This is a genomic window from Methylobacterium sp. 10 (assembly GCF_000519085.1).
Taxonomy (GTDB): domain Bacteria; phylum Pseudomonadota; class Alphaproteobacteria; order Rhizobiales; family Beijerinckiaceae; genus Methylobacterium.
Genome location: NZ_KI912577.1, coordinates 3432140 through 3547482, shown reverse-complemented (window position 1 = coordinate 3547482; position 115343 = coordinate 3432140). Strand labels below are relative to the sequence as shown.

The following is a 115343-nucleotide window of genomic DNA, read 5'->3' as shown; positions in this document are numbered from 1 at the left end:
AACCTGCCGGTGGGCGGGCGCAGCCTGCTCGAAGCCTCGGTGGAGGCCCGCGTGAAGATCACCGACACGATCGGGATCGTGCCGTTCTTCGACGCAGGCACCGCCTTCGAGGGCAGCCTGCCGGATTTCGAGGAGCGCATCCGCTACGCGGCGGGACTGGGCCTTCGTTACTATACCGGCATCGGCCCGATCCGCGTCGACGTGGCGTTCCCCCTCGATCGCATCAAGGGGAACCGCGAGCGTCCCGTGGCCCTGTACATCAGCCTGGGGCAGTCGTTCTGATGGAGTTTTTTGAACGGGTTTCCGGTCGGCGCGCATCGACCCTCCCCCTCGCGGCGGTCTTCGGTCTTGCCGTACTTGTCGCCGTGCCGGCACCGCCGCGCGCCGACGACGGCGAAAAGACCGTCCTCGGCGGCCTCCTGTCGAAGGCGCTCTCCACTCCCGGCTCGCAGGTCTCCATCGGCGCCGTCGATGGGGCGCTCTCGTCCAATGCCACGATCCGCGACGTGGTGATCAGCGATCGCAACGGTGCCTGGCTGAAGCTCGACAAGGCGCGTCTCGTCTGGAGCCGCCTTGCCCTCCTCTCCGGCCGGTTGCAGGTGGACAGCCTGGAGATCGGCCGTCTCGAAGTTCTGCGCCGTCCCCTCCCCGCCCCGGTCTCGGCGACGCCGGAGCCCGATGGTTCGCTGCTGCCCGAGTTGCCCGTGAAGGTGGAGATCACCGCCTTCAAGCTCGCCGAACTCGTCCTCGGCGAGACCGTCGCCGGTCAGCCGGCACGCCTCTCCGCCGAGGGCAAGGCTAAGCTCGGCGCCCCGTCCGAAGGGCTCGACCTCGACCTGTCCGTGCGCCGCCTCGATGCCACCGGGCAATTCGTCGCCCGCCTGCTCTTCGTGCCCAAGGGCGAGAAGCTCGAGGTGAAGACCACTCTGGTGGAGGCCGCCGGCGGCCTGCTGTCCAAGTTCGCCAACCTCCCCGGCGAGCCGCCGATCAACCTCGATCTCGACGGACGCGGCACCCTCGACGCCTGGAACGCCCGGCTCGATTTCGATGCCGGTCCCGATCTCGGCGCGAAGGGCACGGCCCGCATCGCCCGCGCCGGCGCCGACCGCTCCCTCACCCTCGACCTGTCCTCGCGGATCGAAGGGCTGCTGCCCGGCCCGGCGGCGGCGATCTTCTCCGGCACCACCAAGCTCGACGGCGCCCTGCGCTTTGCCGATAACGGCGCCTTCGGCATCGACCGCCTCGCCCTCGCCTCCCGCACCGCCCGCCTCGATGCCTCGGGCAGCCTCACGCCGGAACGGGTCGCCGATTTCACGATCTCCGCCCGCGCCGTCCCCACCGATGGCAGCGTCACCAAGGCGGCCAATGCCGAGCTCGACACCCTCGTCTTCGACGGGACGGTGCAGGGGCCGATCGCCCGGCCACGGGTGAACGGCGACCTCAAGGCGGCGGGCCTGCGCGCGGACGGCAACGTCCTCGAGCGGATCGCCGCCAGCCTCGCCATGGAACCCACGGGCGGCGATCCCAACGCCACCCGCTTCGCGCTCCGTGCCGATGCCAATGTGGAGGGTCTGAAGCTCGCCGACCCGGCCCTGCGCCGTGCGGTCGGATCGCGCGGTGCCTTCACCTTCCGCGGTACGCTCCAGCCCGACGGCGTGGTCGATGTGGCGGCGTTCGATCTCGACGCGCCCACCGCCACGCTGTCCTATGCCGGCCGCGTCGGCCAGAACACGCTCACCGGAACGCTGAAGGCGGGGCTCGCCGATCTCTCCGCCTTCTCCGATGTGGCCGACCGGACCCTTGCCGGCAGCGTTGCATTGAAAGCCGCCTTGAGCGGCGATCCCGCCCGCAAGGCGGTGACCGCCGATGTGGATGCGACGACGCGGGGGCTCGTCCTCGGCCTGCCGGCCCTCGACCGGCTTCTCGGCCGTGAACCGCGTTTTTCGGGCAGGCTCTCGCAGGTCTTCGACGGCTACAGCTTCGACGGCGTCAAGCTCGACGGCGCCGAAATGGTGGCCCGGCTGGAGGGCAAGGCCACGGCACGTCTCGCCGACGCCAAGCTTCTGGTCGACGTGAAGAGCCTCTCGGCCGTCGATCCACGCCTTGCCGGCCGCGCCCTCCTCGACGGGCGGCTCTCCGGAACCCTGGAGAAGCCGGACCTCACCGCCACCCTCACCGCCGCCGACGGACGGGCACTCGGCCGCCCGATCCGGGACGTGCGCGTGGCCGCCGCGCTGAAGGACCTCACCGGGGCGCTCGACGGGACGCTGGCGCTGGGCGGCGAGATCGGCGGCAAAACCCTGCGCGGGGACGTGCATCTCGCTCGCACGGGCGCGGATTGGTCCCTCGACCGGCTCGCCGTGAATCTCGGCTCCGCCACCCTCGCCGGCAAGGCGGTCGTCGATGCGGCGACCCTCCTGACGCAGGGCAGCGTCACGCTCTCGGCCGCCAATCTCGACGACCTGTCGCCGCTTGCCCTCACGCCGCTGGCCGGGAGCCTCGACGCGACCGTCGCCCTCTCGCGCGGAGGAGGACGCCAGGACGCTTCGGTCAAGGCCAAGGGCGTCTCCCTGCGCTCGGGCGAGATCGGCCTCGCGCAGCTCGACGCCGACCTCACCGGCCGCGATCTCCTCGCCCATCCCGTCGTGGACGGGCGGGTCAATGCCGACCGGGTCATCGCCGCCGGCGAGTCCATCGACACCGTGCGGCTCCTCGCCGTGGGGTCGCCCAATGCCAGCGACATCACCCTCACCGCCAAGGCGCGCGGCTTCGATCTCGACGGGGCCGCGCGGCTGGTTCCGGCCGAGGCCACGCGGATCGAGCTGTCGCGATTCTCCGCGTCACGCGGCAAGGACCGTCTGGCGCTGGCCGGTCCGGCGACCGTCACCCTCGACAAGGGGTCGGCCGTCATCGACGGCCTCGTCATCGCCGCCGGTACCGGGCGGGTCAGTCTCGCCGGCAGGGCCGGGTCGAATCTCGACCTGAAGCTCGGCATCCGGGCGCTGCCCCTGGCGCTTGCCCGCATCGCCTCGCCGAGTCTCGCCCTCACCGGCACCCTCGACGGAGACGCCGATATCCGCGGTACGTCCTCGCGGCCGGAAGGGCGCTATGCCCTCTCGGTGGCGAAGGTCGTGACGCCGGAGACGCGTAAGGCCGGCCTCCCGCCCATCGACGCCAAGGCCAGCGGCACCCTGAGCGACGGCCGCGCCGGGATCGAGGGCCGTGTCTCCGCCGGTCGCGGAGCAGAGCTGACCCTCGCCGGCTTCCTGCCCGTCTCGGCGGGCGGGCCCATCGCCCTGAAACTGCGCGGCACCCTCGACGCGGCCATGGCCAACAGCCTGCTCAGCGTCGGCGGCCAGCGGGTCGCCGGCCGCATCGCCCTCGACGGGGGCGTGTCGGGCACCCTCGATGCGCCCCGTGCCGAGGGGGGCGCCACCCTCTCCGGCGGCAGCTTCATCGATCCGCTCCAGGGCATCGCCCTCAAGCAGATCGAGGGCCGCGTCACCGGGCGCGGCGATACCCTGGTGGTGGAGCGCCTCACCGCGCAGACCCGGAACGGCGGCGGCCTGCAGGCCAGCGGCCGCGTGGCCCTGGACCCGAATGGCGGGTTCCCCGGCACGTTCAAGATCACCGCCGAGCGGGCCGAACTCGTCTCCAGCCCCATCGTCACCGCCACCGCGAGCCTCAACCTCGCCTTGAGCGGTCCGTTGGCGCGGACGCCCAAGATCTCCGGCCGGGTCGACCTCGCATCCGTCGACGTGACCGTCCCCGATCGCCTGCCTGCCACGGTACAGCCCCTGCCCGGCGTGCGCCGGGTCAATACGCCCGCGGACGTGCGGGCGCGCGTCGATGCGAAGGCCGACCGCACGGCGAAGGTCGCGGCTCTGGGCAAGCGCAGGAAGACGCCTCCGCCCTTCGACGCGACGCTGGACGTGGCCGTCCATGCGCCGAACCGCATCTTCGTACGCGGGCGGGGCATCGACGCGGAACTCGGCGGCGACCTGCGCCTCACCGGCACCTCCCGCGACCCGGTGGCGGTGGGCGACTTCGCCATGCGTCGCGGCCGCCTGAGCATCATCGGCCAGCGCCTCGACTTCACCCGTGGCCGCCTCGCCTTCAACGGCGAGCTCGCGATCCCCGATCTCGACTTCCAGGCCGAGACCAAGGCTGCCGAGGTCACCGCCCGCGTCGCCGTGACCGGCCCGGCCAACCAGCCCGACTTCGTCCTCACCTCCGACCCGTCCCTGCCGCAGGACGAGGTGCTATCCCGGCTGCTGTTCAAGAAGGCGGCCGGCGGGCTCTCGCCGTTTCAGGCGCTGCAACTCGCCCAGGCTGTGTCGCAGCTCTCAGGCGGGGCCGGCGGCCCCGACGTGTTCGAACAGGCCCGCAAGGGGCTCGGGCTCGACAGCCTCGATGTCTCCACCGGCGCCAGTGGCGGCCCGGCGCTAGGGGCCTCGCGCTACCTCAGCGACCGTCTCAGCGTCGGTGTGAAGGCCGGCGCCAAGCCCCAGGATACTGCCGCCACGGTGGATTACGACGTGACCCGCCGCATCAAGATCCAGGGCGAGGCCGGCAGTGACGGCCGCACCGCCGTGGGGGTGGGCGCCGAATGGGAATATTGACGGTTCCGGGACGATCACCGGGCACGAGACCGGACACGAAAACGTTACAGTCCGGCAGCGTCCACACGGTCATGGCGGAGCGACGGCTGAGGTAGCCTCCGGCCCGATACGGGGAATGCCTGCCACGATGGGAAGGGGCGCGCCGAATGATGGGCTGGTTTCGGGCCTTGATGCCGCGGGAGGATCGCTTCTTCGACCTGTTCGAGCGCCATTCCCAGACCCTCGTGGCCGGGGCGGAGGCGCTCCAGGGCGTCTTGAGGGGCGGCGACGGCGTGCCCGGCTACTGCCAAGTGATCGTCGACCGCGAGCATGAGGCTGACGCGATCACGGCCGAGGTTCTGCTGGCGGTCCGGCGCAGCTTCATCACCCCGTTCGACCGCGGCGACATCAAGGACCTGATCCAGTCGATGGACGATGCCATCGACCAGATGAACAAGACCGTGAAGACCATCGCCCTCTACGAGATTCGCTCCTTCGAGCCTCTCATGCGAGAGATGGGCGACACCGTGATCGAGGCGGCGCGGCTCACGGCCGAGACGATCCCCCTTCTCAACGCGGTCGGCACCCATGCGGCGCGGATCAACTCCCTCACCGAGCGGATCACCCGCGTCGAGGGGCGCTCGGACGAGTTGCAGGAGCGCGGCCTCAAGGCTCTCTATCGGGCCCATCGCAAGGATGGCGGCGACGGCGACACCATGGCCTACATCATCGGCGCCGAGATCTACGGGCACCTGGAGGATGTGGTCGACCGGTTCGAGGACGTCGCCAACGAGATCAGCGGCATCGTGATCGAGAACGTGTGACGGGCATGGACGCCGCCTCCCTCGCGCTACCGGCGCTGGCCGGCCTCATCGCCGTCGCCCTGTTCTTCGACTTCCTCAACGGCCTGCACGACGCGGCCAATTCCATCGCCACCATCGTCTCGACCCGGGTGCTGCGCCCGCAATACGCGGTGCTGTGGGCGGCGTTCTTCAACTTCATCGCGTTCCTGTTCTTCGGCCTTCACGTGGCACAGACCCTGGGGACCGGGATCGTCGATGCCGGGATCGTCGATCCGCGCGTGATCCTGAGTGCCCTGGTCGGCGCCATCGCCTGGAACATCGCCACCTGGGTGCTCGGTATCCCGTCGAGCAGTTCGCACGCCCTGGTCGGCGGCCTCGTCGGGGCTGGCATCACCAAGGCCGGGCTCGACGTCGTGGTCTGGTCCGGCCTGTCGAAGACGATCGCTGCCATCGTGCTCTCGCCGCTCGTAGGGTTCCTGCTCGCCCTCCTCCTCGTCCTGATCGTGTCCTGGACCTGCCGGCGTGCCACGCCCTTCGGGGTCGACCGAAGCTTTCGGCTCCTGCAATTCGTCTCGGCCTCGCTCTATTCCCTCGGCCATGGCGGCAACGACGCCCAGAAGACCATGGGGATCATCGCGGTGCTGCTCTACTCGCAGGGGCATCTGGGGAGCAGCTTCCACGTCCCGCTCTGGGTGGTCCTGGCCTGCCAGTCGGCGATGGCGCTCGGCACCCTCTTCGGCGGCTGGCGCATCGTCCATACGATGGGCTCGAAGATTACCCGCCTCAACCCGACGCAGGGCTTCTGCGCCGAGACCGGGGGCGCCATCACCCTGTTCCTGGCGACCTGGCTCGGGGTGCCGGTCTCGACCACGCACACCATCACCGGCGCCATCGTCGGCGTCGGCGCGGCCCGCCGGACATCGGCCGTGCGCTGGGGCATCGCCGGCAACATCGTCGTCGCCTGGGTGCTGACCCTGCCCGCCGCCGCCCTCATCGCCGCGTGCTGCTATGTCCTGACGGGCTGGCTCGCCTGAACGCTTCCGCCCGGCCCACCGGGAGCCATGACGCCGCGAACCTCCGCGCCTGACCCAGGCGATGCGGTGCCTCTCCAGCGGTGACGAGACGAGTGTCGTGCCGTCCATGGGCTGCCGAGACGAGACCGCCGAGACGGCCCGCTTTCATGCCCCCGTCCGGGCTCACCTCCCCCCGGAGGACGAAGCTCTCACCGGCCGTCGGTCACCCTCTGTCCCGTCTCGCCGTAGCCGAGCCTGGCTCCCTGGCGGTTGACGCAGCCGAAGCGCAGGACGGCCTGTTCCAGGTAGTCGATCGCGTCGATGAGCGCATCCCGCGCGGCCCCGACCGCCTCCTCGCCGTCCTCGGGCGGCGTCTCGGCGAAATTGACGGCGGCGATGAGGACACGGTCACGCTCCTCCTCGATGCGGCGGTCGCGCTCCACGTGCCCGCGCACGTCGGCATCGAAGGCCTCGACCATCGCCCAGGGCAGCGCGTCCTTCGACGACGATGCATTGAACGCGCGGGCCCGGCGCCGGGCCTGCGCCGCCGCCGCCCTGACGATGTCCGCGAGTTTGGCATCCATGGTGGGGCTCCTGGGGTGATCGGGTTCGAGGCGCTTTCGTTGGCGTGCATCCCCTCGCTCCGCCTGCGGGGAGCGGGCTCTGCCGACCTTGTCGTCGGCGGAGCGAGGCGGCAGCCGAGGGTGAGGGGGCGCGATCGGACGGAGCCTCATCCTGCGAGACCCCCTCACCCTCGCCCTTCGGGCTCACGCCGGACACGACGAGGTGTCCGGCGTCCTCTCCCCGCTCGCGGGAAGAGGGGAAAAACCAGCCGCTCAGCTCCTCAACCCCGGCGCTTCCTGGCCGGTGCGCGCGACGTATTCGGTGTAGCCGCCGCCATATTGATGGATGCCGTCGGCGGTGAGTTCGAGGACGCGGTTCGACAGGGCGGCGAGGAAATGCCGGTCGTGGCTCACGAACAGCATCGTGCCCTCGTAATTGGCGAGGGCGGTGATAAGCATCTCCTTGGTGCCCATGTCGAGGTGGTTGGTGGGCTCGTCGAGGACGAGGAAGTTCGGCGGGTCGAACAGCATCTTCGCCATCACGAGACGGGCCTTCTCGCCACCAGAAAGCACCCGGCAGCGCTTCTCCACGTCGTCGCCCGAGAAGCCGAAGCAGCCGGCCAGCGCCCGCAAGCTGCCCTGGCCTGCCTGCGGGAACGAGCGCTCCAGATCCTGGAACACCGTCAGGTCGCCGTCGAGGAGATCCATGGCGTGCTGGGCGAAGTAGCCGAGCTTGACGCTTCCCCCCACCGCGATGCTGCCGTCGTCGGGCGGGGTCGAGCCGGTCACGAGCTTGAGCAGGGTCGACTTGCCGGCGCCGTTGATGCCCATCACGCACCAGCGCTCCCGGCGGCGGATGGAGAAGTCGAGCCCCTCGTAGATGGTGCGGCTGCCGTAGCGCTTGTGCACGTTCTTGATGATGACGACGTCGTCGCCGGAGCGCGGTGCCGGCTGGAACTCGAACGCCACCGATTGCCGGCGCTTGGGAGGCTCCACCCGCTCGATCTTGTCGAGCTTCTTAACCCGGCTCTGGACCTGGGCGGCATGGGACGCGCGCGCCTTGAACCGCTCGATGAACTTGATCTCCTTGGCGAGCATCGCCTGCTGGCGCTCGAACTGCGCCTGCTGGTGCGTCTCGTTGAGAGCCCGCTGCTGTTCGTAGAAGCCGTAGTCGCCCGAATAGGTGGTGAGAGTGCCGCCGTCGATCTCGATGACCTTGGAGACGATGCGGTTCATGAACTCGCGGTCGTGCGAGGTCATCAGCAGGGCGCCCTCGTAGTTCTTGAGGAAGGCCTCGAGCCAGATCAGGCTTTCGAGATCGAGATGGTTGGAGGGCTCGTCGAGGAGCATCACGTCCGGGTTCATCAGGAGGATGCGGGCGAGCGCCACGCGCATCTTCCAGCCGCCCGAGAGCTTGCCGACGTCGCCGTCCATCATCTCCTGGGAAAAGCTCAGCCCCGCCAGCACCTCGTAGGCCCGGCCTTCGAGGGCGTAACCGTCGAGCTCCTCGAACCGGGCCTGGACCTCGCCGTAGCGCTCCACGAGCGCGTCCATCTCGTCCATCCGGTCGGGATCGGCGAGGCCGGCTTCGATCTGCTTCAGCTCGGTGGCGACCACGCTCACCGGGCCGGCCCCGTCCATCACGGCGGAGACGACGGAGCAGCCGGCCATCTCGCCGACATCCTGGCTGAAATAGCCGATGGTGATGCCCCGGTCTGTGGCGACCTGGCCCTCGTCGGGCTCCTCCTCGCCGGTGATCATCCGGAAAAGGGTGGTCTTGCCGGCGCCGTTCGGCCCCACGAGGCCGACCTTCTCGCCCTTCTGGAGTGCGGCGGACGCCTCGATGAAGACGATCTGCCGTCCGTTCTGCTTGCCGATTTTCTCGAGGCGGATCATGCGCGCGTCGGTGTCCTGAGATGTGTCCCGCGGGCCTTACGTCATGGAGCGCGGAAGCGGAAGGCGGGCACTCCCGCCACCCTGCGTCGCGTTTGGACACCGCCCGAACGATCGCGTATCCACGCCCCAGCCCATTCCGTGAGGTGCCCTGCCCCGTGCCGGTCCAGTCGCTGATCCTTTATCCCGATCCAAGGCTGCGCTTGCGGGCCGAGCCGGTCACCGTGTTCGACGACGCCTTGCGGCGGGATGCTGCGGAACTGGTGGAGGCTCTCTCCCGCGTCTCCGCCATCGGTCTCGCCGGGCCGCATGTGGGTTGGCTCGCCCGCGTGGTGGCCCTGCGCCTGGAGCCGGGCACGCCGGCTTCGATCTACGTCAATCCGGAGATCACCTTCGCGTCGGAGGAGACCGCCCCCCAGACCGAGGGCAGCGTCTCCATGCCGGGCGTCTCGGACGTCGTGGAGCGGGCGGTGACGGTGCGGCTGCGCTACGCGGACCTCGACGGGACCGGTCACGAGGTCGAGGCGGAGGGGTTCGAGGCGGCCTGCCTCCAGCACGAGATCGACCAGCTCGACGGCATCTTCTGGATCGAGCGCCTGTCGCGTCTTCGGCGGGAGCGGGCCGTGAAGCGCTATGCCAAGGCGAGGCGGGCGGCATGAAGAACAGGGCTTGCCACCGCCTTCCGGCAACCGTGTTCCTCGCGGTCGCGATCGGATGCCCGCCCGTGAAAGCGCAGCCGGTCAAGACTCCCGCGCCCCCGGTTTCCGCATCCGCCTCGGCGCCTGCGATCGGCTGTCCGTCGCTCGCCAATCTGCGCCTTCTCCTGCGGCAATCGGGCGGCGACGCGAAGATGGCGGCGGCGACCCTGGCCGATCCCAAGGCCGATCACCTGAGCTGCAACCTCCTCGGCCGCGACACGGTCAATGCCATCACCGACCACGCGGCGCTCAACGGCAACGAGTACGATTGCGTCGGCGTCACCGGGACCAGCATCTGTTCCTGGACCATCGCGGGAACGGTGGTTCCGGCAGATCCTGCGCGCGCGGCCAAGAAAGCGCCTCCCGCCAAAGCCAAGCGCTGAGAGCCGATCCCGCTGGCTACACAGGCAGCAGATGGCTCATCGGTCGCGGCCGCCGGAGCCCGGTGCGCCCTATATTCGCGTCGGTAAAGCAACGCTGGAAGAGGTCACGCCATGATGCCGCAGAAGTGCTGGGGACTCGTCATCCTGCTCGTCATGGCGTCGATAAAGGCGGCCTCAGCCGGCGATGCCCCGCCGCGCGACGTCGTCGCCTGCGATACGTTGGTTCATCTGCGCGTTCTGATGGGACGGACGCCGTCCGATTCTGCCGCGGCAACGGCCGATCTCTCCGGTCATCCGGGATGCCGCCGAATCGCCCGTGATCGCGTCGGCGCTCCCGAGCATCGCGCCATGATCGGCGGAACCCCGTTCGAATGCCTTGCGGTGACGGAGGAGGCTTCCTGCCTTTGGATCATGCCCTAGGCAGGGATTCCGGCCGGAACGGCGATTCGGTGGATAATACCGATACGCTTTTCTGCCGATCCGCCCTACCTGAGCCGTAACGACGGGGGGGCGGAAATCATGGGTGGAACGGCCGGATCGTGCGGTAGGAATGCGGCGGCGCGCCGACGGGGCTGGATCGCCGGCATGGCCACTGTGGGATTCTTGGGAATCGCGATGCCGGCCGATGCCGAGGCCCCGATCAAGAGCCCTCAGGATGCGGCCTGTCGCAACGAGGCTCGCGCGAAGGTGTTCGTCACGCCCGACCCGGGTGGTATTGGGCTCTACGCCATCGGCCGCCAGATCTACTCGGCCTGCATGGCGCGCTCGCAGCCCCGCACCGCTCGTCGGCGGCGCTAAATGTGCCTCACGAAACTCCCGATCACGGTCGGTTCTCGCTCCGAGCATGACGGCGGAGCGGGAGTTTTGTGACAGACGCTAAGCTGGGGATCAGACGCTGCGCGGAGCGCCGATGCGCGCCCGCAGGCGCAGGCGCAAGTTTTCGTTGGCCGTGGCGTCCGCATCCACCGCGAACATCAGCCGGAGCAGCCGGCTGATCGGGGTCGTGCCATCCTCGACTGCGGCCTCGACCTGGTCCTGAAGCGCCATCCGCTCGTAAGGACGCTGAGAATCGAAGCTCGACTGGGCCTGCTGCGCCATGGTCTGCGTTCCGTCGCTCGGGATCATTTTCCCCGGGCGGTTGGCTACGCGAAGACGTTCGCCTCCGCCAGTCCCTTTCGTCGACTATTCATAGCCGACGACCGGTTCTGACGCATTTGTGTCATGTGTGGCTTGCAGAGCGGTTCCAGACAGGGCCCTCAGCGAGGAAAGATCTGGAGCCCGTCATCGGGGAGCAGGTTGCGCGCCGGCCCACCGGTCTGCTGTCCGCGCCCCTGCTGGTAATAGGGCAGTTCCGGCCGGCGGTCGTTGTCGCTGCCCGAATCGTATTCCCAGGCCTGGTTCCACGGCGCGCGACCACCCACGCCGATGCCGCCAGTGGAATCGACCTCCCGCACCACCGGCCGCTCCCGATAGGGGCCTGCCCCGGCCTCGGCAGCCGAGGGGGCGGCGACCAGGGGCGCGGCCATCATCGACACAGCGAACAGGGCGGAGAGGGCTGTCTTCATGGCGGGCCTCGGAAGGGTGGGCCGGGAGTCGGCGCGCGTCGATGCTACCACCGTATAACGGCAAAGGTTGTCGCGCCGTTCCCCGCGGGCTGCCTCTCCCTGAGCGGGTTCGCGTTGGCAAGCCAGCGCTTCGGCTCGCTCAGGCTTGGAAGTGTCGCAGGAGAGGGCGCGGCGCCGGAACGTCATTGCGCAAAAAGAAGCCCGACGCCCTGCGAGGGGCGACGGGCTTGAACGGTGCCGCTCGGCGTCAGTGGACGGTCGCGGCGGATTCCATCGGGGCGGCAGCGCGCGGCTTGGCGACCCTGAGCGGCTTGGCGGCCGTGGTGGTGCTCGACGCTGTCTTGGCCGCCTTGGAAGCGGCGGGCGCCTTGGTGGAGGCAGGCTTTGCGGAAGCAGGCTTGGCCGATGCGGATTTGGCGCTGGCCGTCCTGGTCCGGCGCGACGCGGTCTCGGACGGCTGGGCGGCGGCCTTCTCGGCAACGGCCTTGGCGGCGGTGCCGGCACTGCGCGAGGCGCGGGGCTTCAGGGTCTTGGCCGGGCTCGGTGCCAGGCTGAGGTCGGCGGTCACGGGCTGAACGTAGACCGGTGCGGAGAGGCTCACCGCACGTAGCTCGGCCTCGGCCATCAGCCAATGCTCATCGGCGCGACCGAACACCCGGCCCTCGCCTTCCCAGATGTAATAGGCGCGCTCGCGCACCTGCTGTTCGAAAGGGATCATCCGCGCTCTCCTCGTGGGTGGTCACCCCGATGGAAGCGGAGGTTGGTTAATCCTCGGTTAATGCCGCGCCGCAACGAGCCCGTGTCAGCCCTGCGAGAGCCGCCTTGCATTGGCGCGGACCTTCCGGCGGTATCCGGCCACCATGCTCTGGGTCGAGCCCCCGGTCGCCATCAGCATGGCCGCCTCGCCGGCAGCCATGATCTTCTCGCTCACCATGCGTTGAGCCTCGACCTGCGCGGCCGGTCCGCCGAGGGACAGCTTGGCGAGGCGAAGACCGATCACCTGCTGCGACTCCATCGCGAGCAGGGTCGCATCCATGCCGAGCTTCCACCACGCACCGAACATGTCAGTCCTCTCTGCGCCGCTGGACGCACCGGCCGCGCTTATGCCACGCAGCCCGTCTTCGCCGTAAGGGCAACCTTGGCCGAAAGGTCGTCACCGCCTCACGATCTCGCGAACGAGTGCTCGGTCGCGGGTGCTCAGTCGAAGGAGCGCGACTTCGCCGACGATCCGCCGAGGCTGATCTTCTTCGGCGCAGAACCGCCGCCGAGGCTGATCTTGCGGGGCGGCGGGGCGGCCGCGGGATTCGGGGAAGCGGGCCGCGCGGACTTCATCTGCGCCTGTCCGTGGACCACCGAGCCGATCTCGCCGGCGACCCGGACGAGATCGTCCCGATCGCAGGCCCGGGCCACCGACAGGCCGAGCTGATGCATGTGGCTCTTGCCGTAGAGGTAGACGGCGAGCTTGGCGCGGGTGGTGGGAGGGATCTCAGCGAGGATCTCGGGCAGGTCCTCGAGCTCGGCGCGATAGACCGCCCCGAGGAGATCGAGGGAGACCGGGCAGGCCGGATCCGGCTCGGCGCCGCTGGTGGGGTGCGACTGGGTCATGGAGTACCTGTCTGGCTGGTTGAGGTCTGGGCGAGGGTGTCTGCCGGAGCCGTGTCACGGGCGGCGGGCGGCTCGGGCGGTGTCGTCTGCGCCCGGACGATGGCGTCCTCCGGGCGCGGTTGAGAAGGGAGCCGTGCGGCCGGATGCTCCGGCTGCAGACAGCCGCTGCAGACGGAGGCGATCGCGATGCGGGCGCGGCGGTCTGCCCGCTCCCATACCGCTTCGCGAGCGGCCCGGGCCCGTGCCACCTCCTCCGCCGACGGCATTCCGCCGCCCACGCCGATCTCGGCCGGAGCGGCGCCTGGCGGCCTGACTCTCAGGAAGAGCGGTTCCTGGGCCAGAACCGGCGATCCCGCAAGAGCGCAGGCGAGAGATGAAGCGGCGAGCCGGCAAGCGAGGATCGTGCGGCCCATCGGCTCCTCAATCGGGTCGGCAGACACCAAGTCCCTCGGCGGAACGATCGTCGGCGCAGAGTTAACATGACCTTAACGCAAAGACGACCTTGCCCCCGGGGCGCTTCCGATCCAACCCGCCACCGCTGTGGGTCGCCATCGATGGGTGCGCGGCTTGCCCACTACACAGAACGGTCTGGAACGGGCTTCGGACGCCTCGCATCCGCAAGGCCGGGGTGAGGAAAGTCAGCGACAATCTGCGAGGTTCGAACGCGCGACCGCTGGACGAGGCCCCCCCTTTCCCTCTACGGGAATAGGCGCTGGGCCTGTAGCTCAATGGTTAGAGCCGACCGCTCATAACGGTCTGGTTGCAGGTTCGAGTCCTGCCGGGCCCACCACTCACTCCCCGCGAATGACGGGAATTCGCATTTCGCGGGAGACGTGGGCAATCTCAAGAACTTAGCGAAGAGTTGCTGTTTGGCGGTCCCTTCTCCGGGGCGGTGCTGAGGGCCTGATTCTGGGCGATTTCGACCGGTTTCTCGCCGGTCGTCGATGCATCTTCCGCAGCATTTCGGCTCGCCGTGCTGGAGACCAGTTCGCAGGCCAGCGGAGCATAAGTTCGCTGGCGGCCGTGCACTGGTATGTGAGCGATCCCCGTCATTTCGGACTGGACTTGCGCTGCGAATGGAGCGGAACTGTCCGCGTTCGTAAGGCCGCCGACGCGGTGCGCCCTCGACCCCCTGCCGATCCTTCGCGATCCGCGGGGTTGCGCTGGTGGCAGCAGACCCGCTGCCTCACCATCGCAAGGCCCACCTTCATGATCGACGAGATGCACCAGGCGCTGCTGAAGACAGCCGCCGAATCCCCTGACCAACTGATCGCCCGTCCGGTCGGGCTGAACACCAGAGCCGCCAAGGCGCTGTTCGCCAAGCTCCGCAAGACCGCGTTGGCGGTCGAGGTCGTTGTCATCGAGGACGAGCCACACTGGCACAGCGATGAGCGCGGTCCGATCGGGCTGCGCCTCACGACCGCTGGTCGGGAAAGTCTTGGCTTCGGGCCCGACGTAGGCGGCTCCGTCGCCTCGATGCCGGTTGCGGATGCCGGACCGGACAGCGCCGGGACAAAACCGCGATCCGGGACGAAGCAGGCGCTGATCATCGCGATGCTGCGGCGTGACGAGGGCGCCACGGTCGGCGACCTGATGGCTGCCATCGGCTGGCTCGCCCACTCGACGCGCGCCGCCCTGACCGGCTTGCGCAAGCGAGGGATGATCCTCACGAAGGGATGCGATGCCGAGGGTCGGACCGTCTATCGCCTGACCGACGATACCACGACGGAGGCCCGGTGATGGCCGCCGTGATCAGCCCAGAGCTCAAGCGTAAGATCGAAGGACTCGCCTCCCTCGATCTGGGCGACCTGCGCATCCGCTGGCGGCAGCATTTGCGAACGGCCCCTCCCCCGCATCTGTCCCGCACCCTAATGGTGCGGCTCCTGGCCTACCGCATCCAGGCCAAGGCACTGGGCGATCTCGATCGCGACAGTGCCCGACTGCTCGATCGGATCGCGAAGGAGAGGCTGCGCCGCCGCGCCGCCGCCGAACGCGCGGCCAAGCCGAAGGCGCCGCCCATCGTCCCGCCGATCCCAAGCCCAGGGCTTCGGCCCGGCACGCTGCTGGTGCGGGAGTTCGGCGGCGAGGTTCACACCGTCACCGTGGTGGCGGGTGGCTTCGCCTGGAAGGAGACGACCTATGCCAGCCTGTCGGAGGTTGCCCGCGCGATCACCGGCACTCGCTGGAACGGTCCCCGCTTCTTCGGGCTGCGGGACAAGGTAGCCTCCAGAGCACCAAGCGGCGCTGGCGAGGCATCGATAGCTCTGACATTGGGAGGGATCGCGTGATCGCATCCATTTCCAAGCCGCCGCATCCCAAGACCTCGCCTTCGAAGGCCCAACCTTCCAAGACCCACGCCCCCAAGTCCCTGCGCTGTGCGATCTACACCCGCAAATCCACCGAGCACGGGCTCGATCAGGCCTTCACCTCCCTCGACAACTAGCGCGAGGCCGCTGAAGCCTACATCAAGAGCCAGGGGCATGAGGGCTGGCGCCTGCTGCCCGAGGCCTACGACGATGGCGGCGTCTCGGGCGGCAGCCTCGAGCGTCCGGCCCTGCAGCGGCTGCTAGCCGAGGTCGAGGCGGGACGCGTCGATGTGGTGGTGGTCTATAAGGTCGATCGGCTCACCCGCTCTCTCTCGGACTTTGCCAAGCTCGTCGAACTGTTCGACGCGCACGGCGTCTCTTTCGTCTCGGTGACTCAGGCCTTCAACACCACCAACAGCATGGGACGGCTGACGCTCAACGTCCTGCTGTCGTTTGCCCAGTTCGAGCGCGAGGTCACGGCCGAGCGCATCCGCGACAAGATCGCGGCCTCGAAGCGCAAAGGCATGCGCATGGGCGGACCCGTGCCACTGGGCTACCGCGTCCATGACAAGAAGCTGGTCCCCTGCCCCGATGAGGCGGCCCAGATCAGGGCAATCTTTGAACGCTACCTCGCGCTTGGCTGCTTGAACGGGCTCGCGGTTGATCTGCAGGGCGAGGGCATCCTGACAAAGCGATCACCCCGCCGAGATGGCACGATCCGCGGCGGCATTGCCTTCACCAAAGGACCGCTGGCCTATCTCCTGCGCAACCGGGTCTATATCGGCGAGGTGATCCATAAGGACCGTCATTATCCCGGTGAGCACGAGGGCATCGTCCCACACGAACTGTTCGATGCGGTCCAGGCGGCGCTGAGCGACAAGGCGCAGGCGCAAGGTTCCGCCCGGGGCAACACCGGCTCGTGGCTGACGGGGCTGCTCTACGATGACCGCGGCAACCGGATGACGCCGAACTCGGCCAGGAAGGGGGCTCTCCACTACCGCTACTACGTCTCACGCGCGCTCGAGACGGGACAGCGCTGCGATGCCGGGTCGGTCCCGCGGGTGTCGGCACCCGAGATCGAGCAGGCGGTGCGGGAGGCGCTTACACCGCCCTCCCCTGACAAACCTTCACCATCCGAAGAGATGCCCCTGATCGCTCACGTCAGCCGGATCGTCGTTCACCCGAGCCATCTTGCGATCAGCTTCGTCAAGCCGGACGAGGCGGAGCACGATGAAAGAGCTAGCGGAGCAGGAAGCCTAGAGCCCTCCCTGCTGAACGTGCCCTGGTCAGCCCGACCGGGCCGTCGTCGGCGCCAGATCATCCGCGCTGGAAGTGATGAAGGGACGGCATCGCTGCGGCCGATGCGGGTCGAGACCCGAGCGCGCCTCGTCGACGGGATCGCCAAGGCGCGCTTCTGGCTCGACGAACTTATCGCCGGCCGCGTGGCGGACACGCATGCCATCGCCGTAGTGGAAGGCTGCAGCGAGCGATCGGTACGAATAACCCTCAGCCTCGCCTTCCTCGCCCCGTCCCTCATCCGGGCGGCAATCGCCGGCACATTGCCCGAGGGTTCTGGCATCTCCACGCTCATGAACGCGCCAATGGTCTGGGGCGAACACGCTGATGCCCGCAGCAGTAACGGAGCGTGAAAGCGCGCTTGCTTTGCTTTCCCGACTATCCATGCCGTCCTATCAGACGGACGCACGTCGCCATGTTGCTTCATCAGCAATGCGCCATAAGCGGAAGTTGGCCTCCGGCCCGGAAGCAGACATTCAGTTGCAGGTATGCGACCGTCCGGTGTCGACCCTGGCTGTGTCAAAACTCCCATGATGGTATCTTTCTTCGGGTCGACCGGAGGCTGGCATGGGACGGTTTATTGTCGGTGCCGAGCGTGATCAGACGACGCTGTTTCCGCCGTGTCTTGAAGACTGGATCGCCGAGGACAACCCGGTCCGCGTGGTCGAAGCCTTCGTGGATGCGCTGGATCTTGGCGCGCTCGGCTTCGCGGGCGTCGATGCGGCACGGACGGGACGACCGGGCTACCATCCGGCCGCTCTCCTGAAGCTCTACGTCTACGGATACCTCAACCGGGTCCCGTCGAGCCGACGTCTGGAGCGCGAAGCGGGCCGCAACGTCGAGGTCATGTGGCTGACGGGCCAGCTGTCGCCCGATCACAAGACCATTGCCGAGTTCCGCCGTCAGAACGGACCGGCCATCGGGCGCGTCTGTGCCCGCTTCGTCGCCTTGTGCCGCGAGATGGGCCTTCTGACGGGGACACGCGTCGCGATCGACGGCTCGAAGTTCAAGGCGGTCAACAACCGTGACCGCAACTTCACACAAGGGAAGCTCGACCGGCGCCGCCAGCAGATCGAGGAGAGCGTGTCGCGCTACCTCTCGCAGCTCGACACGGCCGATCGTCAAGATCCCATACCCGAACTGGCTGCCAAGGTGGTGCGGCTGAAGGAGAAGATCGCCCGCCTCGGGCAGGAGATGGAGCGGTTGGCCGGTCTGGAGGAGCAGATGAAGGCGGCGCCCGACCAGCAGATCTCACTGACCGATCCCGACGCACGATCGATGGCAACCAGCGGGCGCGGGTCGGGCATGGTGGGCTACAACGTCCAAGTGGCGGTCGAGACCGAGCATCATCTGATCGTGGCGCACGAGGTGACCAATGCCGGTTCGGACCGGGCACAGCTCAGTGGCATGGCAGTACGGGCCAAGCAGGCTCTGGAGACGGATACGCTCGATGCGGTGGCCGACCGGGGCTATTATTCCGGTGAACAGATTCTGGCCTGCGAACGCGCCGGCATCTCGGTCACGCTGCCCCGGCCGATGACCTCGGGCGCCAAGGCCGCCGGCCGTTTCGGCAAGGAGGATTTTCTCTATCGCCCAAAGGAGAACGTCTACCTGTGCCCGGCGGGCGAGACGCTGCCCCACCGTTGCACCACGGTGGAGAAGGGTCTGACGTTGCATCGTTACTGGACGAATGCTTGCTCGGCCTGCCCGATGAAAGCGGCCTGCACGACGGGCAAGGAGCGCCGGGTGACCCGCTGGGAGCACGAGGACGTGCTGGCGACGGTGCAGCGCCGATTGGACGGCGATCCGCTGGCCATGCGGGTCCGGCGCGAGACGGTCGAGCATCCCTTCGGCACGCTGAAGGCGCGGATGGGGGCCACGCACTTCCTGACCAAGACCCTGCCGCGCGTCTCGACCGAGATGGCGCTCCAGGTCCTCGCCTACAATCTGACGCGGGTTCTCAACATCCTGGGAAGCCGGATGCTTCTGGCGGCGATTCCCACCTGAGCGGGAGCATGGATCGCTCGCCGAAGAGGCCGGGAAACCGTCCAGGAGGCGCCCTCAACGAAAACTGGCCGTCTCCCGACCGCAAGAGCACGTTCGACGCGATGAACCGCGCATTCTCGCGAGACCCGAACGTCACCCGACCGCAAAAGCCGCAATCCCAGGGTTTTGACACGGCCTGGACCCTTAGCAGGCCTTGGGAAGTTCCGCTTTCAGGCCACCCAGCGGGACTGCGAGTATGACCGGGTTGGGTGAGTTTGCGACGGTCCGGTTTTGAGCGACGAGATCGAAGAAACGGACGTTCGAACGAGGGCCGCGAATCGACAGCTTTGCGCACATTGCCGCTGTCCAGCCGACGCTGGCAGCACCTCGATAGCGGACACTGCAGGAGTGAGGGCTTTGGATCCGGATCGTGCCGTGAACGGAAGTAGGTCGGCTACGCACAAACGGACGTTCGGTGTCACTTTTAAGAATGATGATAGCCAGGGCAAGCTGTTTCAAAAAGCAGTGCTGACGGCAGAAAGCGCTCACCCTTCCGCAAACTAATCGCACAGTCTTGCCCGCCGCCGAATCGCGCCAAAGCACCTCAAATGGAATAAAAATCGTCGGTAACAAGTTCCTATTAAATATATTTCTATGCAATAGATCTGTTGATTATTGTCGATTTAGAATGCCGTTAAAATTATTTTCCAGTTTCGAATTAACATACACTCTGCATTCGCTATAATATAATCATCGTTTTCGAATGATAACAAAATTCAAAAATAGAAGACCAATACAATCGATAACTGTTGATGCCATAATGAGCACAAAGAATCGATTTTTGATTTCTCACCTTCGTCCATCCTTCTCCCTTTTCCGGCGCAGACGAGGCGTGGCATCTCCAGTCTGAAAGGGCTGCGGCAACGGCATCCAATGCGTTGGCTGAGGATCCAGCCGTGGATCAAGGTTGTCTGGCATAGTGGAGTCGTTCCATCCATCGTCTGCCAGCCACGCCAAGGTAACCAATCCATTTGGGCAGGAAACAAGGAAATCCTCACCTGTCTTAGGTCTGGCTGTGTCGATCGGTTGCCAGTAGCCTATTGTCCTGTCCATCTTTGGTTACCCTCGATCTGTCAGCCGTCGGCGATGTCTGGAAACCACCTCTTTCGGCACCTCTACGATGATGCTTGCGTGCGGGCTCAGCCGTTAGATCAATTCGGTATTAGTGGCCGACCGCACTACATGCATAGCCGCGCGAGTGGCCGGCTCGCGCATGGGAAGCGCCAGCGATACTCTCGAGGGAGCAGGCCAATGCCGCCCCTTCAATATGCTCGGCATTAAGCACAATGCTCTGTCTCCCATCTATTTAGGGCTATATACCAAAATATGAGCTAGCTTATTTTTGTAAAAAGACGAATTAATACTGACATAGACATCTGTCGCAGCATAATTAGTGCATTTATATTTTTTAACTTCGTTTACAATCCTAATGTATAGGAATGTATTTGCGCGCTTTTCATTATTTATCTCCGTATGTTTAATCGCTCACGATAGCATGTGGGCCAGGATATTTTACAATTTTAGGCGGAGGAAAAATCGTAGATCGAAGATTTATTGCATCAAAACCGGATGTTTTCGACTCGGGGAGGGAGCAATGACTACGAGTTTCATTGTCAATCAAGATGATCTCAGCTTCATACTCAAGCAGATTAAGATCGCCGAGGCGCATGCTGGCGGCATGACTATGACGACCGCGATTCAATCGGTGTATGTCGGCCTGTCGAATGCGGACGCCGCCCTGACGCCGTACGGCCTGCGTACGGTCGACGGGCGAGACAACAATCTCCTCCAGCGCGAATATGGTGCCGCCGACAATCCGTTCCCACTTCTGCTCGACCCGGTCTTCGTGAACGACGACGACGGGGACACGATGCCCTTCGGTCCGGGCGCGCCCGTCATCACCAACACCGATTACGGGGAAACGGGTGATGTCGCCGACGCGGATCCGCGCATAATCTCCAACCTCATCGTCAACATGACAGTCGACAACCCGGCGGCCGTCGATGCTTGGTTCAACAATCCCCTGTCGCTCGCGGCCTTCGAAGCGGATCATCCTGGAAAGGTTCCGGTCCGCCCGGGAGTGTCACCGACGGGGAACGAGTTGGTCGTCACCAACGCGGACCTCGCGACGATCCCGAACCAGTCGCCCGATATCGGCCTGTCCCCCGGCTTCAACTCCTGGATGACCTTCTTCGGCCAGTTCTTCGATCATGGGCTGGACCTCGTCACCAAGGGCAATAACGGCACGGTCTACATCCCGCTGCAGCCCGACGACCCGCTCTACGTGCCCGGCAGCCCGACGAACTTCATGGCCCTGACACGCGCGACCGTGACGCGCGATGCGAACGGCGTCCCGCAGCATGAGAACACGACGACATCGTTCGTCGATCAGAACCAGACCTATACGTCACATGCTTCCCATCAGGTCTTCTTGCGCGAATACGAGAAGAACGCTCTCGGCCATGCGGTCTCGACCGGACGCCTCCTCGACGGGAAGGCGGCTGACGGATCGCTCGACGGTGCGATCGGCAACTGGGCCGAGGTCAAGGCCCAGGCGCTCGAGATGCTGGGCATCCGGCTCAGCGACTTCGATGTCCACAACGTCCCGTTGCTCAAGACCGACCAATACGGCCGCTTCATTCCGGGCGAAAACGGCTATGCGCAGATGGTCATGGCGCCCGACGCTCTGCACGACACCAACTGGTTTAAGGAAGGAATCGCCTCAGGCATCACCACGGCGGGGGCCATCGGCACTAACCACGCCTTCCTCAACGACATCGCGCATCACGCCGAGCCGGTCTTCGTCGATCACGACCACAATCCGACAACGGCAAAGCTCCGGCAGGTCGCCGACGACGACCGCCTCGATTTCAATGGCGACGGCGTCAGCAACGCGGCCGACCTCGCTGCCGGGGCGAGCGTCATCAGGGATGCGAACCAGAGCGGCGGCATCGATCTGGGCGACCTCGCGGATCTCAATCTCGACGGCGGGATCGATGCGGCCGATCTCGTGGCCGACGACCGGAATCCGCTGACCTACGACAACGAGATGCTCGACGCGCATTTCGTCACCGGCGACGGTCGCGGCAACGAGAACGTCGCCCTCACGGCGGTGCACTCCATCTTCCATTCTGAGCACAATCGGCTGGTGGAGGAAAACAAGGCCACGATCCTCGCCACCGGCGACATCAACTTCATTAACGAATGGCTGACGACGGACATCACGCAGATCCCGGCATCCACGGCGGGACTCGAATGGGACGGCGAGCGCCTCTTCCAGTCCGCGCGCTTCGTCACCGAGATGCAGTACCAGCATCTCGTCTTCGAGGAATTCGCTCGCCGTGTTCAGCCCAACGTCGATCCGTTCGTCTTCACCAACAGTGCCGACATCGACCCGTCGATCGTGGCCGAGTTCGCGCACGTGGTCTATCGCTTCGGCCATTCGATGCTCACCGGCACGGTGGACCGGCTCGAGAACGACCTGTCCACCGTCAACGGAGACGACGCCCAGGCGACCTTGATCGAGGCATTCCTTAACCCCCAGATGTATGTGGGCACGGGCCACGACCTCGCCGCCACGAACGGCGCCATCATCCGAGGCCTGACCCGTGACATCGGCAACGAGATGGACGAGTTCATCGTCCAGGACGTGCGCAGCAAGCTGCTCGGCCTGCCGCTCGATCTGGCAGCGCTGAACATCGCTCGCGCTCGTGATACCGGGGTCCCCTCGCTCAACGAAACCCGTAGGCAACTCTACACGGATTTCGGCGACCCCGATCTCAAGCCCTATACGAGCTGGGCAGATTTCGCCCAGCACATCAAGAATCCCACCTCGATGATCAACTTCATCGCCGCCTACGGAACCCATGCGACCATCACCGGCGCTACCACCGTCGATGACAAGCGCGTTGCAGCCATGGAACTGGTCCTGGGGGTGGACGAGAACGGAGGAGGTGTCGCGGCCGATAGGCTCGATTTCCTGAACGCGTCCGGCGTTTATGCCGGCGGCAGCCTCGGTGGTCTCAACACAATCGATCTCTGGATCGGCGGCCTGGCCGAGGAGCTGAACGAGTTCGGCGGCATGCTGGGGTCCACCTTCAACTTCGTCTTCGAATACCAGATGGAGCATCTGCAGAACGGTGACCGGCTTTATTATCTGAGCCGCACTCAGGGACTGAACCTGCTCAACAACCTCGAGCCGAACACCTTCACCGATCTGGTGATGCGCAACACCGATCTCGGTGAGCTCTATTCGACCCACCTCAACGGCTCGCTGTTCACCACGCCGGACCACATCCTCGAACTCGACCGCGGTATCGCTCAGGATGGTCTGGATCCGACCTGGGACAGAGCATCGCAACAGGCGATCGATCCCAAGGTCGTGCGCAGCTACACCGGCACCACGATCACCGTCGACGGTAAGGTACATGACGTCGGCGGTACCCTGAAGGTGAGTGGCGGCGAGCATTTCGTCCTCGGAGGGACCGAGGGCAACGATAGGCTCTACGGCGACAAAGGCATCGACACGCTCTGGGGGGATGGCGGCGACGACTACCTCAATGCCGGCATGGAATCCGACAATGTCTTCGGTGGCGATGGCGACGACATCATCGAGGATCCCTTCGGTGACGACGTGCTGCGGGGCAACCTTGGCAACGACGTCATCAACGGCGGCTCGGGCCTCGATCTGCTGTTCGGCGATGCCGGTCAAGATTTCATCATGGGTACCACCGACACCAAGGAGGTATTCGCCGGGCTGGGCAACGACTTCATTCTTGGCGGCAGCGCCCCAGACGGATTGATGGGTAACGAAGGCGACGATTGGATCGAGGGCGGCGAAGGCTTCGACGGACTTTCGGGTGAAAATTCGCAGCTCTTCTTCAACAGCACCATCGTGGGCCACGACGTCCTCAATGGTCAGGGCAACGATACGGACTACGACGGCGAGAACGGCGATGACATCATGGTCGAAGGGCCAGGCATCCAGCGTAATAACGGGATGGAGGGGTTCGACTGGTCGATCCACAAGGGCGATCCGACTGGGGCGGATTCCGATCTCGGCATCCGCGTTTTTGACAACCGAGAGAACATCATCCTGCGCGACCGCTTCGACTCCGTCGAAGGCTTATCGGGGTGGAAATTCAACGACATCCTGACCGGTGCCTCCAAGCTCGTGATCGGTGAGAATTTTGTCAACGTGCTCACTCAGGCGGGCGTCGACAGGATCACCGGCCTGCGCGGCCTCCTCGACGCGGCGCCGGGCCTGCCGAACGCCGTGGTCTTCGACCCGAGCGGAGGAGCCGGGATCGGTACGACGGGCGGCGAGATCCTTCTCGGCGGCGCAGGCAGCGACCTGATCCGCGGCAATCTCGGCAACGACTTCATCGACGGTGATGTCTGGCTCAACGTCCGGATCGCCGTTCACGCGAACAAGGACGGCAGTGGAGCGATCCTCCGCTACGCGGACAGCCTCAATGAGATTAAGGCCCAGATGTTGTCGGGGGCGATCAACCCCGGTCAGCTCGCCATCGTCCGCGAGATCGTCACAACCGGGGTTGGCGTCAATGACGTCGACACGGCCGTCTTCTCGGGCGACTTCAATGACTACACGATTAGTGGACCCGACGGCGGCGGGCGTCGCACCGTGACCGATACCGTCGGTACGGATGGCACCGACACGATTCGCAACATCGAGCGGCTCCAATTCGCCGATCAAACCATCACGATCAGCGGAACCAACGCGATCGCGACCGGGACGGTCACGATCAACGATGCGACGCCCACCGAGAAACAGGTTCTTACTGCGGCGGTTCTGAGCCTTAACGATCTCAACGGGATCAGGCCGGGCACCCTGGTGCTGATATGGCAGTCCTTCGACGGGACCGACTGGCGGGACATCCCCGGCGCGACCGGCACGACCTTCACGCCCGGTGACCTTCAGGCAGGTCAACCGCTCCGCGTCGTCGCGACTTTCCTAGACGGTCTCGGCGTTCCCGAACGGCTCACGTCGGAACCGACGGCCGCCGTCATCCCCGTCAACGATGCTCCGACCGATATCGTCGGGGGACCGCTGTCATCCGACGAGAACTGGGTCAACGGATCGGCCATCGGAAGTGTCGTCGGCGTCGACGTCGACACGACCGTGCTGACCTATTCCCTGCTCGACAATGCCGGCGGCCGCTTCGCGATCGACAGCACGGGGAAGATCGTCATCGCGGACCGGACGATGATCGATTTTGAGCAGGCGCCGAGCCATGACATCGTCGTCTCCGTCAGCGATGGATCGTTCTCCATCACAAAGACCTTCACGATCACGATCAACGACGTCGCCCCGGAATCGGTGACGGGCGATGGCCGGGCCAACATTATCCGGTCGGGCGCGGGCAACGACGTCCTCGACGGCCTTGGGGGGGCGGACATCCTTTCTGGGGGATCGGGGAACGACGTCTACTACGTCGATCAATTGGGCGACGTCGTACACGAAGTGGCCGGCGGCGGAACTGACAAGATCTACGCAAGTGGCAACTTTACCCTGGGGGCGGGTGAGGCGGTCGAGACCCTGATCGCCAAGGCGGGAAACCTCGGCATCAGCCTCGGTGGCAACAATCTCGCCAATACGCTCTACAGCGGTGCCGGCAACGACAGTCTGAGCGGCTTTGGCGGCAATGACATCTACTACGTCAACGGCCCCAGCGACACGGTGCATGAGGTGGCCGGAGGCGGGACGGACAAGATCTACGCGAGCGGTAATCTCACCCTGGGGACCGGGGAAGCGGTCGAGACCCTGATCGCCAAGGCGGGAAACCTTGGCATCAGCCTCGGCGGCAACCAACTCGCCAACACGCTCTACAGCGGTGCCGGTGCCGATACGCTCAGCGGCTTTGGCGGCAACGACATCTACTACGTCAACGGTGCAACCGACGTCGTTCACGAGGCGGCGGGTGGCGGAACCGACAAGATCTACGCCAGCAGCAACTTCACCCTGGGGACTGGGGAAGCGGTCGAGACCCTGATCGCCAAGGCGGGAAACCTCGGCATCAGCCTCGGTGGCAACGAGCTCGCCAATACGCTTTACAGCGGTGCCGGCGGCGATACCCTCAGCGGCAATGGCGGCAACGACATCTACTACGTCAACGGCGCAAGCGACGTCGTCCACGAGGTGGCGGGTGGCGGAACGGACAAGATCTACGCCAGCAGCAACTTCACCCTGGGGACGGGCGAAGCGATCGAAAACCTCATCGCCAAGGTCGGCGGCCTCAGCCTCAACGGCAACGAGCTCGCCAACACGCTCTATGGGAGTAGCGGCGCTGATCGTCTGAACGGCGGCCTCGGGAACGATACCCTGAAAGGGGGCGCCGGAAACGACACGTTCGTGTTCGCATCCGGTTTCGGATCGGACCGGATCGTCGGTTTCGATGCCGACTTGGCCGGTGGCCAGGACATCATGGACCTGACGGGCCTCGGGATCACGGCGGCCGACTTCGCCGGCGAAGTCTCGATCACTCAGGCCGGTGCCAACACCGCCGTCGTGATCGGGGCCGACACGATCCTGCTCCTCGGCGTCAACGCCGCCACTGTCACGCAGACTGACTTCCACCTGGCGTAGTCACGGCCAGTCGAACCTTCTGCGCACACAATAAGTATCGGTTGCTTATTTTGACTGATTGTCGCTGGCGAAAGCTGGCAAGTATCCCCGGCTGCCCAATTGATATGGAGTATTCCGATGGCAATCGCGCTTCGATCACAAGATCTATCCTTCCTCGACACGCTGTTCGACGAGGGTGATTTCAGGGCGATCAACGGTGAGGGCAACAACCTCGCGCACCCCTTCTGGGGCAACGCGGACCAGCCCTTCGTTCGCCTGACGGACGCTCATTACGAATTGGGGAGCATCAACGGCGTTCGGGTGACCGGAGCCAGCGGAGCCCTGCTCCCCAACGAGCGGGTGATCAGCAACGTCGTCTCCGAAGCCATCGACCAGTACGGCCAATCCGTCGAGATGCCGAATAGCTACGGCACCAATCTCCTCTTGATGTCATTCGGTCAGTTCTTCGATCACGGCCTCGATTTCTACGACCGTGGCGGCGGATCGCAGTTCGTCGATATGAGCGGCGTCGATGCGAAGCTCGCGCAGATCGCGGCCGCCAATCCCGGCCTGACCATTGATACGACGGACAACATCATCGCTCAGGGTGTTCCGCCGCAGCTGCAGTTCCTCATCGGCGGTCGCGCGGCGCGATACACGGTCGACACGAACGGCAACCCCATCCTGGACAACGTGGATGGAACCGAGCACCTGAACAAGGTCTCGCCTTTCGTGGACCAGAACCAGACCTATGGGTCGGAGCCCGGCATGACCTGGCTGCTTCGCGAAACCGCTAGAGATGCCAACGGCGCCGTCATCCGCGATACGGGCGGCCATCTCGTCAAGACGCATCATCTCCTCGACGGCGTGGAGGAGGTCGGCCCGGACGGCGTCGGCCGCGGTACCCTCGCGACCTACAAGGACGTTCTGCTCAACAACGGAGTCACCGACGCCGATATGGCCCATGCCTTCGATCTAGCGAGCGCGTCTGGGGGAGACTTCGCCGCCTGGACCTACCTGAAGAACGCGGCCAATTTCGTGGACTTCGCCGATATCGGCGACGGCAAGCACACGATCCTGCTCGGCGACAAGAACGATTTCGACACGTCCCCGCTCGACCGGAACGGCCAGCCCGATCCGAACTTCAGCTTGGAAAAGCTGCTGTCCTATTACATCGCCGGCGACCATCGGGCGAACGAGAACGTCGCTCTGACCTCCGTCCATACCGTGTTTCATCGGGAGCACAATTATCAGGCCGACCAAATCCGCGCGCTTCATCCCGAATGGAGCGCGGAGGAGGTTTTCCAGGCCGCGAAGGTCATCACGTCGGCGGAGTATCAGAGAATCGTCTTCGACGAGTTCGCCACCGCGATGTCCGGCGAGATCCCCGGTGCCGGCGACCACGGGTTCAGCGGCTATCGTGCGAACGTCAATGCCGCGATCTCCGAGGAATTCGCCGGTGCGATGTACCGCGTCGGTCACTCGATGATCAACGAAACGATTCCCTACGTCGATGGCGACGGCGTACTGAAGGAAGTGCCCCTCATCCAGGCATTTCTGAACCCGGCGATGTTCGCCGGCCAGGATCCGGCCCATCCGGGCGTAACGGGAGGGACGGCGGCGTTCCTGGCCGGGACGATGCAGGTGGCGCACGACCAGATCGACGAGAAGCTGGTCGAGGCCGTCCGCAGTCAGCTTCTCGGGCTTCCGCTCGATCTCGGTGCGGCCAACATCATGCGCGGACGCGAACTCGGGCTCTCCTCGCTGAACGAGTTCAGGGCCGAGGTGAGCACCGCAGGCACGAGTCTCGACGATCTCGGCCAGGCGTCCGACTATGCGGCGGGAGCGGGCGTGCCAAGCCTCGCGGCCTACCAGGACTGGAACGATTTCGGCGCCCACCTCCGCGGCAACGCCACGCAAAGAGCCCAGCTCTTGGCGCAGTTCAAGGCCGTCTACGGTGAGGACGTGATCGATCCCACCAGCGGCAAGATCAACGGTACCGGCATCAGCCATGTGAACGACGTCGATTTATGGATCGGCGGTCTCGCCGAAGCGCCCAGCGGCGGCAGTCAGATGGGGGCCACCTTCACGTGGATCTTCCAGGAGCAACTGGACCGGCTGCAGGAAGGCGACCGCTTCTACTACCTGGAACAGCTCGACGGCACGATGCTCGTCAACGATATCAACGCCCAGCATTTCTCGGACTTGATCGCCCGGAATTCCGGCATCACGCATGGCCACTGGGACACGTTCAAGGTGTCCGAGCAGCGGAACTTGGCGGCCGGCGAGGCAAACCGCGACTTCACCGGAGCGAGCGTGGCGGCGGGTGTCGCCCTCGTCCTCGTCGGCAACGATCTCGACAATCGTATTACCGGAACGTCGGGCGACAATTCGCTCTATGGCGGTGCCGGGAACGACATCCTGAGCGGAGGCACGGGAGGCAGCGACGCCCTCCACGGCGAGGGTGGAAACGACACGCTGAGTTCAGGGCCCGATACGAGGGACGATTTCCTCTACGGGGAGGACGGAGACGATACGCTGAACGGCAGTCGCGGCGATGACGTGCTGGATGGCGGCGAAGGCGCCGATACGCTCCGCGGCGGAGCCGGCAAGGACTTTCTAAAGGGGGGCGCCGGAGACGACTGGCTCACGCCGGGAGCGGGTCGCGATGCGGTGGATGGCGGTGACGGCATCGATACGGTGGATTATAGCGCCTCCGCGGCGGGTGTGAGGATCAACATGCAGGTCCGCAGCGGGCGCTTGTTGCCCGACGAGGCATCGGGAGGCGACGCCGAACGGGATGTGATCGTCAATGTCGAGAACGTGGTCGGCTCCGCGCTCGCGGATCAGATTGCCGGCGACAACCTCGCCAACATGATCGAGGGCGGGGGGGCTGGCGACAACCTGGAAGGTGGGGGCGGCATCGATACCCTGAGCTACGACCGCTCCAACGCGGGCGTCTCGGTCAATCTTCTCACACTGACTGCCAGCGGCGGCCATGCGCAAGGCGACCAAATCCACGGTTTCGAAAACCTCTTCGGCAGCGACTATGCCGACCGGCTCACGGGAACCAATCTGGCGAACACGATCACCTCGGGCCTCGGCAACGACATCCTCGACGGGCTCGGGGGAGCGGACACGCTCTCCGGGGGAGAGGGGAACGACATTTACTACGTCGATCAACCGGGCGACGTCGTCCATGAAATGGCCGGTGGCGGAACCGACAAGATCTACGCGATTGCCAGTTTCACCCTGGGGACCGGGGAGGCGGTGGAGACCCTGATCGCCAAGGCCGGAAACCTCGGCATCAGCCTCGGCGGCAACGACCTCGCCAACAGGTTCTACAGCGGTGCCGGGGCCGATACGCTCAGCGGCTTTGGCGGCCATGACATCTACTACGTCAACGGCGCGAGCGACGTCGTCCACGAGGTGGCGGGTGGCGGAACCGACAAGATCTACGCGAGCGCCGGTTTCACCCTGGGGACCGGCGAAGCGGTGGAGACCCTGATCGCCAAGGCAGGCAATCTCGGCATCAGCCTCGGCGGCAACGACCTCGCCAATACGCTCTATAGCGGGGCCGGTGCCGATACGCTCAGCGGCTTTGGCGGCAACGACATCTACTACGTCAACGGTCCGAACGACATCGTGCACGAGGCGGCCGGGGCCGGGACGGACAAGATCTATGCGAGCGGCGACTTCACCCTGCGGGCGGGTGAATCGATCGAGAACCTCATTGCCAAAGTCGGCGGTCTCAGCCTCACCGGCAATGAGCTCGCCAACACGCTCTTCGGGAGTAGCGGCGCCGATCGTCTGAACGGCGGCCTGGGGAACGATACTCTGAAAGGGGGCGCCGGAAACGACACGTTCGTGTTCGCGCTCGGGTTCGGATCGGACCGGATCGTCGGCTTCGATGCCGACCTGGCCGGTGGCCAGGATGTCATGGACCTGTCGGGCCTTGGGATCACGGCGGCTGACTTCGCCAGCGAGGTCTCGATCAATCAGGCCGGTGCCAACACCGCCGTCGCGATCGGGGCCGACACGATCCTGCTCCTCGGCGTCACCGCCGCCGCCGTCACGCAGGCCGACTTCCACCTGTCGTGACACGATCCGCTTCCTCTCGCTCCTCGGCGTGAGGAAGCTCGAATCGGCGGCATCGAGGAATCTATCACGTAACGTCCGCTGCACGGACGCGGCCAGGGGACCTGACCCTGATCCAGGTACCCCCCCCCCTCGCCGGCAAGGCGGCGCTCGTGACCGGCGGATCGCGCGGCATCGGGGCGGCCACCGTTCGACGCCTCGCCCGCGACGGCGCCGACGTCGCCTTAAGCTACGCCGCCTCGCGCGAGAGTGCCGAGGACATCGTCCGCGAGGTCGAGTCCCTCGTGCGGGAGGCACACGTCGCCCTTAGACGCCTCTTCATACTGGTCAACTCCGCGGGCGTGTTCGTCACCGGCATGGTTGACGATGCGAAGTCCGACCGCGCCGCGTTCGACCGGCAGCTCGACGTCAACGTCAAGGGCGTGGCCGCGGCGGTCAGGGCCACCGTGCCGCTGATGACGGATGGCGGCCGCATTGTGTCCATCGGCACGGTCCACTTCCCCTTTGCCGGCGCCGCCGACTACGTCGCCACCATGGCGGCGGTGGCGGCCTACATCCGCGGCTGGGCCCGCGACTTCGGGCCCCGCAACATCACGGTCAACGTAGTCCAGCCCGACGCGATCAACACCGACATGAACCCGCAGGACGGCCCCTTCGCCGAGACCCTGAGAGGCCTCGCCGCGCTCGGCCGCTACGGCCAGCCGGAGGACATCGCGGCGGCGGTCTCGTTCCTGGCCGGTCCGGACGCCGGGTACGTCACCGGCGCCACGCTGAACGTCGACGGCGGCCAGTCCGCCTGAACCTTCGATCCTTCGTTGCAAGAGACAAAATTATGCGGCCTTATGGAGCAAATGCACCAAGGCGTTTTCCCGCCTTGGTGGAATGGCGACTGTCTTTAAACCATTTGAGCGAATATTTACATCTAAAAATATTCGCTTGCAGCCTTTTGCACAGTTTTCCGCTTTCTACTGTCTCCGAATCACCATAAAGATAAGTGCTTCCAAGCGGAGCTTTGAGAGGGGCGCGCGATGGCTAGCCATTATTGCCTAGACCCGAATGATACCCTTTTACTGTCGAGAGTCCTTGTCGTTTTCGAGGGCGGTTACCCCGACATCAAATTGATGTCGGTAACGAACCGGCACAAAGACGACATTCTACCCAGACTAATGGTTGAGCAGAGGCGCGATTTGAAGCGCGAGATAGCCGCCTTCTATCGAAGCCCATCCAATGCCGCCGAGGCCTTGCCTCATCAGATGGCGAACGACGAACCACCGCCTTAAGTTCGGCTCAGGTTTCGGCCAGCGGCCTTCTGGGGACTTGGTGCTCTTCCCAAACAGAAGCGGCGGCACCTGAGATGCCGCCGTTCGTAGCTAGCTAGATGGCAGAGCGGCGAACCGCTTCCTCCTTACTGCCGGGATGAAGTCTGCCGAACTTGACGTCGGCAATACGCGCTTGGTTGACGTCGTAAGTCGCGGCAATCCGGCTGTAGATGTCGCTATCCATCAATCGAAGATGAACCTGCACAGCCTCATCAAACGTGAGGCGATGACTGGGGGGATGGTTTCGGGCTTTGGCCATGCGCGGCCTCCATTGGAGGCCTTGGAAAACTTGACACGGCGCTAGGCGCGCATAAAATGCGCGTGCTTATAACTAGCAGCCGCAAGTCCCCCAAGGCCTTTGCCGTTACGATGCATAGGCCGGGGTCTGAAGCCCTGGCCTTTGTCGTATCAGGACGAACACTTCGTCCTAATCAAAATATCCGCTGGCTCAACTAGAGAGTCAAATTGCCAGTCATTTTGTGGGGTTTTGAGGCACCGCCAGCGGCTTTTAGGAACGAAAGCCGCCATTGTAGGGTCAACAAGCGAATCGCTGCCCTGCGGCCATCCTGGCGGAACTCAAGTCAGTTCTAGTTTGGTTCTAGGCCTAGCATTCCTTAAAAAGCGCCCAAACCCGCACGCCCCGCTCATACCCGACCGACCGTATCCGTCCGCGCTTGTGAGCCTTGGACAGCACGTAAACGAGCTTGTGGGTGACGCCTCGGCCCAGGATAGGGTCAATCGTATCCCAGCCCAACGACTGCACGACGTAAGTGTGGATCGGCATCGAACTATAACCCTGGGCAAAACAGGACGTAATCCCTTATGAAAAATAGGAAATTTGCATCGAAGGTGAGGTCACGATCGGCGCCGATCGTGACCTCACCTACGGTGAAGATTGCGCGATGAAAGCAAAGACTTAGCGATAGATAATAGAGGGGGCATCGGCGGACGCTTTTTCACACTCGTGCTGCAGCCGGGTGCGGATCGCCCAGATGTGCTTTGGCTTGAACGGCGGTTTGGGACCGATGAGGCGGCCAAGGTTCCACGGTCGGCGGGTGGTGTCGCTGGTTGAAGGCATGATGGGACTCCGTTTTCGAGGAGCCATCAGCATCTCACCCCAACCGCAATCCGAACGTGCCACAGCTCTGCGCCAAGAGCGAATCTCAGCCCACCGCCCGGCAGCGGAAATTCAGTTTTCGATAAGCGACCGTCCGTTGTCGACCCTTCACAGACCCTCGCAAGGTCCGCTTAGGGGCGACTTGGTGGAGGATGACCTACGGCTGGGTTGGGTGGTTAGCAGTCGTTCCGGTATCGAACTGCTTGGTAGGGAAGCTGTCGTTCGGTTGCGTTGATGCTGCCCTGGGGCTGTTGAATCGAGTGCCCCGCGATGAGGGCGCGGGGCACTCAATGCCTGTGCGCGTTAGGCTAGATCAGTTGAGACGGGACGATCAAGCGTACTTATTCGGCTGCCATCTGGCGCACCGCCCCAGTCTTGAGAGCTCGGCTGCCAATGGCCGAGTCGCCGCTCTTGAGCTCCTTGATGCGAACCCACGTCATGCCCCGCATCGCCTTCACACCTGAGAGACGAACGACGCGGCCGCCAGGGTGATAAGGACGAAGAGGAAAGCACCGACCAGCACGGTAGCAAGCACCCGTGCGAACGCCGCCGCATGCCCGACGCTCGCACGAAGCGCGAACCAACGTGTCTCGACCGCGATGTACCAGGCAAACCCGACGGCGAGGGTGACGATTGTGACGATCAAGGCTGTCGGCGTCGCGTAGCGCACGCTCGTCATGGCGAGGTCGAACGCAAGTGCGAAGGGCGCTGCGACGTAGCATTGGCTGTAGAAGGGCGGGCGCAGCGTCTCCCGCGTTATCGTCTGGGCATCCCTGCGGACGCGCTGGACCGCCATCATAAGCGGGAACAAGCTGAACATGACGGCCCGCAAGAGAAGAAGGTTGCGCTGGTCCGCTAGCGGCCCGGTCAGCTCAGGCCCCGGCACTGTGAATCGTAGTTCAACGACATGCGCGATGATCAGCGTGAGGAACAGGAAGATCGGCGGACTGAGGGCGGCCGAGAACCGTGACTTCGGGTCCGCGGCAAGTTCGGTCTCGGCGTAGGCCATCATGCTGATGGGATGGCGAACGCACTTCCAGAACGTTAGCGGATAGAACAGGAACCAGGAGACAATTTCGTAGAGAAGCTCCTCGATGGACTTCAGGAGGTTCATCAGGTCCACAAACAGGGCTCCGTCGGCGCGAGGGGCAGGGTCGCGACAGTGATCCTACGGTCCGATGCCAACGTTGGATACGTCCGCTATGGGATCTGGCCCACCCGGTCTTGAAAGGCAGTGATGGATAGGGATACGTCCGTCCACTCTACGACCGGGTCGGGTGGGGTTCCGCCCGTCCGCTTCTGGACGGAGAATGGGGCTAACAGCCATTCTGATCGGCCAAGTTTTCATTGTCCGCCGCCGCCCGTAAGATGTTGATCGAGTTCACCTTTCGAAGCCGGCTGCACGCGAGCGGCTCAGATGCCCGCATACCAAGCGTAGCCCTGGTCCTCCCAGTAGCCACCCTTGCCCTCGCCAAAATGGGCGAAGCTCTCGACCACCTCGATGCGCATTACGTACTTGGCCTGCTTGTAGCCGAGGTTGCGTTCGACCCGTAGGCGCAGCGGGGCGCCGTTCGCGATGGGAAGCGCCTTGCCGTTCATGTCGTAGGCGAGGATCGTCTGCGGGTGGAACGCGTCCACGAGGTCGATACTTTCGTAGTACCGGACGGGCGTCCCGCCGCTGGCCGCGGTGTCCTTCGGCGCCTGCTGGCCGCCGGAATCCTTCCTACTCTCCCCTCCGCCCGACTGCTTGGTCATGGCCGGGTTGGTATTGCCGGCGGGGGGCGCCTCGTCGGTATCCTCACCGTCTCCGCCGCCTTCGAGCGCACTGCCCTGGTCCATGGTGTCCGCGCAATGAAACACCACGTAGCGCGCCTCGGGCTTCAGCTTGGCGCGGGACAGGAGGTCGGCGAGCGGCACGCCGGTCCATTTGCCGATGGCGCTCCAGCCCTCGACGCAATCGTGCCGGGTGACCTGGGTGCGGGCGGGAAGCGTGCGAAGCTCGGCCAGGGACAGCCGGAAGGGTACCTCCACGAGGCCGCCGACCTCAAGGTGGTACTTGGCGAACTTGCCCTTCGCCAGTGCCTTGTAGTCTTTGTCCGGCGGATCCTCGGTGCCGTTCGGCTTGAACCACGGCGAGATGTCGGACTCGGCGTATTCCGGCGCCAGCGTCCGGTCGGTCAGGAGCAGGCGTTGGACGAACAGGTTGGCGTCCTCGCCGGTCTTGAGCGTGCGCTGGAACCAGTCCGCGTTGCCTAGGCGGTCGCACCCGCGGAGCATGGCCGCCGCGGCCGTGGCGGACGCTCCCGTTAGGAGGGCACGTCGGCTCGGAAGGGAGTTCATGACCGGGGCTCCGCGGCGACGGCGACCGGCTCGACCTTGCGCTCGATCACGAACCAGCCGGTGAGCATGCCGCGCATGTTGTTCCAGAACCCGGAGAGCAGGACGAGTGCGACGTGCACGACGACGAACAGGACCAGCAGCGCCGCCACGACGAAGTGGATCGTACGGGCAGACTGGCGCCCGTCGAACAGGGTCAGCAGGAACGGGAAGGCCGCGTTCATCGCCGGCGACATCGCGAGCCCGGCCAGCACCTGAACCGGCAGGAGCACGAATAACACGACGAGGTAGGTGAGCTTCTGGATGACGTTGTAGCGCTTGGCCTCGTCGCCCTGGGGGAAGCGCAGCGTCAGGTGCTCCCACACCGACGCGCCGAAGTGCCGGACTTGGTCGCGCGACGGGATCACCCGGAACCGAAGCTGTCCGCTGACCAACCCGTAGAGGAGGTAGGCGAGCCCGTTCAGGACGAAGGCCCAGGCGAAGAAGAAGTGCCAGCTACGACCGCCGGTGAGGTCCTGGTCGCTCGGCAGGGTCGTCCAGGCCGGGAAGCCACGGTCGGCCGGCTCGCCGTTCGCACCGACCGAGGAGCCGAGCCAGCCGGTGGTGTCGAAGGTCGTTCCGAAGATCGTGGTGACGCCCTTGGGCCGGTCGTCCTCGGTGGAGGACATCGCCATCAGCGGCGTATCGAAGGTCGAGACGTTGCCCCAGTACAGAGCCGGATGGGCGTTGAAAATCTGCAGGCCGCTCATCAGCAGGACCAGCAGGCAGACGGCGTTGACCCAGTGCGTGACGCGGATGACGGCGGGGTGCCGGAACATCCAACGACGGCGCTCGACCTCGCCGGTCTCGGGCGCGGAACGGGTCAGGTAGGTGCTGGCCAAACGGTCTTCCTTGAAGTCATGGCCATCGGGGTGGAGGCCCCATGCCGGGGCCTCCGAAAGCGCATGGCGCTTAGGATCACATCCCGCGGTTCATCATCCGCTTCTTCATCATGCGGCGCTTCATCATGTTCTTCCGCATCATGCGCTTCTTCATCATCATCCGCTCGCCGCGGTCCATGCGGACCTGGGTGACGCCGCTCTCGGACTGCATGCCGTTGACGAACATCGGGGCGGCCGTGGCCGAACCGGCGGCGAGGGCGATGCCGCCGAGAGCGGTCAAGGCGGTCAGCGCAAGAGTGAACTTCTTCATGTAGGATCTCCTGTAGAGGTGAACATCTTATCCAACCCACACTACAACAGCATGATTGTATCGTTGTTCCTCACAAATAAAGAATGGCTTTCCTATACTATGATAATTTAGCAATAGATATTCCGCGCTCAAATCAAGGCTTTTGGCCTGGGCGCGATCCTATCCTCGGCTATTGATACGGAGTCGGTCCCCGAGAAGTTTCAGCCCCCCGGCAGGAAGCCGCCGAGCCGGATCTCGACCTTGGACGAGTGGGCGACTTCGACCAGACGCCATCGAGGCCATTCGCATCAGGGCTCACGGCTGCACCGGAGGCAGCCCATCTCCCGCTTGCAGGCGAAGGCCCGCAGACGTGGCGCTGCTGCCGACATCACGGATCGACGAACGACCGCTTTCGGCGGATGGCGTAGGGTAGCTTGAACGGCAAGGTCGGGTCGGAGGCGGAACGTCCGCTTCACGGCGAAAGGCGAGGTTCCGATTGCCACCTTCTCAGACGTTCAGGGTGGGTGCCGAGCGTCAGTTTTCCACCGTTGCCTACCAGCAGTGCGCGACGATCGCCGCCAGGACAAAGTCGAGGATCGTCACCAAAATAAGGGGGTGCGGCTGAGCGGGCTTCGCCTGACTCGCGGAGTCTCGTCGGACGGTAAGAAAGGCAAACGAGGACCATCATGACCAGCCTTCCCGGATTGCCCCCCGAAGCCTTTGCCAAGCAGGATCATACGCCGGATACCCTGTTCTACGCGCAGCCCCGCTTCGTCACCCATATCGACGACACAGCCATCGAAGCCGTCACCGACTTCTATCGCTCGCACCTGCCGCCCGGTGGTCGCATCCTCGACTTGATGTCGAGTTGGGTCAGCCACCTGCCTGGGGAGGCCGCTTACGCCACTGTGATCGGGCATGGATTGAACGAACGCGAGCTTGCCGCCAACCCGCGCCTGACGCAGCATTTCGTGCAGGATCTCAACGCCGATCCGACCCTGCCCCTCGAAACCGCCAGCATCGACGCCGCCCTCATTTGCGTCGGGGTTCAGTACCTCCAAGACCCTGTGGCGGTCCTCAGCGAGGTCGCGCGGGTGCTGGTACCGGATGCCCCCGTGATCATCACCTTCTCGAATCGGTGTTTCGCATCCAAGGCGGTGGCCATCTGGCGGGCGCTAGGCGGGGACGATCAAGCGCGGCTCATCGACCTCTATTTGCGGCACGCCGGATTCCCCACCGTAGAGGCCTATGCCGTAGTGCCGGAGGGCGACCTCAGCGATCCACTATGGGCAGTGATCGGTCGAACGCCATGACCAAAGGACGACAGATAGTGCCACCAGGGTGATGAGAAATCACAGGGCTGTGTCAGATGGCGCTGTTCTACAACCTAGAACAGCGCCATCTGCCCATAGATTTAGCGATGGCAAATCAACCCTTGCTACCTACATCAAACGCACGTGATGGGTGGAGATCGGACCGTCGCCTTTCGCCTCGGAGCGGACGTTCCGCCTCCAACCCGAACTTGCTGTTCACTCTTACATTCGGCGTGCTCGTAAGCTGACGCTCACGGCTAGATCCCGTTTGTTGTCGCGCTGCTCGGTTCAGCTTGCTCGCAGCTATCGTTGCCACTGAGCCCTCAATGACCTTCGATTGAGTTCCCTTGGGCCATTTGCCAGGCCTCTGTACGAGCGAAGAGTTGCTGGACATGTGATGGCTCAGAAGCACCTCCGCACCAAGCTACGTGTGTGGACGGCAGAACGACATCGAAGAATGAAAACCTGCCATTCTCGCCTTGGAGACACGAACATTCAAACTTATGGCTAATATGACGGCGGAAAAGGCAATTTTTGCCTCATATGACTCTCGGCAAAAATGAAAAAATTTGACGTAATTTTCATATAGATCAGTCTAATTTGGCGTCAAATAATAGGATCATGCCGATGATTTCGCTGTCCAACATCAAGATATTACCGAAGTTGACAGCTGTTATAGCTCTGGTTGCCGTGATCGTCGGAGGCTGCGTCTGGTTCGCTCAATCTCGCATGACCCAGATCGATGACGCGTACAACCTATTCATCCATCGTGAAGTCAAAGCGTTCGGGAACGCGCGCCGCATGAATCGCCTCGTCTTTGAGATGAATTACTGGGTCTACCGCGGCATCGCTGAGACCGAGGACGCTCAGATGAAGGCAGCCAGCGAGGGGTTCGAGGCCGTCATCCCACACATGAAGAAGGTGTTCGCCGATCTGCATGAGCAGGCCCCCACTTTCAGGAGCAGCGTCGATGAACAGAGCGCGCGGGTAAGCCGTTTTGTGCAGGACGTCACAGAAGTCCGTCGGCTTGGAACGTCCAATCAGAACGCCGAGGCCATCGCACTCGTTCATAGCAAGATCGACCCGACTTTCACGGCCTTGGTGCAGGGAGCCACGAAACTTGGCGACGACATCGACGCGTACATGGAGAAGGCTTCGGACGATCTGACGGACCAGACCAAAGCCACGCGCCACAGCCTCATCCTGTTCAGCGTCCTTGGCATGCTGGCCGGGCTCGTGGCTGCCGCGCTCGTCGCCATTTTTGGAATTACCCGGCCCCTCGGCAGCCTGGTCGGTGTCCTGCAGCGGATGGCTCAGGGCGAGATCAGCGCTGAAATCAAGGAAGCCGCTCGCGGTGACGAGGTCGGCGCCGTCGGTCGCGCTGTCGAGTGCATCAAGGCCATGGTCGCCCAGAAGGCAGCCGAGCAGGCCGAGATCGGCCGCGTTGCCGACGCGGCCGCCGTATTGGAGCGCAAGCGCACGATGATCGAACTCGCCGACGGCTTCGAGCGGGCCGTGGGCGGCATCGTCGGCCTGGTCTCGTCCTCCGCGACGGAGTTGCAGGCCACCGCCCAGCAGATGACCGCGACGGCGCAGGAAACAGCGGCCCAGTCCACTCAGGTCGCGGCAGCCGCCGAGGAGGCCGCCTCGAACGTCGGTACCGTGGCGGCGGCCGCCGAGGAACTAGGCAGTTCCGTCCAGGAAATCGGTCGGCAGGTGCAGGACTCGGCGGGAATCGCACAGGCGGCCGTCGGGGAGGCAAACCAGACCGGTCAGCTCGTCCAGGCCCTGCGCGCCACCTCCGCCCGGATCGGCGACATGGTCGGGCTGATCTCGAACATCGCCAGCCAGACCAACCTGCTCGCGCTGAACGCCACCATCGAGGCGGCGCGGGCCGGCGAGGCGGGCCGGGGCTTCGCGGTGGTCGCCACAGAGGTGAAAGAGCTAGCCGGTCAGACTGCCCGGGCGACCGACGAGATCGCCAAGCAGATCGGCGAGATCCAGGGTGTCACCGACCAAGCGGTCTCGGCCATCGGCGGCATCACCGACCGCATCCGCGAGATCGACGGGATGGCAACGTGCATCGCCGCCGCCGTTGAGCAGCAGGGGGCGGCCACCCAGGAGATCGTGCGCAATGTCGCCCAGGCCGCCCAGGGCACGAGTGAGGTGACGAGCAACATCTCGGGCGTGGCGAGAGCCTCGGAAGAGACAGGTGCTGCGGCCTCTCAGGTCCTCGACTCGGCTTCCGAGCTGTCCCGCCAATCCGAACATCTCGCGTCCGAGGTGAGCCGGTTCCTCTCGACCGTACGCGCGGCGTGAGAGCACCATGGCGGACTTACACCTCCTGTCCACTGAAAACCTCTCTGGGCTCGGCATGCGCCGTCTGACGGAGCAGCTGCGGCAGGCCCACGAAGCCGGTGCCGATCTTGGCCCGCGGGCGCCGCACATCCGTGCGGCGGCTCCGATATGCCGCAACATGGCCCAGGAACTGCGCCGGGCCACGCAGGAGCCGAACCTGACTAACCCTAACCACAAGCTCCTCGACACGGCGGCCGAGGAGATCCTCCTCGACCTCGCCGACGCCATCGAGCGTCTGGCCAACCTTGCCGCAGAATTTCCAGACGAGCACCAATAGCGCCATGATCATCTTCGGTCGCAGAAACGCAGCGCTGGTCGAAGCGCTGGACCGGTCCCTGGCGGTAATCGAGCTCGGCCTAGACGGCACCATCCTGACCGCCAACGGCAACTTTCTCGCCGCCGTCGGCTACGAGCTTGCCGAGATCGTGGGTCGGCATCACCGCATGTTCGTCGATCCGGCGGTTCAGGACGGACCAAAATACCGAGCCTTCTGAGCCGCCCTGGCACAAGGCGAGTTCCAGCGCGGCGAGTTCAAGCGGGTCGCCAAGGGCGGCCGCGAAATTTGGCTGCAGGCTAGCTACAACCCTATCCTCGACCGTAAGGGACGTTCGCTCATGGTCGTCAAGGTCGCCACCGATATCACCGAAGAGGTGCGCCGGACGCTTGACTATCAAGGGAAGATCGAAGCTATCGACCGCTCCCGCGGCATGATCGAGTTCGCTCTCGATGGCACCATCCTGACGGCTAATCCGAATTTCCTGAAGGTCGTCGGCTACACCCTTGCCGAGGTACAGGGTCGCCATCACGGCATGTTCGTTGATCCGGCCGAGCGCGCCGGCGGGCCCTACCGTGCGTTCTGGGCTGCACTGGCCCAGGGCGAGTATCAAAGCGCCGAGTTCAAACGGTTCACGAAGGATGGCCACGAGATCTGGCTGCAGGCCATTTACAACTCGATCCTCGACCACGACGGCAAGCTGTACAAGGTCGTAAAGTTCGCCAGCGCCGTCACGGCTGAGAAGCTGCATATGGCCGACATTACGGGCCAGATCGCCGCCATCAACCGCTCGCAGGGCGTGATCCATTTTGCGCTCGATGGCACGGTCCTGGACGCCAACGAGAACTTCCAGTGTGCCACCGGCTACCGTTTGGACGAGATTCGCGGCAGGGACCACCGAATGTTCGTCGAACCGGCTGAGGCGAACAGCACGGATTACCAGCAGTTCTGGGACAGTCTGCGGGCGGGACAATACCGTACGGACGTGTTCAAGCGGGTCGGCAAAGGCGGCCGTGCGGTGTGGATCCAGGCAAGTTAAAACCCGATCTTCGACATGGATGGCAAGCCATTCAAGGTGGTGAAGTATGCCACCGACATCAGCGCCAAGATGGCAGCCCAGATCTCTGCCACAAACGCTTCGGGACAAACACGCACAAGCGTAGAGGTCGCGGCCACCTCGTGCGAGGAGCTGAGTGCCTCGATCGGCGAGATCTCGCAGCGCCTGCTGTCCTCCCAGGCAGGCGTGAACGCCATCCATGCCCAAGCCCAGGCGGCCGATGGCGCGACGGCACAGCTCAATGCCGCGACGGCTTCGATGACCGGTGTGGTGCAGTTGATCCAGGGTGTGGGTGAGCAGATCAACCTTTTGGCGCTCAACGCGACGATCGAGGCAGCGCGCGCCGGCGAGGCCGGCCGCGGGTTTGCGGTGGTGGCGGGGGAGGTCAAGGGTCTGTCGGCTCAGGTGACCCGGGCTACTGGGCAGATCGGCCACGACATCCTGGCCATGCAGGACACCTCCCGGGTCGTCACGGGCTCGTTGTCGACGATCGCACGGGCGATCACGTAGGTTCGTGATGCTGTGACCGGGGTAGCGACCTCGGTGGAAGCGCAGAATGCGGTCACGGGCGAGATCTCAGCGAACATGCAGACGGCCTCTCAAGGCGTGTCGGAGATTAATAAGAGCCTGCACGCCCTTATCGGCTGATATATAATTGTCCAAAACCAAAACCTAACTAATAAGCTCCGAATGGTCCGCAAGCTCGTTATCTGATTAAACGGCATACTATTTCAAAATCAGCCTTGCATAAATCCACCCAACCCGGTCGTACTCTTTGTCCCGCTAGGCGGCCTGAAAGCGGACATTCCTGGAGCCCGCATAGGGTCGGATGCGGTAACGACCGTTCGCCGATCGTCTATCGAACACACCGGGAATGATCGAGTTGGGTGATGAGCGGACCCTGACCCCCGGCCCTGAAGCGGACGTTCCGCCTCCGATCCAACCGAGCCGCCGGGAACGCCATTTGCGGTTCTCCAAAGCGGTCGTTCGTCGGCCGCAAGTGACTTCGGCTCGGGGCGGTTAGCTAGCATTCAGTCAGGCGGCCATAGTGGACTGGCCTCCCCCTGGAAACAGACAGGGGTAACTCCAAATCTTCCGCGTCTACCGCTTAACCGCCGCAGCATTCCGTATCTGTGCATCGACAGCTTCGGCGACCGCGAGCAGACGCCCCTCATCAATGCGCGCCGTAACGACGTAGCTGAAATCTCCTTCCGCCCACGAAAAGGCCGCAACATCACCCTCGCGGGCGTAGCGGAAGCTCGTACGGCGGTCTGCGTCGTCCACCCTACTGTAGAGAGTGAGGCGAACGCCCTGTTCGTCGTCGTACATGAGCAACGAGGCAGGCGTGCCGTTCGTTGGCACCACCCGGCCGCCCATGAGACGGAAGCCCTGCGCTTTTAGGTCGGGAACGATAACCGGCTCACCAATGCGCTTCGTCAGCCACTGGACAAGGTGAGCTTGCTGATCTGCCTTGACCTCAACAGGATGGCCGACTTCAGGAACGAAGGTCCGAAAGGCGGCTACCGCACTCTGTGTCGTCGCCTCGGCTGCATGAAAGGCAAGCACGGGCTCTCTCTGCAGGATTGCGCGACCGGACCAGCCACCAACTCCACCGATGGCCAAGCAAATCACGGCCGCCGTTGCCATGGGCCACCAGCGGGCAACCGCGGCGCGCTGGCGAGGCATGAGATTGGCGACTCGCAAGCGCTCGGGGATCGGCTCGTTGGCAATCGGTTCAAGCCGTTTGCGCAAGAGCTGATGCACGTCGCGATCTGCCGCGACACGCGCCGCATCCTCAGGATGTTCGAGGAGCCATTGCTCGACGAGAGCTTGTCGTGGGGGATCGAGCAGGCCATCGACAAGGCGGTGCAGATCGTCCTCGTCCAACTCGCGCGGGGGCGCGCGGCTCATTTTACTCTCCTTAGAAGCCCGAACTGTCCCGTCTCCATGAAGCTGCGCATGCGCTCACGCGCTCGGCTCAGGCGCGACATCACGGTGCCAAGCGGAATGCCAAGTATGCCGGCGGCCTCCGCATAAGACATGTCCTCGACCGCCACGAGGAGCAGTACCGAGCGCTGTTCTTCGGGAAGTCCATCGATTCCTGCAAGCACGTCTCGCGCGCCAAGGTCGGCCTCGGGGTTCGCAGTCGGATCGGGAACCTGCTCCAATATCTCAGGCTAGACATAACTTCCCCTCCGACCACGCCGCTCAACTAGGCGAAGGAACAGGTTCCGTTCGATCGTGAAAAGCCACGCTCGAACATCACCATCACGCTGTCGCCCAGCCCAACTCGCAATCGCACGCTCTAGGGTATCTTGAACGAGATCATCAGCCGCCTCTCGCTCGCGCAGAAGCGCGAAGGCATAGCGTCTCAGTGCCGGGATTTGCGGCTCGATCATCGCGGCGATCTCGTCCACGCACACTCCTTCGACCCCGGTAGCCGAGCATGAGCGTATCGAGAGAGATACAGCACGCTCACGTTTTATTCCCCATGACAGGAAAGATAGCATTCACATTTTTTCGTACAAATTTCTCCCGGCTACGGGAATAAATCGACAGGCTCGGTATCTGTTCACTGGTGGGAGGCAAAAAGGAGAAGCCCTGTCGGAGCGCATCGTCAGACGCGTTGCCGACAGTGCACTTGAGGCGCTGGCTCCGAACAACGTTCGGGCTATGCCTCTTTGTCTTTCGCAGAGAGCGAATTTACAAAAATTGGGGATGGTCATGCAATACCTTTCACTTCGTCAGATCACAGTCGCGGCTCTTGCAATCGCCCTCGGCCTCGGCAGCGCGACCATCACCGCGCAGGCTAAACAGGGTGTCGAGAAGCCGGAGAAGCCGGAGAAGAAGGAGAAGGTCGAGAAGGCCGAGAAGCCGGAAAAGAAGGAAAAGGTCGAGAAAGCCGAGAAGCCGGAGAAGCCGGAGCGTCCCGGTCATCTCTGAGCGGTTCGCTCTGCAGTCGATTTCCGCTTGACCAGATCCTCGCGGGTCGCCGCTATCGGCCCCGTGAGGATCACGCGCTTCCGCAAGGCCGACGCCGAACGCTCGTCGTCGGTGTGACGCACGCTATGAGATGAAGGCCGGAAGCGTCGTGCCGAGCTTTACGCTTCGACCATGGTTCGTGTGCCTCGCTCTATTTGGGCTGACCTTGCGCGCCTATGCCATCGAGACCGGAGCGGAAATTGCACCGGGCTCGCGGCTGGAGAAGGCTGGGGCCGCGAGCGAACTGTCCGGCGGCACAGCAGAACGAAGCCGGGATTATGAACTCATCGTTACGATGCCGGCCCTCTACACGACCTATGCCGTCCGCGAGACAACAGGTACTGCGGTGGCATCTAGGCCCGACTTTCACAGCGATCCAGATCTCCTACTACGGTGGCGTCACCAGTATGATTTCTTCCGGGCGGCAGCGTCTTTCGGTGTGAGGGTGGACCGTTACAGCGAAGTCGTCGCGGCCAATTACGAGACATTGCAAGGCCGCTTCAAACTGGCCCTGACCGACGGAAAGTCGGGATCCTTCGTGCCTTACGTCAGCTATCTTGGCACGCTGGACTACTCGGCCGGCTTTCGATCCCGCGATGATGCCCTGAATGACTTTGCGATCGGTTTTACGAGTGGCATTGGCTTCGATGCAGACGGCCGCCGCATCGACTATCTTGCCTCGACCGAGCCGGGCCAGAGTTCTCTCTCACTCGACTTGCGGATCGGGCGCCGGATCGCGGATCCACGCAAGTTTCAGAACGTCTTCCTGATTGCGTCGATCGATGTCAGCTACAATGTGAGCGAAACTCTGACGGCTACACTCGCACCGAACTTCCTCGTGCGGCGCTACGATTCCTATGACGGCAACCCGAGGCAGGATGTCCTGGCAGGTATCCTGCTGCGAACGGCATGGTCACCGGAGTGGCTTCAGAAGGTCGTGCCCCGGTCTGAAATCGGCTTCGGGATCGCTTATTACCGCAATATCTCGACACTCAGGCGGATGAACTATCGGCAGTGGGAGCTGGGCCCAACGGTAGAGTTCGGCTACAAGTTCTAAACACTTGCCAGAACTCGCTTGGTGCAGGCTGCCCCCTGTTTGGCGGACGGCTTCGAGAGAGCTGAACTTCTGCACCTGTTTCGAAGCGGACCTTCAAAGAGTTTGGGCTCGAGGTCCAGAAGGGGTCGTGACCGGGCGCGGCGACCATGTCCGCTCTCATAAATTGTCGCCCGGAACGGACCGGCGGAAATCCACCCATCCCGGTCATACGCGTCCGTCTATCAGGCTGCCCAGAAGCGGACGCTCCGAAGGTCCGACAAGGGTCAACATCGGCTGGCCATCAACGTCCGCTTCACCAATCGGACGCCCGGAAGCGGACGGATTGCGATCGACCCAACCTAGCTGTTCGGTCCACTCCACTGTCTGCCCGTAAGCGGACGCTAGATCAGCGTTGCGGACAATTAGTCGCCACCATGCAGGGTGCGGCCGAAGAGGGCTAGCAGCTCGCCCCAGCCACGCTTGGCGGCGTCGGGATCGTAGACGGGAAAGTCTTGCATCATCCATCCGTGCGCTGCTGGATAGGTTTGCGTTTCATATCGCACGCCAGCCTGCGTAAGAGATCTCTCCAACCGCTCGGCCATCGCGGGCGGGTAGCTGCCGTCGTTCTCGGCCGCCGCAATGTAGATCTCCGCCCTCAGCTTCGGCACGAGCAGGTGAGGGCTCGTCGGCGCGTCGGTCGCGAGGTTGCCGCCATGGAAGCTGGCGGCAACCGTAAGCCGGTGAGGGTAAGTGCCAGCGGAAACCAAGGCCATGCCGCCGCCCATGCAGAAGCCGACCGCACCGACCTTGCTACTCGCAACATCGTCGCGCGTGTCGAGGTAGGCAAGAAAGGCTTCCGTATCTTGGGCGGCCTTGTCATTCCCCGTTGTAGCCATCAGCGGGCCGAGAATGACGCGGAAGTCGCCCGCAAACACCTCCTTGGGTACGAACGGTCCGTAGGGTCCGTATCGATAGAAGAGATCCGGCAGCAGGACGAGGTAGCCGGCGTCGGCGAGTTGCTGCGCCATGTCGAGCATGGCTGGCCTGATACCTCCAGCATCCATGTAGAAGATCACCGCAGGCCACGGTCCGCCACTGGCGGGAGTCATAACGTGCGAAGCGCAATCTCCGTCGCGCGTCCGGATCGTGACGTACTCGTTCGGCATCACGTTCTCCTCCGCCAGACATTCGCAATGTCCGCGTCGAACCGTTTACGACCGTCAGCGAATCGACTGCAAACCACCCGCTCCAGCCATAAGGCAGATCAGCGGCTTGCGGACCTGAAATGATCAGAATTTGCGGCGGCCTCCTGCGAAGCGTTCAGCGAGACGCTGGTTCTTGAAAGCCTCGGTGACCCACTCGACGAACGCGCGTGTCTTGGCAGGCTGCAACGTTCGCGTGGTATAATAGAGCGAGATCACTCCGGCATCGGCGTACCAATCTGGAAGGAGTTGGATCAGGCGGCCAGTTTCCAGCGCAGGCAGCACGTCAGGTACCGCGAGCATGGTGACGCCAAGCCCAAGCAGCGCTGCTTCCTGCATCGCGGCCGGGTCGTTGACGGCAAGGGATACGGGCAGATGCCCCGGCTGCTCTCCGCCTGCAGCGTTACGCATGGCCCATTGCTGCAGCCGGCCGGTCCGAAGCGAGCGCTGCACGATGCCCTGGAATCCCTGAAGGCCGGTTGGATCCTCGGGCAGCGGTCGGCCTTTCAGGTAGGCCGGTGAAGCAACTGCAATGACATGCGCTGGAGCCAAAGTATGGGCAACGAGGCCGGTCCCCAGATCGAACCCCGCACCGATCGCGGCATCGTAGCCCTCTGTTACGAGATCGACCCGACGGTTCTCGAAGTGCCATTCTGGGCGGATCAGGGGATAGCGTTCGAGAAAGCCTGGTAGCAGCGGCAGGATGTGCATCGTACCAAACGTTAGGGCCATACTGACCTTAAGGGTGCCACCCGGCGCGCTGCCTGCACCGCCGATCCCAGCGATTGCAGCCTGGATGCCTTCCAGGTTGTCGGCGATCGCGAGGCGGAAGGTTTCGCCGGCTTCGGTCAAGCTCAGCTTGCGCGTCGAGCGGTGGAAGAGACGAACTCCGAGGTTCCGCTCCAGCATGGCCACGTTCCGGCTGACCGCAGCTGGTGTCAGTGACAAGCGTCGGGCAGCTTCGGAGAAGCTGCCGTACTCAGCACTGCGGATGAAGGATTCCAGGTTGGCCAGTGTTTCCATCATCACGTCTTCAAGGGATCGTTGAAGGTATAGCAAGCATGAACCGGCTAAACCATTTGGAATGCCTCGGCCATATACGCTTCGTCGATCGGATAGGAGCAGTGCCATGGTCCAAGATTTGTCCCCCCTTGCAGGCAAGGTAGCCCTTGTCACCGGTGGATCACGTGGCATCGGTGCTGCCATCGTTCGCCGCTTGGCACGTGACGGCGCTGATGTGGCCTTCAGCTACGCCGCGTCGCGGGAGAGGGCCGATGATCTTGTGGCCGAACTGGAAGCCGCCAGTCTCCGTGCCCTTGCCATCCGAGCTGACCAAGCAGACGCAGCGGAAGTCTCCGGCTTGGTTCGGCATGTGCATGAGACGTATGGGCGGCTCGACGTCCTGGTGAATTCAGCCGGCGTCTTCGTCACCGGGATGGTGGACGATCCGGACGGTGATCGCGCTACTTTCGATCGGCAACTCGACATCAATGTGAAGGGTGTCGCTGCCGCAGCCCGTGCCGCCGCTCCCCTGATGACAAGCGGCGGACGCATCGTCTCGATCGGTACGACAGGTGCCGTGCACGTACCGTTCGCCGGCGCAGCGGACTCCGTCGCGACCAAGGCTGCCGTCGCGGCCTACACGCGAGGATGGGCGCGGGATCTCGGTCCCCGCAACATCACCGTCAACATCGTCCAGCCGGGTGCGATTAACACCGAGATGAACCCCGAGGATGGCCCATTTGCAGCGACGCTGAAGGGTCTCGCAGCCCTCGGCCGCTACGGCCGACCCGAAGACATCGCCGGAGCGGTCGCGTTCCTTGTCGGCCCTGATGCCGGGTACATCACCGGTGCCACGCTGAATGTCGACGGCGGGCAATCCGCCTGACTGCCCAAAGCGATCCCCCGAGCAAGGACACTCTCATGCCCTCCATCGGCATCATCGGTGCAGGCCAAATCGGGCGGGCCATTGCCAGCACCTTGGCCAAACACGGCATCCCGGCGATACTTGCCAACAGCCGTGGTCCTGAAAGCCTCGCTGACGCTGTCGGAACGCTGAGCCCGACAATCACGGCCGGAACGCGCGAGGAGGCCGCGTCGCGCGAGATCGTCTTCGTTGCGGTAAACTGGTCGAAGCTACCTGCAGCGCTCGCTGGGCTTCCCGACTTCGGCGGTCGCATCGTGGTCGACGCCAACAACCCGATTGAGGCACCGCTGTTCAAGCCAGTGGAACTCGGCGGAGCTTCGTCCTCTGAAGTCCTCGCCAGGCTCGTCCCCGGGGCTCGGGTGGTAAAGGCGTTCAACCATCTCCGGCCACAACTTCTATCGGACGATCCAACCAGCGAAGGCGGTCGACGGGTGCTCTTCTACGCAGGAGACGATACCGAAGCGAAGGCGGCGGTACACATCCTTATCGACCGACTTGGCTTCCTTGGCATCGATCTTGGTCCTCTCGCGAGTGGTGGTCGTCTCATCCAATTTCCGGGAGGACCGCTGGCAGCCATCAACCTCGTCAAATTCGCTTGATCACGGGGCAGCCAAGCGCAGTCGCATCGTATTCGCTCTGAAGTCGATCAGCCTTACGCCCAAGACCGATTTACATTACTTAGCAAACAGCAGGAGAACATCTATGCCCTTCGTCTCCACCTCCGACGGTGTCGAGATCTTTTTCAAGGACTCGGGTCCTAGGGATGCACAGACCATCGTCTTCCACCATGGCTGGCCTCTCTCCTCCGACGATTGGGACACGCAGATGCTGTTCTTCCTGGCAGCAGGCTTCCGCGTCGTCGCGCATGACCGGCGCGGTCACGGTCGTTCGGCGCAAGTTTCGGATGGGCACACGATGGACGCTTACGCCGCGGATGCGGCCGCCGTCGTTCGGCACCTCGACCTCCGCGACGCCGTCCATGTCGGCCATTCCACCGGTGGCGGTGAGGTCGCCCGCTATGTCGCCCGGCACGGTCAACCGGACGGCCGTGTCGCCAAGGTCGTGCTCGTCAGCGCCGTGACACCGCTCATGCTTCAGACACCCGACAATCCGGGCGGCTTGCCACTGTCGGTCTTCGACGGATTCCGCCAAGGGCTCGCCGCTAACCGAGCGCAGTTCTTCCTCGACGTGCCGTCGGGCCCCTTCTACGGCTTCAACCGTGACGGCGCGACGGTGCACCAAGGCGTAATTACGAATTGGTGGCGCCAGGGCATGATGGGAAGCGCCCAGGCGCACTACGACGGCATTGCAGCCTTCTCGGAAACCGACCAGCGCGAGGACCTGAAGGCGATTAGCGTCCCGACTCTCGTCCTGCACGGCGAGGACGACCAGATCGTACCGATTGATGCCGCGGCGCGCGAGACGATCAAGCTTCTCCGCAATGGTGCACTGAAGACCTATCCGGGCTTCAGCCACGGCATGCTCACCGTAAACGCCGACACGCTCAACGCCGACATACTCGCCTTCATCCGAGGGTAGGTCTCTTGGTGCTGGCGGGCCCCCACGACGTAGTCCGCCAGCCATCATGGCCTGCCCGCCCGACTACCAGCACCATGGCGGGCTCATTCTATGATCTAATAACGACGATTGGTGCAATTCAGGAGAAACAAGCCACGCCATGACCGAGGACACCCCCGATATCGCCCTTGTGCGTCTGTTCTTCGAACGCATCAACGCAGATCGCTTCGATGACGCAATCGATCTCCTGGCCGAGGACGTCGTCTACCACAACATCCCGTTGCCCGAGATCAGGGGGCGGGAGAACGCGCGAAGCTTCCATGAGACCTTCGGGGTCGGTAGCCGTATTCGCGTCGAATGGCAGCTCCTGCACATCGCACAAGATGGCGATACCGTTCTGACCGAAAGACTCGATCTCTTCACCGACCGGAACGGCGGCCGCATCATTCTTCCCACCATGGGCAGCATGCGCGTTAACGATGGAGTGATCACGGAATGGCGCGATTACTTTGATCTCGCCAGCTTCGAGCGACAGGCCGCTGCGTTAAAAGACTGATTGACCACTCACGATTCCATTTCCGCCGTGCTGCGTCTCGCGTCAAAGCATAGGTGGCGAGCGATCGACCGGATTAACCCGTTGAACGTCCGTTTGTGAATAAAACTCTCGGAGACCGGTCGGTCTGCTTGCCACCAATGCCGGCTGAGGGATGGACAGATTACTCGCGATGCCTTGCTGGCGCATCTGTCACCTTCTTCGAACTTCGGAGGCGCACACAGCTACTTGCCGTGGAACGACGGGCTTCGGATGGTTGCGGCCGCCTAAGCCGCTCTGGATCGGACGATATGCCCGGCAAGCTGCAAGACCGAGAAAACGTACCGGATCACGGACGTCACTACCTGCCACGCGCTACGCTCGGAGTCGCGCTCTCTTGTAAGCCTGCCGATAGTCCACGCGACAATCGGTCTGTGTTCCGCGCCGTAGCAGCTATCAGGTTCTTCCGGATCAGCGTGCTGACCCGGGCGGACCCTTTACCGAGGCAGCGTTCCCGTCCCCCCATTGCCCGCTGGTTTCCTTGGGCGCCGATCCGTGAGGGCCCCTGTTCTGACCCAAGGTCGCAGGGACAGATAGCAACTTGGCAATTCAGTCATTATTAGGTTATCCGGTCCATGGAATTTGATTGGCCCAAATCCCTGAATGTACCTCTAGTTTTTTGCCAAAACCACAATCTTTCGCGCTTGAAATAATCAGACGTAAGACCATCAAGGTGATGTCGTATGCTCGTCGATACCTCGACAGATATGTATACGCCGCCACATCCGGACCCCGCTTGTCTGTGCCTTGCACTGCAAGACATGCAATTGTGCAGGCAAATCCTCAACGTCACGGTGAAAGCGACGGTCTGCACCTCCGCGATGTTCTACGTCTGGGAGCCTAACGGTTTTAGGTTGCTTGGAAGCGTAGGGACGTTCGGTCGAGGGGGCATTGAACTTGTCATGGCCCAACCCTCACCCGACAAGAACGGCATCGCCCATAAGATCAAGATCGTCTCTGATATCGCCGAGGCCCCTTACGATGCCTCGCAACTCCGCCTGCGGATCGACGGCATCACTTTCGAGGGCTTCGTATCGGGCGCCATCGTTCGAAGCTCGGACCGTGTTCAAGGCATGCTTCTGGTCGCCGGCGGCGATTTTCGAACCGATCTCAGCCCCGCACAAATCTACGTGCTGCGCGCCCAAGCCGCCCATCTCGCCACCCTGCTCGACCTCAACCTGGTTCACCGCGCTCCATCCACGGAGCCGGACGCGCGCTACAGGCTCCAGAGCGAACGCCTTCGGCTGCTCGAATCCGTAGCGATCCATGCCCGCGACTCGATCCTCATCACCGAGGCGGAGCCGACCCATCTGCCCGGTCCACGCATCCTCTACTGCAACGCGGCCTTCACCCGTACCACCGGCTATAGCGAGGTGGATGTGCTCGGCCAGACGCCCCGCATCCTGCAAGGCCCGAAAACGGACCCTGCATCTCGTGCGAAACTGCGTGATGCGTTCGCGCGCTGGAAGCCTATCGAGATCGAGCTGATCAACTACCGAAAGGATGGGACGGAGTTCTGGGTCGAACTCAGCATCGTGCCGGTGGCGAACGAAGCCGGATGGTTCACGCACTGGGTGTCCGTTCAGCGTGACATCACGGAACGTAAGGAAACCGAGGAACTCGCGACCCGTGTCCGCGTCGCCGAGATCAAGAACGAAGTTTTCGCAAGCGAGCTCCAAGAGCGCAAGCGAATCGAGGCGGAGCTTCTCTACACCGCCTTCCATGACAGCCTAACGGGCCTGCGCAACCGCGCCTTCTTCATGGATCGCCTGACCCTCGCCATCGCGAGCCCAGACGCTGGGCAGGCGGACAGATGCGCGGTGATCTTCCTCGACCTGGATCGGTTCAAGGTCGTGAACGACAGCATGGGTCACGGCGCCGGGGATGCCTTGCTCAAGGAGATCGGGCGACGGCTGAAACGGTGCGCGCGCCCGCAGGACACGCTCGCCAGGATAGGTGGCGACGAGTTCGCGCTGCTGATCGAGGCCCCCGCGAACCTCGCGACTTCCGTGGAGGTCGCCGAGGCTATCATTTCCGCCATGCGCATACCGATACGGCTGGGTAGGCAGGATATCTTCCCATCCTGCAGCATCGGCATCGTGCAGGCGACCGCATCGTACCGGAGCCCGGAGGATCTCATCGGCGACGCTGACGTCGCGATGTACCAGGCAAAGCGCGCCGGACAAGGCGATTACGCTATCTTCAGTGAGTCGATGCGGGCTGAGGCGAAAGCTGCCCTAGCCCTGCAGACCGATGTCCGGTTGGCGTTCGAACGCAGCGAGTTCCTCCTTCACTACCAACCCATCTTTGACTTGGCGAGCGGCGTCATCGACGGCTTCGAGGCCCTGATCCGCTGGCAGCACCCCGAGCGCGGCTTGGTCTCCCCCGCCCAATTCATCCCGGCTGCTGAAGAAATCGGCCTCATCCGTCACATCGACCTTTGGGTTCTAAGGGAAGCTTGTGCACAGTTGCGGGCATGGAAAGACCGCTTTCTCGACGACTCACTGCACATGAGCGTCAATATTTCGGCAACTAAGTTAAATGACCCAAGTTTCGTCGATAGGCTGAAAGCGGTCCTAACCGAATTCAACTTAGATCCCCGGTCGCTTCAGATCGAGATCACCGAAGGTATTTTTTTACTTCCATCCTCAAGCGTGGCTTCCGCGCTTGAGAACATCCGGGCCCTCGGTGTCCGTATCGCACTTGATGATTTCGGCACCGGCTATTCGAGCTTGAGCTACATCAATCGGTTCCCGGTCGACACGATCAAGATCGACCGTTCTTTCATCTCCGGACTAGATAGTGACAAGCGAACCCTGGCGATCGTCGACCTTCTGGTGAAGCTGGGGGCGGCGCTGAATGTGTCCATTGTTGCCGAGGGCATCGAAAGGGCGGAGGAGGCCAAGATACTTTCTGACATGGGCTGCTCGCATGTCCAAGGTTACTATTTCGCGCGCCCGATGACTGAAAGCTCTGTATCGGCCCTGCTATCTAAGCGCGAACGTCAGCGTGATCGGGGTCCCCTCCCAGGGACGGCATAGGCCGAACGTAGACAAGACGTAGGGCCCGGGCGTGCGGGAACACAAGATGGCTTCTTTTCCCGGCGAACCCAGTGGGGCGTCGCCGGCGGCGACGGCGGAGCTGGCTGGCTCATGTTGGAATGGGACTGAGAGCGACGAGGACATCCGCTCATCGGATCGCCGACTCCATCGTCGTCGAGTTCAACACGGTCAAAATTCTACAGCGGATTGACCGAGCGTTCATGGCCGAACGTCAGCTTTTCGCGTTCTACACACCGGAAGCAGAAATTCTGTAAACCACCCAATCGAGTCGTTCATCATCGCCGCTTTGCGCCATTAGCGGCCATTCGAACAGAGCCGCTGGGATGGCCGCTTAGCCTCCAAGAGGTGCTATCAGCATGGAATGGCAGATCCGGGCAGCCACAACATCCTGATATCATGACACATCAACCACGTGCCGTTTCGCCTCGCGACGGTCCCAACCCGCCCCAGCAGTACCCGACAACCCTTGCCCGACTCTGGCTCATCGGTGCTTGGGTGGGGCATAGGGAGGCCGACGCTCAGGCCGGCTCGACACGCGGCGACGTCTGAGTTCAGCGCTGGCCCTAGGTTCACGCCGCCAACAGGCGGCTGAATTCGCAGCTCAAGGCCAGACTCAATGCCCAGGTCGGCCGCGAGCGCAGTTTCCGAGAGGCCTGCCGGCTCAACGGTAGAATCGAGATAGTGCCATGTGGGGGGGGGCGAATGGCAGTTGACTCGATCTCGATTAGGATGAGCTTATAGCTCCCATCTATCATGCCGCCGCCTCCGTTGTGTTCAACCTGTTACCAGAGAAGACAGACAAGGCTCCTCTGTGGAGACTGGATATTGCCAAGAGCGCAAAAATACCTGCACATCCTCGGCGGGCATTGGCCGTCCGATAAGAAAGCCCTGTGCTTTGGTGCAGCCTATTTTCCGAAGTCTCTCAATTTGCTCGACTGTTTCCACGCCTTCACCTGTCACCACAATATCCATACGATCCGCTAAATATACTGCGGTATCTACGATGGCTGCCGAGTTTTTTGATATAAGCATTTCTCTCACAAAGGATTGATCAATTTTAATTCGATCAAATGGGAAGCTGCGCAGGTAACTCAGTGATGCATATCCCGTTCCAAAATCATCAAGTGAAACTCCAACTCCCATTGCCCTAAGATCGTGTAATGTTTGACCGGATCCGCCACTATCTAGTTGTACAGATTCTGTAATCTCGACTTCCAATCGAGTTGCTTGTAATTTTGTATTTGCAAGAGCCGCTTCGACCTGAACCCGCACATCACTGAAGCGCAATTGGACAGGCGATAAATTAACGGCAACATAAATCTCAGAGGGCCATGCCATCGCTTCACGGCACGCCTGCACTAGAACCCACTCTCCCAAGGGAATTATCAAGCGCGTGTCCTCTGCTACAGGAATGAACTTTGCCGGCGGTACCATTCCACGCTTGGGATCATTCCAGCGCAATAATGCCTCAAATCCTACGACTTTCTTTAATCGCAGATCGACAATAGGTTGATAAACTAGCAATAGAGATTTTGCCTCAAATGCTTCTTGTAAATCCAAAGCGAGCGCACGATTTTCTAATTCATCATCTCTAAGTTGATCTGAGAACAATATATGCTTTCCACGTCCGCTAGCTTTCGCGTGGTAGAGCGCTAAATCTGCATTATCAAATAAAACCTCTGAACTTTTTTCGTGAGGCGAGGCCATTGCAACGCCAATACTGGCACTCGTCATAACGTGCCTTCCTTTGACAATAAAGGGTTGCCTCAAGGCATGCACAAGACTAGCACCTACGTCATTGCATATTCCCACCGTAGTCCCACCAACATCAATAACTGCGAATTCGTCGCCTCCTAGTCGAGCCAGGAACTTGCCTTGGTCGTTCCACTCTATTAGTCGCAGAGCAATGATTCTCAGCAAGTCATCGCCGGCCTTGTGCCCAAATGTGTCGTTGACCTCTTTGAAATGGTCGACATCGAACAATATGAGAGCAAAAGATTTACCAGCTTGTATTGCTTGTGTGTAGAAAATTTCGATTTGCTCCTGAAAGTAAAACCGGTTTGGAAGTCCCGTTAACACATCGTGACGAGCAGCAAATCTTTCGACGAGAACGAGGTTTTTAGCTGTCTGCAGCTGCTTCAGCGCCAGGAATACGGCGATCAGTATGCTCAAATTCAAAATAAGGGCGATAATTATGCCAATGATTAATTCTCGAAACCAAGACGATAAAGCTTGTGAAACCGGTGACGTTACACGGACAAATAATGGAGCGTCATCAACTAAACTGGTCGATACGATCTGATTTCCTGACGGAAGAACAACATATCCCGCGGGATTCAGAGGCGAATTTCCTGAAGTAACGGCGCTTCTATCTTCTTCAGTCAGACTGGACGCTAGCAGTGTTCCGTCAATTCGATGCAAGCTCACCGTGACGTTGCTATTGGACTTTATGCTTTGATAATAGTTTTCAAAGTATTTTAGCGGGATGGCGCATATCACTAATCCAATAAATCTATCGTCAGGGCCAGATATTTTATATGAAATCGGAATTGTCCACTCGCCATCATGTCGATTTTGAATAGATTTACCTATATAGCTTTCCTCATTGCCCCCATTTGCGTAATATTCGTAATAATCCCGGCCCTGAATGCTGCTATGCGGATAGTCGGTTGTGACATAAGATTTAGAAATTGCTCTAACTTTTCCCTCAGCATCAGCGATTAGCACGCCTTGCAAAGGACTAACGGCGAGCTCTACAAGTCTTAGATATTCGTAAGTAGGTCTTTCCCCAGTTAGCCTTTGTAGTTCGACTGTAGATCTTACTCCAGCGCGATCGATGTAGTCAGACACGCTCCTGTGAGACAAGTTTAAGGCTTGCATTACGCGGCCTGCTTGGGAAGCCAATAACTCTGAAATAATCTTGCTATTTGCCTGCGCTTCAAAAAACTCTCTGTTGTAGCGCCAATAAAGCAACGAGCTCAATAATGCCATACTGCCTAATGATAATATTAGAGCAATTTGTATGATATATTTTTTAGGAGGCAGAGTGGATCCTTTCTCGATTTGACTGCTCGGGAGGGGGCTGAATTTACTGGACAACATAAATTGGCCTTTGAGGCGTGTTATAAATTGTGAATCCTGTGAGCGTTTTCATTTTAGAATGCTGATAGCTAAGGGTTTGTGTTCCCTGGAGAAAATAGTTCTAGCAAAATTTGCCTTACCGTTTAGCTCAGTAGCGGATGGGTGTGGGTTGGAATCACGCGATTCAATTCGCGATTGGCGGCTCCATTGCTTCAAAGGCCGTGTGATGGTGATCCAGTAAGTCGTTTGTCGTTCCTGAATCACCAACAGAATGTCAGACGTCACCGCCTGCCCCACCAAACAGTGGGCAGCGAGATCTCAGCTGCTTAAGATCTGGCGGCAACTCGACCGAGGGGGGATGACGGCGGCTCGTTGCATCGTCGCACGGCTGATGCGAGCGATGGGTCTACAAGGCGTCGTGAGAGGCAAGACAGTCCGGACGACGATCCCCGATCCAGCTGCAGCGTGCTCACTCGGCCGGGTCAACCGGCAGTTCAAGGCCGTCCACCCGAACAGGCTGTGGGTCGCCGACTTCACCTACGTCGAAACCTGGAGCGGCTTCGTCTGACGGTCGCTTCTGAGACGACGTAGCTTCGCTCGTCGGTGAAGCGCACCGCCAGTTCACGCGGGTTGAGTTTAGGCTGCTCCAAGTCCAGGGCAGCGATCTGCTTCCGGATATCTGCAGGCAGGCGGTACACACCCAACTCGGCCGCGCGGGATGGTCATCGAACGCCTCGGGGCCGCCGCGCTGGTAGGCGTCGTACAAGCGGTAAAACGTCGAGCGCGTGATGCCGAGCTTGTCCAGGGTGGCACGCACCGGCAGGTGGGATTGCTCGACCAGCCGGATGATCTCCAGCTTCTCGGGGGCCGGGTACCTCATGCCTCGTCGCCCCCAGCCCCGCTCATGCTTTTTTTCTAGGACGGCAAAGCTGGCTTTTGGGCGAGGCGTTCGAGGGCGGTGAGGTAGGCGTCGGGATCGCGTCGGAAGCGGGTTCGTGCGACCCGGGCTTGACGCTTGGCGTCGAGGGATCGGCGCAGGTCGCGCCAGCGGGTCCGATCGACCCGGCCGAGATCGCGTCCGGACAGGACGTGCGCCCGGGTGCCGATGCCGGCCACGAGTCGGACGGACCCGCGCAGCCCCGCTCCGGGCGAGGCCGTCTTGCGTCCGGTGGCGCGGCGCTCGTGATAGCGCTGCGAGCCGAACAGTTGCTCCAGGGCATTGTTGGTGCGGGGCAGACCGGGGACGTCGGCGGCATGGAACAGCCCGGGCCGATAACTCCGCGCGACCTTGCGGAAGTGGTCGAGGGCCGCGCCGAGATCGACGACGCGGCGACGGTGGCGCTGCATCGCGGCGAGCAGGCCGTCGAAGCGCCGCCGGACCTTGGCGCCTGTCTCCGCGGCGGGATTGGCCAGCAGGCGGGCGGCGGCATGCACGAAGACGAAGCCTTGGCGGACCGCCGGCCAGAGCGCGGCGGTGCCGGCGAGCGCCCGCCCGATCAGGAGCGCGAGCCGCGCGAGCGGCCGCGAGGCCCCCCTTTTGAGCGCACCCGTTCCAGGCTGCCGGCGACCTTCTCCAATTGCTCCTTCAACCGCAGCCCTGCCGCATCGAGCGGTGCGCGCCCGTCGTCGGTGATCGCGCTGTGCACGGCGCCGGCATAGCTGCGCACCAGGTCCGCCTCGGCGTCGCGGCGTCCCTCCACCGCCCGCTCGCCGCGCATCGCCTTCTTCAGTTCCTTCTTGGCGTGCCGGTCGGCCTCGAAGATCGGCAGCGCCGCCTCTCGCAGAAAATGGAAGTGGCAGAGCTGATGCGGAACCTCCGGAAGGACCGTGGCCACCGCCTTGCGGATCGAGTGCTGCCCGTCGCTGATCACGCCCGCCACCGGCACACCCACGGCCTCGACCACCTCGCGCAGCAGCGCGGCCAGATCCTCGGCCGTGCCCGACAGCAGGCTGCGCGCCAGGAGCACCGTCCCGGAGAGACAGTCGCGCAGCACCCAGAGCACCTCGTGACCGACATCCGGCTGCAGGCCGTCGAGGGCCAGGACGATCCGGTCCTGTCCGCCCAACTGCCGGCGCAGGTGCTGCGGATCGCCGAGCCGGGCGGCCAGAACTTCGTCGTAGCGATCGAGCAGGTTGGTCACGCTGCGTTCGGCGATGGGCACGCCGCGATCCCGCAGGATCGCGTGGATCTCCGGCACAGAGCGATGATCGCGGTGGCGCAAGGCGCCGACCAGTGCCATCACGTCGAGGCCGAACTCCTGCTGAGGCAGCGCCAGGGCGCCTTCGGCCTCCGGGCGGTAGGGCTTGCGGAAGCGGGCGCAGCCCTCCGCCTCGCAGCGGCGGATCTTCAAACGCAAACGTTGCGTGCCCGAAAGCGTCACCAGCGTGCGTCGGATCTCGTAGCGGATCCGCATGCTCCGACCGCAAGCTGGGCACAGTCGCCGAGCCGGCTGAAGCACCCGCTCCACATCCGGTGTCCGCGATTGCCTTCGCGACATCCCCCGCCTCCAAAAAGGCGCCCCCAGAAACAAACCTACCAGACAGCCAGCTTTGCCGTCCTAGTTTTTTTTAGCAGACGGTTCTCCAGGACGAGATCGGCTACGACCTCCTTCAGCGCCCCCGCTTCGCGACGGAGATCCCGCACCTCATCCGTGGTGGCCGCACGAGCCGTGTCTCCCGACAGGCGCTTCTTACCAGCCTCCAGGAACTCCTTGGACCAGCCGTAATACATCGAGGCGGCGATCCCCTCACGTCGGCACAACTCGGCGATGCTGTCCTCGCCACTCAAGCCTTCCAGCACCACACGAATCTTCTCCTCGGACGAGAACTGCCGACGTGTGGCCCGACGGATGTCCTTGATCACCGCTTCTGCCGGCTTCTTGGCCGGTCCGGATGTCTGCTTCATCTTCGCTCCTTAGGGGCTACGATGAACCAGCCATCCTCCGTTCGTGAAGACCCTCAATCTGTCCCACAGGTGCTGACGTCGGACACCGTAGGCCACCTGCAGCCGACCGGCGACTTCACGGCGAACAGCGGGCCTCACCACTTTCGCTTGAGCACGTCCTGCAGCATGGAGCGGTCCAGCGTCAGGTCGGCGACCAGCCGCTTGAGCCGTCGGATCTCCGGGACACGCATGCCGACGAACTGCTTCTTCCAGCGGTAAAATGTCGGCTCGGAGACCCCCATCATCCTGATTGTCGCGCTGCAGCTGCGCCTGCGCGATCACCGTCCGCCCGGGTCCCCTCGACGCGCCGCATCACCCGTTGGCTCACCGCCGACCCGGCCGCACTGTCGCGGGAGGATCGCGCCTTCACCGAAACGCTCTGCAGCGCCGCGCCGAAGCTGACGCAGGCCGCCAAGGATATACGCGCCATCGCCGACCTCCTGCGCCAGAACGATCCCACCGGACTGACGCCCTGGCTAGAAGCTGCAGCCGCGACCGATCTCGGCGGCTTCGTCACCGGGCTCCGGCAGGACGAGCCAGCCGTGCGCGCCGCTATCGTCGAGCCCTGGAGCAACGGCCCCGTCGAGGGGCAGGTCAACCGCCTCAAGCTGATCAAGCGGAGCATGTACGGTCGCGCCGGTTTCGATCTCCTGCGCCAACGCGTCCTGCATGCTGCATGAGCCGGGATCGGCAAAGCTTGATCGGATGCCAAATCTTCAGCCCGGAAAGTGCGGAAGAACCCGAATGACGACCCCTCCCCTAACTTCGCTTAAGTCTTTAAAAATTTTATGAAAAACCCTGGCAGGTGGGGTCATGATCGGCGGCGATCTGACCCCACCTGGAACTCCAATTTGGTCGAACCTTTATGGGGTCAGGATTGAATCAACCAAATCCTGCTTCGAAGCCGATCCACAATCAGGAGAAGCGTGCCTCACGAACCCCAATCAGAAAGGCACTCAGATCGCCGACAGGCCGAAGAGCGCCCCCAGCGGAACGACTAAAACGGTACCGACGTAGAAACCGTCCTTCGGGCGGCGTGCGGTATAGGGATTATAGAAAGACGTCCCGTTGACGAGGTATTGAACCACCGATTGGAAGGCTATGCCGTGTCCCAGCGCAAAATTCGCGTTGGCCTCGAAGATGAGCTTGTCGCGCGAGAACGATGCGCCCGTCCCGCCTGAAAAACGATTCGCATCAGCGAGGAAGATCGCATAGCTGTCGTTGATACGCTGCCAGTTCATCTTGATGCCATAGCTGTCACCGGGCCGGCTTTGATCAGGTGCCGAGAGGGTCGCGCCGACGAAGCTGTTGAAGCGGATCGGGATCGTGCTGTCGAAAGCGTAGCCGGTGCCGGTATAGAGCGAAATCGCGGTCGGGCTCGGGTTGGCTTCGCGCCCCTGATCGGCCCGCCACACCGTCTGGCTGGCGGTGAGAACGATGCCGGAGGTGCCCTCGCGTTGGATGGCCGGCGTTCCGGGGTTCAGACCGCGGGATGTGCCGGCGATGGTCCTTAGATTATCGGCATGATCCGATGTGTTGTAGAAGCCCGTCAGCGAGACCCGGCCCGGATAGGCGTCCTGGGTGAAGTCCGTCTTGCGCCCGATCTCTGTCATGACGAGCGCGCCCGACAGTGTCTCGTAACCGAAGTCGTAGCCCGATAGGGCATTGGTGCCCGGATTGACGCTGAAGGCACCGGCCTGGATATAAGTCGTCGGCGACAGCTTGTAGGCGGCGTTCGCGCCCCAGACGCCGTAGAGCGGCGAGGTGAACCCGGCGTTCAGATAGAACAGGTCCTGAAAGCAGGAGTTGATCGAACCACAGGGCGGCAGGCCGTAATAGCGGTCGGGATGGGTCCGCCCGATCTCGACGACGAGACGATCGTCGATAAGCTTCTGCTGATAGGTCAGGAGCGAAAGGCGGTTGTTGTTGATGTTGTACGGCGGCTGATAGCCGATCGTGCTGTCGCCGATGTCGCCGGCATGGTTGGTGTTGCGGACGAAACCGAAGAAGGACTGCGTGAAGTTGATCGAGCCGCCGCTGATGCCGGCGAGCTTCTGCATGTCGGCGCTCATGCTAAGGACGAAATAGGTCCCGTTGGATTGTTCGCCTGTCCGCAAGCCGGCGCTGGGATTGGCTTGATAGAAATTGTAGACGTTGACGCCGAAGGTCAGACCACGATTAGCCATTTCGGTCGCCCAAGGCGCGAGGGGCCCGGATCGAACTCCGGGCGCAGCCGGCTTGATGACGACCTCCGGCGACGTGCGGGGCTGTGTCTGGTCGACGAGGGCACCGACCGGACTCGCTGTCTGCGCGAGCGAACTCGAGGCGATGAGGGAGAGCGCGAGTCCGAGTGCGACGGGCGTCCGTGTGAGTTGCCCTGGATGGGCGAGACGGCATGACATGGTGATCCCCTATTTCAAGTGAAAGTCTAAATATTACCGGCCATCATCCGCCAGTTTTTCTCCTAATTTGAAATGAGAGCGTCGATGCTTACATTCCAAAAATTGTCGATATTCTTCCAAACTACGACATAGTTTCCGGAATTGTGGGTCGATACGTCGTCCGACATGGTTTTGAAGCTGTAGGTGCCGACCTCGAACGCCATGGTTCCGGCGGCATCGACCTCGATCGTCGTTGGACCGAAGACCAGTGAACTGGCGCTGGCGGTGAGCAGGCCTTGCCAGAAGCCTTCGATGGCCGCTCGGCCGCTGATGACCGGCGAACCCGCCAGGAGAATACGGCCGTCCTCGGCGTAGATCCCCGCGATGGTTGCGGTATCGCCCGCGGCCACGGCATCCAACCATTTGGCGATCACGGAGCGGATCTGGAACTCGGATTCGGATAGCAACGACATGCATAGATCCTTTGATTTGGAGCTGTGATTTCGACAAAGCTTCGCCGGCATCATCGATCGATGGATTTTATCGAGGCTTATAAAACGAGACTAGCGAATTTGTTTTTCTTCGAGTGTCCAAGACCAGCCCGGAACCTTTTTCTGGCTCTGAAAGGAATTGACGATATTCGACAATAACTTGGCGATGTTGTTGTCGAAATTATTGAACGGCAGCGACTGTCCGAAGGCGATCGAGCCCGTCGAGAAGACGGCTCCGTCATTGGGAGCGGTGAAGAAGACCATGTCGGCCCGGATGCGGTAATCGTGCGAGCCGGACAGGCCGGGGTACGGGTAGAGGACCTCCTCCGTCACGGTGACGTAGTTGTCGCTATGTCCGCCCGAGGAGGCGACGATGAGCGAATGCGGAGGCGTGCCGAGGGCGAGATCGTAGCGGTCGATCTCCAGGCCGCCGGCCGCCTCGTGCGCGAGGCCGAAATCGCCCAGCATCTCGCCCTCGATGCCTTCGAACATCCAATCCACCCGCCGGTGCCAACTGTCGGGCATGCGCCGGAACGGGCGGGCGGAATCGAAGCCCTCGGAGATGAATCCGACCCCGGTGAGCTTCTGCGGCGGGCGCCCGAGGTCTTTCCAGATACCGCTCTTCTGGCCGTTGGTGGCCATATGGTACTCACCCGGCCGCGCCTGCCAAGCCCGCATGCCGGAATTCAATTTTCGCACCTCGACGCACCACGGTTCGTCGGTGCGCATACCGATATTCCAGTAATAGCCGTTGCCGCCCATGTAGATCAGCCGGCCACCCTGCTCGACATAGTCCTCGGTGGCATCCAGCATCGCCTCGGAGACGTATTCCGGATGCGTGCCCGTGAGAACCAGACGATAGGGTTTGAGCGCGTCGAGTCCTTCGAGGTGGAGGTCCTCGTCGGTGAGAACCTCGTAATCGTAGCCTGCGTGTTCCAGCCATGCGATCACCGAGAGATCGGCCGGAAGCTGCCAAGTGACCCCCATCGACGACATGCGGGCCTTCGGGCGCATGTTCAGGATCGGTCGGCGATAGGAACTGTAGCAGCAGCCGGCGCCGTCCGAATGGGTGTCGTAGAGGGATAGACCGAAGCTTTCGGTCTGATACATCTCGATGTCGAGCTCGGAAAGGATCGGCGACTGGCCGGCGAGCGGCTGCATAATCTCCGCATCGAAGCTGAGATGTTCGTTGGCGTAGGCCAGATAGCTCGCGGTCGGAACGAGGAAGGCGATGGGCGCCTTCGGCTGGCGAGCGCGAACGAAGAAGACGATGTATTCTTCGCGAATCCCGGTGCCGTCGCCGATCCGCAGGCGGATTCCGTAGGCTCCGCTGCGCAGTTCGGGGACGGTCCAACTCCGTGTCACCGCCCAGTTGCAGTCGATGATCGCATCGTCGTGGAACTCGATTCCTCCGAATTCATGAGGGGCGACCTGGAAACTGTGGCTTTTGCCGTTCCAGTTGAAGCCGGTCTGGGCGCGCACCGGGCGATTGTAGCCGACGGCGTGCAAGCGATGCGGTCCGATATCGACGACCGTATCGCCGATCCCCTCGGCCGTGTAGCCGCTGCTGGTATCCCAGAAGGCGACGATCCCGTCGGCCGGGCCTTGGCCGGACTTGCGGTAGGCGTCGAGGTCCTCGCGGGTCAGCACCCGATCGTACACGCTCGGCCGGTCGAGCTTACCGTTCAGACCCTGGGTGACGAAGGTGCCGCGCAGGGTGTGGAAATCCTGCGCGCCGGCGAGGAGAAAGGGAACCTCTGGCGGGTTCACGGGCTTGAAGCGCAACGTCTCACGTACGTGGGACCGGTAATCGATCCCGGCGACCTTGCCCAGCCGGCTGTTGTACCGGTTGGCCGCGCTCTCTTGATAGAGTGTGGCGACACCGGTCTTCGCATCGTACGTCGCGGCGACGAAATACCAGTGTTGCTTCAGCAAAGGCACTTCGCCGTCGATATAGTCGACCTCCTGCCCGTTGCCGTAGCCGAATTCGAGCAGACCGGCCGGATTGAGCCATAGCCCGTAGCCGCGGTTGCCGAAGGCGTCCCAACGCCCCAGCAGGCATTGGCGCAAGCCGTCACCCGGATGGTTGGGATAGACGAAGGCACAGAGGCTGAAGCTGCCGTCGACCGCGAGCCGCCCCTCCGGATCCTCGACCGTGCAGTAGGATCCCACCTGCGTGAACTGCTTCCTGACGTCCCAGGCCCCATTTAGCGGAGAGAGAATCTCCTCCTCCTTGTAGCCGGGACCGGCGGGATGGGTATCGCCATGGATCAGGCGGACCAGTTGCGCCTGTGCCGTCGAGGTACCGTCAGCGTTGACGTGAAAGGTGATCGCGTCGCCGGGTTTGACGGATATCTTGTTGGCGTATCCGAATATTTTCAGTTCGGCCATCGTCTGCTTCCGAATGTCGATGATAGGGTTACGAGGTAGGATTCCGAGCCTTTGGAATCCGCAAAGTGTGGCGTCGTCGATCAGGTTTCGAGCAGATCCTGAACGCGGCGCAGGAACAGTGCGTGATAGGCCTCGTTCGGGTTCAGGTAGACTTTGTCCTCGACGACGCGGGGCGCGGTGCCGCGATGACCGGAGAGGGCGACGATCCGATAGGCCTTGAACTCTTCCGTCACGAGGATCGCGTATTTGTCGACCTGGCCCTGGCGACGGAAGTAGATCAGGAGCCGGTCGAGTGCCTCGCTGTGCTGCCCCAGAGGGCGCGACCGGTGCTCCTCGATGATCTCGTTTGTGACGAGGCGTTTGATGAAGTCACGCTGCATCTTGTCGAAACGACGATAGTAGATCTCATCCTTATTCTCGGTTTCCGTTGCTTCTTCAGGGAGCATTTCACCACCTTTTTCGGCTCGTGTTGCGCGACGTTCGCTCTTCTTTTTGTCTCGCCAAGCGCGAAACTGAGGTTTGATTCCGAACAATCCGTCGCGCAGGAAAAGAACGACGAGGAGCATGATCAGTCCGATGAGGACGAACCGGAGCGGGCCCCAGTCGATGAGCACGCGGTCGATGAAGACCACGATCGCCGTTCCGGCGACGGCCCCCTCCGAGCGTCCGATTCCGCCGATGACCAGCATGGCCAAGGCGAGGAGGAGCGTGTCGAAGGAGAAGAGGTTGGGCGAGGCGCCGCCGAAATGGCTGGCATAGAACCCGCCAATGGCGCCGATCGCCGTCGAGGAGAGCAGGAACACCGAGACGCGGGCGCGCCGGTAATCCACACCGCAGGCCTCGGCGAAGGCCTCCTTCTTCTCCGGCGCCATGCGCAGCACCCGGCCGAGACGCTTGCCGTTGACGAAGCGGTAGAGGAAGAGCGCCGCGACCATCACGAGGAGGGAGGCGTAGTATCCGTAGAGAAGCTGATCCTGTTGGGACAGGTCGTCCGGGAGGTAGCTTGGCGCTCCATAGAGACCACCGGTCGCTGAGCCGAAGACGCGGGACTGGATCACATAGACCCGACCGAGCTCGACGACGCCGAGGGTGAGCAGGGCGTAGTAGAAGCCATCGAGGCGCATGGCCGGCAGCGCGATGATGACGCCGAAGACCAAGCCGATGGCCGCTCCCGCGAGGGGCAGCATCCACCAGGGGATGCCCGTCAGGATCGCAATGTACGTCGCCCCGTAGGCCGCAGCGCCGACCACCGCGTAGCTCGCCAACGAGTAAATGCCGGCCGTGCCGATGATGAGCATCCAGCACAGGTTGACCGCGGCGTAGATACCGAACACGGCGGCGGCCGTCATGACGGTGTTCCAGAGATCGCCCGGAACCGCGAAGGGCATCAGCAGGAACGCCGCGAACGCTATCGTCCACCAGATCGGGCGCTTGTCGAGAATGGTCTTCTCGCGCCGCATGGTTTTCTGGTTGTACGTGCCGCCGATATTGAGGACCCGGCGCCGGGTCGGCCAGTAGCGCGTACGCGACCACAGATGGCCACCGTGGCCGGGCCATTTGTAGAAGAAGTTCAACCGCCCGACCTTGTACATCTTCGGCTTGAATCGGGTGGTCTCGTTCCAGGTCGTCTGCGGCGAGAGGTAATCGTTGGTCGCGACCTCGCGGGGCGCTTTCTCGGGCTCGAAGCCCGAGAGCGGATCGATCCAGGTTCGGCTCATGGGTTCAGGCCTCCCGTGCCTTGTCGAGGATGCCGGCGATGCCCCGGGGGCGGATCAGCAGGATCAGGATGATGAGCAGGAACTGGGTGATGAGGACGTACTGGCCGCCCAGTAGCGTCGAAGTGAAGGCCTCGTTGGTGCCGAGGATGACCGCGCCGATGACCGCGCCCGGGACGCTACCGAGGCCCCCCATCAGAGCGATGCTGAGCCCTTTCACCATCGGCGTGATGCCGCTGAAAGGGGCGACGTAGTAGGTCTGGGCCAGAAGGACGGAGGCCAGACCGGCAAGGCCGCCGGTGAGAGCCATCACCGAGAAGCTCGTCTGCCGCACGCCGATGCCGACGATGGAAGCGGCGTGCGGATTCATCATCATCGCGCGGATCTCCAGCCCGCGCCGGCTCGACCGCATCCACATCAGGACGAGCGTCAGGAGCACGACCGCCGAGATCGAGGCACCGATCTTGTCGGCCGTCATCACGACGCCCAGGATGTTGACGCTTCCCGCCCCGAAGAGCTGCGGTAGGGACTTGGCGCGCGGCCCGAAACTCCACAGCAGCACCTGATTGCCGACGAGGCTGATCGCGAGCGTGGCGATGAGGCCGCGCAACTGATAGTTTGGCTTGTCGTGGATGGGGATGAACGCCAACGCGTTGACGAAGACGCCCCCGAGGACCCCGGTCAGGATTCCCGCCATCATGACGACCGGGGTGTAGGGGCCGATATGCTGGCTCGCGAGCCAGGCGCCGTAGCCGGACAGGGCGAAGATGAAGCCATAGGCCATGTTGATGAGGCCGAGGCTCGACCACGTCAGCGAGATGCCGATCGCGAGCGTTCCGTAGATGCAGGCGAGCGTGATCGCGTTGGCGATCACAAAACTCCAGTTCATGCGCCAAGGCCTTTCGAGGAAAGCGGCGATGCGACGGAGGCCTCGCCCTTGAGTTTGCCGGCATGCATGCCGATCATCCGATCGACACGGCCTTCGAGGAGGCCGACGTTCTGCTCGGCGATCACCATCGCCGATCCACCGAGCTCGACCGCCATGAGCGCGGCGATGACCGACTTCCCGATCTTCGGGGCGAGCCCGAGGGAGGGTTCGTCCACGAGGAAGAGGCTGGCATCGGCCATCAGTCCACGGCCGAGCGACACCATCCGCCGCTCGCCGCCCGAAAGCCGCCCGACGGGGGTCTTCATCAGCGCTTCCAGGGGCGGAAAGATCTTGAGGATGCGCTTCTTGCGCTCGCCCCGTTCCTTCCAGGCCCTTGGCGTGAAGGCTCCGCTGTCGAGGTGCTCCTCGACGGTCAGGCCATTGAAGATCTCGTCGCCCTGCGGCATCAGGGCGAGGCCGTGCCGCACGACGAGGTGGGTGTAGCGGCCGGGTCCCTGGCTTCGCGTCCGGCCGACCTCGTGGCCGTCGAGGAGGATCGAGCCGCGCTGCCAACCGGACAAGCCGGCGATGGCGAGGAAGAGTGTCGACTTGCCGTGCCCATTCAAGCCGACCAGTCCGACCCGTTCGCCGGCATAGACGTTGAGGTCGAGGTCGTGGATCACCCGCATCGGCCCCCAGCCGGCGGACAGGCCGTCGACATGCAAGACCTCGCGGCGCTCGGATTGCACTGTCATCGCGACGCCTCCTCGGGCTCGTCTTCCGCCATATCGAAGTAGGCTGCGTTGACTTTGGGATCGTGCAGAATGGACGCGAGATCGCCCGTGGCGATGACTTCGCCCGCATCCATCACCATCACCCGGTCGGCCGTCGTCTCGAGAAGTTCGATCCGGTGCTCGATGAGGATGATGGCGATGTTCAATTCCTTGGCGAGCACCCGCATGATTTCGTCGAGTTCGTCGATCTCGGAATTGATGAGGCCGGCCGCCGGCTCGTCCATCAGCAGCATGGAGGGCCGCCGCATGAGGAGACAGGCGAGCAGGAGCTTGCGCCGATGCAGGGTGTCGAGGCGCTCGGCCAGGACATTGCCGGGAACCCGGAACGTCACCAGCTCCGACCCCCACTCCGAATCGTCCGGGGTGAGGTACGGCTTGTAGGCTTGCCGCGCGGCCTTGAAGACCTCGGCCACCGTCAAGCCTTCTGGGACCACGGGTGTCTGGAAGGTGCGCCCGATCCCCAGGCGCGCCCGTTGCTGCAAGGCCAGGCGCGTTACGTCGTGGTCCTTGAAGCGGATGACGCCGGATTTCGGCGACACCCGTCCCGAGAGCACTTCGAACAAGCTGGTCTTTCCGGCACCGTTTGGACCGATGATGCCGAGCACCTCTCCCTCGGCGACGTCGAGGGAGATTCCTCTGAGGATCGAGCGCCCCCCCAGATCGAGGGTGATGTCCCGGGCGGAGAAGAGTGAGGCATGGGATGACTGAGAGCCTGGCATGGCCTCACCACCACGGCGCTGTCTGGAGCTTACCTTCGCTCAGGACGTCCGGATAGATGATCTTGTGCTCGGCATTCTGAACTTGATAATAGAGCTGGGCCATGCCCTTCTCGATATCCGTCGCCGTCACGTCGTGGCCGTTGTCGGGGTAGTGAGCCGCCTCCTGATAGCGGTTGTTGAGATCCATCATCCCGTTGACGCCGCGGAACGCATGGGTGCGGACCCAGTCGTTCACCGCATCGAACTTGCTCGGATCCCCGATCGCCTCCCAGGCGGCCTTCAAGTAATAGGCGACATCGTAACCGTTACCGGTATAGCACATGCCCATGACGCCAGGGAAACGCTTCCTATATTTGGCTCGGAATTCCTGACCCTTCTTGTCGGCATAGACGCCCAGCACCGAACTCCAGACGAACCCATTCGCCGCCGCTCCGGCGAGTTCGAGGAATTCGGGCTGAGATGGGCCGTATTGGAGATAGATCAGCGCTCCCTTCAGGGGGTCTGACTGATACTGCTTGACGAAGGCTGCGTATTCGGCCGCGACCCAATGATCGACCATGACCGCTCCGGCACCGACCTGCTTGATCTCCTGGATCACAGGCCCCCAATCTTGGACCGGGTACTGGATGTCAGTGACATGGGCGAGTTGGAATTCGCTCTTCGGCAGAACTTCCTGGAGGGATTTCGAGATCGTCTGACAATAAGCGATCTGCTCTTGGATGATGTGGACGCCATTGTTCAACGGCTTCCAAGTCCCCTGTTCCTTCATCGCCTTGAGGAACATAGGGAATGTATAGCCATAGTGCACTTCGGACGGGTCGGTCTGGAAAAGGTGACTGTATTTTTTTGGATTCTTGGCGACGAGTTCGGTCAGGTTGCGCTGGGTGGCCCCCCACAGGAACGGCGCACGATACTTCGCGGACGCGTCGGCGGCGGGCACCGGCGTCAACGAGAAGGCGCAAGAGATCGCGTGAACCTTGGCATCGATGAGCTTATTGATCGCGATCTGGCCGCTCTCGGGCGACAGTGGGTCGATATCGACGACGACCGCCTTGAGGGGGCGGCCCAGAATTCCGCCGGCCGCATTGATCTCTTCCAGGGCCAACGTGGTGCCGTTAAGGTAGTCTTGGTGATCGGCAACGCCGGTCTGTGCCGTCTGCGCTGTCGGTACACCGATCAGGATCGGACCCGTGGTGGCCGCCCGCGCCTGCCCTATGAATGGCATCGCCACCGAGGCCGTCCCCGCCGACAGCGTCTGCAGAAGGATACGACGGGTTAGATCTGTCGTCATCTTTGGGCCCCTGATCGTTCAGAGAGCGTCGGACTTGCCGTCCGGCTCAAATCTGACGCTAGGGCGCGTTTGCGAAGACGTCTTTCCCGGAACCGCACAACATTTTTTCTGACAATGCACGGCCCCGATGATGCTTCAGTGCCGGCCGCTCGATCAGTATTATAATGAGCTGCGCCTCGGTCGAGGCATCCGGCCGAAAATGGGTCGTTGCACGCGTGCTGTAAGGCCCCCTAAAATCTCTGCGTTTGATTTGGTGAGTGCTCTTATCAATTCAAAATCACTGCACGACAGGCAAAGTAACCAAGGCTAGATTCGGGAAAGTAGCTCGAATGGGATGGTCATGGCATAAAACGTGCTCGTGCCGACGGGCGTACCGCCCGGCGATGCGCGTAAGGTTAGGCCGATGAACGATATACAACGCAGTTTCACCACGCACAGCCTTTCCGACGGCGCGCCTGCCGACGCTTGGCAGAAATACATGTCCGAGGTCTATTACCGCCTCGACATCGAGGTCGACCGCTCAAAGGAGGTCGAGGGGTTTTTGCATGAAACCCGACTTCCAGATCTATGCATCTCGCATTTCGGCGCGACGGCTCAAAGAGTGAATCGCCGGCGGGCGGCCGCGTCAAACGATGAGTCCGAGGACTACGTTTTCATTCTTCCAACACGCGGAAATTTTAAATTTCAGCAGAGAAGAAACTCCGGTCTAGTCGATACAGGAAGTGTCGTACTCCTAAATTCCGCCGAAGGCTATCAGGTGGATGTCAGTGATCGCGCGGAAAATGTAACTTTAAAAATATCCGCCGATAATTTGAGAAACAGAATTAGCTGGATTGAACGATTTTGTTCGCGTCACGACTTCGGCGAAGTGACACTCGTCCCTGCAATAAGTCAACTATGTCTACATCTTACAGGGAAAAATAATTTGCATAATTCTTTTCGCGTACAGGAGGCATGCATCGATCTCGTAACTCTTATGGTAGATACCGCAAATAAAAGTTATTGCGGGGAAACGATACCCGACTCGATGGGCCGAACATTACACGAAAGCATAAAAGTTTTTTTAATTCGAAATTCTAGGAATCCCAAGATTTCAATATCTGACGCAGCAAGATTCTTCGGCGTTTCAGAGCGCTTGATCTATAAAACCATGCAGCGCTTTGGTGAAACTTTTATTGAAGAATTGACGAATATCAGGCTCCGGGAGGCGCGAGAGCTTATCCGGGCAGTTGGAAAATCGAATACGCTAAATATCGGACAGATTGCTTTCATATGTGGATTTTCTACGCAATCCTACTTTTCTGTAAAGTATAGACAGAAATTTGGCATATCACCCCGAGATGATAGAATTATGGAAAACGCTAATATTTACATCTCGGATTGAGTCTGGTTTTATTATAGACCGTGCAATTTGACGGGTAAGCGTTTCTTCGCTAAACGAAATGTTTCGGACAGCGCGTACCAACGTCGCCCCAATGTGCGAGTCCGCCGCCCACGGGTTCCTGCACGTCTCCTCCCAGTGGCCCGCTACCTCAAAGATATCTCCGCGACCGTGGCGCCCGGCTCCCATGCCGTGCTCCTGCTCGATCGGGCCGGCTGGCACACCACGAAGAAGCTGCTTGTCCCAGACAACATCACCCTGCTGCCTTTTCCGGCTCGCTCATCCGTGTTGCGACCTCGACCGCATCACCCCTGGCTTCATCCAAGCAGCTATCCTGGTATCTCCTGCGGGAGCCAGAAGACCTCGATCCCGAGGCAGCCGCGGTCGTGGATCACGGCCGGCGATTCTCCCAGATTGTCCGGAGCCGTTGTGGCCCGCAACCGTTGGGAAAATCGGATGTCATGGCGTTCGATGTATGGCTCTGTGAAGCGGAAACCTGCGGTGTCCGCATCGTGGAGAGCTTTGCCGCCAGCATCGGTCAAGACGGAGACGCCGTTCGGTCCGCGCTGACATTGCCTTGGAGCAGTGGGCAGGCCGAGGGGTAGATCACGCGTCTCAAGCTCTTGAAGCGCGCCATGTACGGCCGCGCCAATCTCGATCTCCTCCGACGACGGTTCCTCCTCGCAGCCTGATCCACCAAACTTGGCGAAGAGCCACTTTTCAGGGGCAGGCCAGGCGATCTGCAGCCCCATCGGGTCCCGCAATTTAAGCTCTCCAGCAGGTTGGTCTTCGCTGCCAAGTTGCGTGACGCCGTCTGGCTCTACGTCGTCCTGCCCCCCAATGCCGTCGTGCTTTCGGTCGATGAGAAGAGCCAGATCCAGGAGTTCGCCATCGAAGAACCCGGGCTGAGCCATCTGAGCCTCCCAAACACCGACAGCATCAGGGAATCACGATACCGACCCGCATTGAAGGGGGGATTTCGAGGTGTCCAATTGAAATGAAAGGCAGAATGGCGCCGACTGCACGCGAGAGTTGTGGATTTAAAGTGGCTTGTGCGCGTAGACAGAAGTGCATAACATCGATCTGCCGACGAACGGCTAAGTACCTGAATTAAATGTGGTTGTCTGGTAGAAATTCGAGTCCTGCCGGGCCCACCACTCACTCCCAGCGAACGACGGGAATTCGCATTTCGTGGGAGACGTGGGCAATCTCAAGAACTTAGCGAAGAGTTGCTGTTTGGCGGTCCCTTCTCCGGGGCGGTGCTGAGGGCCTGATTCTGGGCGATTTCGGCCTGTTTCTCGCCGGTCGCCAGTGCAGCTTCCGCAGCATTGTAGGCGGCTTGGCTGGAGACTGGTTCGCAGGCCAGCGGAGCCGTGGTTCGCTGGCGGCCGTGCACTGGTGTGTGAGCGATTACTGCCACTTCGGACTGGATTTGAGCTGCGAATGGAACGGAACTGTCCGCGTTCGTAAGGCCGTCGACGCGGTGCGCCCTCGACCCCCCTGCCGATCCCTCGCGATCCGCGGGGTTGCGCTGGTGGCAGCAGACCCGCTGCTGAACCATCGCAAGGTCCACCTTCATGATTGACGAGACGCACCAGGCGCTGCTGAAGACAGCCGCCGAGTCACACGACCAGCTAATCGCCCGGCCCGCAGGGCTGAACACCAGAGCCGCCAAGGCGCTGTTCGCCAAGCTCCTCAATACCGTGCTGTCGGTCGAGGTCGTCGTGAACGACGACGAACCACACTGGCACAGCGACGAGCGCGGTTCGATCGGGCTGCGTCTCACGACCGCTGGTCGGGAAAGTCTTGGCTTCGAGCCTGACGTAGGCAGCTCCATCGCCTCGATGCCGGTTGCGGATGCCGGACCGGACAGTGCCGGGACAAAGCCGAGAGCCGGATGGGACAGAGCACGACCAAAGGGTGAGCGAAGCAGGATCGGTTGAGTGGTCGCTACTCCGTGTGCCGTGGTCAGCCCGACCGAACCGTCGTCGGAGCGAGGTCATCTGCGTTAAGGGCGATGAGCAGGCAATCCCACCGCGGCCGATGCGGGTCGAGACCCGGGCACGCCTCGTCGACGGGATCGCCAAGGCTCGCTTCTGGCTCAATGATCTTGTCAGCGGCCGTGTAGCCGACACCCATGCCATCGCCGTAGCGGAAGGTTGCAGCGAGCGCTCACTGCGCATGACCCTCAACCTCGCCTTTCTGGCTCCATCCGTCATACAGGCGGCGATCGCTGGTACATTGCCGGAAGGGTCCGGCATCCCCGCACTCATGAGCGCGCCAATGGTTTGGAGCGAACATCCCGATGCTTGCGGCGGCAACTCAAAGTGAAAGAGCAATTGCTACGCTTCGCCGACTATCCATGCAGTCCTATCAGATGGACGCTCGCCGCCATCGTGCTACGGCGGCAATGCGCCATGAACGGACATCAGCTGACCGCCCGGTAGCGGACATTCAGTGTCGGATGACCGTCGCCGTGTCGGCCCCTGGAGCGGGCCGCTCCTATGCGATCAGTTCTACCGAGCTATCAGCCGAACTGCGGAGACACGGAGTGTCCTCTCCTCCCCTGGCGCTTCTGACAGCGCAAACCACTTACGGCTGCGGGTGGGCCTGTGGCGTGGGAGCCATTTTCGGCTTGGCGGGCGTTGGCGGAGCCGGATCGGGTGGCGGGCTTGGCTTAGGCGGCGACGCGTTCGTCGGTGTGTTGGTTGGCGAGACAGGCGACGGAGGCGTCGGAGCCGGTGCGACAGGCGTCTCAGCCGGCGGGATCGGTGTTGGTGCCGACGCCGAGACCTCACCCGACCAACAGCTCATGTACGGGACGTTGGTCACTCGATACGCGACGAACGTGGCCACCGCTGCCCCGACGACTGCGAGCACGCCAACAAACCCCAGAAACCTTCGCTGCCATTTGATCCGACCGGCGAGGGTGACGAAAATCGTATCGAACTGATCGCTGAGCGCCGCAAAGTCCTGCTGAAACTTGGTTTTTTGGCGCGCGATATCGTCGGATATGGACGCCAGCGTCGCCCATTGGTTTCCGATGGCGATCGCCAAGAGCGCGACGAAGATCCACGCTCCCACGACGACGGCGAAGTTGGTCCAGAACTCGACGCCGCAGGCGAATGTGACTTTCAGCTGCGAGGCGACGATGACCGTCGCGACAGGGATACCGAGCAACTGCGTCTGGATATCGATAATCGTTTTATGGATCTTGTTGAGATAATCGATGCGTGCGGCTTCGATCTCGTTGCGGATCTTTGAGTAAGAGAAGCTGGACGCGAACAGCTGGTAGCCGTTGCGAACTTCTTCGTTCACCGAACCGAGGTTTGCGATGAGGTGGCGAAACCGGACTGCGACCGGCTGAGACGCGCAGATCCCGATGACGGCTTCGGCGAGGATCGCGAGCTTCTGGTCTCGGTGAATCTCGTCGGCGCACGCGCTGAGAATGGCGTCGGCGTCGGAGACGCTCACACGGTCCAAGTCGGCGGCCTTATACGCCAGCGGAACGCTGAACTTGCCATCCTTGATGAAGATCAATTCTCTTTTGGATTGATCGACATAGGCAGCTGCTTCGCCGACGAGCTTCGTGAACTCGAGGACCTTGCGATAGGTCGCTAAGCGCTCGGGACAGGGATCGATGTCCGGTGTGATACCGCCGTCGATGACGAAGTAGGCGCGCGGTTCTTTGACCCGCGCTTCCGGGGTATCGAGCAACCCGTCGAAGTCGCGAACGAGGGAGCCGAGCGCAGTCCGGGGTGGGCCGACGCGGACTGATACGATCTGACCGACTTGAAGCGCGTCGTCGACGAGCACCGCGATGTCTGCGTCAACAGCGACATCCTGGTCATCTTCGATGAGTTGGATGACCTCCAGGACTTCTGGGGTCGCAATCGACAGCCTTCCCTGATCGCCGTTCTGATCGAAGGCGATATGACGATACAGCAGGGCCAGCTGGTCGAATGTGATTCTAGCCATCTTGGCTGTACTCAGCGCGCAGCTGCGCTGTGAGATCCTCGGGCAGGCCGGTCAACGTGAGGGTGTTGTCCTCAGCGTTGAACCGCACATTTCCGCGGGTGATCGCGTCGCGGTTGAACTCGATGCTCCAGGTCGGGGTCTTGCCCTTGAATTTGATCAGCGGTCCGAGGGCGCGGCGATCAGGCACGAAGCCGTCGTTGAGGCGCAGATCGGGATCGGCCAGAACGGTCATCAGCCTCTCGGGATCCTGCGGGCTCAGTTCGTTGGCCAGCGCCTCAAAGCTGAGTTCCTCCTGAGCCTTGGCCGAACGCTCGCAGATGGTTTTCGCTCGGGCGAGGAAATCGTCCTTGCTCGGGGTGTCCATGCCTTCATCGGTGGCGAATGCCATCAGCGCCTGGACGAGCTCGGCCGTGTCGCGGCGGTTCTGGACCGTGGTGTCACAGCCGAGGAATTCCTTGAAGTACTCGGAGACCTCCCGCTTGCCCTTCAAGAAGCCGATGTAGCGCTCCTCGCCGTTGGCCCAGCCGGTCATGTTGATGCGGCCCGCGAACCGAAAACCGTCCATGTCGAGATGGCGGACATCCTGGACATCGAGGTCGCTCGTCATCGACGCGCCGAGCTTCTCGTTGACGATCGCGATGAGGAGGTACTGCCGTTCTTCGCGCGCGAAGTGAGCGAAGAAGACGTGGCCGCCCGTGGCAGCGCCCTTGTAGCCCGCCTGGGCTTTCAGCGTTTCCATCATCTTGTGCGTCAGCGTCGTGAAGTCACTGGGCTGGACGTTGAGGTAGGCGCGGAGGTGCTTCTCGGTCGGAAATCGATCTTCATCGACCGCGAATTTCCCGTAAGATTTCGAGGTCCGCTTGGCGTAGAGAGCGGTGAGGTCGTCGATCACGCGTTGCATCGTCTGAGTAACTTTCAGATCGCTTTTTCCGTGCTTAACGACGAAGGCCCCCTGGGTTTTGGTCAGGTCGTGGATCGCGACGCGGATAATGGTGTTTGTCACCTGCCCTCCCAGCGGCGAATGCAACGACCTCAGGTGTCGTTCACTGCGGCCGAGACTGGCTTGGCGCAAGGACGCTGACAACCCAGACGATACGACCGCCGCCCCCTGTCCCGAGCTCCTTTCGGGGTGAGTTGGACCGTGCAGAGCGCTGACCCCGCAGTTTTACATTGTGAACGAAACAAGAACAAGCATGGGTTGGCAGCGGCGTGCTCGCTACGCCAAAGCGCATAGAACCTGTGCCGATGTATGCGAACTAGGGCTACATCCGATCAAGTAGGGTCAAAAGCATCGTATCCTGCGGCCACGAGGTAGTTGCGGCATTCATTCGGTGTGAAGCGCTTGAAAGCCTGTTTGATGGTGTCGCAGAGGTCCGCGATCGTGCGGGCGGCCTCGGCACGCAGCGCCGCCTTGAGCTTGGCAAAGGCCAGTTCGATCGGGTTGAAGTCGGGGGAGTAGGCGGGCAGGTAAAGAAGCTGGGCTCCGGCTGCCTGGATGCGCTCTCGGATGCCGCTGACCTTGTGGGCGGGCAGGTTGTCGAGCACGACCGTGTCACCGGGCTTCAAGGTCGGGATCAGGGTCTCCTCGACATAGCTGCGGAAGCGAGCGCCGGTCATCGGTCCGTCGAAGAGCGCGGTCGCCGTCAAGCCGCTGGCCCGCAGGCCCGCCGTAACCGTGATGGTCTTCCAGTGCCCGAACGGCACGGCCACCCGGCAGCGTTCGCCCCGTGGAGCCCACCCGTAGCGACGCGTCATCTTCGTGTTGGTCGCGGTCTCGTCGAGGAACACGAGCTTGTCTGGATCAAGCTCAGGCTGGCCCTCGAACCAGGCCAGGCGGGCCGCCTTCACGTCTTCCCGATCCTGCTCGGCGGCGTGCCCGGTGTTTTTTTACGCGTGATGCCGTGGCGCTTGAAGAAGCGGGATAGGCTGCTCACCCCGACCCGCAGCCCGTTGTCGGCCAGGCGGGCGCGCATCTCATGCAGGAACAGTTCAGGCTTGGCCTCATAGGTCTGCCGGATCAGGGCGGCCTGGGCCTCGATGGCGTGCGAGCGCTGATCGCCGCCCATCCGCTTGGCCCGTGTGCGTCCTTCCCGAACGAAGGCTTCGTGCCAGCGCACGGCGCTGGCGGGACTGACCTCGAACCGTCTGGCGGCTTCCCGGCGCGAGGCTCCTGCCTCGATCGCTGCCACGACGCGTTCACGCAGATCGGCTGACACGGCTGAGGGCATTCGGCTCTCCTCCTGGAAAGCCAGGCATCGAATCACATCTGCGCCGCTCTCGAAACCCCAGACGATTCAAATCGGTCGGACACCGCTCTAGGGTTTTGCATACAGCACGTTTCGAAGTGTCGGACTGCGTGGGACTGACGGCCACCGTCGAGGATGCAACTGGCAAGAAGGCCCGCCATCTTGAAGAGCTTCGGGTCCTGCCGCCATCGCATTGGGGTGGCGGCAGGAGCGCGCCGGAGCTTCTCGCGGCGTTTGTCCGTCCCAATGATCGCGACGCGGCGCGGGCGGGTACGACAGAACCCCGGCCCCAGGCGGCGTTACGCGCAAAAGCTGTTCGCCCAATGCGAGCGGATCGCTAGAGTCCCTGACGAGCAGAAACGGCAACGGTCTAAAAAGGACACTCGAGCAAACGCCTCGTAATGCGCCAAAAGGGCGACAAACCGCGGTGGAGCACAACACCCCCAGTCAACCCCGCCGAAGGTCCATAGCCGCGGGCTGGCCGCCCACAAGCGGACATTCCCAATGCCCGGAATGGGTCAGCTTCAGCCGATCAACAAGATCCGCTTCACCAATTGATCACTCGGAAGCGGACGTACTGCCATCGTTCCTTGCCGTCCCTTGCCGGTCGTCCCACCAGCCTTGGGTCCTTCCCGATAGCGGCCAGTCTTGATGAAGACGCAGGATCTTCATCGTCTAACATGGATACCTGGAACTTGCGGCCGACAACGACGCGAAATTTCACGTGGAAGCACCAATGCCCCTGAACGGTCTCGAACTCTCGAAGCAGCTCATCCGGTTCCGATCGATCAATCCTCCGGGCGAAGAGAAGGAATGTTCCGAGTTCATTGCCCGGCTGCTGACCGAACACGGGTTCGACGTCGCTAGCTACGAATTTGCCAAGGACCGACCAACACTGGTCGCGCGCATTCCTGGGACGGCCGGTGGCAAGCCGCTCTGCTTCACTGGACACATCGACGTCGTGCCACTTGGGTCGAACGAGTGGCAATTTCCACCCTTCGAAGGGGTCGTGCAAGATGGCCGGCTGTACGGCCGCGGTTCCAGCGACATGAAGGCCGGCGTAGCCGCGTTCATCGCGGCTGCATGCAACCTGATCGGGGACGGGCTTAGCTTCCACCGCGGTGTCACGCTCGTGATCACCGCCGGAGAAGAAACGGGATGTGAAGGCGCATTCCATGTCGGCCGCGAGAAAGTCCTCGGGCCGGCCGAACTCCTGATCGTGGCCGAGCCGACGTCTAATGCCCCCATATTCGCCCATAAGGGCTCTCTCCGCGTCATCGTAACCGCGCGCGGGAGGACGGCGCATTCCTCAATGCCGCACGAGGGCGAAAACGCTATCAGCAAGGCTGCGGAGTGGATCCAGAGGCTTGAGGACCACGACTTCGGCGCCCGCCACCCACTGCTCGGCAGCGTCACCGCCTCCGTCACCACCATCCGCGGCGGAGAAAACATCAACTCCGTCCCTGACTTCGCCGAGTTCACCGTGGATATCCGGACCCTGCCGGAGCAGAAGCACGAAGCGCTGATCGCCGAACTCCGCCGCCTGTTCGGACCGGAGGCTGATATCCGGGTTGTTACGAGCTTCCCTGGATTCGCTACCGAGCCGGAAAATCCGTCCGCCACCCTGCTCCTGTCGCTGCTGCGCGAGCGGACCGGGGCGTCGGTGGAACCAGCTGGGGCACCCTACTTCACCGATGCATCGGCTCTCGTGCCGGCATTCGACGGAGTCGCCACGGTGATCGTAGGGCCCGGCGAGGCGGCGCAGTGTCATAAGACGGACGAGTACTGCCTTGTCGACCGGATCGAGGAGGCGCAGGCCATCTACAGGGACTTGATGCTCCGCATGTGCTGCGACCGCGCGGGATGAGGCGCATTGGCCGACGCCGCTGCTGCCGTCCGGTAGGCCTGACGTCAGCGCTTGCGCAGTTGTGACCTGCCACCATTTGGTGGCCCAGGTTCGAAGTTAGTGCATCGTCGGTTTGAAGTTGACTCGCTTTGTGATCCACGGCCTATGCAAGTTCTCGAGCTTTGACAGCCTGGTTGGCGAAGCCTCGGGGCGTTAAGCCGCCCAGGGCCGTGTGGGGTCGATCTTCCTTGTAGTGGCACCTCCATTCCGCAATGCGCTCGCGAGCATCCGCCAGCGACAGGAACCACGAGGCGTTCAAGCATTCCGCTCGGAGGCGACCGTTGAACGACTCGATATAGGCGTTGTCGGTCGGTTTACCCGGTCGAGAGAGCCGGAGGCGTGGAAAGAAGTTGTCTTCAGCTATTCACCAACGGTAGCGCAACGTCGCCAGCACAGTTTGACGATTGCCGTAGAAGCAGCCGGTCGCAGCGATGCAGGTCGATACGTAGGTCTTATCGAACAAGTTCGTCGCATTGACGGCGAGATCCACGCCTTTGAGCGCTGGATAGCGGTAACCGAAATCATACCGAATGGCCGCGTCGACCAAGGTAACGACCGGGATATGATAGAGGTTGGCGTTGTCCCCGACCGACGCGCCGATGTAGCGCACGCCCGCCCCGAGGCCGAGCCCAGCCCAATCGCCCGTTCGGAACGTGTAGTCGAGCCAAGCCGATGCCTGGTGCTGGGGCACGAAGGGGAGTTCGTTCCCGATGATGCTTGCCCCGGCCGCATTCGCATTCGCCTTGGTGATCTCGCTGTTCATGGTGGCGTAGGAGGCGATCAGGTCGAGGCTCTCGGTCAGGCTGGCCTTGACCTCCAGTTCCACGCCGCGGACGCGGGCCTCACCGGTCTGCGTATTGAACCGGAAATCCGACTGGTCCGGTGTCAGAACGTTCTTCTGCGTCAGATCGAACACCGTTCCCGTCATGAGGAGGTTCGTGCCGGGCGGCTGAAACTTGATGCCGCCTTCGATCTGCTCACCCTCCGTCGGTGCGAAGGGCTGACCGGCTCGATCCGTCCCGGCCGTGGGTTGGAACGAGGTCGCGTAGCTGATGTAAGGGGCCAATCCGCCATCCAGCAGATAGCTCAGTCCGACGCGGCCCGTGAAGGCGGCGTCATCCTGTTTCACTCGTGTGAGCGCGCCGGTCGCAGCATTCGTCGTGCGGGTCACCGCGTCGGCCCAGTCCTGACGCCCGCTGACGGTCAGGCGGAAGCCGCCGAAGCGGATCTCGTCCTGCGCGTAGAGTCCGGTCTGGTTTCGTCCCTGGGTGATCCGCGTACCGAGCGGGGGACGCGTGACCGTGCCGGCATAGACCGGGGCGAACACGTCGACAGATGGCACGATCCGGAGCTGGGACTCATCGTACCGGGCGTCCTCGCGCAGGTAGTCCGCGCCGAGGAGAAGCGTATGCGCGAAGGGACCGGTGGAGAAGCGGGCTTCGGCCTGGTTGTCGATGTTGAACAGGTCCGACCGCTCCGGGAAGGCCCAGGCGTAGCGGGAGAGCGTGCTGTTATCGGCGCCGAGGCCGATCGCCTGCACACGCTGGGTATTGGCGTCGACATGCGAGTAACGCAGATTCTGCCGGACGGTCCAGACGTCGTTGAAGCGATGCTCGAACGCGTATCCAATGAAGCCCTGCTGCAGCTTGAACCGGTCGTAATTCGGTTCTCCGATAAAGCGGTTCGTAGGGATGCGGCCCTTCGGGTTCGCGTAGAGGGTGCCGAGGGCGGGCAGGCCCTGCGGCGCTCCGCCTCCGGGCGAGTCGATGTTGAGATACTGCGACAGGATCGTCAGGGACGTATCGGTATCCGGCCTCAGGGTGAGGCTCGGCGCGATGAAGACGCGGTCTTCCTCCAGATAATCGAGCTGCGTCCCCGTGGTGCGGGCCAGACCGGTCAGCCGATAGAGGATCTTGCCATCCGGATCGATCGGCCCAGACAGGTCGAAGGCGGCCTGCGCACGCCCGAAACTGCCGGTCTGGAGTTGGATTTCACGCAGCGGCGTCGCCGTCGGGCGCTTGCTCACGAGGTTGAGCAGGCCCCCTGGGGAATTCTGACCATACAGTCCCGATGACGGCCCCTTCAGCAACTCGACACGCTCGAGACCATAGGATTCGACCCGCGGTTGCGAGTAGCCTCGGGCTCCGAAGGGTAGCCGCAATCCATCGAGGTAGCGGCCCGGCACGAAGCCGCGGACATATAGCCAATCATAGCGCACATCCGTACCGTACTGGTTCATCACGCCGGGCGTGTAGAGCAGGGCCTGACTGACGCTCTGGGCCTGACGGTCCTCGATCTCCTTACGCCCGACCACGTTGATGGCCTGAGGGGTCTCGAGGATAGGCGTTCCGGTCTTAGTCGCGGTGGCGCTGCGGCGGGCGACATAGCCGTGGACGGGACCGATGGCGTTCTCGCCCGTCACCTCCAGCACGTCGAGGGCGACGGCCCCGGCCTGATCCGGGGCGACGATATCGGCCTGTGCCACCACGCGCAGGAGGGTGGCGGAGCGCTCAGCGGTGAACTGGGGTGTCAATCCCGTGCCGGCCAGGAGCCGCCGCAACCCTTCCGCACGGTCGTAGCGTCCGACGACCGCGACCGAGCGCAGATGTCGGGTGGCGCTGCTGTCATAGATCAGCTGAACGCCGCTGGCCGCGCCATAGGCTGCGAGCGCTTCGTCGAGGGGTATGGCGGGAAGAGCGAAGTCGATCGCCCCGTCCTGGACCGGCATGAGCGCCGATGCCTGGACGAGGTGTGGTCGACCCATCGCTGCGGCCGGGCCGGCATGCTCGACCGCCGCCGACGCTGGAGCCGGCATGGCGGCGACCAATGTCGCGAGACCGCTCAATCCAATGGCCATCCGGTACTGGTCCCGTCCCCGGTCTTGTCTGCTACGCCGCACCGTCATCAGCCCCATCGTCTCAAGGCGGTTTGCCACCGCTGTGCAACGGGTCGTGATCGCCCGTCTGATTCCTGAGACGCTGCGGAGCCTGTCACCCCGCAAGAAAAGTCCGTGACGGGTCAGCGCAGGATGACGAGCCGATCGCTGAGCCTGAATTCGGAGAGGGCGAGGGCGGTGCGGATGCCCGTGAGAGCCTCCTCCGGACGGGACAGGTGGAAGATGCCCGTCACCCGCCGGGCGGAAATTGCCGAACTGCCCAGCACGATCCGACCGGGGCGATAGCGGTTGAGATCGTCGACGACCTGAGACAACGGGGTGTCGCGGAAGACGAGAAGGCCGCGCCGCCACGCCGCTGTCGACGCCGTGTCGATGGAATGAACGCCCCGTGCCCCGCGCTTCGTATCGACCCCCTGGCCGGCGGCCAGCACCATCGGCGGTGCGCCCGGCTCCGCGACCACCTTGACGGAGCCTGAGAGGCAGGAGAGCTCGGCATCCGTCCCGCCTGTCCAACCGGTGAGCCCCTCGGCCGGACGGCATCGAACGACGAACTCCGTGGCCATCCCGGGGCGCGTAGCCACATGCGCCGGACCGACCGTCAGGAGGATCGGACGCGCATCGGCTGGGACCGTGACGGCGACGCCCCCCGCATGCAGGACGAGGGTGCCGGCTTCGGCCGTTCGGGCATCGAGGGCGGTTTCGGCATCGAGCTCGATCCGCACCCCTCCCGGCAGATCAATCGTCCGCACCTCTCCAGTGCCGGTTCGGAAATCCGCGCTCAGTTCGGGCCAGTTCACAAGGAAGGCAGCTCCGCTCGCGGCGATGGAGGCCGAGGCAATACCCAGACCCGCACTCCGGAGAACCCGGCGGCGGGAGATGTCACGCGGTGCCACACGGACAAGGGCGGGGGCGACCTGCTCCGGGAGCGCGATACCGGCTTGGCGCCACAGCTTCGACGCGGCAAGGAAGGCGGCATCGTGCTCGGGCCGCGCGCGCCACGCGGTGAGGGCCTCGGCATCTGCGTGCGTTGCCGTCCCGGACGTCAATCTGACGATCCAGGCACGAGCCTCGTGTTCGACGGTCGCTAGGTCGCCGGACCCATCTTCGCGATCGTGATCCCCGGCGATCATAGCCTTCGCGCCTTTTCCTCGTGGACACGCCGCAAGAGCATTTCGAGACTGCTGCGTGCAAGGGCCACTCTCCCGGGACGACGGCGTGGACAACTTCTCAGACCGGATGCTCGGAGCCTTCGCTCGGCATCGGCATGGCCCTGCAACACAGCCCCCCGGTTGCGGGCCGATACGTTGGAAGACGCCTCCGCCGGTGCTGCCCCGCAATCAGCGTCCATGGTGATCGATCCGTAGACGCTCGGCGCAATGGTCCAGTGCCATCCGAACCTCCGATTCGACCGTGCGCAGTGAAACACCGAGATGCGTGGCTATGGCCGCATGGCTCATGCCCTCGATCCGGCTGAGGCGGAATGCGGTCGCCCGGCGAGGCGGCAACTCGGACAGCGCCTGCGTCAGACAGCGGAGATCGGCACGTGCCTTGGCATCCCGGTCCGGTCCCGGTGCGTCATCCGGCACCGAAAGATGGGCGGCAATGTCCTCCGCGGTGAGCAGGCGTGCCCGACGTGCCTCGGCTCGCCGATGATCGATCGCCAAGTTCGCCGCGACCTTGAACAAGAATGCGCGTTCGTTCTGCAGCGGGGGATCGTCCAGGGCGACGTGGGCCACCCGAAGAAACGTCTCGTGCGCGAGATCGGAGGCTTCGTGAACGCCCACCTTCCGACCGAGAAACCGCAAAAGTGCCTCGCGATGGGTGCGATAAAGTATGCCTAGCCGGGACTCCTGTTCGGACTGCGTTCGGGAAACGCGGAGCATTTCGAGTGCCGAGTTGAAGCATCCTGGAACAGATGCGCGTAAAGGATCGGATTGCAAAATTCCGTTGCACACACAAGAGGTAATCCACGCAGAGCCGTGATGTTGCGAATATTAGAATTAGTACAATTAAATGCTAAATTCAATTTCGGGCGGGGGCGTACGCAGCTATAAATTGGATGCGTTCCTCAACTGTCTCATTGATAAGTATTGTTGTATGTATTGTAAATTAACTTGCGGCCGGCTAACTGTGTATCATATTATAAACAATTGCGTTGAGCTATGAGATACTTATAAAGTTCCCGGCCGGCAATCGGCAACGCGAACTCGTGCATCAGGTTCAGGAGGCGCACGGGGTGAGTGAGCGGCGCGGCTGCGTCGCGCTCGGCGTCGGCCGGTCGAACATCCGCTACCGCTCGACCAAGCCCGATCAGGCACCGCTGCGGATGCGCATCTGTGATCTGGCCAAGAGCCGGGTGCGCTACGGCTACTACCGGATCTACATCCTGCGCCCCGGGAAGGTTGGCGAGTGAACTATAAGAGGGGCCACCGCCTCTACAGGGACGAGGGTCTCAGCCTGCGGCTCAAGCGGCCGCGCCGGCACGTCAGCGGGGCCCACCGGGAGCGCCAGCCTGCTGCGCTCCGGCCAAACGAGCGCTGGTCGATGGACTTCGTCTCCGACGCGCTGTTCGACGGCCGCCGGCCGCGGGCCCCGACGATCGTCGACACCTTCACGCGCGAGGCTCTGGCGATCGAGGTCGACCAAGGCATCAATGGCGAGCAGGTCGTGGCTGTCGTCGCCCGCTTTGCACTGCTGCGCGGAGCGCCGCGCGCGATACAGGTCGATAACGGGCCTGAACCGAAGGACCGCGTAGCGAGTTCGTCTCGAAGGCGCTCGACCGCTGGGCCTACGAGAACGGCGTCACGCTGGACTTCTCCCGACCGGGCAAGCCGACCGACAACGCGCTGGTCGAGTCGTTCAACGGCCGTCTGCGCGACGAGCGCCTGAACGCGAACTGGTTCTTGGCGTTGGCCGACGCGAGGAGCAAGATCGAGCCGTGGCGGCGGCAGTACAACGAGAGCCGTCCTCACACAGCCCTGGGGTGGCTGACGCCCCAGGAATTCGCCTTGGCGGCGGCCCAGCAGGCCGCCGAATGAGACCCGGAGGCTCACCTTTCGACCGGACCAAAATCCGGGGGACCCTCACAGCGTCCATTCCTTCAGATGAGCTGTCGAGACCAAGCATGCGGCTTTCGATCCGAAAAAGGTGCTCCGCTTACATACTGCATCATGTCTGCGTTTTCATGAATGGCAAAGTTAGGCATAGAATCATCCCCCTTAACGGTGGCGTATGATCGGTAATTAGATCGTTATTATTTTCATATTTAAATATTCATAGTATATATTCCGTTACTTGCTAAGGCTCTGCTTCATGGGCAATGATCGCAGCGTCGCCACTACGTTAAGCTATCGGCTGGTGATAGCTTAACGATGGACGTGCATTGATGTGCCATAGATGGCGGGCTTGTGCTCTCCTCTGATCAAAACGTCCCGCAGGGCACACGCTTCTATCTTGCGGAACTCTTTCGACTGCTTTCGGCAACTAATTGCTCGCTGGCATCCGCTTCGCCGGGTCTAATCCGTCTGCCTTCTGGCGCCAGTGGATGACGGACACGCCGATGAGATTGCCCGAACAGCCGCCATTTGATCCGGAAGCGATTCCGACCGATGCCGTGGTCTCCCGCGGTGGTCGCGACATGCGCCTTGTCTGGGCCAATGGTGAGGAAGCTGTACTGCAGGCCGAGACGCTGCGGCTGCGCTGCCGCTGCGCCTGGTGCACGCGGGACCGGTTACAGGGCAAGTTTCCTCTCTCCTTCGAGGCCGTCGCCGTTACCAAGATCGACCCGATGGGCGGATATGCCGTGAACCTCGGCTTCTCCGACGGACACGCGCGTGGAATCTTCCCGTGGGTCTATCTCCGCGACCTGGCTCGCGAGACCGCAGAGCTGCAAATCGGCGCGGCCGATGACCGGACGCCCCAGGCGGCCTGATCGCTGAGCCGTCTTTCCTTTTCCGAGCGCGCGGTCTGCATCTGCGCCCGACATGCGAGTGCACATCATGAGCGTCACCAGCCCCAAGGTCGAAATCATCGAGACCGATCTCCTCGTCATCGGCGGCGGCACCGGCGGTCCGATGGCCGCGATCAAGGCCAAGGAGGCCGATCCGAAGCTGCGGGTGCTGCTGATGGAGAAGGCGAATGTGAAGCGCTCAGGCGCAATCAGCATGGGCATGGACGGGCTGAACAACGCCGTCGTGCCGGGCTATGCCACGCCCGAGCAATACGTGAAGGAAATCACCGTCGCCAATGACGGCATCGTCAATCAAAAGGCGGTGATGGCCTACGCCCAAGGCTCCTTCCCGATGATCCAGTATCTCGACAAGCTTGGGGTCAAGTTCGAGAAGGACGGCTCGGGCGAATACAACATGCGCAAGGTCCACCACATGGGGACCTATGTGCTGCCCATGCCAGAAGGACATAACGTCAAGAAGGTGCTTTACCGGCAGCTGCGCCGCCTCCAGGTCGCGGTCACCAATCGCTACATGGCGACCCGGCTGCTGAAGGGGCCGGACGGCCGCATTGCGGGGGCGATCGGCGTCAACACGCGCACGTCCGAATTCCTCGTGGTCAAGGCCAAGGCGGTGGTGCTGGCCTGCGGCGCCGCCGGGCGGCTCGGCCTGCCGGCGTCCGGCTACCTGTTCGGCACCTACGAGAACGCGGCCAATTGCGGCGACGGCTATGCGATGGCCTACCATGCCGGCGCTCAGCTCGCGAACCTCGAATGCTATCAGATCAACCCGCTGATCAAGGATTATAACGGCCCGTCCTGTGCCTACGTGACAGGCCCGTTCGGCGGCTTCACCGCCAACAACAAGGGCGAGCGCTTCATCGAGTGCGATTACTGGTCGGGCCAGATGATGCTTGAGTTCTGGCGGGAACTGCAGGGCGGCAATGGCCCGGTCTTCCTCAAGATGGACCACCTGCGCGAGGAGACGATCTCGGAGATCGAGACGATCTTGCACTCGAACGAGCGCCCCTCGCGCGGCCGCTTCCACGAGCGCCGCGGCACCAATTACCGCCAGCGCGCCGTCGAGATGCACATCTCGGAGATCGGCTTCTGCTCCGGCCACTCCGCCTCGGGCGTCTGGGTCGACGAGTATGCCCGCACCACCATTCCCGGCCTCTACGCTGTCGGCGACATGGCGGCCGTGCCGCACAACTACATGCTCGGCGCCTTCGTGAACGGCGGCATCGCCGGCGCGCATGCGGCCGCCTATTGCGCCTCGACGACCCTCGCCGGCTACGACGACGGCGACGTCCTGGCCGAGCAGGAGCGGGTGCTGGCGCCCACGCGGCGCGAGGATGGCATCACCCCCAACGAGATGGAGTTCAAGACCCGGCGCTTCGTGAACGACTATCTCGAGCCGCCGAAGGTCACGGCCAAGATGGAGCTCGGCCAGCGCCGGTTTGCCGAGATCCGTGAGGATCTCGGCCACCTCGTCGCGCGCGACCCGCACGAATTGCTGCGGGCTTTGGAGACGCAGACCATTCTCGATTGCGCCGACATGGCGGCGCACGCCTCGCTGTATCGCACCGAGAGCCGCTGGGGCTTCTACCACCTGCGTGTCGACCACCCGGAAACCGATCCGAACTGGGCCTGCCATACGGTCCTGTTCAAGGACGAGTACGGCCGCATGGCGAGTGCCAAGCGCGACGTCGACCCTTTCATCGTCCCCGTCGCTGACGAAGAAATGAACGCCTACCACCAACTCCGCATCAAGACGCCGGTCGCCGCCGAGTAGCGCGCCGCGACGGCCTTCTTCCCAGAGACACGGAGACCTCCATGCCCATCATCACCCAGGCCAAGAGCGCAGCGGTCGTCATCGACGACGAGAAATGCATCGCCGAGAAGGGCTGCCGCGTCTGTGTCGACGTCTGCCCGCTCGACATCCTTGCGATCGATGAGACGCGGCAGAAAGCTTACATGAAGTACGACGAATGCTGGTATTGCATGCCATGCGAAGTCGACTGCCCCACGAATGCTGTGAAGGTCAATATTCCCTACTTGCTCCGCTGAGCATTGGCCGCGGCCAGGCCACCACGTCGTGATCCAAGAGGTCAAAATGAGCCCCGTATTCGAAACCTTCGACGATGATCTGGACGATCTCGCCGAGCGCGCAGCCAGCCCCGATGCCGGCATTCGCCGTGTGGCGATGATGGAACTCGCTGAGGCGGTCGGATCCGACGCTAAGGTCCTTCTTCTCAAGGGGCTCGGCGACGACGATGCCACGGTCCGCGCCGCCGCCGCCAAGGCTCTCGACGAACATGACGGCCCCGATGTGGTCGAGGGTCTGGTGGCTTCGCTCGAGGATGCGGACGAGGACGTGCGCCGCACCGCAGCCGAGACTCTCTCCGAGAAGAAGGAGCCGACCTGTGGACCACTGCTCATCGAGCGGGCAGAGCACAGCGATCCTTTCGTCCAGGCCGCGGCCCTCCGGGCGCTCCGAGAGTTGATTATCCCGGACGCCCTCTCCGCCGCGCTGAAAGCCCTGCGCAGCGGCTCACCCGAAGTGCGCCGAGAGGGTCTCGGGGTGATTGGCTACCTCAAGGCCGAGGAGGCGCTTCCAGCCCTGCTGGCGACGGCACGCGACAGCGATGCGAGTGTGCGCCGCGCCACGATGGCGGCCCTCGTCTTCCTGCGTTCGGGTGGACCCGGCGTCTCGACGCTGCTGGCCGGCCTGCAGGATGAGAACTGGCAGGTGCGAGAGGAGGCCGCCGTTTCCATCGCGAAGAGCCGGCTTCCAGAGGCCGTCGAGCCGCTGATCGCGGCTATGGCTGACCAAGTCTGGCAGGTGAAGACCAAGGCGGCCAATGCCCTTGGGCGGATCAAGTCGACTGCGGCCATCGCCGTGCTCGGCCGTGCCCTGGATTCCGACATCAGTAACCTGCGCAAGGAAGCCGCTGCGGCTCTCGGCGAGATCGCCCATCCAGAGGCGCTCAGCTCCCTCGAACGCGCGTCCGAGGACCCCGATCCGGACGTTCGCAAGTTGATCCGCTGGGCCATCGGCCGGTGTCGGGCGGAGGTTTGAACGCCGACCTTCGCATATGACGCCGCCAAAGCAGCGCAGGACCCACACGGTCCTGCGCTGCTTTTTTTTCAGCATTGGCCGTCTGTTCTGGGCCCCGCATGCGGCGGGTTGCGGGCAGCTTCATAGTTTAGAGCTGGTATAGGCTTTGCTGCATCGCACTTGGTCACCTGCGAGGTTCAGCGATGCAGCCTACACCCGTTCGGACGGAGACGGCCCATTTCTCTTCGGGCCTTTCGCTTCTGACATGCTCCGGAGGCCCGAACCCCATGGAGGCGTTTCCGCAGCCGGTCGGCCCTCGGCCGCTGCTCTATGGGCTCAGCGAACTCGAGCGTAGCCTGGTGATGGAGCAGGGACGTCGCAGGGTCCTTTACCGAGGCGCGACGCTGTTCACCCAGGAGGCGCCGAACGATGGCATTTGGCTGGTCGAGACCGGACGCATCCGCGTGTTCTACGCAGCGCCGACCGGCCGAGAGATCACCCTGGCCTATTGGTATCCCGGGAATTTCGTCGGCGGGCCCGAGGTGTTCGGAACCGGCACCCATAGCTGGTCGGGCATGGCGGCGAGCAACTCGACCGTTCTCCATCTCCCGGGCGCGGCGCTTCGCCAACTCGTGACGAAGATCCCCGCACTGGCTTTCGGAATCATCGACGGCCTCACCTTCAAGGGCCGCTGCTATTCGGCGCTCGCTCAGATGCTCGGCACACGTTCCATCACGGATCGCCTCGCCTTCCTGCTGATGCACCTCTCGGGGCTCTACGGCGTGGAGGAGGAGGGCGGCATCCTGATTGCCGCCGATTTCACACATGCCGATCTCGCGCACATGGTCGGCGCTACCCGGCAATGGGTCACGATCAGCCTCAAGCGGTTGACGGAGCAGGGCATAGTCTCCACCCGCCGCTCCCAGATCCTGATCCAGCGTCCCGATGTCCTCGTGCGCATGCCAGGAGCCAGGAAGGACGCTTAATTAGAATGCTTCTCGCCCAAACTTGCATCATCTCCGCGGCCGGCCAAACTTTTTGAGCAACTAATCAACTCGACTTCGACCTCTCCATTTGATCGCGATCCATCAAGCGCCCGATCATTCCCTGGATGTCGAGACGGCATTTCAGAAAACGGAGCGCATGATGACCTCGACTTGGGTTGGACGAAGCGCGGTCTCTGCTGTTGCGCTGCTCGTGGCAGCCGGCGCGACGCTGGCGACCCCCGCCTGCGCCGAAACCGTTTTGACGGTCGGCATCGGTACGCAGGACACCACGACGAACACCGCCACGGTCGGCGTCATAATCCGCCAGCTCAAGTTGTTCGAGAAGTACCTGCCGAAGACCGGCAAGTATGCCGATGTCAAGATCACTCTCGACTGGCAGAATTTCACCTCCGGGCCGCCGGTCACCAACGGCATGATGGCCGGCAAGCTGCAGTTCGGGGCGATGGGGGATTATCCGCTGGTCGTGAACGGCTACACCTTCAGGAACAACCCCGAGAGCCAGTCCGAGCTCATTGCCGTCGCAGCCTACAATCTCTACGGCTCCGGCAATGGCATCGTCGTCAACAAGGAGACCGACGCATTCTCTTTCGACGACCTGAAGGGGAAGGTCGTCAGCGTCCCATTCGGCTCGGCCGCGCACGGCATGGTGCTCAAGGCATTGCAGGACAAGGGTTATCCGCAGACCTGGTTCCGTCTGGTCAACCAGAGCCCCGAAGTCGGTTCGACCAACCTCCAGGAGAAGAAGATCGACGCGCACGCCGATTTCGTGCCGTTCGCTGAATTGCTGCCGTTCCGGGGCTTTGCCCGCAAGGTCTTCGACGGCGTCGAGACCAACCTCCCCACCTGGCACGGCATTGTGGTCCGCACCGACTTCGCCAAACAATATCCGGAGATCGTCGACGCCTATCTCAAAGCGATTCTCGATGCACAGACCTGGGTGAAAGCTGACCCGAAGCGCGCCGCCGAGCAGATCTCGGCCTGGACCGGCACCGACAAGGAAGTCGTCTACATCTTCCTCGGCCCGGGTGGGATCATGACGATCGATCCGACCATCAAGCCGCAACTCGTCGACGCGGCCAAGGAAGACGTGAAGGTGCTGCAGAAGCTCGACCGCGTGAAGGAGTTCGACGTCACGTCCTGGGTCAACGACAAGCCGCTGCGCAAGGTCTTCGCAGAGAGCGGGCTCGACTACGACAAGCAGCTCGTCAGCACCTCGAATTACGAGGTCTCAGGCGAGGACAGTTATTGCAAGAAGCCGATCTCTGATCCGCGCAAAGCTGGCGAAATCTGGGTCAAGGGCGGAAATATCTATCCCTATTCGAGTGCCGCCTGCACGCTGGGTGCTCTCAACGATCTCAAGGCCAAGGGCAAGGAGATCAACGTCGCCTACGTCTTCGATACAACGCGCGGCATCAAGCTCTTCGCTAAGGAGGCGTTCTACGCGGTCGGCGGCAAGGGAGAAATTTCCCCCTACCTGCTGAAGCGGGATGCCGAGGCTGCGGCTGGGAAATCCGGGGCAAAGGTGATGCCCTACGACGAGGCCATCAAGGCCGCCGTGTCGGGAGGTTGATCCCATGGAAGCCGCACTTCGCCAACTCCCCGAGCCCATGCCAGCGTTGACGCCTCCCTCCGGGGCACCCGCCAAAGCCAAAGCTGGACCGGCGCGCCTCCCGGCGGTCCCGACGGATCGTGTGGCACGCTGGCTCCGGCTTCATCGTGGACAGCTGCGGGCCATGGTGCTCGGTCTCGTGTCTATCGCCGTCTTCGTCGCAATCTGGCAGCTTCTGACCGTCAACCGCGCGACGTTCTACGTCCGTTTCACCAACGTCCCGAGCCCTGCCGACGTGCTGGACCGTGCGATCCTCGCGTTCCACAATCCCATATTCGGCGACCATATCTGGATGAGCTGCCGGAGGATCATCTACGGTTTCACGCTCGCCAGCGCACTCGCGATCCCCCTCGGTCTGCTGATGGGCCGTTTCCAGATCCTTCGCGAGATCGTGTTTCCGATCTGCGAGGTCACCCGGCCGATCCCGGCCATCGCTTGGGTACCGATAGCGATCATGCTGTGGCCGACGAACGAGGAATCGATCGTCTTCATCACTTTCCTGGGGTCGTTCTTCCCGATCCTCATCAACACCCTCCAGGGTATGGCGACCGTCGATCCGGTGCTGGTGCGAGCCGCGCGCTGCCTTGGTGCTCGGGAGGCCTCTCTCTTCCGCGAGGTCTACCTTCCGGCGTCTCTCCCGCAGATTTTCACTGGCCTGACTGTCGGCATGGGCGTCGCCTGGGTCTCGCTCATCGCCGCCGAAATGATCTCCGGCCAATTCGGTATCGGCTACTTCACCTGGGAGGCGTACTCCCTGGTCCAGTATTCCGACATCGCACTCGGCATGATCACGATCGGCGTCCTCGGGCTCGGATCGAGCTTCGCCATCCGCGTGCTCGGCCGCATCGTGATGCCGGGCGGGACGGCCCGCTGAGGCCTCCTCCGACTCGACCTCCTGTTTCACTGGACAAAGGGGACACGCCATGGCCGGAACGGCTCGAGGCCTGATCGAGGTCCACGACTTCTGCCTGCGCTACGAGACCATGGAGGGCGCCGTCGATGCGGTCTCCGACGTCTCTCTCAACGTCCAGCCCGGCGAGTTCGTCTCGATCGTCGGCCCCTCTGGGTGCGGGAAGTCGACGCTTCTGAACGCGCTTGCGGGCTTCCTGACGCCATCGGGCGGAACCGTGACCGTGGATGGCGAGGCGATCTCCGGCCCCAGCGCGGATCGGGGGATGATCTTTCAACAATACTCGTTGTTCCCCTGGAAGACCGTCCGCGAGAATGTCGAGTTCGGCCTCAAGATGAAGGGCGTCTCCCGCAGCGAGCGCGAGCGCCGCGCCCGCACCCTACTCGGTCTCGCAGGTCTCACCCAGTTCGAGAACCACTATCCCGATCGCCTGTCCGGCGGCATGAAGCAGCGCGTCGGCATCGTGCGGGCGCTGGCCACCGGACCGCGCATCCTGCTCCTCGACGAGCCGTTCGGGGCGCTCGACGCGCAGACCCGGCTGATCATGCAGCAGATCCTCACCAACATGTGGCAGCGGTTGAAGATCTCGGTCCTGTTCGTGACGCACGACATCGACGAGGCGATCTTCCTGTCGGACCGCATCTACGTGATGACGGCCCGCCCCGGCAGCATCAAGGCCGAGGTCGTGGTGCCGTTGCCCAGGCCGCGCGAACCTTCGATGACCCTGTCATCGGAATTTCTGGGCCTGCGCCGCGGGCTGATGTCGCTCATCCGCGAGGAAAGCATCCGCGCCATGGGCGGCGAGGTCAGCCTCGATTCGCTCAAGGGGCTCGCGATCAATCTCGAAGGACAGGATCTCTCGGCCGTCCTCTGATCGCACCGGGATCCCGAAGAAGCCAGCAAGGTTCCGTCATGGCCTACGTCGTCACCGACAACTGCATCCGCTGCAGATACACCGACTGCGTCGAGGTCTGTCCGGTCGACTGCTTCTATGTCGGTGACACCATGCTCGTGATCAATCCCGACGAGTGTATCGATTGCGGCGTCTGCGAGCCGGAATGTCCCGCCGAGGCGATCAAAGCCGATACCGAGCCGGCCCTCGACGGCTGGCTTGCCCTCAACGCCAAGTATTCCGCTCTCTGGCCGAATATCAGCGAAAAGCTCGACCCGCTCGCCGACGCGGCCGAGTGGGACGGACGCAGCGGCAAGCTCGAAGCCGTCTTCGGCGTCTCCGATCCGGCCGCCGCGTGATTTCATTGAGACGCTGCAGGGGATGTCATGAGCAAGTATCTCGAAGAACGAGTTCTCAGCGTCCACCACTGGACCGACACGCTGTTCTCCTTCCGCACGACCCGCGATCCCGCGTTCCGCTTCCGCAACGGCGAGTTCGTGATGATGGGCATCGAGGTCGAGGGGCGCCCCCTCCTTCGCGCCTACAGCGTGGTCTCGGCCAATTACGAGGAGGAACTGGAGTTCTTCTCGATCAAGGTCGAGAACGGCCCGCTCACCTCGCGGCTGCAGCACCTGAAGGTCGGTGATCCGATCATGGTCGGCAAGAAGCCCACCGGCACCCTGGTGCTCGACAACCTGATGCCGGGCAAGAACCTCTACCTTCTCGGCACCGGTACGGGCCTGGCCCCCTTCATGTCGATCATCAAGGACCCGGAGACCTACGAGCGTTTCGAGAAGGTCGTCCTCGTCCATGGCTGCCGCCAGGTCTCCGAGCTCGCCTATGGTGAGACGATCACGCGGGAGCTGCCCAACCACGAGTTCCTTGGCGAGGTCATCACCGCCGGCCTGATCTATTATCCCACCGTCACCCGCGAGCCCTTCCGCAACCGCGGCCGGATCACCGACCTGATGACCTCGGGCAAGCTGTTCGACGATATCGGCCTGCCGCCGATGTCGGTGGAGAACGACCGGTTCATGCTCTGCGGCTCGCCCGACATGATCCGCGATACCCGCGAGATGCTGACCGGCGGCGGTTACGTGGAAGGCAACCACGGCGAGGCCGGCCACTACGTCATCGAGAAGGCTTTCGTCGAGAAGTGAGGCTTCGTTTCAGCGACGCGACAACAGATGCCCTACTCAAGGACACGATGAGAGACTTACGCTGAGACTGTGCATCGCGCGTCGCGGCGTCCTCGATCTCCTGTGGTCGGTCAGGGGGTAGACCAGCACAGGTTGTCCTTCTTGGCTACCCGATCGCCCATGTGACGAAGTATCAGTCTCGGAGGACTACGAGGGAGAACGGATCGCGCCATCACGATGCGGCCCGTGCGCGGGAGCTTCAGGAGGCACTGGCGATCAGCCCTTGGGAAATCCGCACTTGGGATCGGGACCGGGCAATCCTCGCTTCTTCGGCGCCCGACCTGTCATATTGCCGTCCGGGCTACGGATTATGAGCGCTTCGGCCCGTCGCGCGCAGTCGAGGAAGTGCTTCTTTGGACGACCTTGCCCGATACGCCCTGTATTTCACCCCCGCTCCGGGTTCTGCGCTCGCCGTTCTCGGCGACGCAATCCTCGGGGCTGGCCCGGCGCCCGGTCCGGACGCGCTCCGGGCCATCCTCGCGGCCAACACGGCCGAGCCGCGCGTCTACGGGTTCCACGCCACCCTGAAGGCGCCGATGCGCCTCGCTCCGGGTGCGACCGAAGCCGATCTCCTCCATGCGGCCGAGGCCCTGGCGGCGCACCGGAGCCCCCTCCCCGTCGGCCCCCTGCGGGTCGCCGCCCTCGGGGATTTCATGGCCCTGGTGCCGGAGGCGCCCCCGCCCTCTCTCGGTCTCCTCGCCGCCGAGTGCGTTTGCGCCCTCGATCCGTTGCGTGCGCCCCTCACCCCAACCGAGCGCGCCCGCCGCCGCCCCGAGCGCCTGGATCCCCGCGGAAGGGCGCTGCTGGAGCGCTGGGGCTACCCGCACGTCTTCGAGACGTTCCGTTTCCACATGACCCTCACCGGCCGCCTCGGGCAGGAGGACCGCACGACGGCCCTGCCCCTGTTGGCCGAGGCCGCCGCGGGCCTGCCCGACCTGGTGATCGATGCGGTGAGTGTCGTCGTCCAGGACGGCGCGGCGGCGTTCCGCCTCCTGCGCCGCCTCCCCTTCTCCGCCTGAAGGACACCGCGATGGTCTCCGATCGCCTCGGCCTCGAACCGGCCGTCCACCCGACCGCCGAACTCTCCCGGTGCCGCCTCGGCCGCTACATCGAGGTCGGCGCACGCACGCGCCTCAGCGAAACGAGCCTCGACGACTATTCCTACATCGTCGAGGACGGGCAGGCGAACTACACGACCATCGGCAAGTTCTGCTCCATCGCCTCGCATGTGCGGATCAATCCCGGCAACCACCCGATGGAGCGGGCCTCCCAAGCCCATTTCACCTACCGGGCCAGCGCCTACTGGCCGGGCGAGGAGGACGAGCCCGCCTTCTTCGCCCGGCGCCGGGCCCTGCCCGTCACCATCGGCCACGATGTCTGGATCGGGCACGGGGCCGTCATCCTGCCCGGGCGCAGCATCGGCACCGGGGCGGTGGTCGGCGCGGGCACGATCCTGACCCGGGATGTCGCGCCCTACACCATCGTGGTCGGCAACCCCGGTCGCGTCGTCCGTCGCCGGTTCCCCGAGGCAATCGCCGATCGCCTGCAGGCGCTGGCCTGGTGGGACTGGGACCATGCGCGCCTTCGCCGTGCACTGCCGGACTTCCGCGCTCTGCCGATCGAAGGTTTCCTGGAGCGTCACGAGGGTGAGGCACAATAATCCCGGCAATTCCTTAGCCGGGGAATAGTCATTCTCCTGTCGTATGGGGCGGGTCTACCGGCGTTCAACGTGAATTGCCGGACACAAGCATGCTGATCCTCGAAGGTCTTGCCCGCCATTACGGCGACCGCCGCGCGGTGGACGGCGTTTCTCTCGCCATTCCCCGCGGCCAGTTCGTCGGTGTGATCGGGCGCTCGGGCGCCGGCAAGTCGAGCCTGCTGCGGATGATCAACCGCCTCGCCGAGCCGACGGGCGGACGCATCCTGTTCGACGGTCTCGACGTCACGGCCCTGCGCGGCAGCGACCTGCGGCGCTGGCGGGCGCGCTGCGCGATGATCTTCCAGCAGTTCCATCTCGTCGGTCGCCTCGACGTGCTGAGCAACGTGCTGATGGGCCGGCTCTCGGAGGTTCCCAGGCACCGCTCCCTGTTCAAGCTCTGGTCCGAGCGCGAGCGCGCCCTCGCGCTGGCCGCCCTCGACGAGTTCGGGATGGGCGATTTCGCCTGCCACCGGGCCGATCAGCTCTCAGGCGGCCAGCAGCAGCGCGTCGCCATCGCGCGGGCGATGATTCAGGCCCCGGACCTGATCCTGGCCGACGAGCCCGTAGCCTCCCTCGACCCGCGCAACACCCGCATCGTCATGGACGCGCTCGCCGAGGCCAACCGGCGCCACGGCATCACGGTGCTATGCAACCTGCATTCCCTCGATCTCGCCCGCGGCTATTGCGACCGCCTCGTCGGCCTCGCCGACGGCCGCCTCGTGTTCGACGGCGCGCCCGCCGACCTCACCGAGGATGTCGCCCGCCGGCTCTACGGGCTGGAGGCCGGCGAGGTCCTCGACACGCCCGCCGCTCCGGCGCGGCCCCGAGCCTATCCCACCGCCCTCGTCGCCTGATTTTTCACCATCCCATCCGGAAGATACCCATGCTGACCCGCCGATCCCTCGCCGGAGCCCTCGCGCTCGCCCTCCTCGCCGTCCCTGCTGCCGCACAGGATTGGAAAGCGGCCTATCCGGAGCTGACCCTGGCGGTGATTCCGGCCGAGAACGCGTCGGGCACCACCGATCGGTACGCGCCGATGACCGCCTATCTGTCGAAGGCCCTCGGGGTGCCGGTGAAGCTGCGCATCGCCAACGACTACGCCGCCGTGATCGAGAGCCAGCGCGCCGGCAACGCCCAGCTCGCCTTCTACGGCCCCGCCTCCTTCGCCCGCGCGGTGATGACCGGCGTCAAGATCGAGCCCATCGTCAACCAGACGCACGACACCGGCGCCTCGGGCTACTACTCGGTGATCTACGTGCGGGCCGACAGCCCCTACAGGACGATCGAAGACCTGAAGGGCAAGAACCTCGCCCTGGTCGACCCCAACTCCACATCCGGCAACCAGGCGCCGCGCTTCTTCCTGCACAAGGCCGGCCACCCGGTCGACGCGCTCTTCGGCAAGACCGTCTATGCCGGCAGCCACGAGAACGCCGTCCTCGCCCTCGTCCAGGGCACGGTGGATGCGGCCGCCAACCTCTACAATACCGACACCGACACCATGGTCACCCGCATGGCCGCCAAGGGCATGCTGAAGAAGCCCGACGGGACGCCCCTGACGCAGGCCGATTTCCGTGTCGTGTTCAAGTCCGACTTCCTGCCCGAGGGACCCTTCGCCATGCTGGCGAGCCTCCCCGACGACCTCAAGGCGAAGATCCGCGACGCCCTCGTGGCGATGCCGACGGCCGACAAGGCGGCGTTCGACCGGCTCTCGGACGGCAAGGACCAGGGCTTCACCGCCGTGACCCTGAAGGACTACCAGCCGATCATCGAGATGCTGAAGTTCAACGACGACCAGCGCCGCAAATCTTGACCCGACCTGTCCCGATCCACGCGGCACCGCCGGTAACGACCGATGCCTGAGCGGATCACGCCCCTGCCCCCGGACCGGGCCGTCGCCCTGGCGGGGGCCTACGACGCGGCCGTCGCCGCGACCCGGCGCCGGACCTGGGCCGGCCTCGCCGTGATCGTCGTCCTCGCGGGGCTCGCCGCCCACGCCGCGGAGGTGCGTCCCCTGGTGCTCGCGGCCAATATCGGCCGGTTCACCGACTACATCGCCCAGATCCTGCCTCATCTCAGCCTGGCGAACCTGCCGGGGGATCTCGCCGAATGGTACTGGGGCTGGCCGAAATGGCTGGCTCTCCTGGGCGAGACCTTGCTGATGGCCTATCTCGGCACCTTGCTGGGGGCCATCGGCGGCGTCCTTCTGTGTTTCTCCGCCGCCGCCAACGTGACCGGCAGCCGGACGGCCTGTTTCCTGGTGCGGCGCGGGCTCGAATTCTGCCGCACGGTGCCCGAGATCGTGTTCGCGCTGCTCTTCGTCATCGCCTTCGGCTTAGGTCCGATGGTGGGCGTGCTGGCGCTGGCGATCCACACCACGGGGGCGCTGGGCAAGCTGTTCTCGGAGGTCGTCGAGAATATCGACATGAAGCCGGTGGAGAGCCTCACCGCCGCCGGGGCGGGGCGGATCGAGACCCTGCGCTTCGCCGTGCTGCCGCAGGTGCTGTCGAACTTCGTCTCCTACGGGCTGCTGCGCTTCGAGATCAACGTGCGGGGCGCGGGCGTCATGGGCTTCGTCGGCGCCGGCGGCATCGGGCAGGAGCTCCTCGTGGCGATCCGCAATTTCTACTACGCCGACGTCAGCGCGATCCTGGTCCTGATCATCCTCACCGTGATGGCGATCGACCTCGGCACCGAGCGCGTGCGCCACCACCTCCTCGGGAGCCTGCGATGACCGGTCCCGAGATCGATCCGGCGGAGATCGCCGCCCTGCGCCGGCGCTTTCCCGAAAGCTTCCGCCCGGCCTGGCGCGCCCGCTTGCTCGCGGGGCTCGCCCTCGCCGCCCTCGTCGCTGTGTCGGGCTACGCGCTGGTGCGCCTCGATTTCTCCGCCGCCCGCCTTCTCAATGGCCTCGGCCGCCTCGGCGAGTTCAGCCTCATGATGCTGCCGCCGGAGACCGGCGGGCGGGCCTGGGCCTTCCTGCAGGCGCTCGCCGAGACCCTCGGCATCGCCTTCATCGGGACGCTGACGGCGGCGATCCTGGCGTTTCCCGTGGCGTTCCTGGCCGCCCGCAACGTCGTGCCCAATCCCTTCGTGCATTTCACCGTCCGGCGCGGCCTCGACGTGGTGCGCTCCGTCGACGTGCTGATCTGGGCGCTGATCTGGATCAACGTGGTCGGACTCGGCCCCTTTGCCGGGGCGCTCGCCATCGCCTGCGCGGATGTCGGGGCGCTGGGCAAACTGTTCTCGGAAGCGGTCGAGACCGTCGATGGCAGGGCCGGCGAGGGCGTCTCCGCCTCCGGTGGCGCCGAGTTGCACCGTATCCGCTTCGGCCTCGTCCCGGCGGTGCTGCCGGTGCTCGGCAGCCAGGTGCTGTACTTCTTCGAGTCGAACACCCGCTCGGCCACCATCATCGGCATCGTCGGCGCAGGCGGAATCGGCCAGTACCTGACCGAGTTGATCCGCGTCCTCGAACTGCGCCAGGTCGCCTTCCTGATCCTGATGATCCTCATCACCGTGGCGATCATCGACGCCGTCTCCGGGCGCCTGCGCCGGGCCCTGATCGGCGGCGCGACGACCTGAGCGGGAGGTCTGCCCGGCCCTCTCCGTCAGCCCGTCTGTCCATCCCGTGAGACGGGGCCGATCCGCTCCGCCGCGAAGCGCTCGCGCAGCCAGGCCGCGGCGGGGCCGCAGGGCCGCTGCTTGTGCCAGACCAGCTCCAGGGCGATCGGCCAGTCGCCCGCGTCGAACTGCAGGTCCGGCGTGACCAGGTGCGGCGCCGTGAGCGACGAGGCGATGACGTGGTCGGTGACGAAGGCCCAGCCGATCCCGTGCTTCACCAGTTCCAGGATCACCCAGTGGCTCTCTACCCACCACACCTCGGCGGCCACGCGCAGGCGGCGCTTCTCCGGCCCGTCGCTGCGCGCGGCGACCAGGATCTGGCGGTGGCGCTTCAGTTCCTCCCACTCCACCCGTGCCTTGGCGAGCGGATGGTCCCGCCCGCAGACGAGCTTGAGGGGCACCCAGCCGATGGTCTGGAAGCCGAGTTCCGTGGGCAGTACCTCCTGGCGCCACATCACGCCGAGGTCGGCGGCGCCGGACTGCACCATGCGGCTGACATCCTCCATCAGCGGGAAGAGCAGTTCCAGCTCGACGAAGGGGAAGTGCCGGGCGAAGTCGGCGAAGAGGGCGCCGAGCGCATGCTCGGGATAGAGTTCGTCGATGGCCACCACCAGCCGGTTCTCCACCCGCTGCTCCAGGCTGGTCGCCACGCCGATCAGGTGCTCGCGCCGGTCCAGCACCACGCGCGCCTCCAGCAGCAGCCGTTCCCCCGCCGGGGTGAGCACCGGGTTCCGGCCGGCCCGGCTGAACAGCGTGACCCCGAGATCGGCCTCGAGATTCGCCACTTGGGTGCTGACGGCCGACTGTGCCTTGCGCAGCACGCGGGCGGCACCGGAGAAGGAGCCGGCTTCGGCGGCCGCCACGAAAGCCTGGAGCTGATCGAGCGAGACCGCCATCTATCTGATCCTCAGATATGTCCTAACTTGCCGAAGGGGGTATGGCAGATAGAAGACCGCGAACCAACGAGGCTTTTTGAGACGAGACCATGCGCAGCACCCGTGACCGTATCCGCCACGCCCTCCTGTTCGAGCTGTTCGGGCTGGCACTCATCGTTCCGTTCGGCACCGTGCTGTTCGGGCTGCACGCCTCCGACATGGGGGTGATCGGCACCGGCAGCGCCCTGATCGCGACGGCCTGGAACTATGTCTACAACCTCGGCTTCGACCGGGCGATGCAGCGGTTCATCGGGCACACGCGCAAGAGCCTCCTCCTGCGGGTGGGGCACGCCGTGCTGTTCGAGGCGGGCCTGCTCATGATCCTGCTGCCGCCGATCGCCTGGTATCTCGGCATCGGCCTCGCGCAGGCCTTCTTCATGGATCTTGCGATCGCGGCCTTCTACGTGGTCTACGCCTTCGTCTTCAACCTGACCTACGACCGGGCCTTCCCCCTGCCGGGCTGGGGCAAGGGGGCGCCCGAGCCGTCCGCCTGAGGCGCGATCGGGCTGATCGCCTCGGAAGCTCGACGCGTCCCTCTTCCCCTATGGGGAGAGGTCAGGAGTTGGGGTTGTTCCGCCAGACTCTGGGCCATGAGGGGCACCCCTCCACCCCCAACCCCCACCTCCTCCCCACAAGGCTACGATGTTCACACATCTCGCGGGGCGAGCGGGTCCCCTCTCCTGGAAGGAGAGGGACAGGGTGAGGTGTGTGACCACTCCGGAGGGGCCACGCCCCTCACCCTGTCCCTCTCCCAAACGGGAGAGGGGGCCCGTCGCGCCTCATGCCGAACCCCCTAGGATAGAGGGCACAGCCGTCGAGCAGCCGTGTGAGTCCGTTAGCCTCCCGAGACAGAGGACGCCCGCAGGTATCCCACGCTTCTCCACCTGAACCGTAGTCGCGCCGTTCCGCCGACGACTGGATCGCGGGTTTCACGCGCCCGGTCGCTTCAGTCGATGGTGTCGTCCTCACCGAGACGGGCGATCACTCCACCACCAGCTCCACCCGGTCGGCGGCGAACAGGCTGCGGGTGGCCTGGATGCGCTGGCCGTCGCTGTCCACGTTCACGCTCGACAGGACGATCAGGCTGCGGCCGGGGGCGATGTCGAGGCGGGCCGCCTCCTCGGCGTCTGCGGGGCGGGCGCCGATCCGGGTCGAGAGTCGGGTGTAGTCGGCGACCCCGTAGCCCGCATAGGCGCGGGTGATCGAGCCGCTGGCGGCGTAGGCCGCGTCGAAGCCGGAGAAGCGCGGCAGGGGCAGGCAGGTCCGGGCCGTCGAGATCGGGGCGCCGTCGGCCCGGTGCACGGTGTGGAGTTCGAGGATCGGTGCGCCGGGGGCGATCCCCAGGGCCTCGGCCCAGCCCACATCGGCCGGCACCGTCGCGGCCGCGATCAGGTCGCCCCAGGCCTCGCGGCCCGTGCGCGTGACGATCTCGGAGAATCGGGTCCGGGGCCCGATCGGATAGGGGATCGGACCCTGCTCCACGAAGCTGCCCTTGCCCTGCGTCGTGCGCACCAGCCCGTCCTCGGCAAGCACGCCGAGCGCCCGGCGCACCGTGTGCCGGTTCACGCCGAAGCGCGCGGCGAGCGCCGATTCGGCCGGCAGCTGCGCCCCGGCGGCGAGCGCCCCGCCGCGGATCTCGCCCGCCAGCGCATCCGCGATCTGCCGCCATGCCGCGAGACCGCCCCCGCGCCGGAGCGCTGTCACGGGGCTGTCGCCCGCCTCATTCATGGATCGCTCGCATAGCCCGCCCGAAAATCCTTGCGCCTGATCATCCTCTTGTCTATACATCTAGACATGTCTGGAGACCGATCGATGCCGAGTGCCAGCCAAACACCACCTGAGCCGGGGATGCCAGACCCCGCTGCCCGCCGTCTTGCGATGGCCCAGGCCGGCCAGGCCAGCCCGGCCGAGTTGCGGGCCGCCCTGGCGCAGGCCGGAATCACCCCCGAGGCGGAGGATCTGCGCCCGGCGGAGACCGGTCTGGTGATGGTCCGGGGGCGAATCGGCGGCGATGGCCGGCCGTTCAACGCCGGCGAGGCGACGGTGACGAGGGCGGCGGTGCGCCTGCCCGGCGGCGAGACCGGCTTCGCTTACCATCTCGGGCGCGACCGGGATCGCGCCCGCCTCGCGGCCATCCTCGACGCGCATTGGCAGCGCCCGGAGGCGCGCCCGGCCCTCGATTCGGCATTGGCCGCCATCGCCGCGCGCCGGGCGGAGGCGGCACGGCAGGCCGCCCGCAAGGCGGCGGCGACCCGGGTGAATTTCTTCACCCTGGCGCGGGGAGAGGATTGATGCCGCACGACCTCGCTCGACAGTTCGCCCATGGCTTCGCCGATCCCGTCCATGAGGGGCAGGCGGTGTTCCGCGCCGCGATGGAGGCCCTGAGCCGGCCCGGCCGCATCCGTCCCCTGGACACCCCCCTGATGCCCCCTGCCCCGCTCACGCCGGAACTCGCGGCCCTGGCGCTGGCGCTCACCGACGCCGACACGCCGGTCTGGCTCGATGCTCCGCTGCGGGCCGAGCCGGCGGTGGCCGGCTTCCTGCGCTTCCACACCGGAGCGCCGATCGTCGCCTCACCTGGACAGGCCGCCTTCGCGCTGATCGCCGATCCCGCCCGCTGCCCGGCCTTCGCGGATTTCGCGCAGGGGACCCCTGCCTACCCGGATGCCTCCGCCACCCTGATCCTCGCCGTCGAGACCCTGTCCGACGCCGCCGGCCCGGCCTTCGCGGGGCCGGGCATCCGCGGCACCGTGCGCCTCGATGCCGGCCCCCTGCCCGCCGATTGGGCGTCGCGCTGGGCCGCGAACCAGGCCTCCTTCCCGCTGGGTATCGACTGTCTCCTCGTCGCGCCCGGGCGCCTCGCCGGGCTCCCGCGCTCGGCCCGCCCCGTCACCCCGGAGGCAACCCCATGTACGTAGCGGTGAAGGGCGGCGAGGCCGCCATCGACAATGCCCACCGGCTGCTGGCGGAAATCCGGCGCGGCGACCCGGCCGTGCCCGACCTCACCGTGGCGCAAATCCGCGAGCAGATGCGCCTCCTCGTCGACCGGGTGATGACCGAGGGGTCCCTCTACGATCCCGATCTCGCCGCCCTCGCCCTGAAACAGGCCCGCGGCGACGTGGTGGAGGCGGTGTTCCTGGTGCGTGCCTACCGCACCACCCTCCCGCGCTTCGGCGCCACGGAGGCCCTCGACACCGGCGCGATGACCCTGGCGCGGCGCATCTCCGCCACCTTCAAGGACTTGCCCGGCGGTCAGGTCCTCGGCCCGACCTTCGACTACACCCACCGCCTCGTCGATTTCGCCCTGGCCGCCGGCGCCGTCCCCGGACCCGCCGCCGAGGCCGAGCCGGAGGCCGATGCCGCCGCCTGCCCGCGTGTGACCGATCTCCTGGGGCAGGCCGGCCTGCTCGAACCCTCGCCGCCGGACGACGGCGCGCCCGTGGGCGACCTCACCCGCGAGCCGGTGGACTACCCCGCCGACCGCGCGGTCCGGCTGCAGGGGCTGGCGCGGGGCGACGAGGGTTTCATCCTGGCGCTGGGCTACTCGACGCAGCGCGGCTACGGCCGCAACCACCCCTTCGTCGGCGAGATCCGGGTCGGGACCGTGGAGCTCGACTTCACGCCGGAAGAGCTCGGCTTCCCCGTCAGCCTCGGCACGGTGGACATGACCGAGTGCCAGATGATCAACCAGTTCCACGGCCACGGGGCGGTGCCGCCGCAATTCACCCGCGGCTACGGCCTCGTCTTCGGCCAGGGCGAGCGCAAGGCCATGGCCATGGCGCTGGTGGACCGCTCCCTGCGGGCGGCCGAACTCGGCGAGGCCGTGGTGGTGCCGGCCCAGGACCAGGAATTCGTGCTGGCCCATTGCGACAGCCTGCAGGCGACGGGCTTCGTCGAGCACATGAAGCTGCCGCACTACGTCGACTTCCAGGCCGAGCTCGACCTAGTCCGGCGCCTGCGCGCCGAGCACGCCGCCCGGACGGCCGAGCCGGACGAACCCACCCTGCGGGAGGCCGCCGAATGAACCCGCAGATTACCACGTCGCCGGGCACCGGCTACAACTTCGCCTATCTCGACGAGGGCACGAAGCGGATGATCCGCCGGGCCATCCTCAAGGCCATCGCGATCCCCGGCTACCAGGTGCCCTTCGCCGCCCGCGAGATGCCGATGCCCTATGGCTGGGGCACGGGCGGGGTGCAGGTCACCGCCGCGATCCTGGGCGCATCCGACGTGCTCAAGGTGATCGACCAGGGCGCGGACGACACCACCAACGCGGTCTCGATCCGCCGCTTCTTCACGGCCACCGCCGGGATCGCCACGACTACGCGTACGGCCGAGGCCACGGTGATCCAGACCCGCCACCGCATCCCGGAAGCGCCGCTGGCCGAGGGGCAGGTGCTCGTCTACCAGGTGCCGATTCCCGAGCCGCTGCGCTTCCTCGAGCCGCGCGAGACCGAGACGCGCCAGCTTCACGCCCTGGCCGAATACGGCCTCATGCACGTGAAGCTCTACGAGGACATCGCCCGCCACGGCCACATCGCCACCACCTACGCCTATCCGGTGGAGGTGGCCGGCCGCTACGTGATGGACCCCTCCCCGACTCCGAAGTTCGACAACCCGAAGATGGACGATTGCCCCGCGCTCCAGCTCTTCGGCGCGGGCCGCGAGAAGCGAATCTATGCGATTCCCCCCTACACACGGGTGCGCAGCCTCGATTTCGAGGACCATCCGTTCCGGGTCCAGAGCTTCGACCGCCCTTGCGCCCTCTGTGGGGCGGAGGACGTCTACCTCGACGAGGTCGTCCTCGACGATGCCGGCGGGCGGATGTTCGTCTGCTCGGACACCGACCATTGCGAGACCCGCCGCGCCGACGGCCACACGGGAGAGGCCGCCTGATGGAACCCCTGCTCACCGAACCTTTGCTTAACGTCGACGGCCTGACGAAGCGCTACGGCCGGCGCCTCGCCTGCGACGGCATCGGCTTCACCCTCGATCCCGGCGAGGTCCTCGCGGTGGTCGGTGAATCGGGCTCCGGCAAGTCGACCCTTCTCTCGCTGATCGCGGGCGAGGTCGCGGCCGATGCCGGAACGGTCTCCTACCGCATGCGGGACGGGGCGACCCGTGACCTCGCCGCCCTGAGCGTCGTCGATCGCCGCGCCCTGATGCGCACCGACTGGGGCTTCGTGCGCCAGGACGCCACGCAGGGGCTGCGCATGGCGGTCTCGGCCGGCGGCAATGTCGGCGAGCGCCTGATGGGCGTGGGGGACCGCCATTACGGACGCATCCGCGCCACAGCCCTCGACTGGCTCGCCCGCGTCGAGATCGCCCCCGACCGGGTCGACGACCCGCCGACGCGCTTCTCCGGCGGCATGCGCCAGCGCCTGCAGATCGCCCGCAACCTCGTCACCGCGCCCCGCCTCGTGCTCATGGACGAGCCGACCTCGGGCCTCGACGTCTCGGTCCAGGCCCGCCTCCTCGACATGATCCGGGGGCTGGTGGCCGAACTCGGCCTCGCGGTGATCATCGTGACCCACGACCTCGCCGTGGCGCGCCTGCTCTCGCACCGCGTCCTCGTCATGCGTGGCGGCCGGGTGATCGAGACCGGGCTGACCGACCAGGTCCTCGACGACCCCCAGGCCGCCTACACCCAGCTCCTCGTCTCCTCGGTGCTCGCCGCATGACGTCCCTTCCACCCCTCCTCGCCTTCGACGACGTGGCCAAGAGCTTCACCCTGCACCTGCGTGGCGGCGCCGTGCTGCCGGTGATCGCCGGCGCCACCCTCGCGGTCCATCCCGGCGAATGCGTCGTGCTCGGCGGCGCTTCGGGCGCGGGCAAGTCCTCCCTCCTCAAGATGGCCTACGGCAATTACCGCTGCGCCGCCGGCGCGATCCGGGTCCGTGACGGGGCCCGCGTCATCGACCTCGCCACCGCCGCGCCGCGCGAGATCCTGGCCTTGCGCCGCACGACGCTGGCCTACGTCTCCCAGTTCCTGCGGGTGATCCCGCGGGTCGGCGCCCGCGCCGTGGTGGAGGCCGCCGGAATCGAAGGGGGATTGGCACCCGAGGCGGCCCGGTCCCGCGCGGGCGACCTGCTCACCCGTCTCAACCTGCCCGAGCGCCTGTGGGAGCTGCCGCCCGCGACCTTCTCGGGGGGCGAGCAGCAGCGGGTCAATATCGCGCGCGGTCTCATCGCCGACCGGCCCATCCTGCTCCTCGACGAGCCCACCGCCTCCCTCGATGCCGAGAACCGGGCCGTGGTGGTGGAGCTCATCGCCGAGAAGCGCGCGGCGGGCGCCGGTATCCTCGGCATCTTCCACGACGCGGATGTCCGCGAGGCGGTGGCGACGCGCATCGTCGACGTCGCCGCCTTCCGCGGGGCGATGGCCGCATGAATCGGGAGTACGCAAGCATGACGGATCGGGTCGAGATCCTCGAAAACGCGCGCCTCGTCCTGCCCGACCGGGTCGAGACCGGCTGGCTCGCCATGGTCGACGGGCGCATCGCCGAGATCGGCACGGGACGCGCCCCGGAGCGCGGCCTCGACTGCGCCGGCGACACGATCATCCCGGGCCTCGTCGAGCTCCACACCGACCACCTGGAGAGCCACTACGCCCCGCGCCCCGGCGTGCGCTGGCACCCCCTCGGGGCGGTGCTCGCCTACGACGCCCAGATCGCGGCATCCGGCATCACCACGGTGTTCGATTCGCTGCGCGCCGGCACCGACCCGGATGGCAGCGGCCTCGGCACCGAGCTCGAGCTCCTGGCGGCCGCCCTGGCGGAGGCGCGAGGGGCGGACCTGTTCCGGGCCGAGCACCGCACGCATCTGCGCTGCGAGATCCCCTCCACCGACGTGGTCGAGACCGTGCGCGCCTTCGCCGGGCGCTACGCCATCGGCCTCCTGTCGCTGATGGACCATACGCCGGGCCAGCGCCAGTTCCGGGATGTGGCCAAATACTACGTCTATGCCGGGCGCGGCGGCCGCTCCCTCGAGGAGATCAAGCTCAGCACCGAACGCAAGATGCGCGACGGCCACGCCCTCAATGCCGTCAACCGCCCGGCCCTCGTCGCCCTGGCGCGGGAGCTCGGCATTCCGCTCGCCAGCCACGACGACACCACGTTGGCCGACGTGAGCCTCTCCCGCGATGAATCGGTGGCGATCGCCGAGTTCCCCACCACCCTCGAGGCGGCGGAAGCCTCGCATGCGGCCGGCATCACCGTGATGATGGGGGCGCCGAACCTCATTCGGGGCGGTTCCCATTCGGGCAACGTCGCGGCCCAGACCCTGGCGGAGGCCGGCTATCTCAGCATCCTGTCCTCGGACTACGTGCCGGCGAGCCTGCTGATGGCGGCGTTCGGATTGCCCGAGCGCGTGCCCGGCATTTCCCTGCCGGACGCCATCGCCACGGTGACGGCCAATCCCGCTCACGCCACCGGGCTGACCGATCGCGGCCGTCTGGAGCCGGATCTCCGCGCGGACCTCGTCCGGGTCCGTCTCGCCCGGGGCGTGCCGGTGGTGCGCCAGGTCTGGCGCGCCGGCACGCGGGTGGTGTGATGCCCGGCGGCTTCGTTCTCGTCGTGGGCCCGAGCGGGGCCGGAAAGGACACCCTGCTGCGGCTGGCACGGGAAGCCCTCGCCCACGAGTCCCGCTTCGTCTTCCCGCGCCGCCTCGTGACCCGCGCGCCCTCGGCGCACGAGGACAATATCGCGATCTCGGAGGATGCGTTCGCCGACGGAGCGGCCTCCGGTGCCTTCGCCCTGCATTGGCGTGCGCACGGCCTCGGCTACGCGATCCCCGGCGAGACCCTGGATCACGCGCGAGCCGGGCGCGTGGTGGTCTGCAACGTCTCGCGCCGCATCGTCCAGGCGGCCCGCCGCGCCCATCCGTGCGTCAGTGTCGTATCCATCACGGCCTCGCCCGATATCCTCGCCCGCCGCCTCGCTGCGCGGGGCCGGCCGGAGGATGGGGATTTGCGCGCCCGCCTGGACCGCGTCGTACCGATCGAGGCCGAGTGCACGATCCGGAACGATGCCGACCCTGGCATCGCGGCGGCCGAACTGATCGCGCATCTGCGCAAGCGGGCGGCCTGAGGTCCGACCCAGGCTCCCGGCTCGCATTCTATCGAGGCCGTAGGCCCAAGGGCCGAGTCGCCGGCGGAATGCTGTCGTTTTGTTTCAGCCGCCCCGCTTCGTGCAAGGGGTAAAGCCCATCCATCCGGCAAGAGGTGTACGAACGATGGCAGTGGTAGAAACGGTGGCGGGACTTGAGCGCATCTACGGCGAGTGGGGCGCCGTCGCTGCAGCGTCCACCGTCAAGGTCGCAGACCACATCACCCCGCATTATCGACGCTTCATCGAGGCTGCGCCCTTCGCGACCCTTGCCACTGCTGGTCCCGAAGGCCTGGACTGCTCTCCCCGTGGGGATCGTCCAGGCTTCGTCCGCGTCGCCGATCCCCGCACGCTCCTCTTGCCCGATCGCCGGGGGAACAATCGGATCGACAGCCTCCGCAACGTCGTGCGTGATCCAAGGGTCGGCCTGATGTTTCTGATCCCCGGCATTGGCAATGCCCTTCGGGTCAATGGCCAGGCGGTCATCGACGATGATCGAACGTTGTGCGCGTCGTTTGCCGTCGATGGCAAAGCGCCCCGCACCGTGATGGTCATCACCGTGAGGGAAGTCTACTTCCAGTGTGCTCGCGCCCTCATCCGATCAGGCTTGTGGCAGCAAACCAATCACGTAGACCCAAAGACGCTTCCGTCTCCCGGGCAGATTCTAGCCGACCTTAGTAATGGTCGAGTTGGAGGCGAGGTCTACGATTCGACGTGGGCTGAAAAGGCCAAGCAAACCATGTGGTGATCGAGGAGCATCCGACACAGGTCTTCGGCAAGGACCGCAACCGATTGGATGCTGCCTGCCTCGATTGGCGCCAAACGTCAGCATTCAACCACCCGAACCCCGATACGTCCTCGGAGGTTCATCGTCACACCGGTCATCAGAGGGCCGGGTCGGTCATCTCAGCCCGGCCACCGCCGCTGACCACCCACGAGCGAGCCACCCGGCCACGATCGCGCTACGCGTACTGCGAGTCCGGTTCCACCCGACGCCGCCAGCGTCCCGGGGTCGTGCCCTGATCCTTGGCGAAGGCGCGGGTGAAGTGGCTTTGATCGGCGAAGCCGCAGGCGAGCGCGATGTCGGCGAGCGTCCGATCTCCCCTCCGCATCATGGTCTTGGCCTGGGCGATGCGCTCCCGCGTCAGCCAAGAATGAGGGGCGACGCCGGTGGATTGGCGAAAGGCGCGCGCGAAGTGGCTTATGGAAAGGCCGCAGGCTTCCGAGACCGCCCGGAGGTGGATCGCCCGGGCGAGATCGGCGCGGATGTGGTCCTGGGCGCGACGGAGCTGCCAGGGAGCCAATCCGCCGCGAACCGTCTCGGGCGCGGGCTGGAGCGGCGTGTAGGTCCCGAGCAGATGAGCCGCGACGGCGCGGGTCAATTGGCGGCGGATGACATCGGCCCAGCGATCCTGCCGATCCAGCGTTTCCCCGACACTGACGGCGAGGTTGTGCAAGGCGGGGTCCGCCAGGATCTCGCCGAAGATCGGTACGAGTTCATCGAGGGGATCGGCGTCGATGATGCTCAGATCCTCGGCCACCTGCTTCAGAAGTCGATTGTCGAGCCCGATCTGGAGGGTTCGCTTCTGTGTCCGCAGCACGCAGGTCTGGCGCAGATCATGGAGGATCGCCTCCCCCGCGCGCAGGAGCATCGGGGCCTGGCCACCGTCCCGGCCTCCGCCCTCGGCACTCTCCCGGCGCGGGAATCGCCCTTCCGTCTCGCCGAGTCGGACCTGGATGATGAGCGCATCGAGCCGGTCGACCCGGAGGCTGCCGGCCATGCCGTCCCGCCAGCCAAGGACGATGGCGCCGTCCGACCAATCGTCGGGCCGGATTCTCGCCTGGCGGACGGGGTCATGGATGGGGCCGCCGAACCGGACGTCGTGCGTCGGGGTGGGGTGGAGAGAGGCCGGCGCCGGCGGCACGGCAATCGGCGCATCCCCTTCGTGGACAAGCGTTCGGAGCATGTCTGTCTCCCCATTGTACGATGGGGAGATGCTAAACGGCCAAGCTAGGGCCCGTATTTCGCGAGGCTGCGGTGGCGTGTCCATATCCTGCTGTTCACGGGATCAGCACTCATGAGACATGCTGCCTGTACTCTCCCGGCGTCTTGCCGATGACGCGCTTGAACGCCGTGTTGAACGCGCCCTGGCTCGAAAAACCGGACGACAAGGCGACGTCGATCAGGGGGATCTTGCGGTCGTTCAGCAACCGTCGTGCGCGAGACAGTCGTTCCTCGCTGACGAAAGCATAGGGCGTCCTGCCCGTGACGCGCTTGAACATGCGGCTGAAGTGGAAGGGGCTGAGGCACGCCACGGCGGCGATCTCGGCCACGGACAGGTCCCGTTCGAGATTGTCGCGGATGAACGCGACGGCGCGGTCGATCCGGTCGGGGCAAGGGGCATCCGTGGCGGGGCGCACGCGCGTGTCCGGTCGGTCGTGGCCGTAGGCCTGCGCGACCCGCGCCGTCAGGGCGAGGGCCGCGGCCTCGACCATCATGCGTCCCGCCGAGCTTTCCCGGACCAGTTCCTGATGGATCGAGAACCCGATCTGGGCGAGCAACGGATCCTCGAGGCCGGCGAGATAGCGCACCGTATCGGCACGGATGCGCGTATCGCCGTACAACTCCGCGAGAGTCTCGAAGCGCTCGGTCGGCAGGTAGATGTGGAGGATCTCGTCGAGTGGCGCGGAGATGTTGATGTCGTCCTCGCCGACCCCGACGGGACAGAGCCAGATCGTCCCCTCCTCCACCGGCGTCCGCTGCCGGATCCCGGCTCCCTTGCGGCTGACATACGCATCCGGGCTGCGCCGGATCGCCAGGGTGATCTCCATCTGGGCCGGGACGATGGCGGGCAGGTCGCCTGCCGGGTGGGACCGTACTTCCGCGGCGACGCCCCTCCATTGCCGCCCCGCCGACGAGGCGAGGAGACCGGCCTTCGGGAACTTGTGCGCGCCGTGCCGGTGAAGATCCATGCCGATACCGTGCAAGCCGTGCGCGAAGACGGCAATTATACAGGTGTATCGGAGACCAGACGAGCGAATGCGGCAGGTTTTTTCGCGGTGGCCGAGCCGAGTCCCCGCCTCGCCCCGGGCGGTTCGCCGGGCATGGGCCGTCGGAAGACCCAGAAGTTTTTGATGAGACGAGGCAATCGTCAAGCTTGCAATCGCCATGCGATCCAAATCGTGTATCAGGTGAAGGTATTCGCATCGGCGAGGTGCACGCCGAGAAGTTCGCGAGAACCATGCCCGAGGCGACCGTTCACATCGTCGACGATGATCCGGTGCTGCGCGAAGCGCTGGTCCGCCTCTGCCTGTCCGAGGGATTGGCGGCGGTCGGGCACGGAGATCCCGGCGGGCTGGCGCAGTCCCTCCTGCGCCAATCCCCCGAATGCGTCCTTCTCGACGTGCGCCTCGCCGAACAGAGCGGACTGGCCGTCCAGGACACGTTGCGCGCAAACGGCAACACGGTGCCGATCATCTTCCTGACCGGCTACGGCACGATCCCCATGTCCGTCCGCGCCATGCGGGGGGGCGCCGTCGAGTTCCTGACCAAGCCCTTCATCGCCGACGTTCTGCTCGCGGCCATCCGCAAGGCGCTGGCGGCCGATGCCGTCGCGCTCGCCGACCGTCGCGCCCGGCACGACCTGTCGGCCAAGCTCGCCACCCTGACGCCCCGGGAGCGCGACGTGCTGCGCTGCGCCATCGGAGGGCTGATGAACAAGCAGATCGCCGCCGATCTCGGCATCACGGAGATCACCGCCAAGGTCCACAAGCGGCGCGTCATGGAGAAGATGCAGGCGCGATCCCTCGCCGACCTCGTCCGCATGGCGGACCAACTCGGCATCGCCGCGACCCGCCAGCGCTGAGAGAAGGCGCGGGCCGAAACCTTCGTATGAGGAGGGATAACCAAAGCATCGATCCGGTGATCCGCCGTATAATATTCAGGATCCTCCAACGGAATAAGATCTGGATATGAACTCAGGGCTGCAGCAGAGATTTCGAGCGGCTCGGTTCTGTACTTGAAACCAGTCCGATATCAGGAGACGCACCATGATCAAGCATCTCGCTTCCATCGCTCTTCTTCAGCTTGGCCTGATGGCCCCGGCCCTGGCGATGCCCGAGCATCGCCCGTCCCACACCGTCGTCGAGCGGGTCGACCTGGAGAGCACCCCGCGATCCTTCGGAGAGCCGCAGGCATCCCGGACCATCGACAGTTCGGCCAAGGGCGGCAACGCCGACGAGACCAACCACGCGGTTCCGAACTTCGGCACCACCTCGGGCGGTCCCGCCGACTGAGCGTCTCTCACGAAGCTTCCGCTGCGTCGTCGTGCTCCGAGCGAGAACCGACCGTGACCGGGAGTTTCGTGAGGCCCTCCGACCCTTCGACCCACCGCGCCGGTGCGGTCGACGTATCCGGGAGAGCGGCCATGAACCTCCTCATCAGACCCTGTCTCGCGGCCATTCTGGCGCTGGTGTCGACGATGCCCTTCGCGCAATCCTCCACGCCTCGGGCGGGGCGGATCGTGTCCTCCTGGATGGCGTCGGCGCCCATCGTCGCAAAGGTCGATCGCCGCTACGCCCATCGGCGCATGGATCGGCACCCTCAGTAAGCGTCCTGCGTTTGGGCCGGCGGCGACGGGATGCGGGGCTCACGGTTCCGGATGCAGGAAGCCGTGGACGGCCTGGACCACCACCGATCCCTCCCCCACTCCGGAGGCGACCCGCTTCACCGAGCCCGCGCGGACATCGCCGACGGCATAGAGACCCGGGACCACCGTGGCGTAGGGAGACGGAGCCGGCATGCCGTCGCTCCGCAGGCCGGTGGGAACGAACCCCTTCGCATCGAGGCCGAGGCAGTCGGCGAGCCATCCGGTGTTCGGCACCGCTCCGATCATGACGAAGACGTTGCCGATCGCCTTCGTTTCGCTGACCCCGCTCGCCCGGTCGATCCAGGTCACCGATGTCAGGGTGTCGTCGCCGACGAGCGCGGTGATCTCGGTCTGCGTATGCAGGGTGATGCGCGGCGACGACGCGATCCGCTGCACGAGGTAGTCGGACATCGTCGCGGCGAGGCCGGTGGCCCGCACGAGAAGGTGGACATGCGCCACCGTGCGGGACAGGAACATCGCGGCCTGACCGGCCGAGTTGCCGCCCCCCACCACGATCACTCCCTCGCCGGCGCAGAGCTGCGCTTCCATGGCGGTGGCGGCGTAATGGATGCCCTGACCCTCGAAATGCGCGTAGCGCGGCAGGTCGAGCCGGCGATAGCGGGCGCCGGTGGCGGCGATGATGGCGCGCGCCGGAACGGCGGTGCCGTCCTCGAGGATCACGCGGAAGGGCGACCCGCCGCAATCGAGTCCCGTCGCCATGCGGGAGATCGCGAGCCGCGCCCCGAACTTCTGGGCCTGGACCTGGGCGCGGCCGGCCAGGGCCTGGCCTGAGATCCCGGTGGGAAAGCCGAGATAGTTCTCGATCTTCGACGAGGTGCCGGCCTGGCCGCCGGGCGCGAGCCCTTCGATGACGATGGTGTCGAGCCCCTCCGAGGCGGCATAGACGGCCGC

At 64.0% G+C, this 115343-nt stretch carries 96 protein-coding genes, 1 tRNA gene and 14 pseudogenes (2 of these 111 running past the window's edge); 68 read left to right on the top strand and 43 right to left on the bottom strand.

What is annotated here, in order from left to right; all coding sequences use genetic code 11:
- The 4 genes from K368_RS0116565 to K368_RS0116550 form a co-directional block, all read left to right on the top strand.
- Window positions 1–282, top strand: the 3' end of a protein-coding gene (locus tag K368_RS0116565) for an autotransporter assembly complex family protein (protein WP_036266416.1). Its footprint begins 1656 nt before the window's first position; the window shows 282 of its 1938 coding nt (coding positions 1657–1938); its start codon lies off the left edge, out of view; its stop codon occupies window positions 280–282.
- Window positions 282–4622 (top strand): translocation/assembly module TamB domain-containing protein, encoded by a 4341-nt coding sequence (locus K368_RS0116560; protein ID WP_051439903.1) that lies wholly within the window; start codon window positions 282–284, stop codon window positions 4620–4622. Before K368_RS0116565 ends, K368_RS0116560 begins: the two co-directional genes overlap by 1 nt.
- Before the next feature lie 146 nt (window positions 4623–4768).
- Window positions 4769–5425, top strand: a complete 657-nt coding sequence (locus tag K368_RS0116555) for a DUF47 domain-containing protein (protein ID WP_027173298.1) — start codon at window positions 4769–4771, stop codon at window positions 5423–5425.
- Window positions 5426–5430: 5 nt separating this feature from the next.
- Window positions 5431–6438: an inorganic phosphate transporter gene (locus tag K368_RS0116550; RefSeq protein WP_027173297.1), complete on the top strand. Its 1008-nt coding sequence runs from the start codon at window positions 5431–5433 to the stop codon at window positions 6436–6438.
- A 188-nt stretch (window positions 6439–6626) separates the two neighbouring features.
- Here the strand turns inward: K368_RS0116550 and K368_RS0116545 are convergent, their stop codons facing one another.
- Together K368_RS0116545 and K368_RS0116540 are read right to left on the bottom strand one after the other, a co-directional pair.
- Window positions 6627–7001, bottom strand: coding sequence for a hypothetical protein (locus K368_RS0116545; protein WP_027173296.1), 375 nt, complete (start codon window positions 6999–7001; stop codon window positions 6627–6629).
- 252 nt (window positions 7002–7253) lie between these two features.
- On the bottom strand, window positions 7254–8876 hold the full coding sequence (locus K368_RS0116540) for an ABC-F family ATP-binding cassette domain-containing protein (protein ID WP_027173295.1): 1623 nt from the start codon (window positions 8874–8876) through the stop codon (window positions 7254–7256).
- Between the two features lie 155 nt (window positions 8877–9031).
- Here K368_RS0116540 and K368_RS0116535 point away from each other — a divergent pair, with 155 nt between their 5' ends.
- The 4 genes from K368_RS0116535 (at window position 9032) to K368_RS0116520 (ending at window position 10752) form a co-directional block, all read left to right on the top strand.
- On the top strand, window positions 9032–9532 hold the full coding sequence (locus K368_RS0116535; RefSeq protein WP_027173294.1) for a peptide deformylase: 501 nt from the start codon (window positions 9032–9034) through the stop codon (window positions 9530–9532).
- Between the two features lie 65 nt (window positions 9533–9597).
- Entirely contained in the window at window positions 9598–9954 is a 357-nt protein-coding gene (locus tag K368_RS0116530) for a hypothetical protein (RefSeq protein ID WP_245259599.1), read from the top strand.
- Window positions 9955–10065: 111 nt separating this feature from the next.
- Window positions 10066–10374 (top strand): hypothetical protein, encoded by a 309-nt coding sequence (locus K368_RS0116525; protein WP_027173292.1) that lies wholly within the window; start codon window positions 10066–10068, stop codon window positions 10372–10374.
- A gap of 165 nt (window positions 10375–10539) precedes the next feature.
- A complete protein-coding gene (locus K368_RS0116520) occupies window positions 10540–10752 on the top strand; it encodes a hypothetical protein (protein WP_051439902.1) in 213 nt (70 codons plus the stop codon).
- Window positions 10753–10842: 90 nt separating this feature from the next.
- On the opposite strand, the gene K368_RS0116515 is transcribed toward K368_RS0116520, so the two are convergent.
- The 6 genes from K368_RS0116515 to K368_RS0116490 all read right to left on the bottom strand — a co-directional run bounded on the left by K368_RS0116515 (window position 10843) and on the right by K368_RS0116490 (window position 13564).
- Window positions 10843–11052 (bottom strand): hypothetical protein, encoded by a 210-nt coding sequence (locus K368_RS0116515; protein ID WP_051074402.1) that lies wholly within the window; start codon window positions 11050–11052, stop codon window positions 10843–10845.
- Between the two features lie 158 nt (window positions 11053–11210).
- Entirely contained in the window at window positions 11211–11519 is a 309-nt protein-coding gene (locus tag K368_RS0116510; protein ID WP_027173289.1) for a hypothetical protein, read from the bottom strand.
- Between the two features lie 247 nt (window positions 11520–11766).
- Entirely contained in the window at window positions 11767–12237 is a 471-nt protein-coding gene (locus K368_RS0116505) for a DUF2934 domain-containing protein (protein WP_027173288.1), read from the bottom strand.
- 84 nt (window positions 12238–12321) lie between these two features.
- On the bottom strand, window positions 12322–12582 hold the full coding sequence (locus tag K368_RS0116500) for a hypothetical protein (protein ID WP_027173287.1): 261 nt from the start codon (window positions 12580–12582) through the stop codon (window positions 12322–12324).
- Between the two features lie 134 nt (window positions 12583–12716).
- A complete protein-coding gene (locus tag K368_RS0116495; RefSeq protein WP_027173286.1) occupies window positions 12717–13124 on the bottom strand; it encodes a hypothetical protein in 408 nt (135 codons plus the stop codon).
- Window positions 13121–13564: a hypothetical protein gene (locus tag K368_RS0116490; protein ID WP_245259598.1), complete on the bottom strand. Its 444-nt coding sequence runs from the start codon at window positions 13562–13564 to the stop codon at window positions 13121–13123. Before K368_RS0116490 ends, K368_RS0116495 begins: the two co-directional genes overlap by 4 nt.
- 274 nt (window positions 13565–13838) lie before the next feature.
- On the opposite strand from K368_RS0116490, the gene K368_RS0116485 reads away from it, so the two are divergent.
- The 10 genes and pseudogenes from K368_RS0116485 to K368_RS0116450 all read left to right on the top strand — a co-directional run bounded on the left by K368_RS0116485 (window position 13839) and on the right by K368_RS0116450 (window position 31255).
- Window positions 13839–13914 (top strand) — tRNA-Ile (locus tag K368_RS0116485).
- 419 nt (window positions 13915–14333) lie between these two features.
- Window positions 14334–14864 (top strand): DUF3489 domain-containing protein, encoded by a 531-nt coding sequence (locus K368_RS0116480; protein WP_027173284.1) that lies wholly within the window; start codon window positions 14334–14336, stop codon window positions 14862–14864.
- Window positions 14864–15412, top strand: coding sequence for a DUF2924 domain-containing protein (locus K368_RS0116475; RefSeq protein ID WP_027173283.1), 549 nt, complete (start codon window positions 14864–14866; stop codon window positions 15410–15412). Before K368_RS0116480 ends, K368_RS0116475 begins: the two co-directional genes overlap by 1 nt.
- Window positions 15409–15567 (top strand): hypothetical protein, encoded by a 159-nt coding sequence (locus K368_RS27675; protein ID WP_348625539.1) that lies wholly within the window; start codon window positions 15409–15411, stop codon window positions 15565–15567. The genes K368_RS0116475 and K368_RS27675 overlap by 4 nt, the downstream gene beginning before the upstream one ends.
- An 18-nt stretch (window positions 15568–15585) precedes the next feature.
- Window positions 15586–15945 (top strand): annotated as a pseudogene (locus K368_RS27670) (recombinase family protein); the annotation flags it as partial.
- Window positions 15946–15954: 9 nt separating this feature from the next.
- Complete coding sequence (locus K368_RS24880; protein ID WP_348625549.1) at window positions 15955–17079, top strand: recombinase family protein; 1125 nt, start codon at window positions 15955–15957, stop codon at window positions 17077–17079.
- A 214-nt stretch (window positions 17080–17293) separates the two neighbouring features.
- Window positions 17294–18733 carry an IS1182 family transposase gene (locus tag K368_RS0116465; protein ID WP_027173282.1) on the top strand — a complete coding sequence of 480 codons (1440 nt, stop codon included), beginning with the start codon at window positions 17294–17296 and terminating at the stop codon, window positions 18731–18733.
- 1717 nt (window positions 18734–20450) lie between these two features.
- On the top strand, window positions 20451–26378 hold the full coding sequence (locus K368_RS0116460; RefSeq protein ID WP_155935196.1) for a peroxidase family protein: 5928 nt from the start codon (window positions 20451–20453) through the stop codon (window positions 26376–26378).
- Between the two features lie 117 nt (window positions 26379–26495).
- Window positions 26496–30458: a peroxidase family protein gene (locus K368_RS0116455; protein ID WP_027173280.1), complete on the top strand. Its 3963-nt coding sequence runs from the start codon at window positions 26496–26498 to the stop codon at window positions 30456–30458.
- Window positions 30459–30607: 149 nt separating this feature from the next.
- On the top strand, window positions 30608–31255 hold the full coding sequence (locus K368_RS0116450; RefSeq protein ID WP_245259597.1) for an SDR family oxidoreductase: 648 nt from the start codon (window positions 30608–30610) through the stop codon (window positions 31253–31255).
- Window positions 31256–31829: 574 nt separating this feature from the next.
- Here K368_RS0116450 and K368_RS26770 read toward each other — a convergent pair.
- From K368_RS26770 to K368_RS0116415, 6 genes and pseudogenes are all read right to left on the bottom strand, one after another.
- Window positions 31830–32033, bottom strand: a complete 204-nt coding sequence (locus K368_RS26770; protein WP_155935191.1) for a hypothetical protein — start codon at window positions 32031–32033, stop codon at window positions 31830–31832.
- A 708-nt stretch (window positions 32034–32741) separates the two neighbouring features.
- A pseudogene (locus K368_RS26155) lies at window positions 32742–32852 on the bottom strand (integrase); the annotation flags it as partial.
- A gap of 493 nt (window positions 32853–33345) precedes the next feature.
- The gene (locus K368_RS0116430) at window positions 33346–34014 is read right to left on the bottom strand and encodes a hypothetical protein (protein WP_027173277.1); all 669 of its coding nucleotides are present in this window, start codon (window positions 34012–34014) and stop codon (window positions 33346–33348) included.
- A gap of 290 nt (window positions 34015–34304) precedes the next feature.
- Window positions 34305–35231, bottom strand: a complete 927-nt coding sequence (locus K368_RS0116425) for a molybdopterin-binding protein (RefSeq protein WP_027173276.1) — start codon at window positions 35229–35231, stop codon at window positions 34305–34307.
- Window positions 35228–36046: a cytochrome b/b6 domain-containing protein gene (locus K368_RS0116420; protein ID WP_051440074.1), complete on the bottom strand. Its 819-nt coding sequence runs from the start codon at window positions 36044–36046 to the stop codon at window positions 35228–35230. Before K368_RS0116420 ends, K368_RS0116425 begins: the two co-directional genes overlap by 4 nt.
- 139 nt (window positions 36047–36185) lie before the next feature.
- Entirely contained in the window at window positions 36186–36419 is a 234-nt protein-coding gene (locus K368_RS0116415) for a hypothetical protein (RefSeq protein ID WP_027173274.1), read from the bottom strand.
- Window positions 36420–37084: 665 nt separating this feature from the next.
- On the opposite strand from K368_RS0116415, the gene K368_RS0116410 reads away from it, so the two are divergent.
- The 4 genes and pseudogenes from K368_RS0116410 (at window position 37085) to K368_RS24865 (ending at window position 42048) form a co-directional block, all read left to right on the top strand.
- Window positions 37085–37711 carry a methyltransferase domain-containing protein gene (locus K368_RS0116410; RefSeq protein WP_027173273.1) on the top strand — a complete coding sequence of 209 codons (627 nt, stop codon included), beginning with the start codon at window positions 37085–37087 and terminating at the stop codon, window positions 37709–37711.
- Window positions 37712–38338: 627 nt separating this feature from the next.
- Window positions 38339–40030 (top strand): methyl-accepting chemotaxis protein, encoded by a 1692-nt coding sequence (locus tag K368_RS0116405; RefSeq protein WP_027173272.1) that lies wholly within the window; start codon window positions 38339–38341, stop codon window positions 40028–40030.
- 7 nt (window positions 40031–40037) lie between these two features.
- Complete coding sequence (locus K368_RS24875) at window positions 40038–40346, top strand: hypothetical protein (protein WP_036266412.1); 309 nt, start codon at window positions 40038–40040, stop codon at window positions 40344–40346.
- Between the two features lie 4 nt (window positions 40347–40350).
- A pseudogene (locus tag K368_RS24865) lies at window positions 40351–42048 on the top strand (PAS domain-containing methyl-accepting chemotaxis protein).
- A 453-nt stretch (window positions 42049–42501) separates the two neighbouring features.
- Here the strand turns inward: K368_RS24865 and K368_RS0116390 are convergent.
- Window positions 42502–43311 carry an anti-sigma factor gene (locus tag K368_RS0116390; RefSeq protein WP_027173271.1) on the bottom strand — a complete coding sequence of 270 codons (810 nt, stop codon included), beginning with the start codon at window positions 43309–43311 and terminating at the stop codon, window positions 42502–42504.
- A pseudogene (locus tag K368_RS24860) lies at window positions 43308–43817 on the bottom strand (RNA polymerase sigma factor). The gene K368_RS0116390 and the pseudogene K368_RS24860 overlap by 4 nt, the downstream one beginning before the upstream one ends.
- Window positions 43818–44124: 307 nt before the next feature.
- Between K368_RS24860 and K368_RS0116380 the strand changes: the two are divergent.
- Both K368_RS0116380 and K368_RS26765 read left to right on the top strand, forming a co-directional pair.
- The gene (locus K368_RS0116380; protein WP_155935189.1) at window positions 44125–44343 is read left to right on the top strand and encodes a hypothetical protein; all 219 of its coding nucleotides are present in this window, start codon (window positions 44125–44127) and stop codon (window positions 44341–44343) included.
- A 130-nt stretch (window positions 44344–44473) separates the two neighbouring features.
- Window positions 44474–45439, top strand: coding sequence for a hypothetical protein (locus K368_RS26765; RefSeq protein WP_155935187.1), 966 nt, complete (start codon window positions 44474–44476; stop codon window positions 45437–45439).
- A 401-nt stretch (window positions 45440–45840) separates the two neighbouring features.
- Here K368_RS26765 and K368_RS0116370 read toward each other — a convergent pair whose 3' ends face one another.
- Together K368_RS0116370 and K368_RS0116365 are read right to left on the bottom strand one after the other, a co-directional pair.
- Window positions 45841–46584 carry a dienelactone hydrolase family protein gene (locus K368_RS0116370; RefSeq protein ID WP_027173268.1) on the bottom strand — a complete coding sequence of 248 codons (744 nt, stop codon included), beginning with the start codon at window positions 46582–46584 and terminating at the stop codon, window positions 45841–45843.
- Window positions 46585–46707: 123 nt separating this feature from the next.
- Window positions 46708–47643 (bottom strand): LysR family transcriptional regulator, encoded by a 936-nt coding sequence (locus K368_RS0116365; protein WP_027173267.1) that lies wholly within the window; start codon window positions 47641–47643, stop codon window positions 46708–46710.
- 106 nt (window positions 47644–47749) lie between these two features.
- On the opposite strand from K368_RS0116365, the gene K368_RS0116360 reads away from it, so the two are divergent.
- The 5 genes from K368_RS0116360 (at window position 47750) to K368_RS24855 (ending at window position 53698) form a co-directional block, all read left to right on the top strand.
- Window positions 47750–48508, top strand: a complete 759-nt coding sequence (locus K368_RS0116360) for an SDR family oxidoreductase (protein ID WP_027173266.1) — start codon at window positions 47750–47752, stop codon at window positions 48506–48508.
- Window positions 48509–48543: 35 nt separating this feature from the next.
- Window positions 48544–49146, top strand: a complete 603-nt coding sequence (locus K368_RS0116355; protein ID WP_027173265.1) for an NAD(P)-binding domain-containing protein — start codon at window positions 48544–48546, stop codon at window positions 49144–49146.
- Window positions 49147–49249: 103 nt separating this feature from the next.
- Window positions 49250–50086, top strand: a complete 837-nt coding sequence (locus tag K368_RS0116350) for an alpha/beta hydrolase (protein ID WP_027173264.1) — start codon at window positions 49250–49252, stop codon at window positions 50084–50086.
- 139 nt (window positions 50087–50225) lie between these two features.
- A complete protein-coding gene (locus tag K368_RS0116345) occupies window positions 50226–50621 on the top strand; it encodes a limonene-1,2-epoxide hydrolase family protein (protein ID WP_027173263.1) in 396 nt (131 codons plus the stop codon).
- 719 nt (window positions 50622–51340) lie between these two features.
- Entirely contained in the window at window positions 51341–53698 is a 2358-nt protein-coding gene (locus K368_RS24855; protein WP_197031024.1) for an EAL domain-containing protein, read from the top strand.
- 795 nt (window positions 53699–54493) lie between these two features.
- Here the strand turns inward: K368_RS24855 and K368_RS26150 are convergent.
- On the bottom strand, window positions 54494–56821 hold the full coding sequence (locus K368_RS26150; protein WP_081739599.1) for an EAL domain-containing protein: 2328 nt from the start codon (window positions 56819–56821) through the stop codon (window positions 54494–54496).
- A 307-nt stretch (window positions 56822–57128) separates the two neighbouring features.
- Here K368_RS26150 and K368_RS26145 point away from each other — a divergent pair.
- A pseudogene (locus K368_RS26145) lies at window positions 57129–57365 on the top strand (IS3 family transposase); the annotation flags it as partial.
- Here the strand turns inward: K368_RS26145 and K368_RS25650 are convergent.
- The 4 genes and pseudogenes from K368_RS25650 to K368_RS26760 form a co-directional block, all read right to left on the bottom strand.
- Window positions 57361–57719: pseudogene (locus K368_RS25650) on the bottom strand (helix-turn-helix domain containing protein); the annotation flags it as partial. The pseudogenes K368_RS26145 and K368_RS25650 overlap by 5 nt on opposite strands.
- Window positions 57716–59214, bottom strand: a protein-coding gene (locus K368_RS26140; protein WP_197031023.1) for an ISNCY family transposase whose coding sequence is annotated in 2 segments (ribosomal slippage) — window positions 57716–58329 and window positions 58329–59214 — 1500 coding nt in all. Because the reading frame shifts where the segments join, the coding sequence is not laid out codon by codon here. The pseudogene K368_RS25650 and the gene K368_RS26140, both read right to left, overlap by 4 nt.
- Before the next feature lie 149 nt (window positions 59215–59363).
- Window positions 59364–59705: pseudogene (locus tag K368_RS0116315) on the bottom strand (transposase); the annotation flags it as partial.
- Window positions 59706–59786: 81 nt separating this feature from the next.
- A pseudogene (locus K368_RS26760) lies at window positions 59787–59992 on the bottom strand (IS3 family transposase); the annotation flags it as partial.
- Between the two features lie 18 nt (window positions 59993–60010).
- Between K368_RS26760 and K368_RS27430 the strand changes: the two are divergent.
- Window positions 60011–60424 (top strand): annotated as a pseudogene (locus tag K368_RS27430) (transposase); the annotation flags it as partial.
- A gap of 276 nt (window positions 60425–60700) precedes the next feature.
- Here the strand turns inward: K368_RS27430 and K368_RS0116300 are convergent.
- The 8 genes from K368_RS0116300 to K368_RS0116265 form a co-directional block, all read right to left on the bottom strand.
- The gene (locus tag K368_RS0116300) at window positions 60701–62146 is read right to left on the bottom strand and encodes a carbohydrate porin (protein ID WP_027173259.1); all 1446 of its coding nucleotides are present in this window, start codon (window positions 62144–62146) and stop codon (window positions 60701–60703) included.
- A 62-nt stretch (window positions 62147–62208) separates the two neighbouring features.
- On the bottom strand, window positions 62209–62598 hold the full coding sequence (locus K368_RS25635) for an SgcJ/EcaC family oxidoreductase (protein ID WP_051439901.1): 390 nt from the start codon (window positions 62596–62598) through the stop codon (window positions 62209–62211).
- Between the two features lie 90 nt (window positions 62599–62688).
- Window positions 62689–65007: a N,N-dimethylformamidase beta subunit family domain-containing protein gene (locus tag K368_RS0116290; protein ID WP_027173258.1), complete on the bottom strand. Its 2319-nt coding sequence runs from the start codon at window positions 65005–65007 to the stop codon at window positions 62689–62691.
- 80 nt (window positions 65008–65087) lie between these two features.
- A complete protein-coding gene (locus K368_RS0116285; protein WP_027173257.1) occupies window positions 65088–66725 on the bottom strand; it encodes a branched-chain amino acid ABC transporter permease in 1638 nt (545 codons plus the stop codon).
- 4 nt (window positions 66726–66729) lie between these two features.
- Window positions 66730–67611 carry a branched-chain amino acid ABC transporter permease gene (locus tag K368_RS0116280; RefSeq protein WP_027173256.1) on the bottom strand — a complete coding sequence of 294 codons (882 nt, stop codon included), beginning with the start codon at window positions 67609–67611 and terminating at the stop codon, window positions 66730–66732.
- Entirely contained in the window at window positions 67608–68345 is a 738-nt protein-coding gene (locus K368_RS0116275; RefSeq protein ID WP_027173255.1) for an ATP-binding cassette domain-containing protein, read from the bottom strand. Before K368_RS0116275 ends, K368_RS0116280 begins: the two co-directional genes overlap by 4 nt.
- Window positions 68342–69103, bottom strand: coding sequence for an ATP-binding cassette domain-containing protein (locus K368_RS24830; protein WP_036266405.1), 762 nt, complete (start codon window positions 69101–69103; stop codon window positions 68342–68344). The genes K368_RS0116275 and K368_RS24830 overlap by 4 nt, the downstream gene beginning before the upstream one ends.
- 4 nt (window positions 69104–69107) lie before the next feature.
- Window positions 69108–70394 (bottom strand): ABC transporter substrate-binding protein, encoded by a 1287-nt coding sequence (locus tag K368_RS0116265; protein WP_027173254.1) that lies wholly within the window; start codon window positions 70392–70394, stop codon window positions 69108–69110.
- Between the two features lie 403 nt (window positions 70395–70797).
- Between K368_RS0116265 and K368_RS26130 the strand changes: the two genes are divergently transcribed.
- From K368_RS26130 to K368_RS0116250, 6 genes and pseudogenes are all read left to right on the top strand, one after another.
- Window positions 70798–71778 carry an AraC family transcriptional regulator gene (locus K368_RS26130; protein WP_081739596.1) on the top strand — a complete coding sequence of 327 codons (981 nt, stop codon included), beginning with the start codon at window positions 70798–70800 and terminating at the stop codon, window positions 71776–71778.
- A gap of 144 nt (window positions 71779–71922) precedes the next feature.
- A pseudogene (locus tag K368_RS27425) lies at window positions 71923–72057 on the top strand (IS630 family transposase); the annotation flags it as partial.
- A gap of 26 nt (window positions 72058–72083) precedes the next feature.
- A pseudogene (locus K368_RS27420) lies at window positions 72084–72467 on the top strand (transposase); the annotation flags it as partial.
- Window positions 72468–72515: 48 nt separating this feature from the next.
- A pseudogene (locus K368_RS27415) lies at window positions 72516–72656 on the top strand (IS630 family transposase); the annotation flags it as partial.
- 696 nt (window positions 72657–73352) lie between these two features.
- Window positions 73353–73718: a hypothetical protein gene (locus K368_RS24825; protein ID WP_051439900.1), complete on the top strand. Its 366-nt coding sequence runs from the start codon at window positions 73353–73355 to the stop codon at window positions 73716–73718.
- 100 nt (window positions 73719–73818) lie between these two features.
- Window positions 73819–74106 carry a hypothetical protein gene (locus K368_RS0116250; protein ID WP_027173252.1) on the top strand — a complete coding sequence of 96 codons (288 nt, stop codon included), beginning with the start codon at window positions 73819–73821 and terminating at the stop codon, window positions 74104–74106.
- 261 nt (window positions 74107–74367) lie between these two features.
- On the opposite strand, the gene K368_RS27605 is transcribed toward K368_RS0116250, so the two are convergent.
- The 3 genes from K368_RS27605 to K368_RS26125 form a co-directional block, all read right to left on the bottom strand.
- Window positions 74368–75753: a hypothetical protein gene (locus K368_RS27605; RefSeq protein ID WP_051439899.1), complete on the bottom strand. Its 1386-nt coding sequence runs from the start codon at window positions 75751–75753 to the stop codon at window positions 74368–74370.
- Window positions 75746–76825 carry a nucleoid-associated protein gene (locus K368_RS0116240; protein WP_210164106.1) on the bottom strand — a complete coding sequence of 360 codons (1080 nt, stop codon included), beginning with the start codon at window positions 76823–76825 and terminating at the stop codon, window positions 75746–75748. The genes K368_RS27605 and K368_RS0116240 overlap by 8 nt, the downstream gene beginning before the upstream one ends.
- A gap of 200 nt (window positions 76826–77025) precedes the next feature.
- A protein-coding gene (locus tag K368_RS26125) for an IS630 family transposase (protein ID WP_155935185.1) occupies window positions 77026–77981 on the bottom strand; the annotation gives its coding sequence in 2 pieces (ribosomal slippage) (window positions 77026–77642 and window positions 77642–77981; 957 coding nt in all).
- A gap of 754 nt (window positions 77982–78735) precedes the next feature.
- Between K368_RS26125 and K368_RS0116225 the strand changes: the two genes are divergently transcribed.
- Window positions 78736–79866 carry a M20 family metallopeptidase gene (locus tag K368_RS0116225; RefSeq protein ID WP_027173248.1) on the top strand — a complete coding sequence of 377 codons (1131 nt, stop codon included), beginning with the start codon at window positions 78736–78738 and terminating at the stop codon, window positions 79864–79866.
- A gap of 142 nt (window positions 79867–80008) precedes the next feature.
- Here the strand turns inward: K368_RS0116225 and K368_RS26120 are convergent.
- The 4 genes and pseudogenes from K368_RS26120 to K368_RS0116210 form a co-directional block, all read right to left on the bottom strand.
- Window positions 80009–80233, bottom strand: a pseudogene (locus K368_RS26120) (transposase); the annotation flags it as partial.
- A 36-nt stretch (window positions 80234–80269) separates the two neighbouring features.
- A complete protein-coding gene (locus K368_RS0116220; RefSeq protein ID WP_245259596.1) occupies window positions 80270–82840 on the bottom strand; it encodes a TonB-dependent siderophore receptor in 2571 nt (856 codons plus the stop codon).
- 83 nt (window positions 82841–82923) lie between these two features.
- Window positions 82924–83931 carry a DUF4880 domain-containing protein gene (locus K368_RS0116215; protein ID WP_027173246.1) on the bottom strand — a complete coding sequence of 336 codons (1008 nt, stop codon included), beginning with the start codon at window positions 83929–83931 and terminating at the stop codon, window positions 82924–82926.
- A 207-nt stretch (window positions 83932–84138) separates the two neighbouring features.
- Window positions 84139–84756, bottom strand: coding sequence for an RNA polymerase sigma factor (locus K368_RS0116210; protein WP_245259594.1), 618 nt, complete (start codon window positions 84754–84756; stop codon window positions 84139–84141).
- A 227-nt stretch (window positions 84757–84983) separates the two neighbouring features.
- Between K368_RS0116210 and K368_RS24810 the strand changes: the two are divergent.
- The 17 genes and pseudogenes from K368_RS24810 to phnE (K368_RS0116120) form a co-directional block, all read left to right on the top strand.
- Window positions 84984–85839 (top strand): annotated as a pseudogene (locus tag K368_RS24810) (IS3 family transposase); the annotation flags it as partial.
- A 506-nt stretch (window positions 85840–86345) separates the two neighbouring features.
- The gene (locus K368_RS0116195) at window positions 86346–86732 is read left to right on the top strand and encodes a DUF971 domain-containing protein (protein WP_036267064.1); all 387 of its coding nucleotides are present in this window, start codon (window positions 86346–86348) and stop codon (window positions 86730–86732) included.
- Window positions 86733–86799: 67 nt separating this feature from the next.
- Window positions 86800–88542 carry a fumarate reductase/succinate dehydrogenase flavoprotein subunit gene (locus K368_RS0116190; protein WP_027173243.1) on the top strand — a complete coding sequence of 581 codons (1743 nt, stop codon included), beginning with the start codon at window positions 86800–86802 and terminating at the stop codon, window positions 88540–88542.
- 41 nt (window positions 88543–88583) lie between these two features.
- The gene (locus tag K368_RS0116185; RefSeq protein WP_017486815.1) at window positions 88584–88817 is read left to right on the top strand and encodes a 4Fe-4S dicluster domain-containing protein; all 234 of its coding nucleotides are present in this window, start codon (window positions 88584–88586) and stop codon (window positions 88815–88817) included.
- A gap of 46 nt (window positions 88818–88863) precedes the next feature.
- Window positions 88864–89829, top strand: coding sequence for a HEAT repeat domain-containing protein (locus tag K368_RS0116180; RefSeq protein WP_027173242.1), 966 nt, complete (start codon window positions 88864–88866; stop codon window positions 89827–89829).
- 266 nt (window positions 89830–90095) lie between these two features.
- On the top strand, window positions 90096–90794 hold the full coding sequence (locus K368_RS0116175; protein WP_245259593.1) for a Crp/Fnr family transcriptional regulator: 699 nt from the start codon (window positions 90096–90098) through the stop codon (window positions 90792–90794).
- Window positions 90795–90954: 160 nt separating this feature from the next.
- Window positions 90955–92385, top strand: coding sequence for an ABC transporter substrate-binding protein (locus tag K368_RS0116170; RefSeq protein WP_081739692.1), 1431 nt, complete (start codon window positions 90955–90957; stop codon window positions 92383–92385).
- A 4-nt stretch (window positions 92386–92389) separates the two neighbouring features.
- Window positions 92390–93298 carry an ABC transporter permease gene (locus K368_RS0116165; protein ID WP_027173239.1) on the top strand — a complete coding sequence of 303 codons (909 nt, stop codon included), beginning with the start codon at window positions 92390–92392 and terminating at the stop codon, window positions 93296–93298.
- A 49-nt stretch (window positions 93299–93347) separates the two neighbouring features.
- On the top strand, window positions 93348–94208 hold the full coding sequence (locus K368_RS0116160) for an ABC transporter ATP-binding protein (protein WP_027173238.1): 861 nt from the start codon (window positions 93348–93350) through the stop codon (window positions 94206–94208).
- A gap of 38 nt (window positions 94209–94246) precedes the next feature.
- Entirely contained in the window at window positions 94247–94585 is a 339-nt protein-coding gene (fdxA, locus tag K368_RS0116155; protein WP_027173237.1) for a ferredoxin FdxA, read from the top strand.
- A 27-nt stretch (window positions 94586–94612) separates the two neighbouring features.
- A complete protein-coding gene (locus tag K368_RS0116150; RefSeq protein WP_027173236.1) occupies window positions 94613–95386 on the top strand; it encodes a ferredoxin--NADP reductase in 774 nt (257 codons plus the stop codon).
- Between the two features lie 392 nt (window positions 95387–95778).
- Window positions 95779–96444: a DUF1045 domain-containing protein gene (locus K368_RS0116145; protein WP_027173235.1), complete on the top strand. Its 666-nt coding sequence runs from the start codon at window positions 95779–95781 to the stop codon at window positions 96442–96444.
- An 11-nt stretch (window positions 96445–96455) separates the two neighbouring features.
- Complete coding sequence (locus K368_RS0116140) at window positions 96456–97085, top strand: DapH/DapD/GlmU-related protein (protein ID WP_027173234.1); 630 nt, start codon at window positions 96456–96458, stop codon at window positions 97083–97085.
- An 89-nt stretch (window positions 97086–97174) separates the two neighbouring features.
- Entirely contained in the window at window positions 97175–97978 is an 804-nt protein-coding gene (phnC, locus tag K368_RS0116135) for a phosphonate ABC transporter ATP-binding protein (RefSeq protein ID WP_027173233.1), read from the top strand.
- Window positions 97979–98007: 29 nt separating this feature from the next.
- The gene (phnD, locus tag K368_RS0116130) at window positions 98008–98934 is read left to right on the top strand and encodes a phosphonate ABC transporter substrate-binding protein (protein ID WP_027173232.1); all 927 of its coding nucleotides are present in this window, start codon (window positions 98008–98010) and stop codon (window positions 98932–98934) included.
- 42 nt (window positions 98935–98976) lie between these two features.
- On the top strand, window positions 98977–99855 hold the full coding sequence (phnE, locus tag K368_RS0116125) for a phosphonate ABC transporter, permease protein PhnE (protein WP_027173231.1): 879 nt from the start codon (window positions 98977–98979) through the stop codon (window positions 99853–99855).
- Window positions 99852–100703 (top strand): phosphonate ABC transporter, permease protein PhnE, encoded by an 852-nt coding sequence (gene phnE / locus K368_RS0116120; RefSeq protein ID WP_027173230.1) that lies wholly within the window; start codon window positions 99852–99854, stop codon window positions 100701–100703. The genes phnE (K368_RS0116125) and phnE (K368_RS0116120) overlap by 4 nt, the downstream gene beginning before the upstream one ends.
- Before the next feature lie 26 nt (window positions 100704–100729).
- Here phnE (K368_RS0116120) and K368_RS0116115 read toward each other — a convergent pair whose 3' ends face one another.
- Window positions 100730–101638 carry a LysR family transcriptional regulator gene (locus K368_RS0116115; RefSeq protein ID WP_027173229.1) on the bottom strand — a complete coding sequence of 303 codons (909 nt, stop codon included), beginning with the start codon at window positions 101636–101638 and terminating at the stop codon, window positions 100730–100732.
- A gap of 89 nt (window positions 101639–101727) precedes the next feature.
- On the opposite strand from K368_RS0116115, the gene K368_RS0116110 reads away from it, so the two are divergent.
- Window positions 101728–102171, top strand: coding sequence for a PACE efflux transporter (locus K368_RS0116110; RefSeq protein WP_027173228.1), 444 nt, complete (start codon window positions 101728–101730; stop codon window positions 102169–102171).
- A gap of 487 nt (window positions 102172–102658) precedes the next feature.
- Here the strand turns inward: K368_RS0116110 and phnF are convergent, their stop codons facing one another.
- Window positions 102659–103405, bottom strand: coding sequence for a phosphonate metabolism transcriptional regulator PhnF (phnF, locus tag K368_RS0116105; RefSeq protein ID WP_027173227.1), 747 nt, complete (start codon window positions 103403–103405; stop codon window positions 102659–102661).
- Between the two features lie 120 nt (window positions 103406–103525).
- Between phnF and phnG the strand changes: the two genes are divergently transcribed.
- From phnG to K368_RS0116060, 9 genes are all read left to right on the top strand, one after another.
- Window positions 103526–103969, top strand: a complete 444-nt coding sequence (gene phnG / locus K368_RS0116100; RefSeq protein ID WP_280940240.1) for a phosphonate C-P lyase system protein PhnG — start codon at window positions 103526–103528, stop codon at window positions 103967–103969.
- Window positions 103969–104595 (top strand): phosphonate C-P lyase system protein PhnH, encoded by a 627-nt coding sequence (gene phnH / locus K368_RS0116095; protein WP_027173225.1) that lies wholly within the window; start codon window positions 103969–103971, stop codon window positions 104593–104595. Before phnG ends, phnH begins: the two co-directional genes overlap by 1 nt.
- Window positions 104586–105701 carry a carbon-phosphorus lyase complex subunit PhnI gene (locus K368_RS0116090; protein ID WP_027173224.1) on the top strand — a complete coding sequence of 372 codons (1116 nt, stop codon included), beginning with the start codon at window positions 104586–104588 and terminating at the stop codon, window positions 105699–105701. Before phnH ends, K368_RS0116090 begins: the two co-directional genes overlap by 10 nt.
- Entirely contained in the window at window positions 105698–106573 is an 876-nt protein-coding gene (locus K368_RS0116085) for an alpha-D-ribose 1-methylphosphonate 5-phosphate C-P-lyase PhnJ (protein WP_027173223.1), read from the top strand. The genes K368_RS0116090 and K368_RS0116085 overlap by 4 nt, the downstream gene beginning before the upstream one ends.
- Window positions 106573–107358, top strand: coding sequence for a phosphonate C-P lyase system protein PhnK (gene phnK / locus K368_RS0116080; protein ID WP_036266398.1), 786 nt, complete (start codon window positions 106573–106575; stop codon window positions 107356–107358). Before K368_RS0116085 ends, phnK begins: the two co-directional genes overlap by 1 nt.
- Entirely contained in the window at window positions 107355–108068 is a 714-nt protein-coding gene (gene phnL / locus K368_RS0116075; RefSeq protein ID WP_027173221.1) for a phosphonate C-P lyase system protein PhnL, read from the top strand. Before phnK ends, phnL begins: the two co-directional genes overlap by 4 nt.
- Before the next feature lie 17 nt (window positions 108069–108085).
- Window positions 108086–109228 (top strand): alpha-D-ribose 1-methylphosphonate 5-triphosphate diphosphatase, encoded by a 1143-nt coding sequence (locus tag K368_RS0116070; RefSeq protein WP_027173220.1) that lies wholly within the window; start codon window positions 108086–108088, stop codon window positions 109226–109228.
- A complete protein-coding gene (gene phnN / locus K368_RS0116065) occupies window positions 109228–109764 on the top strand; it encodes a phosphonate metabolism protein/1,5-bisphosphokinase (PRPP-forming) PhnN (RefSeq protein ID WP_027173219.1) in 537 nt (178 codons plus the stop codon). Before K368_RS0116070 ends, phnN begins: the two co-directional genes overlap by 1 nt.
- A 145-nt stretch (window positions 109765–109909) precedes the next feature.
- Entirely contained in the window at window positions 109910–110530 is a 621-nt protein-coding gene (locus K368_RS0116060) for a pyridoxamine 5'-phosphate oxidase family protein (RefSeq protein ID WP_027173218.1), read from the top strand.
- Between the two features lie 214 nt (window positions 110531–110744).
- Here the strand turns inward: K368_RS0116060 and K368_RS25630 are convergent, their stop codons facing one another.
- Both K368_RS25630 and K368_RS0116050 read right to left on the bottom strand, forming a co-directional pair.
- Window positions 110745–111749: an AraC family transcriptional regulator gene (locus K368_RS25630; RefSeq protein ID WP_051439896.1), complete on the bottom strand. Its 1005-nt coding sequence runs from the start codon at window positions 111747–111749 to the stop codon at window positions 110745–110747.
- A 109-nt stretch (window positions 111750–111858) separates the two neighbouring features.
- Complete coding sequence (locus tag K368_RS0116050; RefSeq protein WP_036267061.1) at window positions 111859–112755, bottom strand: AraC family transcriptional regulator; 897 nt, start codon at window positions 112753–112755, stop codon at window positions 111859–111861.
- 269 nt (window positions 112756–113024) lie between these two features.
- On the opposite strand from K368_RS0116050, the gene K368_RS0116045 reads away from it, so the two are divergent.
- The 3 genes from K368_RS0116045 (at window position 113025) to K368_RS26755 (ending at window position 114392) form a co-directional block, all read left to right on the top strand.
- Window positions 113025–113648 carry a response regulator gene (locus K368_RS0116045; RefSeq protein ID WP_027173216.1) on the top strand — a complete coding sequence of 208 codons (624 nt, stop codon included), beginning with the start codon at window positions 113025–113027 and terminating at the stop codon, window positions 113646–113648.
- A 184-nt stretch (window positions 113649–113832) separates the two neighbouring features.
- A complete protein-coding gene (locus tag K368_RS0116040) occupies window positions 113833–114078 on the top strand; it encodes a hypothetical protein (RefSeq protein WP_027173215.1) in 246 nt (81 codons plus the stop codon).
- 131 nt (window positions 114079–114209) lie between these two features.
- Window positions 114210–114392, top strand: a complete 183-nt coding sequence (locus K368_RS26755; protein WP_155935183.1) for a hypothetical protein — start codon at window positions 114210–114212, stop codon at window positions 114390–114392.
- 39 nt (window positions 114393–114431) lie between these two features.
- Here K368_RS26755 and K368_RS0116030 read toward each other — a convergent pair whose 3' ends face one another.
- Window positions 114432–115343 carry the 3' portion of an FAD-dependent oxidoreductase gene (locus K368_RS0116030; RefSeq protein ID WP_027173213.1) on the bottom strand. 747 nt of this gene lie beyond the right edge of the window, so 912 of the gene's 1659 nt are visible here — the last part of the coding sequence; its start codon lies off the right edge, out of view; its stop codon occupies window positions 114432–114434.

Bases quoted from the DNA above. Each gene is read 5' to 3' on its own strand.
- K368_RS0116560 (WP_051439903.1), top strand. From the start codon at position 282: ATGGAGTTTTTTGAACGGGTTTCCGGTCGGCGCGCATCGACCCTCCCC.
- K368_RS0116555 (WP_027173298.1), top strand. From the start codon at position 4,769: ATGATGGGCTGGTTTCGGGCCTTGATGCCGCGGGAGGATCGCTTCTTC.
- K368_RS0116550 (WP_027173297.1), top strand. From the start codon at position 5,431: ATGGACGCCGCCTCCCTCGCGCTACCGGCGCTGGCCGGCCTCATCGCC.
- K368_RS0116545 (WP_027173296.1), bottom strand. From the start codon at position 7,001: ATGGATGCCAAACTCGCGGACATCGTCAGGGCGGCGGCGGCGCAGGCC.
- K368_RS0116540 (WP_027173295.1), bottom strand. From the start codon at position 8,876: ATGATCCGCCTCGAGAAAATCGGCAAGCAGAACGGACGGCAGATCGTC.
- K368_RS0116525 (WP_027173292.1), top strand. From the start codon at position 10,066: ATGATGCCGCAGAAGTGCTGGGGACTCGTCATCCTGCTCGTCATGGCG.
- K368_RS0116520 (WP_051439902.1), top strand. From the start codon at position 10,540: ATGGCCACTGTGGGATTCTTGGGAATCGCGATGCCGGCCGATGCCGAG.
- K368_RS0116515 (WP_051074402.1), bottom strand. From the start codon at position 11,052: ATGGCGCAGCAGGCCCAGTCGAGCTTCGATTCTCAGCGTCCTTACGAG.
- K368_RS0116510 (WP_027173289.1), bottom strand. From the start codon at position 11,519: ATGAAGACAGCCCTCTCCGCCCTGTTCGCTGTGTCGATGATGGCCGCG.
- K368_RS0116505 (WP_027173288.1), bottom strand. From the start codon at position 12,237: ATGATCCCTTTCGAACAGCAGGTGCGCGAGCGCGCCTATTACATCTGG.
- K368_RS0116500 (WP_027173287.1), bottom strand. From the start codon at position 12,582: ATGTTCGGTGCGTGGTGGAAGCTCGGCATGGATGCGACCCTGCTCGCG.
- K368_RS0116495 (WP_027173286.1), bottom strand. From the start codon at position 13,124: ATGACCCAGTCGCACCCCACCAGCGGCGCCGAGCCGGATCCGGCCTGC.
- K368_RS0116480 (WP_027173284.1), top strand. From the start codon at position 14,334: ATGATCGACGAGATGCACCAGGCGCTGCTGAAGACAGCCGCCGAATCC.
- K368_RS0116475 (WP_027173283.1), top strand. From the start codon at position 14,864: ATGGCCGCCGTGATCAGCCCAGAGCTCAAGCGTAAGATCGAAGGACTC.
- K368_RS24880 (WP_348625549.1), top strand. From the start codon at position 15,955: ATGCGCATGGGCGGACCCGTGCCACTGGGCTACCGCGTCCATGACAAG.
- K368_RS0116465 (WP_027173282.1), top strand. From the start codon at position 17,294: ATGGGACGGTTTATTGTCGGTGCCGAGCGTGATCAGACGACGCTGTTT.
- K368_RS0116460 (WP_155935196.1), top strand. From the start codon at position 20,451: ATGACTATGACGACCGCGATTCAATCGGTGTATGTCGGCCTGTCGAAT.
- K368_RS0116455 (WP_027173280.1), top strand. From the start codon at position 26,496: ATGGCAATCGCGCTTCGATCACAAGATCTATCCTTCCTCGACACGCTG.
- K368_RS26770 (WP_155935191.1), bottom strand. From the start codon at position 32,033: ATGGCCAAAGCCCGAAACCATCCCCCCAGTCATCGCCTCACGTTTGAT.
- K368_RS0116425 (WP_027173276.1), bottom strand. From the start codon at position 35,231: ATGAACTCCCTTCCGAGCCGACGTGCCCTCCTAACGGGAGCGTCCGCC.
- K368_RS0116420 (WP_051440074.1), bottom strand. From the start codon at position 36,046: ATGTTCCGGCACCCCGCCGTCATCCGCGTCACGCACTGGGTCAACGCC.
- K368_RS0116415 (WP_027173274.1), bottom strand. From the start codon at position 36,419: ATGAAGAAGTTCACTCTTGCGCTGACCGCCTTGACCGCTCTCGGCGGC.
- K368_RS0116410 (WP_027173273.1), top strand. From the start codon at position 37,085: ATGACCAGCCTTCCCGGATTGCCCCCCGAAGCCTTTGCCAAGCAGGAT.
- K368_RS0116405 (WP_027173272.1), top strand. From the start codon at position 38,339: ATGATTTCGCTGTCCAACATCAAGATATTACCGAAGTTGACAGCTGTT.
- K368_RS24875 (WP_036266412.1), top strand. From the start codon at position 40,038: ATGGCGGACTTACACCTCCTGTCCACTGAAAACCTCTCTGGGCTCGGC.
- K368_RS0116390 (WP_027173271.1), bottom strand. From the start codon at position 43,311: ATGAGCCGCGCGCCCCCGCGCGAGTTGGACGAGGACGATCTGCACCGC.
- K368_RS0116380 (WP_155935189.1), top strand. From the start codon at position 44,125: ATGCAATACCTTTCACTTCGTCAGATCACAGTCGCGGCTCTTGCAATC.
- K368_RS26765 (WP_155935187.1), top strand. From the start codon at position 44,474: ATGAAGGCCGGAAGCGTCGTGCCGAGCTTTACGCTTCGACCATGGTTC.
- K368_RS0116370 (WP_027173268.1), bottom strand. From the start codon at position 46,584: ATGCCGAACGAGTACGTCACGATCCGGACGCGCGACGGAGATTGCGCT.
- K368_RS0116365 (WP_027173267.1), bottom strand. From the start codon at position 47,643: ATGGAAACACTGGCCAACCTGGAATCCTTCATCCGCAGTGCTGAGTAC.
- K368_RS0116360 (WP_027173266.1), top strand. From the start codon at position 47,750: ATGGTCCAAGATTTGTCCCCCCTTGCAGGCAAGGTAGCCCTTGTCACC.
- K368_RS0116355 (WP_027173265.1), top strand. From the start codon at position 48,544: ATGCCCTCCATCGGCATCATCGGTGCAGGCCAAATCGGGCGGGCCATT.
- K368_RS0116350 (WP_027173264.1), top strand. From the start codon at position 49,250: ATGCCCTTCGTCTCCACCTCCGACGGTGTCGAGATCTTTTTCAAGGAC.
- K368_RS0116345 (WP_027173263.1), top strand. From the start codon at position 50,226: ATGACCGAGGACACCCCCGATATCGCCCTTGTGCGTCTGTTCTTCGAA.
- K368_RS24855 (WP_197031024.1), top strand. From the start codon at position 51,341: ATGCTCGTCGATACCTCGACAGATATGTATACGCCGCCACATCCGGAC.
- K368_RS26150 (WP_081739599.1), bottom strand. From the start codon at position 56,821: ATGTTGTCCAGTAAATTCAGCCCCCTCCCGAGCAGTCAAATCGAGAAA.
- K368_RS0116300 (WP_027173259.1), bottom strand. From the start codon at position 62,146: ATGTCATGCCGTCTCGCCCATCCAGGGCAACTCACACGGACGCCCGTC.
- K368_RS25635 (WP_051439901.1), bottom strand. From the start codon at position 62,598: ATGTCGTTGCTATCCGAATCCGAGTTCCAGATCCGCTCCGTGATCGCC.
- K368_RS0116290 (WP_027173258.1), bottom strand. From the start codon at position 65,007: ATGGCCGAACTGAAAATATTCGGATACGCCAACAAGATATCCGTCAAA.
- K368_RS0116285 (WP_027173257.1), bottom strand. From the start codon at position 66,725: ATGAGCCGAACCTGGATCGATCCGCTCTCGGGCTTCGAGCCCGAGAAA.
- K368_RS0116280 (WP_027173256.1), bottom strand. From the start codon at position 67,611: ATGAACTGGAGTTTTGTGATCGCCAACGCGATCACGCTCGCCTGCATC.
- K368_RS0116275 (WP_027173255.1), bottom strand. From the start codon at position 68,345: ATGACAGTGCAATCCGAGCGCCGCGAGGTCTTGCATGTCGACGGCCTG.
- K368_RS24830 (WP_036266405.1), bottom strand. From the start codon at position 69,103: ATGCCAGGCTCTCAGTCATCCCATGCCTCACTCTTCTCCGCCCGGGAC.
- K368_RS0116265 (WP_027173254.1), bottom strand. From the start codon at position 70,394: ATGACGACAGATCTAACCCGTCGTATCCTTCTGCAGACGCTGTCGGCG.
- K368_RS26130 (WP_081739596.1), top strand. From the start codon at position 70,798: ATGAACGATATACAACGCAGTTTCACCACGCACAGCCTTTCCGACGGC.
- K368_RS24825 (WP_051439900.1), top strand. From the start codon at position 73,353: ATGATTGACGAGACGCACCAGGCGCTGCTGAAGACAGCCGCCGAGTCA.
- K368_RS0116250 (WP_027173252.1), top strand. From the start codon at position 73,819: ATGCGGGTCGAGACCCGGGCACGCCTCGTCGACGGGATCGCCAAGGCT.
- K368_RS27605 (WP_051439899.1), bottom strand. From the start codon at position 75,753: ATGGCTAGAATCACATTCGACCAGCTGGCCCTGCTGTATCGTCATATC.
- K368_RS0116225 (WP_027173248.1), top strand. From the start codon at position 78,736: ATGCCCCTGAACGGTCTCGAACTCTCGAAGCAGCTCATCCGGTTCCGA.
- K368_RS0116215 (WP_027173246.1), bottom strand. From the start codon at position 83,931: ATGATCGCCGGGGATCACGATCGCGAAGATGGGTCCGGCGACCTAGCG.
- K368_RS0116195 (WP_036267064.1), top strand. From the start codon at position 86,346: ATGACGGACACGCCGATGAGATTGCCCGAACAGCCGCCATTTGATCCG.
- K368_RS0116190 (WP_027173243.1), top strand. From the start codon at position 86,800: ATGAGCGTCACCAGCCCCAAGGTCGAAATCATCGAGACCGATCTCCTC.
- K368_RS0116185 (WP_017486815.1), top strand. From the start codon at position 88,584: ATGCCCATCATCACCCAGGCCAAGAGCGCAGCGGTCGTCATCGACGAC.
- K368_RS0116180 (WP_027173242.1), top strand. From the start codon at position 88,864: ATGAGCCCCGTATTCGAAACCTTCGACGATGATCTGGACGATCTCGCC.
- K368_RS0116175 (WP_245259593.1), top strand. From the start codon at position 90,096: ATGGAGGCGTTTCCGCAGCCGGTCGGCCCTCGGCCGCTGCTCTATGGG.
- K368_RS0116170 (WP_081739692.1), top strand. From the start codon at position 90,955: ATGACCTCGACTTGGGTTGGACGAAGCGCGGTCTCTGCTGTTGCGCTG.
- K368_RS0116165 (WP_027173239.1), top strand. From the start codon at position 92,390: ATGGAAGCCGCACTTCGCCAACTCCCCGAGCCCATGCCAGCGTTGACG.
- K368_RS0116160 (WP_027173238.1), top strand. From the start codon at position 93,348: ATGGCCGGAACGGCTCGAGGCCTGATCGAGGTCCACGACTTCTGCCTG.
- fdxA (WP_027173237.1), top strand. From the start codon at position 94,247: ATGGCCTACGTCGTCACCGACAACTGCATCCGCTGCAGATACACCGAC.
- K368_RS0116150 (WP_027173236.1), top strand. From the start codon at position 94,613: ATGAGCAAGTATCTCGAAGAACGAGTTCTCAGCGTCCACCACTGGACC.
- K368_RS0116140 (WP_027173234.1), top strand. From the start codon at position 96,456: ATGGTCTCCGATCGCCTCGGCCTCGAACCGGCCGTCCACCCGACCGCC.
- phnC (WP_027173233.1), top strand. From the start codon at position 97,175: ATGCTGATCCTCGAAGGTCTTGCCCGCCATTACGGCGACCGCCGCGCG.
- phnD (WP_027173232.1), top strand. From the start codon at position 98,008: ATGCTGACCCGCCGATCCCTCGCCGGAGCCCTCGCGCTCGCCCTCCTC.
- phnE (WP_027173231.1), top strand. From the start codon at position 98,977: ATGCCTGAGCGGATCACGCCCCTGCCCCCGGACCGGGCCGTCGCCCTG.
- phnE (WP_027173230.1), top strand. From the start codon at position 99,852: ATGACCGGTCCCGAGATCGATCCGGCGGAGATCGCCGCCCTGCGCCGG.
- K368_RS0116115 (WP_027173229.1), bottom strand. From the start codon at position 101,638: ATGGCGGTCTCGCTCGATCAGCTCCAGGCTTTCGTGGCGGCCGCCGAA.
- K368_RS0116110 (WP_027173228.1), top strand. From the start codon at position 101,728: ATGCGCAGCACCCGTGACCGTATCCGCCACGCCCTCCTGTTCGAGCTG.
- phnF (WP_027173227.1), bottom strand. From the start codon at position 103,405: ATGAATGAGGCGGGCGACAGCCCCGTGACAGCGCTCCGGCGCGGGGGC.
- phnG (WP_280940240.1), top strand. From the start codon at position 103,526: ATGCCAGACCCCGCTGCCCGCCGTCTTGCGATGGCCCAGGCCGGCCAG.
- phnH (WP_027173225.1), top strand. From the start codon at position 103,969: ATGCCGCACGACCTCGCTCGACAGTTCGCCCATGGCTTCGCCGATCCC.
- K368_RS0116090 (WP_027173224.1), top strand. From the start codon at position 104,586: ATGTACGTAGCGGTGAAGGGCGGCGAGGCCGCCATCGACAATGCCCAC.
- K368_RS0116085 (WP_027173223.1), top strand. From the start codon at position 105,698: ATGAACCCGCAGATTACCACGTCGCCGGGCACCGGCTACAACTTCGCC.
- phnK (WP_036266398.1), top strand. From the start codon at position 106,573: ATGGAACCCCTGCTCACCGAACCTTTGCTTAACGTCGACGGCCTGACG.
- phnL (WP_027173221.1), top strand. From the start codon at position 107,355: ATGACGTCCCTTCCACCCCTCCTCGCCTTCGACGACGTGGCCAAGAGC.
- K368_RS0116070 (WP_027173220.1), top strand. From the start codon at position 108,086: ATGACGGATCGGGTCGAGATCCTCGAAAACGCGCGCCTCGTCCTGCCC.
- phnN (WP_027173219.1), top strand. From the start codon at position 109,228: ATGCCCGGCGGCTTCGTTCTCGTCGTGGGCCCGAGCGGGGCCGGAAAG.
- K368_RS0116060 (WP_027173218.1), top strand. From the start codon at position 109,910: ATGGCAGTGGTAGAAACGGTGGCGGGACTTGAGCGCATCTACGGCGAG.
- K368_RS25630 (WP_051439896.1), bottom strand. From the start codon at position 111,749: ATGCTCCGAACGCTTGTCCACGAAGGGGATGCGCCGATTGCCGTGCCG.
- K368_RS0116050 (WP_036267061.1), bottom strand. From the start codon at position 112,755: ATGGATCTTCACCGGCACGGCGCGCACAAGTTCCCGAAGGCCGGTCTC.
- K368_RS0116045 (WP_027173216.1), top strand. From the start codon at position 113,025: ATGCCCGAGGCGACCGTTCACATCGTCGACGATGATCCGGTGCTGCGC.
- K368_RS0116040 (WP_027173215.1), top strand. From the start codon at position 113,833: ATGATCAAGCATCTCGCTTCCATCGCTCTTCTTCAGCTTGGCCTGATG.
- K368_RS26755 (WP_155935183.1), top strand. From the start codon at position 114,210: ATGAACCTCCTCATCAGACCCTGTCTCGCGGCCATTCTGGCGCTGGTG.